At 29.0% G+C, this 115,343-nt stretch carries 107 protein-coding genes, 5 tRNA genes and 1 pseudogene (2 of these 113 cut by a window edge); 55 read left to right on the forward strand and 58 right to left on the reverse strand.

Translation table 11 applies throughout. The features are described 5' to 3' along the window. Positions 1-321, forward strand: partial view of a YggS family pyridoxal phosphate-dependent enzyme gene (locus H0H60_RS01080; protein ID WP_185862874.1) — the end only. The gene continues 348 nt to the left of window position 1, outside the view; only the last 321 of its 669 coding nucleotides appear in the window; its start codon lies off the left edge, out of view; the stop codon is at positions 319-321. Here the strand turns inward: H0H60_RS01080 and trpA are convergent. The 7 genes from trpA to H0H60_RS01115 are packed head-to-tail and all read right to left on the reverse strand — an operon-like array spanning position 308 to position 6,684. Next, positions 308-1,078 (reverse strand): tryptophan synthase subunit alpha, encoded by a 771-nt coding sequence (trpA, locus tag H0H60_RS01085; RefSeq protein ID WP_185862875.1) that lies wholly within the window; start codon positions 1,076-1,078, stop codon positions 308-310. The genes H0H60_RS01080 and trpA overlap by 14 nt on opposite strands. After that, positions 1,062-2,264, reverse strand: a complete 1,203-nt coding sequence (trpB, locus tag H0H60_RS01090) for a tryptophan synthase subunit beta (protein WP_185862876.1) — start codon at positions 2,262-2,264, stop codon at positions 1,062-1,064. The genes trpA and trpB overlap by 17 nt, the downstream gene beginning before the upstream one ends. Then, positions 2,264-2,857 carry a phosphoribosylanthranilate isomerase gene (gene trpF, locus H0H60_RS01095; RefSeq protein ID WP_238784911.1) on the reverse strand — a complete coding sequence of 198 codons (594 nt, stop codon included), beginning with the start codon at positions 2,855-2,857 and terminating at the stop codon, positions 2,264-2,266. The genes trpB and trpF overlap by 1 nt, the downstream gene beginning before the upstream one ends. A 25-nt stretch (positions 2,858-2,882) precedes the next feature. After that, positions 2,883-3,698, reverse strand: a complete 816-nt coding sequence (gene trpC, locus H0H60_RS01100) for an indole-3-glycerol phosphate synthase TrpC (protein WP_185862878.1) — start codon at positions 3,696-3,698, stop codon at positions 2,883-2,885. Then, positions 3,695-4,681: an anthranilate phosphoribosyltransferase gene (trpD, locus tag H0H60_RS01105; protein WP_185862879.1), complete on the reverse strand. Its 987-nt coding sequence runs from the start codon at positions 4,679-4,681 to the stop codon at positions 3,695-3,697. Before trpD ends, trpC begins: the two co-directional genes overlap by 4 nt. 2 nt (positions 4,682-4,683) lie before the next feature. Further along, the gene (locus tag H0H60_RS01110) at positions 4,684-5,262 is read right to left on the reverse strand and encodes an anthranilate synthase component II (RefSeq protein WP_185862880.1); all 579 of its coding nucleotides are present in this window, start codon (positions 5,260-5,262) and stop codon (positions 4,684-4,686) included. A gap of 15 nt (positions 5,263-5,277) precedes the next feature. Then, a complete protein-coding gene (locus H0H60_RS01115) occupies positions 5,278-6,684 on the reverse strand; it encodes an anthranilate synthase component I family protein (protein WP_185862881.1) in 1,407 nt (468 codons plus the stop codon). A gap of 217 nt (positions 6,685-6,901) precedes the next feature. Between H0H60_RS01115 and H0H60_RS01120 the strand changes: the two genes are divergently transcribed. From H0H60_RS01120 to H0H60_RS01165, 10 genes are all read left to right on the forward strand, one after another. Beyond that, positions 6,902-8,710, forward strand: a complete 1,809-nt coding sequence (locus tag H0H60_RS01120; RefSeq protein WP_185862882.1) for a putative porin — start codon at positions 6,902-6,904, stop codon at positions 8,708-8,710. Positions 8,711-8,748: 38 nt separating this feature from the next. Beyond that, positions 8,749-9,402 (forward strand): glycoside hydrolase family 73 protein, encoded by a 654-nt coding sequence (locus H0H60_RS01125; RefSeq protein ID WP_185862883.1) that lies wholly within the window; start codon positions 8,749-8,751, stop codon positions 9,400-9,402. Then, positions 9,399-9,788 carry a glycine cleavage system protein GcvH gene (gene gcvH / locus H0H60_RS01130; protein WP_185862884.1) on the forward strand — a complete coding sequence of 130 codons (390 nt, stop codon included), beginning with the start codon at positions 9,399-9,401 and terminating at the stop codon, positions 9,786-9,788. Before H0H60_RS01125 ends, gcvH begins: the two co-directional genes overlap by 4 nt. Positions 9,789-9,804: 16 nt before the next feature. Continuing rightward, positions 9,805-12,024, forward strand: coding sequence for a heavy metal translocating P-type ATPase (locus H0H60_RS01135; protein ID WP_185862885.1), 2,220 nt, complete (start codon positions 9,805-9,807; stop codon positions 12,022-12,024). A gap of 59 nt (positions 12,025-12,083) precedes the next feature. Beyond that, a complete protein-coding gene (gene ccoS, locus H0H60_RS01140; RefSeq protein WP_317168476.1) occupies positions 12,084-12,221 on the forward strand; it encodes a cbb3-type cytochrome oxidase assembly protein CcoS in 138 nt (45 codons plus the stop codon). Positions 12,222-12,245: 24 nt separating this feature from the next. Next, the gene (ccoN, locus tag H0H60_RS01145) at positions 12,246-14,435 is read left to right on the forward strand and encodes a cytochrome-c oxidase, cbb3-type subunit I (RefSeq protein ID WP_185862887.1); all 2,190 of its coding nucleotides are present in this window, start codon (positions 12,246-12,248) and stop codon (positions 14,433-14,435) included. Positions 14,436-14,454: 19 nt separating this feature from the next. Beyond that, positions 14,455-14,628: a cytochrome oxidase gene (locus H0H60_RS01150; protein WP_238784912.1), complete on the forward strand. Its 174-nt coding sequence runs from the start codon at positions 14,455-14,457 to the stop codon at positions 14,626-14,628. After that, positions 14,625-15,506: a cbb3-type cytochrome c oxidase N-terminal domain-containing protein gene (locus tag H0H60_RS01155; protein WP_185862889.1), complete on the forward strand. Its 882-nt coding sequence runs from the start codon at positions 14,625-14,627 to the stop codon at positions 15,504-15,506. The genes H0H60_RS01150 and H0H60_RS01155 overlap by 4 nt, the downstream gene beginning before the upstream one ends. 35 nt (positions 15,507-15,541) lie before the next feature. Continuing rightward, complete coding sequence (locus tag H0H60_RS01160) at positions 15,542-15,994, forward strand: FixH family protein (protein WP_185862890.1); 453 nt, start codon at positions 15,542-15,544, stop codon at positions 15,992-15,994. 64 nt (positions 15,995-16,058) lie between these two features. After that, positions 16,059-18,338 (forward strand): NADP-dependent malic enzyme, encoded by a 2,280-nt coding sequence (locus H0H60_RS01165; protein ID WP_185862891.1) that lies wholly within the window; start codon positions 16,059-16,061, stop codon positions 18,336-18,338. Here the strand turns inward: H0H60_RS01165 and murI are convergent. The 4 genes from murI to H0H60_RS01185 form a co-directional block, all read right to left on the reverse strand. Continuing rightward, positions 18,325-19,131, reverse strand: a complete 807-nt coding sequence (gene murI / locus H0H60_RS01170; RefSeq protein WP_185862892.1) for a glutamate racemase — start codon at positions 19,129-19,131, stop codon at positions 18,325-18,327. The genes H0H60_RS01165 and murI overlap by 14 nt on opposite strands. 28 nt (positions 19,132-19,159) lie before the next feature. Next, complete coding sequence (locus H0H60_RS01175) at positions 19,160-19,594, reverse strand: hypothetical protein (protein ID WP_185862893.1); 435 nt, start codon at positions 19,592-19,594, stop codon at positions 19,160-19,162. Positions 19,595-19,610: 16 nt separating this feature from the next. Next, a complete protein-coding gene (gene rpsT, locus H0H60_RS01180) occupies positions 19,611-19,844 on the reverse strand; it encodes a 30S ribosomal protein S20 (protein WP_185860098.1) in 234 nt (77 codons plus the stop codon). Between the two features lie 30 nt (positions 19,845-19,874). After that, positions 19,875-19,946, reverse strand: a tRNA-Glu gene (locus H0H60_RS01185). A gap of 98 nt (positions 19,947-20,044) precedes the next feature. Here H0H60_RS01185 and H0H60_RS01190 point away from each other — a divergent pair. Further along, positions 20,045-20,626, forward strand: a complete 582-nt coding sequence (locus tag H0H60_RS01190; protein WP_238784913.1) for a C40 family peptidase — start codon at positions 20,045-20,047, stop codon at positions 20,624-20,626. Here the strand turns inward: H0H60_RS01190 and H0H60_RS01195 are convergent. The 4 genes from H0H60_RS01195 to H0H60_RS01210 are packed head-to-tail and all read right to left on the reverse strand — an operon-like array spanning position 20,614 to position 24,046. Continuing rightward, the gene (locus H0H60_RS01195; RefSeq protein ID WP_185862894.1) at positions 20,614-21,858 is read right to left on the reverse strand and encodes a 3-phosphoshikimate 1-carboxyvinyltransferase; all 1,245 of its coding nucleotides are present in this window, start codon (positions 21,856-21,858) and stop codon (positions 20,614-20,616) included. The two genes, H0H60_RS01190 and H0H60_RS01195, sit on opposite strands and share 13 nt — an antisense overlap. A 1-nt stretch (position 21,859) precedes the next feature. Further along, positions 21,860-22,186, reverse strand: a complete 327-nt coding sequence (locus H0H60_RS01200; RefSeq protein ID WP_185862895.1) for a MazG nucleotide pyrophosphohydrolase domain-containing protein — start codon at positions 22,184-22,186, stop codon at positions 21,860-21,862. 1 nt (position 22,187) lies between these two features. Further along, positions 22,188-23,165, reverse strand: coding sequence for a transketolase family protein (locus H0H60_RS01205; protein ID WP_185862896.1), 978 nt, complete (start codon positions 23,163-23,165; stop codon positions 22,188-22,190). A 17-nt stretch (positions 23,166-23,182) separates the two neighbouring features. Then, on the reverse strand, positions 23,183-24,046 hold the full coding sequence (locus tag H0H60_RS01210) for a transketolase (protein WP_185862897.1): 864 nt from the start codon (positions 24,044-24,046) through the stop codon (positions 23,183-23,185). A gap of 62 nt (positions 24,047-24,108) precedes the next feature. Here H0H60_RS01210 and smpB point away from each other — a divergent pair, with 62 nt between their 5' ends. Both smpB and H0H60_RS01220 read left to right on the forward strand, forming a co-directional pair. Then, positions 24,109-24,543 (forward strand): SsrA-binding protein, encoded by a 435-nt coding sequence (smpB, locus tag H0H60_RS01215; protein WP_185862898.1) that lies wholly within the window; start codon positions 24,109-24,111, stop codon positions 24,541-24,543. 79 nt (positions 24,544-24,622) lie between these two features. Beyond that, positions 24,623-25,852 carry an OmpA family protein gene (locus tag H0H60_RS01220; protein WP_185862899.1) on the forward strand — a complete coding sequence of 410 codons (1,230 nt, stop codon included), beginning with the start codon at positions 24,623-24,625 and terminating at the stop codon, positions 25,850-25,852. Positions 25,853-25,888: 36 nt separating this feature from the next. On the opposite strand, the gene tatC is transcribed toward H0H60_RS01220, so the two are convergent. Next, a complete protein-coding gene (tatC, locus tag H0H60_RS01225; RefSeq protein WP_185862900.1) occupies positions 25,889-26,689 on the reverse strand; it encodes a twin-arginine translocase subunit TatC in 801 nt (266 codons plus the stop codon). 102 nt (positions 26,690-26,791) lie between these two features. On the opposite strand from tatC, the gene ychF reads away from it, so the two are divergent. Beyond that, on the forward strand, positions 26,792-27,835 hold the full coding sequence (ychF, locus tag H0H60_RS01230) for a redox-regulated ATPase YchF (protein WP_185862901.1): 1,044 nt from the start codon (positions 26,792-26,794) through the stop codon (positions 27,833-27,835). On the opposite strand, the gene H0H60_RS01235 is transcribed toward ychF, so the two are convergent. Beyond that, positions 27,825-28,922 (reverse strand): M42 family metallopeptidase, encoded by a 1,098-nt coding sequence (locus H0H60_RS01235; protein WP_185862902.1) that lies wholly within the window; start codon positions 28,920-28,922, stop codon positions 27,825-27,827. The genes ychF and H0H60_RS01235 overlap by 11 nt on opposite strands. Before the next feature lie 12 nt (positions 28,923-28,934). After that, on the reverse strand, positions 28,935-29,738 hold the full coding sequence (dapF, locus tag H0H60_RS01240) for a diaminopimelate epimerase (protein WP_185862903.1): 804 nt from the start codon (positions 29,736-29,738) through the stop codon (positions 28,935-28,937). Positions 29,739-29,825: 87 nt separating this feature from the next. On the opposite strand from dapF, the gene H0H60_RS01245 reads away from it, so the two are divergent. Further along, positions 29,826-31,337, forward strand: a complete 1,512-nt coding sequence (locus tag H0H60_RS01245; RefSeq protein WP_185862904.1) for a Do family serine endopeptidase — start codon at positions 29,826-29,828, stop codon at positions 31,335-31,337. 1 nt (position 31,338) lies between these two features. On the opposite strand, the gene H0H60_RS01250 is transcribed toward H0H60_RS01245, so the two are convergent. Then, positions 31,339-32,424 carry an LptF/LptG family permease gene (locus tag H0H60_RS01250; protein WP_185862905.1) on the reverse strand — a complete coding sequence of 362 codons (1,086 nt, stop codon included), beginning with the start codon at positions 32,422-32,424 and terminating at the stop codon, positions 31,339-31,341. Position 32,425: 1 nt separating this feature from the next. Further along, entirely contained in the window at positions 32,426-33,553 is a 1,128-nt protein-coding gene (gene tgt / locus H0H60_RS01255; protein ID WP_185862906.1) for a tRNA guanosine(34) transglycosylase Tgt, read from the reverse strand. Between the two features lie 126 nt (positions 33,554-33,679). Between tgt and rsmH the strand changes: the two genes are divergently transcribed. The 13 genes from rsmH to hisS all read left to right on the forward strand — a co-directional run bounded on the left by rsmH (position 33,680) and on the right by hisS (position 49,484). Continuing rightward, positions 33,680-34,573 (forward strand): 16S rRNA (cytosine(1402)-N(4))-methyltransferase RsmH, encoded by an 894-nt coding sequence (rsmH, locus tag H0H60_RS01260; RefSeq protein ID WP_185862907.1) that lies wholly within the window; start codon positions 33,680-33,682, stop codon positions 34,571-34,573. An 18-nt stretch (positions 34,574-34,591) separates the two neighbouring features. Next, entirely contained in the window at positions 34,592-34,936 is a 345-nt protein-coding gene (locus tag H0H60_RS01265; protein WP_185862908.1) for an FtsL-like putative cell division protein, read from the forward strand. After that, on the forward strand, positions 34,933-36,918 hold the full coding sequence (locus H0H60_RS01270) for a penicillin-binding protein (RefSeq protein WP_185862909.1): 1,986 nt from the start codon (positions 34,933-34,935) through the stop codon (positions 36,916-36,918). Before H0H60_RS01265 ends, H0H60_RS01270 begins: the two co-directional genes overlap by 4 nt. Beyond that, entirely contained in the window at positions 36,915-38,384 is a 1,470-nt protein-coding gene (locus H0H60_RS01275; protein WP_185862910.1) for a UDP-N-acetylmuramoyl-L-alanyl-D-glutamate--2,6-diaminopimelate ligase, read from the forward strand. The genes H0H60_RS01270 and H0H60_RS01275 overlap by 4 nt, the downstream gene beginning before the upstream one ends. Before the next feature lie 16 nt (positions 38,385-38,400). Next, a complete protein-coding gene (mraY, locus tag H0H60_RS01280; RefSeq protein ID WP_238784914.1) occupies positions 38,401-39,570 on the forward strand; it encodes a phospho-N-acetylmuramoyl-pentapeptide-transferase in 1,170 nt (389 codons plus the stop codon). 3 nt (positions 39,571-39,573) lie between these two features. Continuing rightward, positions 39,574-40,980, forward strand: a complete 1,407-nt coding sequence (gene murD / locus H0H60_RS01285; RefSeq protein WP_185862912.1) for a UDP-N-acetylmuramoyl-L-alanine--D-glutamate ligase — start codon at positions 39,574-39,576, stop codon at positions 40,978-40,980. Beyond that, a complete protein-coding gene (locus tag H0H60_RS01290; protein WP_185862913.1) occupies positions 40,934-42,127 on the forward strand; it encodes an FtsW/RodA/SpoVE family cell cycle protein in 1,194 nt (397 codons plus the stop codon). The genes murD and H0H60_RS01290 overlap by 47 nt, the downstream gene beginning before the upstream one ends. Next, positions 42,124-43,233 carry an undecaprenyldiphospho-muramoylpentapeptide beta-N-acetylglucosaminyltransferase gene (gene murG / locus H0H60_RS01295; protein WP_185862914.1) on the forward strand — a complete coding sequence of 370 codons (1,110 nt, stop codon included), beginning with the start codon at positions 42,124-42,126 and terminating at the stop codon, positions 43,231-43,233. The genes H0H60_RS01290 and murG overlap by 4 nt, the downstream gene beginning before the upstream one ends. Then, positions 43,230-44,609, forward strand: a complete 1,380-nt coding sequence (gene murC / locus H0H60_RS01300) for a UDP-N-acetylmuramate--L-alanine ligase (RefSeq protein WP_185862915.1) — start codon at positions 43,230-43,232, stop codon at positions 44,607-44,609. The genes murG and murC overlap by 4 nt, the downstream gene beginning before the upstream one ends. 102 nt (positions 44,610-44,711) lie before the next feature. Then, positions 44,712-45,332, forward strand: coding sequence for a cell division protein FtsQ/DivIB (locus H0H60_RS01305; protein WP_238784916.1), 621 nt, complete (start codon positions 44,712-44,714; stop codon positions 45,330-45,332). A 4-nt stretch (positions 45,333-45,336) separates the two neighbouring features. After that, positions 45,337-46,731 carry a cell division protein FtsA gene (gene ftsA / locus H0H60_RS01310; protein ID WP_185850082.1) on the forward strand — a complete coding sequence of 465 codons (1,395 nt, stop codon included), beginning with the start codon at positions 45,337-45,339 and terminating at the stop codon, positions 46,729-46,731. Positions 46,732-46,737: 6 nt separating this feature from the next. Next, positions 46,738-48,114 carry a cell division protein FtsZ gene (gene ftsZ / locus H0H60_RS01315; RefSeq protein ID WP_185862917.1) on the forward strand — a complete coding sequence of 459 codons (1,377 nt, stop codon included), beginning with the start codon at positions 46,738-46,740 and terminating at the stop codon, positions 48,112-48,114. A 17-nt stretch (positions 48,115-48,131) separates the two neighbouring features. Beyond that, the gene (gene hisS, locus H0H60_RS01320; protein WP_185862918.1) at positions 48,132-49,484 is read left to right on the forward strand and encodes a histidine--tRNA ligase; all 1,353 of its coding nucleotides are present in this window, start codon (positions 48,132-48,134) and stop codon (positions 49,482-49,484) included. A 1-nt stretch (position 49,485) separates the two neighbouring features. On the opposite strand, the gene pnuC is transcribed toward hisS, so the two are convergent. Further along, positions 49,486-50,115 carry a nicotinamide riboside transporter PnuC gene (gene pnuC, locus H0H60_RS01325; RefSeq protein ID WP_185862970.1) on the reverse strand — a complete coding sequence of 210 codons (630 nt, stop codon included), beginning with the start codon at positions 50,113-50,115 and terminating at the stop codon, positions 49,486-49,488. Next, positions 50,099-50,731, reverse strand: coding sequence for a 4'-phosphopantetheinyl transferase family protein (locus tag H0H60_RS01330; RefSeq protein ID WP_185862919.1), 633 nt, complete (start codon positions 50,729-50,731; stop codon positions 50,099-50,101). Before H0H60_RS01330 ends, pnuC begins: the two co-directional genes overlap by 17 nt. 108 nt (positions 50,732-50,839) lie before the next feature. On the opposite strand from H0H60_RS01330, the gene H0H60_RS01335 reads away from it, so the two are divergent. After that, positions 50,840-51,871 carry an Mrp/NBP35 family ATP-binding protein gene (locus H0H60_RS01335; protein WP_185862920.1) on the forward strand — a complete coding sequence of 344 codons (1,032 nt, stop codon included), beginning with the start codon at positions 50,840-50,842 and terminating at the stop codon, positions 51,869-51,871. A gap of 11 nt (positions 51,872-51,882) precedes the next feature. Here H0H60_RS01335 and H0H60_RS01340 read toward each other — a convergent pair whose 3' ends face one another. Together H0H60_RS01340 and murB are read right to left on the reverse strand one after the other, a co-directional pair. Further along, complete coding sequence (locus H0H60_RS01340; RefSeq protein WP_238784917.1) at positions 51,883-52,683, reverse strand: purine-nucleoside phosphorylase; 801 nt, start codon at positions 52,681-52,683, stop codon at positions 51,883-51,885. A gap of 143 nt (positions 52,684-52,826) precedes the next feature. Continuing rightward, positions 52,827-53,852 (reverse strand): UDP-N-acetylmuramate dehydrogenase, encoded by a 1,026-nt coding sequence (murB, locus tag H0H60_RS01345; RefSeq protein ID WP_185862921.1) that lies wholly within the window; start codon positions 53,850-53,852, stop codon positions 52,827-52,829. A 92-nt stretch (positions 53,853-53,944) separates the two neighbouring features. Between murB and H0H60_RS01350 the strand changes: the two genes are divergently transcribed. Beyond that, positions 53,945-54,208 carry a YtxH domain-containing protein gene (locus H0H60_RS01350; RefSeq protein WP_185850085.1) on the forward strand — a complete coding sequence of 88 codons (264 nt, stop codon included), beginning with the start codon at positions 53,945-53,947 and terminating at the stop codon, positions 54,206-54,208. Positions 54,209-54,549: 341 nt separating this feature from the next. Beyond that, positions 54,550-55,308, forward strand: coding sequence for a 23S rRNA (guanosine(2251)-2'-O)-methyltransferase RlmB (rlmB, locus tag H0H60_RS01355; protein ID WP_185862922.1), 759 nt, complete (start codon positions 54,550-54,552; stop codon positions 55,306-55,308). Here the strand turns inward: rlmB and pheS are convergent. After that, positions 55,305-56,288, reverse strand: a complete 984-nt coding sequence (gene pheS, locus H0H60_RS01360; RefSeq protein ID WP_185862923.1) for a phenylalanine--tRNA ligase subunit alpha — start codon at positions 56,286-56,288, stop codon at positions 55,305-55,307. The two genes, rlmB and pheS, sit on opposite strands and share 4 nt — an antisense overlap. Positions 56,289-56,294: 6 nt before the next feature. After that, positions 56,295-56,675 carry a hypothetical protein gene (locus H0H60_RS01365; RefSeq protein WP_185862924.1) on the reverse strand — a complete coding sequence of 127 codons (381 nt, stop codon included), beginning with the start codon at positions 56,673-56,675 and terminating at the stop codon, positions 56,295-56,297. 18 nt (positions 56,676-56,693) lie between these two features. Between H0H60_RS01365 and H0H60_RS01370 the strand changes: the two genes are divergently transcribed. Next, positions 56,694-57,221, forward strand: coding sequence for a CvpA family protein (locus H0H60_RS01370; RefSeq protein ID WP_185862925.1), 528 nt, complete (start codon positions 56,694-56,696; stop codon positions 57,219-57,221). After that, on the forward strand, positions 57,218-58,189 hold the full coding sequence (locus tag H0H60_RS01375; protein WP_185862926.1) for a LuxE/PaaK family acyltransferase: 972 nt from the start codon (positions 57,218-57,220) through the stop codon (positions 58,187-58,189). The genes H0H60_RS01370 and H0H60_RS01375 overlap by 4 nt, the downstream gene beginning before the upstream one ends. Positions 58,190-58,192: 3 nt before the next feature. Here the strand turns inward: H0H60_RS01375 and H0H60_RS01380 are convergent, their stop codons facing one another. From H0H60_RS01380 to der, 3 genes are all read right to left on the reverse strand, one after another. Further along, positions 58,193-60,490 (reverse strand): inorganic phosphate transporter, encoded by a 2,298-nt coding sequence (locus H0H60_RS01380; RefSeq protein ID WP_185862927.1) that lies wholly within the window; start codon positions 60,488-60,490, stop codon positions 58,193-58,195. Positions 60,491-60,586: 96 nt separating this feature from the next. Beyond that, a complete protein-coding gene (gene ruvA / locus H0H60_RS01385) occupies positions 60,587-61,186 on the reverse strand; it encodes a Holliday junction branch migration protein RuvA (protein ID WP_185862928.1) in 600 nt (199 codons plus the stop codon). A 30-nt stretch (positions 61,187-61,216) separates the two neighbouring features. Then, the gene (gene der, locus H0H60_RS01390; RefSeq protein WP_185862929.1) at positions 61,217-62,536 is read right to left on the reverse strand and encodes a ribosome biogenesis GTPase Der; all 1,320 of its coding nucleotides are present in this window, start codon (positions 62,534-62,536) and stop codon (positions 61,217-61,219) included. A gap of 86 nt (positions 62,537-62,622) precedes the next feature. On the opposite strand from der, the gene trmD reads away from it, so the two are divergent. Next, positions 62,623-63,282 (forward strand): tRNA (guanosine(37)-N1)-methyltransferase TrmD, encoded by a 660-nt coding sequence (gene trmD / locus H0H60_RS01395; RefSeq protein ID WP_185862930.1) that lies wholly within the window; start codon positions 62,623-62,625, stop codon positions 63,280-63,282. A 14-nt stretch (positions 63,283-63,296) separates the two neighbouring features. Here the strand turns inward: trmD and argH are convergent, their stop codons facing one another. After that, positions 63,297-64,670, reverse strand: a complete 1,374-nt coding sequence (gene argH, locus H0H60_RS01400) for an argininosuccinate lyase (RefSeq protein WP_185862931.1) — start codon at positions 64,668-64,670, stop codon at positions 63,297-63,299. Positions 64,671-64,792: 122 nt separating this feature from the next. On the opposite strand from argH, the gene gyrB reads away from it, so the two are divergent. The 3 genes from gyrB to truB are packed head-to-tail and all read left to right on the forward strand — an operon-like array spanning position 64,793 to position 68,331. Next, positions 64,793-66,736, forward strand: a complete 1,944-nt coding sequence (gyrB, locus tag H0H60_RS01405; protein ID WP_185862932.1) for a DNA topoisomerase (ATP-hydrolyzing) subunit B — start codon at positions 64,793-64,795, stop codon at positions 66,734-66,736. A gap of 33 nt (positions 66,737-66,769) precedes the next feature. Next, positions 66,770-67,618 carry an undecaprenyl-diphosphate phosphatase gene (locus H0H60_RS01410; RefSeq protein ID WP_185862933.1) on the forward strand — a complete coding sequence of 283 codons (849 nt, stop codon included), beginning with the start codon at positions 66,770-66,772 and terminating at the stop codon, positions 67,616-67,618. Further along, positions 67,615-68,331 (forward strand): tRNA pseudouridine(55) synthase TruB, encoded by a 717-nt coding sequence (truB, locus tag H0H60_RS01415; RefSeq protein WP_185862934.1) that lies wholly within the window; start codon positions 67,615-67,617, stop codon positions 68,329-68,331. Before H0H60_RS01410 ends, truB begins: the two co-directional genes overlap by 4 nt. On the opposite strand, the gene rpsP is transcribed toward truB, so the two are convergent. Then, the gene (gene rpsP / locus H0H60_RS01420; RefSeq protein WP_185862935.1) at positions 68,321-68,665 is read right to left on the reverse strand and encodes a 30S ribosomal protein S16; all 345 of its coding nucleotides are present in this window, start codon (positions 68,663-68,665) and stop codon (positions 68,321-68,323) included. The genes truB and rpsP overlap by 11 nt on opposite strands. A gap of 260 nt (positions 68,666-68,925) precedes the next feature. Here rpsP and H0H60_RS01425 point away from each other — a divergent pair. The 4 genes from H0H60_RS01425 (at position 68,926) to H0H60_RS01440 (ending at position 71,640) form a co-directional block, all read left to right on the forward strand. After that, positions 68,926-68,996 (forward strand) — tRNA-Gln (locus H0H60_RS01425). A gap of 41 nt (positions 68,997-69,037) precedes the next feature. Beyond that, positions 69,038-70,435, forward strand: a complete 1,398-nt coding sequence (locus H0H60_RS01430) for a dicarboxylate/amino acid:cation symporter (RefSeq protein WP_185862936.1) — start codon at positions 69,038-69,040, stop codon at positions 70,433-70,435. A 25-nt stretch (positions 70,436-70,460) separates the two neighbouring features. Beyond that, positions 70,461-71,519, forward strand: coding sequence for a diphosphomevalonate/mevalonate 3,5-bisphosphate decarboxylase family protein (locus tag H0H60_RS01435; protein WP_185862937.1), 1,059 nt, complete (start codon positions 70,461-70,463; stop codon positions 71,517-71,519). 46 nt (positions 71,520-71,565) lie between these two features. Continuing rightward, positions 71,566-71,640, forward strand: a tRNA-His gene (locus H0H60_RS01440). Positions 71,641-71,646: 6 nt separating this feature from the next. On the opposite strand, the gene H0H60_RS01445 is transcribed toward H0H60_RS01440, so the two are convergent. After that, complete coding sequence (locus tag H0H60_RS01445) at positions 71,647-72,834, reverse strand: pyridoxal phosphate-dependent aminotransferase (RefSeq protein WP_185862938.1); 1,188 nt, start codon at positions 72,832-72,834, stop codon at positions 71,647-71,649. A 68-nt stretch (positions 72,835-72,902) separates the two neighbouring features. Between H0H60_RS01445 and rsmG the strand changes: the two genes are divergently transcribed. Beyond that, a complete protein-coding gene (gene rsmG, locus H0H60_RS01450) occupies positions 72,903-73,514 on the forward strand; it encodes a 16S rRNA (guanine(527)-N(7))-methyltransferase RsmG (protein WP_185862972.1) in 612 nt (203 codons plus the stop codon). 27 nt (positions 73,515-73,541) lie between these two features. Then, the gene (locus tag H0H60_RS01455; RefSeq protein WP_185862939.1) at positions 73,542-74,501 is read left to right on the forward strand and encodes an amidohydrolase family protein; all 960 of its coding nucleotides are present in this window, start codon (positions 73,542-73,544) and stop codon (positions 74,499-74,501) included. Between the two features lie 14 nt (positions 74,502-74,515). On the opposite strand, the gene lysS is transcribed toward H0H60_RS01455, so the two are convergent. Next, positions 74,516-76,012, reverse strand: coding sequence for a lysine--tRNA ligase (gene lysS, locus H0H60_RS01460; protein ID WP_185862940.1), 1,497 nt, complete (start codon positions 76,010-76,012; stop codon positions 74,516-74,518). 100 nt (positions 76,013-76,112) lie between these two features. Here lysS and lipB point away from each other — a divergent pair, with 100 nt between their 5' ends. Next, positions 76,113-76,811, forward strand: a complete 699-nt coding sequence (gene lipB / locus H0H60_RS01465; protein WP_185862941.1) for a lipoyl(octanoyl) transferase LipB — start codon at positions 76,113-76,115, stop codon at positions 76,809-76,811. Here the strand turns inward: lipB and mtaB are convergent. The 10 genes from mtaB to H0H60_RS01515 all read right to left on the reverse strand — a co-directional run bounded on the left by mtaB (position 76,804) and on the right by H0H60_RS01515 (position 87,565). After that, entirely contained in the window at positions 76,804-78,126 is a 1,323-nt protein-coding gene (mtaB, locus tag H0H60_RS01470) for a tRNA (N(6)-L-threonylcarbamoyladenosine(37)-C(2))-methylthiotransferase MtaB (protein ID WP_185862942.1), read from the reverse strand. The two genes, lipB and mtaB, sit on opposite strands and share 8 nt — an antisense overlap. A gap of 8 nt (positions 78,127-78,134) precedes the next feature. Beyond that, complete coding sequence (locus H0H60_RS01475; RefSeq protein ID WP_185862943.1) at positions 78,135-78,761, reverse strand: peroxiredoxin; 627 nt, start codon at positions 78,759-78,761, stop codon at positions 78,135-78,137. A gap of 113 nt (positions 78,762-78,874) precedes the next feature. Beyond that, the gene (dnaG, locus tag H0H60_RS01480; RefSeq protein WP_185862944.1) at positions 78,875-80,725 is read right to left on the reverse strand and encodes a DNA primase; all 1,851 of its coding nucleotides are present in this window, start codon (positions 80,723-80,725) and stop codon (positions 78,875-78,877) included. 29 nt (positions 80,726-80,754) lie between these two features. Next, the gene (gene rpe / locus H0H60_RS01485) at positions 80,755-81,414 is read right to left on the reverse strand and encodes a ribulose-phosphate 3-epimerase (RefSeq protein WP_185862945.1); all 660 of its coding nucleotides are present in this window, start codon (positions 81,412-81,414) and stop codon (positions 80,755-80,757) included. A 56-nt stretch (positions 81,415-81,470) separates the two neighbouring features. Next, a complete protein-coding gene (locus tag H0H60_RS01490; RefSeq protein ID WP_185862973.1) occupies positions 81,471-82,271 on the reverse strand; it encodes an enoyl-ACP reductase FabI in 801 nt (266 codons plus the stop codon). Between the two features lie 47 nt (positions 82,272-82,318). Beyond that, entirely contained in the window at positions 82,319-83,575 is a 1,257-nt protein-coding gene (gene metK, locus H0H60_RS01495; protein ID WP_185862946.1) for a methionine adenosyltransferase, read from the reverse strand. A gap of 59 nt (positions 83,576-83,634) precedes the next feature. Beyond that, a complete protein-coding gene (locus H0H60_RS01500) occupies positions 83,635-84,711 on the reverse strand; it encodes a bifunctional 3-deoxy-7-phosphoheptulonate synthase/chorismate mutase type II (RefSeq protein WP_185862947.1) in 1,077 nt (358 codons plus the stop codon). Positions 84,712-84,726: 15 nt separating this feature from the next. Further along, positions 84,727-85,578, reverse strand: coding sequence for a prephenate dehydrogenase (locus H0H60_RS01505; RefSeq protein WP_185862948.1), 852 nt, complete (start codon positions 85,576-85,578; stop codon positions 84,727-84,729). Continuing rightward, a complete protein-coding gene (locus H0H60_RS01510) occupies positions 85,575-86,729 on the reverse strand; it encodes a pyridoxal phosphate-dependent aminotransferase (RefSeq protein WP_185862949.1) in 1,155 nt (384 codons plus the stop codon). The genes H0H60_RS01505 and H0H60_RS01510 overlap by 4 nt, the downstream gene beginning before the upstream one ends. Further along, on the reverse strand, positions 86,729-87,565 hold the full coding sequence (locus H0H60_RS01515) for a prephenate dehydratase (protein WP_185862974.1): 837 nt from the start codon (positions 87,563-87,565) through the stop codon (positions 86,729-86,731). Before H0H60_RS01515 ends, H0H60_RS01510 begins: the two co-directional genes overlap by 1 nt. Before the next feature lie 130 nt (positions 87,566-87,695). On the opposite strand from H0H60_RS01515, the gene H0H60_RS01520 reads away from it, so the two are divergent. After that, a complete protein-coding gene (locus H0H60_RS01520) occupies positions 87,696-89,036 on the forward strand; it encodes an Nramp family divalent metal transporter (protein ID WP_185862950.1) in 1,341 nt (446 codons plus the stop codon). On the opposite strand, the gene rplI is transcribed toward H0H60_RS01520, so the two are convergent. From rplI to mnmE, 5 genes are read right to left on the reverse strand one after another with little or no spacing between them, the layout of a single operon-like run. Continuing rightward, positions 89,033-89,482, reverse strand: coding sequence for a 50S ribosomal protein L9 (gene rplI / locus H0H60_RS01525; protein WP_185862951.1), 450 nt, complete (start codon positions 89,480-89,482; stop codon positions 89,033-89,035). The two genes, H0H60_RS01520 and rplI, sit on opposite strands and share 4 nt — an antisense overlap. Positions 89,483-89,486: 4 nt before the next feature. Beyond that, positions 89,487-89,807: a 30S ribosomal protein S18 gene (gene rpsR, locus H0H60_RS01530; RefSeq protein WP_185862952.1), complete on the reverse strand. Its 321-nt coding sequence runs from the start codon at positions 89,805-89,807 to the stop codon at positions 89,487-89,489. Positions 89,808-89,809: 2 nt separating this feature from the next. Further along, positions 89,810-90,154, reverse strand: coding sequence for a 30S ribosomal protein S6 (gene rpsF, locus H0H60_RS01535; RefSeq protein WP_185862953.1), 345 nt, complete (start codon positions 90,152-90,154; stop codon positions 89,810-89,812). Positions 90,155-90,213: 59 nt separating this feature from the next. Continuing rightward, positions 90,214-91,743: a glutamate--tRNA ligase gene (gene gltX, locus H0H60_RS01540; protein WP_185862954.1), complete on the reverse strand. Its 1,530-nt coding sequence runs from the start codon at positions 91,741-91,743 to the stop codon at positions 90,214-90,216. 5 nt (positions 91,744-91,748) lie between these two features. Then, positions 91,749-93,140: a tRNA uridine-5-carboxymethylaminomethyl(34) synthesis GTPase MnmE gene (gene mnmE / locus H0H60_RS01545; protein ID WP_185862444.1), complete on the reverse strand. Its 1,392-nt coding sequence runs from the start codon at positions 93,138-93,140 to the stop codon at positions 91,749-91,751. Between the two features lie 68 nt (positions 93,141-93,208). On the opposite strand from mnmE, the gene prmC reads away from it, so the two are divergent. The 5 genes from prmC to H0H60_RS01570 all read left to right on the forward strand — a co-directional run bounded on the left by prmC (position 93,209) and on the right by H0H60_RS01570 (position 100,025). After that, positions 93,209-94,099: a peptide chain release factor N(5)-glutamine methyltransferase gene (gene prmC, locus H0H60_RS01550; RefSeq protein WP_185862975.1), complete on the forward strand. Its 891-nt coding sequence runs from the start codon at positions 93,209-93,211 to the stop codon at positions 94,097-94,099. 7 nt (positions 94,100-94,106) lie between these two features. Beyond that, on the forward strand, positions 94,107-96,140 hold the full coding sequence (ligA, locus tag H0H60_RS01555; RefSeq protein WP_185862445.1) for an NAD-dependent DNA ligase LigA: 2,034 nt from the start codon (positions 94,107-94,109) through the stop codon (positions 96,138-96,140). A gap of 157 nt (positions 96,141-96,297) precedes the next feature. Next, positions 96,298-98,700, forward strand: coding sequence for an endopeptidase La (lon, locus tag H0H60_RS01560; RefSeq protein WP_185862446.1), 2,403 nt, complete (start codon positions 96,298-96,300; stop codon positions 98,698-98,700). A gap of 8 nt (positions 98,701-98,708) precedes the next feature. Continuing rightward, positions 98,709-99,941, forward strand: coding sequence for a diaminopimelate decarboxylase (lysA, locus tag H0H60_RS01565; RefSeq protein ID WP_185862447.1), 1,233 nt, complete (start codon positions 98,709-98,711; stop codon positions 99,939-99,941). Beyond that, positions 99,941-100,025 (forward strand) — tRNA-Ser (locus tag H0H60_RS01570). The genes lysA and H0H60_RS01570 overlap by 1 nt, the downstream gene beginning before the upstream one ends. 4 nt (positions 100,026-100,029) lie before the next feature. On the opposite strand, the gene H0H60_RS01575 is transcribed toward H0H60_RS01570, so the two are convergent. Then, positions 100,030-100,566: a hypothetical protein gene (locus tag H0H60_RS01575; protein ID WP_185862448.1), complete on the reverse strand. Its 537-nt coding sequence runs from the start codon at positions 100,564-100,566 to the stop codon at positions 100,030-100,032. Beyond that, on the reverse strand, positions 100,556-102,244 hold the full coding sequence (gene metG, locus H0H60_RS01580) for a methionine--tRNA ligase (RefSeq protein WP_185862449.1): 1,689 nt from the start codon (positions 102,242-102,244) through the stop codon (positions 100,556-100,558). Before metG ends, H0H60_RS01575 begins: the two co-directional genes overlap by 11 nt. Before the next feature lie 79 nt (positions 102,245-102,323). Here metG and H0H60_RS01585 point away from each other — a divergent pair, with 79 nt between their 5' ends. Continuing rightward, on the forward strand, positions 102,324-103,250 hold the full coding sequence (locus H0H60_RS01585) for a 5'-3' exonuclease (protein ID WP_185862450.1): 927 nt from the start codon (positions 102,324-102,326) through the stop codon (positions 103,248-103,250). Here the strand turns inward: H0H60_RS01585 and nadD are convergent. Both nadD and H0H60_RS01595 read right to left on the reverse strand, forming a co-directional pair. Beyond that, positions 103,247-103,824, reverse strand: a pseudogene (gene nadD / locus H0H60_RS01590) (nicotinate (nicotinamide) nucleotide adenylyltransferase). The gene H0H60_RS01585 and the pseudogene nadD overlap by 4 nt on opposite strands. Before the next feature lie 56 nt (positions 103,825-103,880). Then, positions 103,881-105,074, reverse strand: a complete 1,194-nt coding sequence (locus tag H0H60_RS01595; protein ID WP_185862451.1) for a porin — start codon at positions 105,072-105,074, stop codon at positions 103,881-103,883. Between the two features lie 134 nt (positions 105,075-105,208). Here H0H60_RS01595 and H0H60_RS01600 point away from each other — a divergent pair, with 134 nt between their 5' ends. Genes H0H60_RS01600 through ribB form a run of 3 tightly spaced genes read left to right on the forward strand, consistent with a single transcriptional unit; the run spans position 105,209 to position 109,142 of the window. Beyond that, positions 105,209-107,113, forward strand: a complete 1,905-nt coding sequence (locus H0H60_RS01600) for a DNA translocase FtsK 4TM domain-containing protein (RefSeq protein ID WP_185862452.1) — start codon at positions 105,209-105,211, stop codon at positions 107,111-107,113. A gap of 35 nt (positions 107,114-107,148) precedes the next feature. Beyond that, on the forward strand, positions 107,149-108,474 hold the full coding sequence (locus tag H0H60_RS01605) for an LptF/LptG family permease (protein ID WP_185862453.1): 1,326 nt from the start codon (positions 107,149-107,151) through the stop codon (positions 108,472-108,474). Between the two features lie 23 nt (positions 108,475-108,497). Beyond that, positions 108,498-109,142, forward strand: a complete 645-nt coding sequence (ribB, locus tag H0H60_RS01610; RefSeq protein WP_185862454.1) for a 3,4-dihydroxy-2-butanone-4-phosphate synthase — start codon at positions 108,498-108,500, stop codon at positions 109,140-109,142. Positions 109,143-109,158: 16 nt separating this feature from the next. Here ribB and H0H60_RS01615 read toward each other — a convergent pair. The 6 genes from H0H60_RS01615 to carB form a co-directional block, all read right to left on the reverse strand. Further along, positions 109,159-109,232 (reverse strand) — tRNA-Asp (locus H0H60_RS01615). An 11-nt stretch (positions 109,233-109,243) separates the two neighbouring features. Next, positions 109,244-109,561: a thioredoxin gene (trxA, locus tag H0H60_RS01620; protein WP_185859643.1), complete on the reverse strand. Its 318-nt coding sequence runs from the start codon at positions 109,559-109,561 to the stop codon at positions 109,244-109,246. A gap of 41 nt (positions 109,562-109,602) precedes the next feature. Further along, the gene (locus tag H0H60_RS01625) at positions 109,603-110,685 is read right to left on the reverse strand and encodes a M20 family metallo-hydrolase (RefSeq protein ID WP_185862455.1); all 1,083 of its coding nucleotides are present in this window, start codon (positions 110,683-110,685) and stop codon (positions 109,603-109,605) included. Further along, a complete protein-coding gene (gene argB, locus H0H60_RS01630; RefSeq protein WP_185862456.1) occupies positions 110,676-111,464 on the reverse strand; it encodes an acetylglutamate kinase in 789 nt (262 codons plus the stop codon). The genes H0H60_RS01625 and argB overlap by 10 nt, the downstream gene beginning before the upstream one ends. After that, on the reverse strand, positions 111,461-112,420 hold the full coding sequence (locus H0H60_RS01635; RefSeq protein ID WP_185862457.1) for an N-acetylornithine carbamoyltransferase: 960 nt from the start codon (positions 112,418-112,420) through the stop codon (positions 111,461-111,463). The genes argB and H0H60_RS01635 overlap by 4 nt, the downstream gene beginning before the upstream one ends. An 8-nt stretch (positions 112,421-112,428) precedes the next feature. Further along, on the reverse strand, positions 112,429-115,343 hold the 3' portion of the coding sequence (gene carB / locus H0H60_RS01640; protein WP_185862458.1) for a carbamoyl-phosphate synthase (glutamine-hydrolyzing) large subunit. Its footprint extends 316 nt past the window's final position; the window shows 2,915 of its 3,231 coding nt (coding positions 317-3,231); the start codon falls outside the window, past its right edge; it ends in the stop codon at positions 112,429-112,431.

Raw genomic sequence — 115,343 nt, forward strand, 5'->3', positions numbered from 1 at the left:
ATTTGTAATGAAAAAAATAAAGCAGGCATAACCAATCAAGAAGCTGATAATATCATGGGTAATATTATATTTCATAATATGAAGAATGTCAAAATTATTGGATTAATGGGAATGGCTACTCTTCATGGTAGTGTTCAAACAATAAGACAGGAATTTTATTCTTTAAAAAAATTATATGATGAATATCAAAAAAAATACCAACATTATATCCTTTCTATGGGAATGAGTAATGATTATCCCATAGCTATAGAATATGGGAGCACATATATTCGGTTAGGATCATCTATTTTTGGAAAAAGAGAATTAACTACCCAAAAATAGATTTTATATACTCTCGAATGCTAGATTCCAATCTATTTTTATTTAGTGATTGAATGAAAGAACTTCCTATTATTCCTCCATTTGCATATTGACATGAAAGATCAAAGCTTTTTTTATCTTGTATTCCAAATCCAATTAGTTTAGGTACATGTGGAGAAAGTTCTTGTATTCTATTAAAATAGGAAATTTGCTTTTCTCCAAAAAAAATAGGTTTTCCAGTTACAGAATTAGAAGAAACTAAATATAGAAAACCATCGGTAATTTTACTTAACAAGTAAATTCTATCTGGATCTGTTTTTGGTGTAATCAAAAATATCATAGATAACAAATGTTTTTTAAACATCTTTTGATATTTTTCTACGAAAACATTGACAGGTAAATCTGGAAAAATTAGTCCAGATATTCCGGATTCTTGACTTTCTTTTAAAAACTTTTCTTCTCCAAATTGATAAAACTGATTGTAATAACCCATAAGAATAATAGGAGTTCTTATAGAATCTTTAATCTTTTTTATTTGTGAAAATAACAAAGAAACATTCATTCCATTTTTTAACGAAATTTCATTACTATTTTGAATGACAATTCCATCTGCTAAAGGATCCGAATAGGGAATACCTATTTCAATTAAATCGACAGGAAGATCCTGTAAAGTAGTTACTATTTTTTCTGTACTACTTATGGTTGGATAACCTGCTGTGAAATAAATGCACAATATATTTTTCTTTTTTAATTCAAAAAACTTATGTAGTTTGTTCATATTTAGAAAACTTATCAAAAAACTTATTATAGACATTAATATCCTTATCTCCCCTTCCCGATAAATTAACAATAATAATATCGCTCATTTTAAACGGTATTTTTTTTAATGCAGCTAATGCATGAGCACTTTCCAATGCCGGAATAATCCCTTCTAATCGGATCAATTCATATCCTGCTTGCAAGGCTTCCTCATCTGTAGCATATAAAAAATTTACACGTTTTTTCAAAAAAAGATTTGCATGCATAGGACCGATTCCTGGATAATCTAAACCAGCTGATATAGAATAAGTAGGAAGAACTTGACCATCTTTATCCTGTAAAATAATGGTCATACTTCCATGTAATATCCCTTTAGTTCCGCAATGTATAGAAGCAGCTGTTTTTTTTGTATGTACACCTAAACCAGCTGCTTCCACTGCAATGAGATTTACAAAATTATGATCTAAAAAATGATAGAAAGATCCGGCTGCGTTACTTCCTCCACCGATACAGGCGATAACATAATTTGGAAATTTACATCCTTCTTTCTCTTCTAATTGTTTTTTTATTTCTTCACTTATAATTGATTGAAAATCCGCTACCATTTGAGGATACGGATGAGGACCTATTGTAGATCCTATTAAATAATAACATTCTGAATCATTGATCCAAAAACGAATTGCTTCATTAACTGCATCTTTAAGTGTTTTGTCTCCACTAAGAACCGGAATGACTTGAGCTCCAAGAGATTTCATTCGAAGGACATTGGAATATTGACGTTCCATATCTTTTTCTCCCATAAAAATAATACATTCTAAATTCATTAAAGCACAAGTAGTAGCTGTTGCTACTCCATGTTGTCCTGCACCTGTTTCAGCGATAATTTTTTTTTTGCCTAATGTCTTAGCTAATAATGTTTGACCTACCGTATTGTTAATTTTATGGGATCCAGTATGATTTAAATCTTCTCTTTTAAGATAAATTTTAGCTCCATATTTATCGGAATATCTTTTGCTAAAAAATAAAGGAGTAGGTCTTCCTACGTAATTCTTTAATATATCTTTAAATGATTTTTGAAATTCTGTACTTTTAATAATTTTACGATAATGAGTTTGTAATTCAATTATGTGCTCCTGTAACATTTCAGGAATAAAAGCTCCTCCAAATGAGTCATAATATCCATTTTTATCGGCTAAGTATTTCATTATTCTCTTATTTTTTTCATAAAACTATTTACTGCTATATTATTTTTTTTTCCTGGCTCTATTTCAAATTGGCTATTAATATCAATTCCAAACATTTTAGAATGCGAATGAAAAAAATTTTTAATTTTATCAAAATCCTTCATTCCTAGGCCACCACTTAAAAAAAACGGAATATCAAAATTATATTCATATAATTTTTCCCATCTAAATTTTTTTCCACTTCCTCCATAGAATCTAGTTTTAGTATCAAATAAAAAATAATCACATAGGGATATATAATCCTTGACTTTTTTGAAGGAAAAAGAATCTTCTATACTAAAGGTTTTTATCAATTTTAAGTTTTCTTTTAGTAGATATTCACAATAAAAAGGACTCTCATTTCCATGTAATTGAACAAAATCCAATTTTTTTTCTTTACTAATTTTTAATACATTATATTTTGATTCATTCACGAAAACTCCCGTTTTCAATATTCCTTTTTTTAATTTTGGAGGCATGAAATCATATCCAACAAATCTAGGAGAACTAGGATAATAAATAAAACCTAAAAAATCTGGAAATAAATCAGATATCTCTTGTACATGAAATTTCATTCCGCATACTTTTATTTTTAAATGCCTAAATTTCATTATTTATGTGATTTTTATTTTCGTAATTTTTTAATGCTTTAATCATATTTCTACAACTATTTCCAGGATCTTTATCTCTCATGAAATTTTCTCCAATTAAAAAACCTTGAAATCCATTTTTTCGTAAATCCAGAATACTTTTGATATCCGTAATTCCACTCTCTGCTATTTTCATATAATTTTTAGGAATTTTTGAAACTAGTTTTAAACAATTCTTGGAATCTACAATAAAGGTTCGCAAATTTCGATTGTTAATTCCTATGATATCTGAATTATCTGTCAATTTTTCTATTTCTTTTTCAGAATGTATTTCTATAATTACTTCTAAATCAATACTTTTTGCTAATGAAGTCAAATTTTTAATTTTTTTCTTAGAAAGAATTTCTGCTATCAATAAAATAACATCAGATCCTATAGATTTGGATTCTATAATTTGATATTCATCAATAATAAAATCTTTTCTTAATAAAGGAATAGAAACAATTGAACGTGTTTTTGTTAAATTTTCATTTTTTCCAGAAAAAAATGAAAAATCCGTAAGAATGGATATTCCACTAGCGCCAGCTTCTTCATAATCTTTGACCACTTTTTCCATGGATACTGTATCATTAATTATTCCTTTAGAAGGAGACTTACGCTTAAATTCTGCAATAATCCCAGTCCTACTTTCTTCTATTCTCCTAACTAACGAAATAGATTTTCTATTAAAGAAAATACTATTTTCCAGTTTTTGGATGGGATATAAGATTCTATTTTTAGATACTTCTTTTTGCTTTACAAAAATAATTTTATCAAGAATATTCATAAATCTAACAACTTTTTGAGAATATTTTTTGCTTTTCCACTTTCCAGAGAATATTTTGCTTTATCATAATTATGTTCAAAACTATCTTTATTTAAAAGACTCAAGGCAAATGTTGCGTTGATCAAAACAACTTCATTTTGAGCCACACTCCCTTCTCCGGACAATACTCGAATAAATATTCGTGTATTTTCTTCCGTATCTTTTCCACCTTTTAATTCCTCAGGATTTACCTTTTTTTTTCCTAATTCTTCTACAGAATAAAATTTTTCTCCATTTGTGGAATAACATTTTATATCTCCAGTAAGTGAAATTTCATCATAACCATCTAAACTGTGAACGATCGCGTAATTATTATCCGTATTTTGATATATATAATAGTACATTCTGGCTAATTCTAGATTGTGAACTCCTAATAATTGATTTTTTGGTTTTCCAGGATTCAATAATGGTCCAAGTATATTGAAAAAAGTTCTTATGCCTAGTTCTTTCCTTACAGAAGACACGAGGTCTAATGTCGGATGAAATATAGGTGCATGTAAATAACAAAATCCCACTTCTTCTAATTGTTTTCTTAATTCTTCTTCTTTATTCGTGAAATGATAACCTAACTTTTTTAAAAGATTTGAAGATCCAGTTCTAGAGGAAAAACCAAAATTTCCATGTTTGATCACTTTTTCTCCTGCTCCTGCAACGATAAAACATGCTAAAGTAGAAATATTGAAAGTATTTTTTCCATCTCCACCTGTTCCAACAATGTCAATAGCGTGAAAATCTGTTAGATTCACTGGAATACATAATTCCATCAAAGCTTGCTGAAATCCTAATATTTCTTCCAAAGAAGGTTTTCTCATGTTATAGACTGTTGCCATGGCTATGGCTTGAATAGGATTTATTTTTCCTTTTGATAGATCTATGAGAATGTTTTTAGCTTCTTCTTTTGTAAGAATTTTTTCTAAAAATAGATGATTCAGTGTTCTTGTCATAATCATTTCATATTCAACCAATTACTTATTATTTTTTCTCCATATGGAGTTAAAATAGATTCTGGATGAAATTGAACTCCACGTACATCATAAAATCTATGACGTAAAGCCATAATTTCTCCTTTATCTCCAATGGCAGTAATCTTAAGATCTTTAGGAAAATTATGTGGAGAGATAATCCATGAATGATAACGTCCAACTTGGATCTCTCTAGGAATTTTTTGAAAAAGAATTTCTTGTGGATCGACAATTTTAATTAAACTAGTCATTCCATGATAAACTTCTTTAGTGTTTAGTAAAGTGGCACCAAATACTTCTCCTATAGCTTGCTGACCTAAACAAACTCCAAAAATACTTTTAGTGGAAGCATATGTTTTTACTAAAGGTTTTAAAATATGTGCCTCATCAGGTATCCCAGGTCCTGGAGAAAGAATTATTTTGCTATATTTTTCTATATCCGAAAGTTTAATTTCATTGTTTCTAGATACTTGTACAGGATTTTTTGTAAGTTTTTTTACTGCGTGAACAAGATTGTATGTAAAAGAATCATAATTATCCAATATTAGTATTTTACTTATCATATATCATAACTTAATTCATATATTTTTAGCTAATTCTATAGCCATAAATAAGGCCATAAGTTTATTATTCACTTCTTCCAACTCTTTTTCTTCTTTAGAATCGGAAACTATACCTGCTCCAGCTTGAAAAAAAAGAATATTGTTTTTACTGACAAAAGAACGAATAACAATAGCTGTATTAATATAATTATTATTCAATCCAAAAAATCCAATAGCTCCACCATATACTCCTCTATGTTGATTCTCTATCTGATCAATCAATTCCATAGCTTTGTATTTAGGTGCTCCAGAAAGAGTTCCTGCAGGAAAAGAATCCCCAAATACTTTTATAATGGATATATTTTCTTCTAATTGTCCAGATACCTTGGATACCATATGTAATACATGTGAAAATTCTTGTATTTCCTTAAAATATTCTACTCTTACATTGGAGGAATTTCTACTTAAATCATTTCTTGCTAAATCAACTAACATAACATGTTCTGCATTCTCTTTAGGATTCTTAAAAAGATCTTCAGATAATCTTTTATCTGTATTTTCATCTCCTGATCTTCGTATCGTTCCTGCTATAGGATTTATATAAGCGATTTGATTATGAATTACTAATTGAGATTCTGGAGAAGAACCAAACAACTTGTAGTTTCCATAATCGAAATAAAACAAATACGGAGAAGGATTAATAAATCGTAAAGCACGATATACATTAAACTCATCTCCTTTAAATTTTTGTTGAAATTGACGAGATAGGACAATTTGGAACACATCTCCACGTAAACAAGCTTTTATTCCTCTATATACCATTTTTTGATATTCATGATCTGTGACGTTAGACGAACGACTTCCTATAGATTTAAAGGAAAAAACAGAAAAATTTTTTCTTCTAACTAATTCAATTAATTGATCTATAGATATATTTTCAATATTAGGAAATTGATGTTCTATTAGATACATTTCATTGTAAAATGGATGAAATATTATTAAATTTCCATAAAATCCAAATCGGATTTGTGGTAATTTATAAGATTCCTTAATAGGAGCATGAAATTGAATATTTTCAAAATATTGAATACTATCGTAAGATATATATCCATAAAACCCAGAATAATAAATGGAAGTGTTTTCGCTTTGAAATTTTTGGAAAAAATCATCAATTAAAACTGGAATATCCAATCTATTATTTATAAAAATATGTTTATGAACACAATTTGGATACGATATACGTACTACATTTTTATCTAAAATCAATTCCGAAACTGGATTAATACAAAGAATGGAAGAATATCTTTTTTTAATAGAACAATTGGAAGTTTCTAATAATAAAGTTTTCGGAAAACGATCTCTTAGTTTTAAATATAATTCTATTGGTGTAGTACTATCAGCCAAAATTTTTTTCTGAATAGTTCTAAAACTAAATTTGAACATGGTTTATAGTATTTTGACATGATGAAAAAAAGGCTGCCATAAAGACAAGCCTCAGAAATATTGTTGATATATCCCCCTTTATTCAAGGACTGACAATGAAATGAAGATTATCTATTTTTTTACTTTCGAATTTACCTAATCACAAAGATAAATAAATTTTTCATATCTATGGATATTTATAAGTAGTAGAATTGCTAATTCAATTACAATTAATTATATGAAAATATTCATTTTTACTTTCTTATTTATAGGATTTAATGTCTCTTCATCGAAGGAAATAAAAACTATGGATACAAAAAATTTTTCTATGAATATTTATCATCCCATTCCTCAAGATTATCAATACTGGACCGAAGAAAATCCTCAAAAAAATAATTTAGATATAACATCTCTTTCTATAGAAAAATATTATTCTCATAATTTTTTTAGACAAGATAACTTTGGTTCATTTCAATATCAGGAAAAAGATATCTTCATTCCTTCTTTTAATAATAAGAATCCCAACGTTTTTTTATCTCGTGAAAAAATTCGATTTTTTGACGTAAAGACTCCGCTTTCAGAGATTTTTTATATGAAGTTTCCTTATAAAATACTGGGTGGGTTCTTTACTCAAAGCCTTAATAAAAGAACAAACTATTCTATAGAATATAGAAATCTTTTTTTTCAAAAAAAACCACAAATAGAAAAACATAATAGTTTTTTCTTAATCACATTTACTACCGATCAAAATCATTCACCCGATCATTATAAATTATGGGGACATTATCTATCTCAAAATTTTTATAGGAAAAGAGAAACAAAAAAAATGTTTTGGAACACGACGAATCATGTAAATTACTTTCAAGAAAAAAAAAATTTCTTTTATCAAAGAATGGATATAAGTTTTATTCGAAAAATTTTTCCTTTTTCATCTTGGATTAAATTAGAAAATGGAAAATCTTTTTTTTTGAAAAACCATATAGAATACACAAAATATTTAAAAACTCATTTTTCTTCGAAAAAAGAATTTCCAAACAATATGATCAATATATCATATTTAAAAAATGAGTGTTTTTTAATTTTGAATCAGGAAAAATTAAATACAGAAATAGGAGTTTCTTATGATAAGATCCGTTATCAATTATTTTCAAATCATTTATTCTATGAAGTTTTTCTTAATAAGAAAGAGGATCGAGATGTAAATATATTTACAATGGAAACAAAAGTCCATTATCTTATTAACAACATGTTTAAATTTCATTCCAATGGAAAATGGATGATAGAAAATAGGGATAAATCTAGAAACCATTTGCAAGCAAATATTCAATTGGATACAATTTTTTTTCCAAAATTTTATTTTTTAACGAATTTAAACATCAACAAGAATATCTTTCCTTCTTTTATCAATTTATTTTTTTTCCAAAAAGATAATAACTGTTATAATAGAAAACAGAATAATAATATTGTATTAAACACAAAATCAATAGATTTATCTATATTTTATAAAAATATGGATTGTTCTTTTCAAATATCTCAAATAAACCGTCATTATCAAAAGGATAATGATAATAATAACCATTCTTTATCTTATTGGAAGTATATATCTTCCTGTATATTGAAAATAGGAGTGATTCATCACCTATGGAAGCTTCAATTTAACCATATGATTTTATGTCAAAAACAAAATTCGGATCAATTAATTTTTTCCATTCCAAATTTTATTTCAAGAAATACCATCTTTTACAAAGATCATTATTTTCATCAAGCATTATTAATCCAAACTGGATTTTCTATTCATTATTTTAGTAAATTTTTTTATCAAGATTTTTCCTATCCATTTGATCTGTTTCATTTTTATTTAGAAAACGAATGTTTACCAAAAAAAATAGGAGGAAGTCCTTTTGTAGATTATTTCTTGAATTTCAAGTTATTTAGAACTAACTTTTATGCGAGTATACAAAATATAGGCTTTCCTGAAGAGAATCAAAAAACTAAACAATCAAATTTATTTATTAAAATAGGTTTGTTATGGAACCTTTTTACTTAATGCTATTAATACACAAAAAATCCGTAATTTTATCCATAATGAAAGAAGTTTTTTATTTTTTATTTTTCTTTTCCATAACTTTTCTATTGTTATATTCAAAAGGAGAAAAAAAAGAGGAAATAGAAATACAAAATGTTATTAAGTATATTAAAAAATATGCTTTATTTGCTGTTGAGGAAATGGAGAAATTTGGAATACCAGCTAGCATTAAATTAGGACAGGGAATTTTAGAGTCATCTGTTGGAAATAGCTCATTAGCTAAAGCTACCAATAATCATTTTGGAATAAAATGTGGAAAAAATTGGATAGGAGATGTTTATTATCACGATGATGACTTACCAAAGGAATGTTTTCGTAAATATAATTCTGTACGAGAATCTTTTGAAGATCATTCCAAATTTTTGCAAAAACCACGTTATTCTGAATTATTTTTGCTTAAAAAAAAAGATTATCAAGGTTGGGCTATAGGCCTTAAAAAAGCGGGTTACGCTACTTCATCAAATTATGATGATCGATTAATTTATCAAATAGAAAAGTATTTTTTATGGAAATTAGATCAAGAAACATCTCAAGGAATAGAAAAACGATTAGATAAATATTTAATGACAATAATGAATCCACGATCTTCTATTTTTGATTCTTTTTTTTATAAAATTTTTCTGTTCTTTATTAAAATAAAATTATTAAAATGAATCCCAATAATTTAAAGTATAGTAACAATCATGAATGGATAGGCTTAGAGGTTAATAAAGAAAAAGCCTATATTGGAATTACTCATTTTGCCCAAAAGGAATTAGGAGATATTATCTACTTAGATATAGATGATACTATTATCGGAACGGAAGTTCAAGAAGGAAATGTTTTTGGAACCATAGAAGCCGTTAAAACAGTGTCAGATTTATTCATGCCTGTTTCCGGAAACATACTAGAACTTAATAAAGTTTTATTATCAAGACCAGAGTATATAAATAAAAATCCTTATGAAAAAGGTTGGATCCTTCAAATAAAAATTTTGGATATAAAAGAATATGATCGATTAATGTCTTTCGAAGAATACAAAAAATATATAGGAGAATAAACAATTCCTTTCCTTAATGAAAAAAACGGAAAATTTTGATTTTCTTGATAATGAAAAAATAGCAGAAAAAATAATTGACTTTAAAGATCAAAATATTACTTTTGTTCGTTTTTTTATCCCTTCGATTTATTGTAGTTCGTGCATTTCTGTTTTGGAAAACCTATCTAATCATCATAAATATATTCTTGAGTCTACTGTAGATTTTTCCAATAAAAAAGTTGGAATAATATTCAATAATAGAAATATGAAATTAAGTGAATTGGCTATTTTTCTTGAAAAAATAGGTTATAAACCATCTATCAATTCGGAATCTATCGAAGATAATCAGGAGAAAATATTTGACAGAAAATTGATAGGAAAATTAGCTATTTCTTTTTTTTGTTTTGGAAATATTATGCTTTTAGCTATTCCAGAATATGTAGGGGCATATTATGAAGATAGATGGTTTTTAGAGCACCGTAATTTTTTCCGTTACTTAATGGTCATTCTTTCTTTACCGGTAGTTTTATTTTCTCTTGTGGATCATGTCAAATATGCTCTTTTAGGATTAAAAAAACACATCTTTAATATGGATATCCCTATTACTATAGGAATAGTTGTTCTTTTTTTATGGAGTTGTTATGAAGTTTTCTTAGATATCGGATCTGGATATTTTGATAGTCTTGCTGGTTTTTCTTTTTTTTTACTTCTTAGTAGAATGTTTCAAATTCATACTCATAGAAGAATTCTATCTTTTGACCAAAATTACAAATCTTTTTATCCTATTTACGTATCAAGAATTTGCAATAATAATAAAGAAGAAAAGATTTTACTATCCTCTTTAAAAAAAGGGGATATCATTGCAATCAGAAACGAAGAAATTATTCCTGTAGATTCTATTCTAATGAAAGGAATCGCATCATTAGATAATAGTTTTATCACGGGTGAATCTCATTTAATTAATAAAAAAATTGGAGAACGGATCTATGCTGGATCTAAACAAAAAGGAGAGATTATTTATTTAAAAGTAATTAAAAATATAGATCAGAGTTATTTGAGTTTATTATGGAACAAAAAAAAATTCCATCATAAAAAATTACTCCATTTAAATTCCATATCTAATAGATTTAGTAAATATTTCACTCCTATTATTTTAATGATTTCTATCATAACAGGAATGTATTGGTCTTTTATTAATGTATCAAAAGTCTTTCAAACTACTTTTTCCGTATTAATCATCACTTGTCCTTGTGCATTAGTCCTTTCAAGTCCATTGATTTTTGGAAGCATTATCCGATTTTTTTCTAAAAATGGATTTTATGTAAAAGATATTTTTACCATGGAACGAATTTCTCATATAAGAACTTTAATTTTCGATAAAACAGGAACGATTACGGATCCGAATAAAGAAAAAGTTTTTTTTGTCGGAAATCAGCTTAGACACAAAGAAAAAAAAATGATCGCCTCTTTATTAAGAAATTCTAATCATCCTTTAAGTAAAAGAATCTTTACAGAGTTATCTATAAAAGAATATTACTATATAAATAATTTTCAAGAAATTATAGGTCAAGGAATGCAAGGGGTTATTCAAAATGTTTCAGTAAAAATTGGATCTCCAAAATATTTAGGGATTACAATAAACAATTGTAAAGAAACAACTGTAGCTGTTTCTATAAACGAAAAATTTTTCGGTTATTTCTTATTTAGAAACTTTTACCGTCAGGGAATAGAAAAAATATTCCAAAATTTGAAAAAATATAAAATTGTTATTTTATCCGGAGATAATAATGAATTAGAAAAAAAATATTTAGAATCTATTTTGCCAAAATCCAGTGAAATTATTTTTGATCAAAGTCCAGAAGATAAATTTAATTATGTAAAAAAAATCCAAATAGATGGAGAACAGGTAATGATGATTGGAGATGGAATCAATGATTATGCTGCATTAAATCAAAGTGAAGTTGGCGTTTCCATATCAGAAAATCCCAGTAGTTTTTTTCCTAGTTGTGATGCATTTATTCAATCAAATTATTTGGATAAAATTTTTTTGTTTTTAAAAATATCCAAAATAGCTACTAGATTGGTAATTGTTAATTTTATAATTAGTTTGTTTTATAATTGCATAGGAATCATGTTTGCTGTTACCGGTCATTTAAAACCTTTCATCGCTGCTATTTTAATGCCTTTAAGTTCTTTATCCGTTATTACATTTTCTATCGTATCTACTTGGATAGTTTCACGTAGATTTCTATCTTAGCTGAGATAAAATAAAACTTGTTTATTTGTATTATTGATTATATGGATATATTAATTATTATGATATTGTCTAGTCTTTCTTTAGGAGTAATTTTTCTTATAATTTTTTTAATAAGTCTTTATTATGGTCAGTTTGATGATTATGAATCTCCTCGAATTAGAATTTTAATAGATGATACTTATAAAGAAAAAAATTAATAATAATTCTATATTATTATGATTATGAAAATAGAAACGAACTATTACAACAATCGTATTGTAAAAGCTTTCCTGTATGCTACAATATTTTGGGCTGTTGTTGGATTTTTTGCAGGTTTGGTCATTGCACTTCTCTTATTTTATCCAGAATTACCCGAATTTTTATTGGGGAGTAGATTAAAAAATTCTCAAGGAGTCATGGGATTTGGCCGTTGGAGAATGTTACATACTAGTACGGCTGTATTTGCTTTTGTAGGGAATGTAATTTTTACAGGTTCTTATTATTCTTTACAACGTCTATTGAAAACAAGAATTTTCAGTGATATTCTTAGTTGGATTCATTTTTGGGGATGGCAAATTTTCATTTTTTTTACTTGGATTACTTTTTTGTTTGGAATCAATACTAGTAAAGAATATGCTGAACATGAATGGCCTATAGATATATGGATTTTTTGTATTTGGATTATTTATGGGATAAATATGATAGGAAGTATTTTAAAAAGAAAAATACAACATCTATATGTAAGCATTTGGTTCTTTTTGGGAACATGGGTTGCTGTAGCCATGTTACACCTATTTAATAATCTTGAATTACCTATTGATCTTCTCTCTTTCAAAAGTTATTCTATATATGCAGGAGTTCAGGATGCTTTAATGCAATGGTGGTATGGACATAATGCTGTTGCATTTATTTTAACGACTCCTATACTTGGATTAATGTATTATTTTGTTCCAAAAGCTTCTAATCAACCTATTTTTTCATATAAACTTTCTATTATCCATTTTTGGTCCTTAATATTTATTTATATCTGGGCTGGTCCACATCATCTCATGTATACATCTCTTCCTAATTGGGCTCAAATGTTGGGAACTATTTTTTCTATTATGCTCATTGCTCCTTCTTGGGGTGGAATGTTAAATGGATTACTCACTTTAAGAGGAGATTGGGAAAAAGTGAAAAAAGATCCTGTTTTAAAATTTTTTGTGGTAGGAATTATTTGTTATGGAATGGCTACTTTTGAAGGGCCTATGTTAGCTACTAAAACCTTAAATTCCATTGGACATTTTACAGACTGGATTATTGCTCATGTTCATTTAGGAACTTTAGGTTGGAATGGATTCATGGCTTTTGGAGTAATTTATTGGTTGACACAAAAATTATGGAATACAAAACTGTATTCTATATCATTAGCAAATATTCATTTTTGGTTAGGAATGTTGGGTATCATCTTATATATTTTTCCACTGTATTGTGGTTCCGTATTACAAGCTGAAATGTGGAAAAAATTTAATCCTGATGGAACTTTAGCATATAAAAACTTTTTGGATACAGTTATATCAATTATTCCTTTTTATCAAATAAGATTTATCGGTGGGATGATCTATTTTATAGGTTTTATTATAATGATTTATAATCTATATAAGACGATGAATGCAGGATCCTTTGTTAATGATGAGGCTTTTCAATGGATTCATTTGTACGATAAGAAAATCGAAAAAAAAGAAAAATTTCATAGTTGGTTAGAACAAAAACCCATATTATTCACTATTTTTTCTTTCATAGCAGTCGCTATTGGAGGATTTATAGAGATAATTCCTACTTTAGTGATAAAATCGAATGTTCCTACTATTTCTAGTATAAAGCCTTATAAAGCTCTTGAATTAGAAGGTCGAGATTTATTTGTAAGGGAAGGTTGTAATGCTTGTCATAGTGCACAGGTTCGTCCTTTTCGAGATGAAGTCGTTCGTTATGGAGAATATTCAAAAGCTGGAGAATTTGTATACGATCATCCATTTCTATGGGGGTCTAAACGTACTGGACCTGATCTAGCCAGAGAGGGAGGAAAAAACCCTAATTCTTGGCATTTCAACCATATGTACAACCCACGCTCTACATCTCCAGGATCTATTATGCCTAGATATCCTTGGCTTATTTGTAACAAATTAGACAGATCTAATACAGAAAAAAAAATAAAAGCTATGGTTAAATTAGGAGTTCCGTATACTTTGGAATACATAAAAAATATGCATCAAGATATGGATATTCAAGCTAATAAAATTGTATCTGATATTTATAAGGAATACCCAAGTTTAAAAAAAGAAATAGAAAGACAGAAAGAAAAAGAAAAAGATAAATTTATTCCTTTGGAAAAAAGAGAGATTATAGCACTTATTGCTTATTTACAACGTTTAGGTATAGATATTAAATCTTGAAATATTAATGATAAGTTTTTTGAAAAAATATTTAGCAACAGAAAAATCTATTGGAATATTTCAATCTATTATGTTAATTTTATTCTTATTTGCTTTTTTTTTCATTTTGTTTTTGGTTTTTTCAAAACCTAAGAAATATTATCAAAAAATAAGTATACTTCCTTTGGAAGATAAAAAACAGGAGTCTATATGAGATCAAAAATTCCTTTTTTTATTATTATTCCTTCGGTTTTATCCGTTATAATGTTTATGTTCTATGTGTTTTTAGGTTTTAATCATCAAATTTACATAGTTCATCCAGTTACTATATCCTTTTTTGTTGTTATAACGATATTGTTATTTATTTTAGATTCTATTGAGAATTTAATCTTTCGTAGAAAACTAAAATTTCTTACAGAAGAAGAAAGACGAAAAATTTTTGAAGAAAATGAAGGAAATTATTTTTATAGGCTCTATAAATTTATATTTCATGATCCTAAAAAAAAGAGTCAAGAGGTAAAAAAAATAGATCATGGATTTGATGGGATTCTGGAATTAGATAATAAATTGCCGATGTGGTGGGTTCATCTTTTTTATCTTACAATTATTTTTTCTACAATTTATTTTTTTTCTTGTTTATTCACAGATTTTTCTAATCCTTATAAAGAATATGAAGTCGCTTATCAAAATCAACTTAAAGAAATAGAAATTTTTGAAAAAAATACGCCACAAGTAACTGTAGAAAATGCTTTTTTTGATCAAAAATTTGTTGATAGCGGAAAAACTCTTTTTGAAGAAAATTGTGCGACTTGTCACCAATCGGATGGAAGTGGAAACATAGGTCCTAATTTAACAGATGATTACTGGATAAACATAATGGATAAAAATTTATTTAAGAATATATTTTCTATTATATGGTATGGAAGCAAGAATAATCCTACTATGCGTGCTTTTGGTCAATCAGGTGAGATTAAAGGAAATGATATTCAGAAAATATCTAGTTATGTTTATTTCATCAATACACAATTAAAGAAGCCTATAAAAAATAAAGCTCCTCAAGGTAAGAAAATTATAGATTGGGATAAATTGTGAATGAATTTATGAAATAAACGTTATAAGTTTGGATAATGAAAATAAAATTCAGTTGGGAAACAGGAATTGTATTATCTTTGGTTATTTTTATAATTTTCATCACTTATATTGCGTTTTTTTTTCCTCATGTAGGAAGTGAACTTGTATCAGATAAGTATTATGAAGAAGAAATGAGATATCAAGAAATTATAAATGAAAAGAAAAATGTATTAAAACTTCCTAATAAAATTAAAATATTCATCTTATCTTCTGGAATTAAAATTATATTTCCACCAATATTAGATAATATTCATGGTTTTTTTACTTTATTCCGATCTTCGTCTAAAGATTTAGATATCACCAAGTCTTTTAAGATGTTTAGATCTTCAAGTAAGATATTATTTATTCCAAAAACACTTTTGAAAAAAGGATATTATAAACTTATAATCAGATGGAAATCTGGTGAAAAAAGATTCTTTTTTGAGAAAGATTTGTTTTGGTTATCATAAATAATATTTACTTACTTGTACTACCTTTTTTTATCTGTTTTCAGAATTATTAATATTTAGCATAATGAGAAAAAATATAAATAGTCTTCGTGAAGAATCTTTAAACTATCATAGTCAATTTCCTTCTGGAAAAATTCAAATTTCTCCCACAAAAAAATATAGTAGTCAAAGAGATTTATCCCTAGCGTATTCTCCAGGAGTGGCGGAACCTTGCAAAGAAATAGCTCGTTCATCTATAGAAGTATATAAATACACCTCTAAAGGAAATCTTGTAGCTGTTATTACTAATGGAAGTGCCGTTCTTGGTCTTGGAAATATAGGAGCTTTAGCTTCTAAACCTGTTATGGAAGGAAAAGCTCTTTTATTTAAAATATTTTCTGGAATTGATGTATTTGACATAGAAATTGATGAATCTGATCCAGAAAAATTCATAGATGTGGTAAAAGCTATAGCTCCAACTTTTGGAGGAATCAATTTAGAAGATATAAAAGCTCCAGAAGCATTTGAAATTGAACGAAGGTTGAAATCTGAACTAAATATTCCAGTTATGCATGACGATCAACATGGAACGGCTATTATTTCAGGAGCTGCATTACTGAATGCTATCACTTATGTTGGAAAAAATATTCAAGACATAAAAATGGTAGTTAGTGGAGCCGGAGCTGCCGCTATTTCTTGCACAAGGACATATAAACAACTTGGAATGAAATCTGAAAATATTCTTATGTTCGATAGCAAAGGTTTATTACATGTTTCACGAACAGACTTGAATCAAGAAAAGAAAGAATTCTCTGTAAACACTTCTTTAATTCAAAATTTAGAAGAGGCTATTAAAAACGCCGATGTTTTTATAGGTTTATCCGTAGGTGGGATATTAACTCCAGATATGTTAAAAAGTATGGCTAAAGATCCGATTGTATTTGCTATGGCAAATCCTGATCCTGAAATTGATTATAATCTAGCCGTAAAAATACGTCCAGACGTTATTGTAGCTACTGGAAGAAGTGATTATCCAAATCAGGTAAATAATGTACTAGGATTTCCTTATATTTTTAGAGGAGCTTTGGATGTACAAGCTAGTATGATCAATGATGAAATGAAATTAGCAGCTGTTCATGCTATTGCTTCTTTGGCAAAGGAACCTGTTCCAGAACAAGTAAATATTGTTTATAATAAAAAAAATATTTCTTTTGGAAGAGAATATATTATTCCTAAACCTTTTGACAATCGATTGATTACTCGTGTTGCACCTGCTGTAGCTAAAGCAGCTATGGATTCTGGAGTAGCGAGAAATCCTATTTTAGATTGGAAAGTCTATCAAGAAAAATTACTCGATAGAATGGGATACGAAAGTAAAATGCTTCGAATGATTCAAAATAGAGCACGTACAAATCCGAAAAAAGTAGTCTTTTGCAATGGAGAAGAATATGACGTTTTGAAATCCGTTCAGATTTTAAGTGAAGAAGGGATAGTATCTATTCCTATTGTTTTAGGAAATGAAGATCGTATAAAACGTTTAATACGTGAAAATAATTTAGATGTAGAATTAATCATTATAGATCCTGAAAAAGAAGAACATAGAGAAAAATTAGAATATTACGCTAACATTCTTTGGAAAAGAAGAAATAGAAAAGGATTAACTCTATACGATGCAAAAATTCGCATGCGAACCAATGATCACTTTGGAGCCATGATGGTGGATCAAGGAGAGGCAGATGCCGTAATTACAGGATATTCCAGGAGTTTTTCATTAAGTTTACGACCTATGTTAGAAGTTATTGGAAGAGCTGATTCTGTTCATAAAACAGCAGGAATGATGATTTTGTTAACGAAACGTGGTCCTTTATTTTTAGCCGATACGGCTGTCATTCCAAATCCAACTAGTGAAGAATTAGCTAGAATTGCTCTAATGGCGGCTCATGTTGTTAAAGGTTTTGATATAGAGCCCCATATAGCTATGTTATCCTTTCAAAATTTTTCATCAAGTTCTAAAACTTCTTCTAAAGTATCCCAAACTGTTGCTTTTTTACATAAAAAATATCCAGATCTAATAGTAGATGGAGAGTTACAACCTGATTTCGCTTTGAATGAATTTTTATTAGCCAGCAAATTTCCTTTTTCCAAACTTGTTAAAAAAAGAGCAAATATTTTTATTTTTCCAAATTTAGAATCAGGAAATCTAACTTATAAATTTATTAGGGGGTTAGGGAATATTCAAACTATTGGTCCTGTGATGTTAGGAATGAGAAAACCCGCACACGTAATGCAAATGCAATCAAATATAGAAGAAATAGTGAATTTAGCCACTTTATCCGTAATAGATGCACAAATTAGAAAAAATTAGAAATATGTCTTTTTACAAGTTTTCCAAAAAGAATTTTAATTTGTTCGTTAAAAAACGGAGAAATAGAACTAGATGTATAAAAAATGGGATTATTATTCCATGTCGAATGAAGGCATAATAAATTATTTTCATATAATTTATTTTTGATTTCCTGAACTACAATTTTTGGAATGTCAATTAAACGGACTTTTCCATGGTAAAAATTATCTATTTCCTTTTTCAGAAATAAATAATGAGTGCAAGCCAATAATAACGTATCTATTGATTTAAAATGATTTAAATATTTTTTTATAAGATAATTTATCTGATTTTTTTCAAATCCATTCTCAATGATTGTAGCTAATAAAGGCGTAGATATTTGAACAATGTCTAAATGAGGACAATATTTTTTAATGTTTTTTTGATAAAAGTTAGAACGAATTGTAGCAGGGGTCGCCATTATCCCTATTTTTTTAGAATAAATTAACACTTTATTTTTTACTATAGGTTCTATAACATTGAATATTAATATTTTTTTCAAAAATTCTTTTTGTATGATATCTAAAGCATTAGATACTATAGAATTACAAGCTATTACTATAGCTTTACATTTTTTTTCATAAAGAAAAGAAGCTATTTTCATAGAATGATTTCTAATAAATTCTTTAGACTTATTTCCATAAGGCATGTTTTTAGTATCTCCAAAATAAATTATACATTCATTAGGCATATAATTTTTAATTTCTTTGGCTATAAGGAGTCCTCCAATTCCAGAATCAAATATTCCTATCGGAGAACATGGACTTATTCTCATTTTTTATGATTTTAAAATGAAAAAAAAATCAAATCAATAAATGAAATGGAAAACGAATAAAAATAGCAAATAAAGATAAAATAAATAAAAATGCGGCTTTATTAGTAATTTTTCCTTTTTTATTGAATTCTATATAAGATAAAATAAATAAAAAAAAACCAATTATCATCATGATCGGATGTTCGATAAGTTGATATCGTTTATTTTTTTGTTTCAGTATTTCTATAACTGAAATATTATTCTTTAATAAAAATGAACTCATCAATAAAAAACCTATAAGAACTTGAACAGATATGATGATGCCCATAAAAAAAAACAAAATTTTATCTAAAAAAAAAGAAGTTCCTTTTATTTTTACATAAAAAACATATATAGATCCTATAATGAAAAAAAGAATCAAGAAAAAAGCTATATAAAAATGAAATTTTAACAAAAATTCTATATGATTATTAGAAAAATACATAATATTACATATTAATCTAATCCATAAATGTTTTTAATTTATTTTTTAATCTGGCTGCTTTATTCATATGTATAATGTTTTTTTTAGCTAATTTATCTATCATAGAAATCACCTTGGAATATTGTTCCTTTTTTTTTTCTTTCATTAATTTCTTTATAGCTGTTCTTGTACTCTTATATACATATTTATTACGAAAACGTCTAGTATGATTTTGTCTAATTCTTTTTAAAGCCGATAAATGATTTGCCATAAAATAATCTCGTATTACTTTACTAATATATAGCCCATAGGGGAATCGAACCCCTCTTTCCAGGATGAAAACCTGACGTCCTAACCAATAGACGAATGGGCCTAAAAAAATACTTATACGAATACAAATTAAATTTTTTTTGTATTTAATACAAGTATTTTACTTACATTTGATCATCTCTTAATTTATTAGGATTTATTTTGAAAAAGGAAAAAAAAGCAAAAATTATCCTGATCATAAATTCTAAAATTCTTTTGTTTATTATATTCTATTCTCATTTTTTTTCTATTCCATTGCTACATGGAAATATGGAGTACAAAAAAAAATATGAAAGAATTTTCTTCAGAAAGAAGAGGAATCACTCATATAATAAGAAAAATTCTTTTCATATGATTAATAATTCTATTATTGAAAAAGCTAAAGATTATATGTATACCCCGTACAAATATGGGGGTAATACTAAAAATGGAATAGATTGTTCTGCTTTCATCAAAAAAGTTTTCGCTTCTCATAAGATTTTATTACCACGTATAACTTCTAATCAAGCTAAAGAAGGTTACTTCATTCCAAAAAAATCCATAGAAAAAGGAGATCTATTATTTTTTGCTACAGGCACCTCTAAAAGAAAAATTAATCATGTGGGAATGGTGATACATGTAGATTCTCATAACATATTGTTTATTCATGCTACTACATCAAATGGAGTGACCATTTCCCCATTTTATCAAAAATATTGGAACAATCGATTTATCACAGCAAGAAGAATTCTTTATTCCTCATAATAATCAATTGAAAAACCCAAATATTTTAAATCTTTCCAAAAATCAGGATATGATTTTTCTACCACTTTTGGGTCTTCTATTTGTATAGGATATAATAATCCAAACGGAGAAAAAGACATAGCCATTCTGTGATCTTGATAAGTTTTTATCTTATAATTAATTTCTTTATGAAAAAAATCTGTTATTTCTAAACACGAATTGGTAATTTCGATTTTGATCCCAAATTTGAATAATTCATTTTTTAATGCTTGCAACCGATCCGTTTCTTTAATTTTTAATGTTTCTAAACCTTCTAAGTGACATCTTATACCAAGAGCGGCACAAGTGACCACAATGGTTTGCGCTAGATCTGGAGTTTTATTTAAATCCAAATTTATGATTCTTTGTGGAATAAAATTAAACTTTTTATTCAGTGTAATTCTACTTTTATCAAAAGTTGTAGATATTCCAAAATATTTTTCATATATGGATGATACTTCTTTATCTCCTTGTAAACTTTCATTTTTATAGGAGCTTAAAGTAATATGACTTTTTTTTGCGATGGTCACCATAGAGTAATAGTAAGAAGCTGAACTCCAATCTGATTCTATAGAAAAATATTTTTTTCCTTTTTCTTTTCCTGGATGAATATGAAGAATTTTATCTTTCCAAGAAGCTTTTATTCCTGCTAAAATTAACAAATCAAAGGTCATTTTTATATATGGAATAGATGTGATATCTTCTTTTAAATATATTTTAAGACCCATTTGAAACGTACTAGCTATTAACATCAAAGAACTAATATATTGACTGCTGATTTTAGCATTAATATCTATTTCTCCTCCAAAAATTTTCTTACCAAAAATTTTGATTGGTGGATACCCTGCTTTTTCCAAGTATACAATTTTCGATCCTAATTTTTTCAAAGCTTCTACAAGCACAGAAATAGGCCTTTCTTTCATCCTATTGGATCCGGTCAATATAACTTCTTTTCCTTCCTGTATAGATAAATAAGAAGTTAAAAAACGCATAGCCGTCCCAGCATGATGGATATCCAGAATGTTAGAAGTGCTATTTAAACTTCTTTTTAAAACTTGAGTATCTTCACAATTAGAAAGATTTTCAATATGAATATCATCTGTGTAAATGGCCTTTAAAATTAAAAGACGATTAGATACACTTTTCGATCCCGTTATTGATACAGAACCACATATAGAGTTCTGTTTTCTATAAATATTAATGTAAGAAGACATATTATTTCAGTTTTTCATTATTATGGTGTCTTTCATGATCTCTTATTTTCTTTTTTTTTAATTTATTGTTAAAAGATTTTTCCAAATCAATTCCAGTTTGATTCGCTAGACAAAGTAAAACAAATAATACATCTGCTAATTCTTCTCCAAGATCCTCTTTTTTTGAATATTTATTGTAGGATTGTTCTCCATAATTTCTAGCAATAATTCTAGAAACTTCCCCCACCTCTTCAGATAAAAGAATAGTGTTAGTTAATACGTCAAAATAACGTATTCCATGATTAATTATCCAAGTATGAACTAATTTTTGCAGATTTTTTATTTCCAAATTATTTTTTTTCTTGATTACTTTTTCTTTTCAGTAAAATTTTGATATGATCTATGATAGAATCACGATCGATTTTATATTTCTTTAATAACTCCATTGGTTTTCCACTCTCTCCAAAAGTGTCATTCACGGCAACTATACTTTGAGGTATAGAAAGCCTTTTAGTCGTCAGAATTCTAGCAATACTCTCTCCTAATCCTCCCCAATAGTTATGTTCTTCTGCAGTCACAATACATTTTGTTTTATCTACAGAATTTAAAATGGTTTTTTCATCTAATGGTTTTATAGTGTGAATATTAATCACTTCACAAGAAATTCGTTCTTTTTCGTGTAAAATTCTAGCCGCTTCTAAGGATTCCCATACGAGATGACCTGTGCTAACAATAGTAACATCTTTTCCTTCCGTTAAAAGAAGGGCTTTTCCTATTTGAAATATTTGACTTACATCTGTAAAATTTGGTACAGAAGGCCTCCCAAAACGAAGATATACCGGTCCAAAATAATTGGCTATAGCTAAAGTAGCTGCATAAGTTTGATTATAATCACAAGTATTAATTACAGTCATTCCAGGCAGCATTTTCATCATTCCAATATCTTCCAAACTTTGATGTGTCGCTCCATCTTCTCCTAAAGTTAAGCCAGAATGGGAAGCGCATATTTTTACATTTTTATAGGAATAAGCAATAGATTGACGTATTTGATCATATACACGGGATGTGGCAAAATTAGCGAAAGTTCCAGCAAAAGGGATATAATTTCCAATGCTAAGTCCAGCAGCTATATTAATCATATTAGCTTCAGCAATTCCTATTTGGAAAAATCTTTCGGGAAATTCTTTAGAAAATTGATCCATAAATAGAGAACTAGTAAGATCAGCACATAAGGCTACTACTTTATTATTTTTTATTCCTAATAACGTTAAAGCATCTCCAAATCCAGCTCTAGTTTCTTTCAATCCTTTATTTTCATATATTTTCATAATTTCTTTACATTCGTTTATATTATTGGAAAATCTCCTAAAGTTTCAGGAAGTTGAGATAGCGCTTTTTCTAATTCTTTTTCATTAGGCGATTTTCCATGCCATGCATTACTTCCTACCATAAAATCTACTCCATATCCCATTTGAGTGTACAGGATAATTAAAATTGGTTTTCCTTTTCTAGTCTCATTTTTAGCTTTTTTTAAAATATTAATCACTTTTTCAAGATTATTTCCTTCTAATTCTTCTAAAACTTTCCAATCAAAAGATTGAAATTTTTTTTTCAAATTTCCAAGGGATAAAACTTCATCGGTAGTTCCATCTATTTGTTGTCCATTATAATCTACAGTAGCTATATAATTGTCGATATGTTTAGAACCCGCATATAGAGCTGCTTCCCATATCTGTCCTTCATTCAATTCTCCATCTCCATGTAAGCTGTAAATACAATAATCATTGTCTTTACTCAGTTTTTTGGATAGAGCAGCCCCAATAGCGACTGACATGCCTTGACCTAAAGATCCTGAAGAAATTCGTATCCCTGGAAGTTCTCCATGTGTAGAAGGATGGCCTTGTAAACGAGAATTTAATTTTCTAAAAGAAGATAATTCGTTTATGGAAAAAAAACCAGAACGAGCTAATATACTGTAATAAACGGGGGATATATGTCCATTGGATAGAAAAAAAAGATCTTCATTTATGCCTTCCATCGTAAACTTTTTAGGATCATAATGCATGATTTCTTGATACAAAGCTACAAAGTATTCTGTACATCCTAAAGATCCACCAGGATGTCCAGAATTTGCGTTATTTACCATGCGTAAGATGTCTCTTCTCACTTGAAAACATAAGTCCTTTAAATAACGTCTGCGTACATTCATACTGTTTGTTTTTTTCTTAGAATTTATAGAATTTTATTTTTGCACAAAAATAACAATTAATTATGAGTATTATAAACAGAAAAGTTAGATTTCAATATAAATGCATAGAAGAATATATAGCTGGAATTCAATTATTTGGAACGGAAGTGAAATCTATAAGACAAAATAAAGCCAATATTACGGATAGTTTTTGTCAAATAAAAAATGGAGAATTATATTCCATTAACATGTATATAGCTGAATATAAATTTGGAACCAATTGGAATCACCAAAGTAGAAGAGATAGAAAATTATTATTAACCAAAAAAGAATTAATCAGAATAGAAAAAAAACTGAAAGTGCCTGGATTAACCATTATTCCTACTAAGTTATTTTTTAGTGATAAAGGATATGTAAAAGTACAAATTTTTTTGGCAAAAGGAAAAAAAATATATGATAAACGTGAATCCATTCGAAATAGAGATATTCTTCGTGAGCTACAACAACAATCCTTATAAAAAAAGATTCTGTTTAAAATCATATCATCATATTACATAATAATATATATTTGTTTAGTTTCAAAGAAATTATAGTTTTATGAAAAACGTCAATTTTTTTATTATTGCTTTATTTGCTTTATTTTCATCTGTATTTTCTCAACATTCTCAAAAAAAATGGTTTATTCGTATAGGAGCGAATGATATTAACTATTATCCCATGAATTCTCCTTTCAAAGATTTTTTTCAAAAAAAAAATAATAATATAAATCCTCCGTTTTCTAATATAGAATTTGGGCATAATATAACTAAAAACGTGGGGGTTTATTTCAACGCTTCGTTAGGAATGGTAGACAATAATAAATGGAAAATAATAGATAGTTTTTTTGTTAAATTGAGTCCTGGAATAAAATTCTATTTGTTTCCTCATCACTGGTTTGATCCATATTTAAAATTAGGAGGAGGTTATCATCAATTGGACTATCAAGATAGAAAATTAAGAATATCAGAATCCAAAACTTATAAACTGAATAAGAATAATTTTTTTCTATTAGATGGTGGATTGGGAATAAATTTTTGGATTGTGTCTAATTTTGGGGTAAACGTTCAAAGCAATTACAATCAAGTATTAGTTTCTAAATTAAATTCAAAAGATTATTTGAATTTTTGGGAACATGCCATAGGGGTTATCTATCGCTTTGGAGAAAATAATTCTTATTATCCAGATAAAGATAAAAATGAATCTAAAAAAATAGTTGAAATCAAAGAAAAAGCTAATTTACCTTCTATCATAGAAAAAAAAGAGGAAAAAAATATTGCAGAAAATTCGGATAATACAATTTGCTGCAAAAAAGACGACTTAGACAACGATGGAATTTTAGATACAGAGGATTTATGTCCTAACCAATTTGGGTTAAAAAAATTTAAAGGATGTCCTGATACAGATTCCGATAATATTCCAGACCATGAAGATGTATGTCCGAAAAAATATGGAAAAAAAGAAAACAAAGGATGTCCTAATAGTGTTTTTTTTCCTCCTATTTTATTTGATTTAGGAAAATTTACCTTATCTCCTAGTTCATTAGCGATCATTGATGAAATATATGAAATTATGATAAAGAAACTTCCTAATTCCAAATTTTATATAAATGGATATACAGATTCTCATGGAAAACATTCTTACAATAAAATTTTATCCATAAAAAGAGCAAATTCTGTATTTGAAGTTTTAGTTTCTAAAGGAATAGATCCATCTAGGATGGAAATAAGAAAACTAGGAAAATCTAGAAATAAAGGAAGACTTGTCGAAATCACTATACGAAAATCATAGTATAGTAAAAAGTAAAAAACCTCTTCAAGAGGTTTTTTATTTCTTTTTAGAAACATAAAAAGAAATATAGATACTAAATTGATAAAGAATCATTAAAGGAATCAAAACCACTATGGTGCTGAAAATATCCCCAGGAGTAATTGCTGAAGCTATAATTAATAAGATCAAAAAAGCATGTTTTCTATATTTTTTTAAAAAAGCATAGGAGATCAATTCTATTTTAGTGAGAAAGTATATAAAGATTGGAAACAAAAAAGTGATTCCCATAGATAGTATAGAATGCATGATCAAAGATATGTAATCCGATAAATCAAATATATTTCTTGGAAAAGAACTAATCCTAAAAGTATAACCAAAATGAATTAAAAATGGACATAAAATGAAATAACCGAAAAGAACTCCTAGTATAAATAGAAATGTAACCATCATAATAATCCCTCTAGAATATTTTCTTTCTTCATCAGAAAGGGCTGGTTTTATGAATTTCCAAAATTCATAAAATATATAAGGAAAAGATAAAATGAATCCTCCAATCAAACAGGTCCACACATACATGTTAAATTGTCCAAATATTTGTCTGTTTTGTATTTCCAAATTGTGAGAAAACAAATAAAAGGAATGATGATTCCGGTGAAATATTTTTCCTAATTTATGGAATAAGCGATAAGTAATAAAATCCGTTTTTGCTGGACCAAAAAGAATATAATCAAATATAACATTCTTATTATTCATTAAAATAATCGTCGCAATCATCATTGCACACACACTATGAATTAAATGTTTTCTTAGCTCTTCAATATGTTCCCAAAACGGCATCTCCTTTTTTTCATTTTTCATATCTATCTGAAAAAACCTAGAATAAAAATTTTTAATTTTTGGAAAAAATTAGTAATATTTCTGGCTATCTACAAAAACCAAAATTATAAAATTCAATATACAATGAAATGTGGAATTATTGGTCTTCCAAATATAGGAAAATCCACTCTATTTAACCTTATTTCCAATTCTCAAGTTTTATCAGAAAACTTTCCTTTTTGTACTATAGAACCTAATTATGGAATCACAAACGTTCCAGATAAAAGATTGTATGAATTAAACACATTCATTAACACTATGAAAATAGTTCCATCAAAGATACAAATAGTGGATATTGCTGGATTAATTAAAGGTTCACATAAAGGAGACGGATTAGGAAACAAATTCCTATCTCATATTCGTGAAACAAATGTTGTTATTCACATGATACGTTGTTTCAAAGACATGAAAGTCCTTCACGTCGAAGGATCCATCAATCCTATTAGGGATAAAGAAATTATTGATATAGAATTACAGTTGAAAGATCTAGAAACCCTAGAAAATCATTTAAATAAAATTAATAAAAAACCAAAAAATAATCATAAATGTTTTATAGAAACTATAAAAAAAATAATTTCTTATCTAAAAAAAGGAAAAAATATAAGAATGTACCCACTAAAAGAAGATGAAAAAAAGTACATAAAAGATTTACATTTATTAACCAACAAACCTGTTCTTTATGTATGTAATATAGATGAAAAAGATTCCAATAATCCTCTATATCTAATAAAAATAAAAGAAATAGTAGAAAAATCTCCTATGGTCGTTTTATCGTTAAAAAACGAATTGAAGAGTCAAAAAGAACAAAAAAGTATTTTTTATCAATCAGGAATTAATAAGCTAATCTTAGAAGCTTATAAATTATTAAACTTACAAAGTTTTTTTACAGTAGGAAAAGAAGAAATACGTGCTTGGTCTATTCCCAATCATTGGACCGCTTATCAAGCTTCTTCTGTAATACATTCAGATTTAAAAAAAGGATTTATATGTGCAGAAGTCATTCATTATAATGATTTTATCAAATATAGATCAGAAGAAGAAGCCAAAAAAGCTGGAAAAAAACTTTTGGTAGGAAAAAATTACCTTGTTCAAGATGGAGATATTATACATTTTAGATTCAATCGATAAAAAATTTTCCTTCGAAAGAATTAATCCCTTTTAAAGTTTCAAAAATTAATTGAACAGCTTGTTCTACATCTTTTTTATGAACCATTTCTACTGTAGTATGCATATATTTAAGAGGAATAGATATCAAGGCAGACGATACACCTTTATTAGAATAGGCAAAAGCATCCGTATCTGTTCCGGTATATCTAGATGAAACTAAACGTTGAAAAGTTATTTTTTTATTTGTAGCAGTATTCAAAATAAATTCTCTAATATTTTTATGTATAGAAGGGGCATATACAATAACAGGGCCTAAACCACATTTAATATCTCCTTGTGTTTTTTTATCCATCATAGGGGTAGAAGTATCATGGGTGACATCAGTGACAATAGCCATATGAGGTTTGATCGCCTGAGAAATCATTTTAGCCCCTCTTAATCCAACTTCTTCCTGAACAGAATTCACCACATATAATCCAAATTTTAAATTTTGGCCGCTTTCTCTTATTTTTTTTACTACTTCTGCAATTATAAATCCTCCTATTTTATTATCTAATGATCTGCATACAAAATAGTTATGGTTTATTATCAAAAAATCATCAGGATAAGTAATGACACAACCTACATGAACCCCCATTCTCTCTACTTCTTTTCTATCAAAAGCTCCAATATCTACAAATATATTATCTACATTAGGAGTTTTATCTTCTGAAGATTTTCTTGTATGAATAGCAGGCCAACCAAATACTCCATGTACTAACCCTTTTTCTGTATGGATCACCACTCTTTTTGATGGAGCTATTTGAGGATCTGATCCACCATTACGGGAAACATAGATGATTCCATCTTCTGTTATATGATTTACATACCAAGAGATTTCATCGACATGAGCTTCAATAATTAATTTGTATGGAGAATTACTAGGATTGAGTATACCTACAACTGTTCCATATAAATCCGTTTCTATTTTTTCTACATAAGGATTAATATAGTTTTTCCATATCTCTTGTCCTTCACTTTCGTATCCTGTTGGGGTAAAACTATTTAAATATTTTCCAAGAAATTTTATAGAATCCTCGTTTATTGAATAATGATTTTTATTTATCATGATTTTTTTACATTAAATATGGATCCATCCTTCAAATACAAACTGAACAGAACCAGTTAAATATATTTTTTGATATCGATTATGTTTTTTTTCAAATGATACCCATAATTTTCCTCCTAAAGTGGATATTAACACATTTGTTTCCTTATCGGGAGATATCTTTCCCGTTTCATATGCAGCAATAACAGAAGCCGTAATTCCTGTTCCACAGGATAAAGTTTCATTTTCCACACCTCGTTCATAAGTGCGTACTTGAAGTGTATTATTTCCAGATTTTTCTACAAAATTTACATTTACTCCTCCTTGAGAAGAATAGGATTTATGAAATCTAATTTTTCTTCCCTGTTTGTAAACGTCTATTTCTTTTATGTGATCCACGAAAAGAACATGATGTGGAGATCCAGTATTCAAAAAAACGTATTTTGGATATATTTTTATCATATTTATTTCTATATCAATGATATTTAAAGAAATCAATCCATTATCCTGAATAATTCCACAATGATCTCCATCTATAGCTCTAAAATAGATTTTATTTTCTTTTGTAATTCCTAGTTGTTTTGAAAACGCGATAGCACAACGTCCTCCATTTCCACACATAGTACTTTCTGTTCCATCAGAATTATAATACTTCATGTAAAAATCGCGGGAAGAATCATTTTTAATCAAGATAATTCCATCTGCTCCAATTCCAAAATGTCTATTACATAATCTTGCAAATAGAGAACGGTTCTCTTCCGGGATTCTTTTTTTACGATTATCTAGTATAATGAAATCATTTCCTGTCCCCTGGTACTTAAAAAAATCGATTTTCATAAAAATAAGACGAATTTAGCATTATTTTTTGAATAAAGTTTACTTTTTACTATATATATTTGTTGTATAGGAATAGTTTAACTAAACATGAAGAAAATAGTTATTTATATTATCGCCAGTAGTATTCTTAGTTCAGTAATGACTATTGCAGCATACAAGAAATATGCTAAAGAAGAAGCCACTCCATTTCCGTCGTATGGAAACTCGTTCGAAAAGACAAAACTATCCTCTTCTAATCCATCCTCATTAGTTAGTTCTTCTGGATTACCAGATTTTACCAGAGTTGTAGAAAAAACTATCCATGCGGTAGTCAATGTCAAAAATTATTCTAAAAAATATAGCAACAAATTACATTTTGATCCATTTGACTTTTTTTTCGGATTTCCTGATGATTTTGGAGGAAGAGGAAAAATTCCTCCAAAAAATGATATTCCAGGACTTCATGGATCTGGAGTATTAGTATCTCATGATGGATACATTGTCACTAATAATCATGTCATAAAAGATGCAGATAAAATAGAAGTGACTCTTAGTGATCAAAGAACTTATAGGGCAAAACTAATTGGAACAGATCCAAACACGGATATAGCCTTATTAAAAATCAATGAAAAAAATTTACCTTTTATTTATTTTTCGGATTCTAATAAAGTACAAGTAGGAGAGTGGGTTTTAGCAATCGGAAATCCTTTTGATTTGAACTCCACTGTTACCGCAGGTATCATCAGTGCTAAAAATAGAAGTCTCGGCATATTGAGAGGAGAGACGCAAGCAGCTATAGAATCTTTTTTTCAAACAGATGCAGCTGTTAATCCGGGAAATAGTGGAGGAGCTTTAGTAAACACAAATGGAGAGTTAATTGGAATTAATACGGCCATCTCTTCAAATTCAGGAAATTTTATAGGATATAGTTTTGCTGCTCCTTCTAATTTAGTGGGAAAAGTCATCCAGGACATCAAAAAATACGGAACCGTACAACGAGCCTATTTAGGAGTTATAGGAATGGATCTTTCTAAAGCTGAATATTTGAAAGCTTATAATAATGAAATGCATCAAAATATAAAAGCACAACAAGGTTTTTTAATCGGTGAAGTTTTTGAAAGAAGTGGAGCTGATGATGCAGGTCTTAAAAAAGGAGACATTATTAAAAGTATAGATGGAAAACCCATTCAAAATGTGGCAGATTTATCTGTTATTGTGGGAACAAAATATCCGGGAGAAAAAGTAAAAGTGAAGGTTATCCGAAACGGAAAAATGAAAACTTTTAACGTTACTTTAAAAGATTCACAAGGAAGAACAAAAATTAGAAAAAGAGAGGAAATCACTCCATCAGAATTACTGGGTGCCACTTTTTCGCCTCTTGGAAAAGAATATAAAAAAGATTTTGGAATTGATTATGGAATTAGAATACAAGAAATACGAACAGGTAGATTGAGTGCTATAGGAATGGAAGAAGGAGACATTATTTTATCTATTAATGGAGAAAAAATGAGAACCCCTAGTGATGTAGACCGTGTTTTAAAAAGATACTCCGGAGATGTGACCATAAAAGCCATTAAACAAAATGGTCAAGTATATATAGCAGGATTTGAAATGAATTAATTTAATTTCGATTTCTATTCCAATAAATAAAAAGTGTGATCATTCCGAAAATTACATTTGGAAGCCAAACAGATAAATAAGAAGGAAGATAATCTTTTGTAGAGTATACTTTGGATATTTCTGTACAAAAGATATATGTAAATGCTAATAATATCCCAACAATGAAATTATTGGCCGTTTCTCCTTTTTTTGATGAGATAGATAATCCTAAAAGGGTCAATATAAAATTAGAAAAAGGATAGCTTGTTCTTTGATAATATTCATTTAAGTGCGTATTTATGTTACTATTTCCTCTCTTTTTTTCTCTATCAATAAACTTTTTTAGTTCAGAAATGGTCATTGTTTCTGCTATATATTCTTCTGGTAAAAGTTCTTCCGGCGTCATAGGAAAATTTTGAATTTTATGAACCCCATTGAAAAAAATATCCTTATTCTTATTTAGATAAGTTTCACTATAATTAGATAGGATATATACACGATGTTTTTTATACCAAAAAATATTTTTTGCCTTCATAAGATATATCAATTTGTTTCCATTGAATTTTTGATAGATACAATCTTGTCCTATATTTTTCTTTCTGGAAAAATTTCGAATAAATAGATATTCATTATTTGAAATTTGGGCACTTATGGTCTGATTGTTTTCGTATTGATTTTTGTATCTGGAACTTAATAGATATCGGTAATGAAATTTGTTTTTCATTTTATTAGCTATGGGTAAAAAAGAATAATTAATTATTAAAGTTCCCATTCCTATAATGAAAGCTGAAATTAAATAAGGAATCGTTATTCTTTTAAAACTAATCCCACTTGCTAGAATCGCATTTATTTCTGAATATTTATTTAATCTAGATGTAAAAAAAATAATCGATAAAAAAACGGAAATCGGGGAAAATGTATAGGCTAACCATATGGACCAAAATGGATAATAATATATTAAAGCCTCTTTGATGGATCCTTGATTGTTTTCCAATCGATGCATTCTTTGAGAAATATCTATAATAACAGAAATGATCTGTAATAGAATAGTAATAAATATAAAGGTAACAAGAATATTACGAATGATATAACGGTCGAGTATTTTCATTTTATAAACGTTCTTGTAATAAAGGAATTAATGATTCTTTCCAAGAAGAAAAGGTTTCTTGTATAAGATTGGTTCTAGCTTTTTTAATGAGATTGAAGTAAAAAGAAAGGTTGTGTAAAGAAGCAATTTGTTTTGCTAAATTTTCTCTAGAAGAAAAAAGATGTCTTACATAAGATTTGCTGTATAAACTATCCACATAAGAATTTCCATATTCATCCAAACAGGAAAAATCTTTTTCCCACTTTTTATTTTTTATATTCATAATCCCTTTCCAGGTAAATAACATTCCATGACGTCCATTTCGTGTAGGAAGTACGCAATCGAACATGTCAATCCCAAGTGCGATTGCTTCTAAAATATCTACAGGATTTCCTACTCCCATTAAATATCTAGGTTTTTCTTTAGGCAAAATATCCGTTACTATATCAGTAATAGATTGTGTTTTTTCTTTAGTTTCTCCTAAACTTAATCCACCTATAGCATTTCCTTCAGCTTCCAATAATGCTATCTTTTCTGCAGAACATTTTCTTAAATCTGGATAAATACTTCCTTGAACAATAGGAAAAAAACTTTGCTTATAATCATATTTTTCTGGATGTTCTTTTAAATAAGAATAACATCTTTTTAACCAAATATGTGTTTTTTCTAGAGAATATTTTGCCTCTTGATAACTACATGGATAAGGAGGGCAATCATCAAAAGCCATAATTATATCACCGCCTATCAAACGTTGAATTTCCATAGATTTTTCCGGAGAAAAAAAATGATAAGAACCATTTATCATAGACTTAAATAACACTCCATTATCGGTGATTTTATTATATTTTCTCATAGAATAAACTTGAAAACCTCCACTATCTGTTAATATAGACTCTTTCCAATTCATAAACGAGTGAAGTCCTCCTGCATGATGTAATACTTCTATTCCAGGACGAAAATACAAATGATAAGTATTTCCAAGGATAATTTTTGATCCTACATTATATAGTTCATGTGTTGGAATAGATTTTACACTTCCTTTTGAAGCTACTGGCATAAAAATAGGAGTTTCTATTTTTCCATGATCTGTTTGCAATATGCCTGCTCTTGCTTTAGAAAAACGATCAGTTTTTATTACATTAAATTTCATTGTGAATCCAAAAATTTTTTTGTAAAAATTAAATATTTCTCAGAATCATATGTGCAACATATGGGGATAAAGCATAATTTCGTTTTATATGGGAAAAAAAGATCTATTCAAATCAAAGAAAAAAAAATGAATTATTACCATGAACCAGTTCTTTTAAAAGAAAGTATAGATAATTTGGTTACGGACAAAAATGGCATTTATGTAGATGTCACATTTGGTGGAGGAGGACATTCTTCTGCTATTCTAAAAAAATTAAATGACAATGCATCCTTAATAGCTTTCGATCAGGACAAAGAAGCCATAAAAAATAATTCCATACGAGATAGACGTTTTCATTTATTTCATAATAATTTTATACACATAAAACAAATATTGAAAAAAATTCGTCTCGAAAAAGTATCAGGGATATTAGCTGATTTAGGCCTATCTTCATCTCAAATAGACAATCCCATTAGGGGGTTTTCTCATCAGTTGAATTGTATTTTGGATATGAGAATGAATCAAGAATCCACTCATTCGGCTATAGATATTCTTAATCGATATTCGAAAGAGGAATTATTTCATATATTTTCTAAATATGGAGAATTCAAAAATGCAATAATAATTGCTGAAAAGATCTTAGAAAAACGTTTAAAAAAACCCATTACCACTACATGGGATTTAGTGAATATTTTTTTTAGAAAAAAAACATCTTTTAAAAAAAGAAAAAGATTTTTTTCTAGACTTTTCCAGTCTATACGAATAGAAGTCAATAATGAAATCAATGTTTTAAAAAATCTTTTGCTAGAATCTGCTACGATTATTATACCAGGAGGTAGAATTGCTATTATTTCATATCATTCAATAGAAGATAGGATCACCAAATATTTTTTTAAAACAGGAGTTTTTCATAATAAAAAAATGAATAATATACTTCCATTTAAAATGATCCATAAAAAAGTTATTCAACCAAGATATCAAGAAATTATCAATAATCCAAGATCCAGAAGTGCTAGATTAAGAATTGCAGAAAAACTATAAAAAAAAATAATCCATCAAATGAAAACAAATTTTTCTATCAAAGACATATTGAAAGGAAAATTTTTAGTGAAAGAAGATGCATATCGTAGTTGGAATTTTATTGTTTTTATTACTATTCTATCTTTAATCAGCATTACTAGTTCACACATGATGGATAGAAAAATTAGAAAAATAACGAAAATTAGTGAAGAAATCAAGGAATTGAAATCTGAATATGCAGATATACACAGTAAATATATGCAAATGCAATTAGCATCTGTCTTAAATAGACTAGTAAATATTAATGGGTTAAAACATTTAGATGAGCCCCCATACGAATTAATTTTCGAAGAAAAAAAAGAGATGGATCCAAGAATAAAATGATGAAACGAAAAAGATATATTTTATTATATAAATCTTACTTGATTGGTTTTTTTTTCATCTCTATTGCAGCACTAATTATTTTTAATTTATTTCATATTCAAAATTCTTCAGAAGGATACCAAAAATCTGTTATAGAAAAAACAATTAGAACTAATTTAATTAAGGCTAGACGTGGAAATATTTATGCTGCAGATAACAGTCTTCTAGCTATGTCTATCATTAGGTATGATATTCATATTGATTTTAGATCTATCTCAGATAAATTATTTCAAGAAAATATTTCTTTTTTATGCAATTCTTTGGAGTCTTTGTTTAAAAAACCAAGATCTTTTTTTTATAAAAAGTTCCAATACGAAAAAAAAAAGGGGAATAGATATTTTTTATTAGCCAAGAATTTAGATTATCCTCATTTAAAAGCATTACGAAATTTTCCCATTTTTAATAAAGGACAAATAAGAGGAGGTTTTATCGTAGAAAAGAAAACATGCAGAATTCATACACTAGAAAATATTGGAAAAAGAACATTAGGATACGATGATCATAGAGGAAAAGCTGGATTAGAAGGAGCCTATAGTAAATTTCTTAAAGGAAAAGATGGAAAACGATTAGAACAACGTATCAGCTCTAAAATATGGAAACCCTTAAATTCAGGAAATGAAATTGATCCAGAAGATGGAAAAGATGTCTATTCTACTATCGATATATATTTACAAGATATAGCTTATCATGCATTACTTCAAGAGTTATCCATTTCTCATGCAGATCACGGATGTGTCATCCTTATGGAGGTACGAAGTGGAGAAATTTTGGCCATGATCAATCTGGAAAAAACGAAAAAAAATACTTATGAAGATTTAAGAAACTTCTCTGTATGGGAAGGTAGTGAACCTGGATCTACTTTCAAGACCATGGCTATTCTTGCTGCTTTAGAAGACAAAAAAATAGACATAGACATGATTGTGAATACTAAAGGTGGAGTTCTTAAATTGAGAGGGAAAAAAATACGGGATAGTCATTACAAAGGAGATGGAGAAATGAATCCAAAACAGATTCTGGAACTTTCTTCAAACGTAGGAATAGCAAAAATTATTTATGATAATTACAAAGACAATCCAAATAAATTCATAGAACACTTGTGCAAATGGAAATTAGATAAAAAAATAGGCGTAGACATTCCAGGTGAAAGTCATCCATTCATCCCAAAACCTGGAAAAGGAAATTGGAGTAGTATTACATTGCCATGGATGACTTTCGGATATAATATAAAACTAACTCCTTTACAAATTCTCACTTTTTATAACGCTATTGCTAACCAAGGAAAAATGATTAAACCTATTTTCATTAGAGAAATGAAATTCCACGGAAGAAGTATCAAAAAATATACAAATCCTATTGTTATGAATCCTTCTATAGCTGCAAAAGGATCTCTAAAAAAAATTCAGAATATGTTAGAAGGAGTCGTAAAAAATGGAACCGCAAAAAAATATTATCATCCAGAATATCCTTATGCCGGGAAAACAGGAACTACACAGTTAGATTATTGGATCAAGGGAAAACCTTTATCTTACAATAGTTCTTTTGTAGGATATTTTCCTGCTAATAATCCAAAATATTCTTGTATTGTAGTCATTTCAAGACCAGAAAAAGGATATTACGGAATAGAAGTAGCAGTTCCTGTGTTTGATAAAATAGCTAGATCTATCTATCCAAGAATAGGAAAGAAAATACTTTCTAAAAAAAAAGTGGATATTGATTTGATTAAAAAAATTAAAGAATACAGCAACTATTCTTTCAACTATTTTTTTGATAAAGATATTATGCCCAATATTATTTCTGTTCCTGGAAAAGACATTATTCCTATTTTAGAAAATAGAGGTTTAAATATCCGATATCAAGGGATAGGAAAAGTTATTACTCAATCTGTAAAACCAGGAAATAAGTTGAAAAAAAATCAAATTATATTTCTGAAGCTAGAAGAATGAAAAAAATATTAAAATATCTTCTAAAAAAAGTACATGTATTAGAAATTATAGGAAATACTCAAAAATGGATAATAGGGATTTCTATATGTTCTCAGTTTGCAGAAAAAGATACGATATTTGTGGCTAAAAAAGGAAAAAAAACAGATGGACATAAATTTATTACGGAGGCGATACAAAAAGGAGCTAACACTGTCGTTTGTGAAAAAAAACCTGTTATTATTCATAAAGATATCACCTATGTGATTGTGAAAAATTCGATGGATGCTTTAGGAACTATTTCTTCTAATTTTTATGATCATCCTACAAAAAAAATAAAATTAGTAGGCGTTACAGGAACGAATGGAAAAACATCTGTGGCAACTATACTTCACGATTTATTTTATAAAATGGGAGAAAAAAGTATTCTTATTTCTACCATTGGGATTAAAATTATATCTCAGGAATTTCCTCCCATACATACTACCCCAAATATTGTTGATATTAATAAATATTTAAATTTATCAATCCAAAAAGGATGTAAATATGCATTTATGGAAGTGAGTTCACATGGAATTCATCAAAAAAGAATTGCAGGATTATTATTTACTGGGGGAGTATTGACTAATATTACCCATGATCATTTAGATTATCATAAATCTTTTGAAGATTATCTATCAACTAAAAAATCTTTTTTTGAAAGTTTTTTGCCTAAAAATGCTTTTGCCTTAATTAATTCTGATGATCAAAATTCACATAAAATCATAAAAAATGTTTTGGCTAAAACTTATTTTTATGGGTTGAAAAAAAAAGCAGATTACAGGATAAAAATTCTGAAAAAAAATATCCATGGAAACCAATTACTAATTGATGGACATAAATTTTTCACATTTTTAATTGGAGAATTTAATGTTTACAATCTTTTGGCAGGCTACGCTACAGCTATATTATTGGGTAAAAAAAAAGAGGAAGTTTTGCAAAAAATAAATACGATACAACCTATAAAAGGACGTTTTGAACAATTTATATCCTATTCCGGAATTCGGATAATTGTTGATTACGCACACAATCCAGATGGGATTAAGAACCTTTTAAAAGCCATTCAGGAAATAAAAAAAAAAGAGGATGGAAGATTAATTTGTATAATAGGTTGTGGAGGGAATAGAGATAAAGAGAAACGTTCTTTAATGGGACAAATAGTTTATGAAACATGTGATTTGTCTATTTTTACCTCAGATAATCCTAGAGAAGAGGATCCAGAAAAAATATTAATAGATATGAAGAATTTTAGATCCTATCTAAATAAAGAGGATATTTTAACTATCGTGAACAGAAAAGAAGCTATTCAAACAGCCATTCAAATGGCTAGAGAAAAAGATATTATTGTCATAGCAGGAAAAGGACACGAAAATTATCAAGAAATTCAAGGAAAACGTTATCCTTTTGACGATATGAAAATTGCTAAAACATTATTTTCTGAATTGTCATAGATGTATGTATGATAATATGGTGTTTTTAAATAATACAAATTCTTCTTTCCCGCTATTTTTCAGAGCGGGAGTATCTTTTATTTTATCTATTTGTATAGCATTGTTTTTTTATAAAGTAATTATTTTATGGAATAAAAAAAAAAACAGGATAGGAGAACATGTCCGAGATCTTGGACTTACTGGACAAAAAGAAAAAGAAGGAACTCCAACAATGGGAGGAATTATTATTATAGCTTCTACATTAATTCCTACGATTTTTTTTTCTACATTGAGTAATATATATGTAATTATTCTTATAATCACTACATTATGGATGGGTGGACTTGGATTTATAGATGATTACATCAAAATCAAATATAATAAACACGGACTTAGTGCAATTGGAAAAATATTAGGTCAAATAATCTTAGGCATTTTTATCGGAAGTACAATGTATTTTCATAAGAATATCACGACCATTTCGTGCAAAAATTTATATGTAAAAACACCTCACTCCATAGCAGTGGAAAAACATGGTTTTAAAACGACCTTTCCTATTATTATAAATGAATTTGATTACGCTAATATCTTAAGTTGGCATAATGAAAAATGGAAAAAATACGCCTGGATCATTTTTATTCCTATCGTCATTCTTTTTATTACTTCATTGTCCAATGGCGCTAATCTTACAGATGGAATTGATGGTTTAACAGCTGGAGTTTCTTCTATCATTTTGGGAACATTGTCTTTATTATCCTTAATTTCTAGTAATAAAATTTACTCTTATTCTCTTCATTTTATCTATATTCCTAACATAGGAGAGATTGTGATATTTTCTTTTTCTTTTTTAGGATCATTAATTGGTTTTCTATGGTTTAATAGTTATCCAGCACAAATCTTTATGGGAGACACCGGTAGCTTAACTATAGGTGGGATAATAGCAACCTTAGCTATTATGACTAGAAAAGAATTAATTCTACCCATTCTATGTGGCATTTTTTTTATAGAAAATATTTCTGTAATAGTACAAGTTTTCTATTTTAGATTCTCTAAAAAAAAATATGGAATAGGAAAAAGAATCTTTCTTATGGCTCCTTTACACCATCATTTTCAAAAACTAGGTTATCATGAAAGTAAGATCGTCAATCGTTTTGTTATCATCCAAATGATGCTTTCTATGGTCGTCTTGATTTTGTTAATCCTATAATTTATGACGGAAAAGAATAAAAATTTAATAGTGGTATTAGGTGGAGGGGAAAGTGGAGTCGGGGCAGCTTTATTAGCTAAAAAAATGGGTTTAAAAATTTTTGTATCTGATTCTGGAATTATTCCAAATAAATACAAGAAAATTTTATCAAGAAATAGAATTCCTTTTGAAGAAAATGGACATACAGAAAGTATCATCTTTCAAAAAGCTATTAAAGTGGTAAAAAGTCCTGGTATTTCTAGACAAAATCCATTAATAAAGAAAATTAATTTTTTGGATATTCCCATGATTTCTGAATTAGAATTCGGGAAAAGTTATCTAAAAAACTCCTATATTATTAGCATTACAGGAAGTAACGGAAAAACAACGACCAGTTCCATCGTTTATAAAATACTTCAAAAAGAAGGATTTCATGTAGAGATAGCAGGAAATATCGGTCGTAGTTTTTCACGAGAGGTTATAAAAAAAAAAGATGTATATGTATTAGAAGTGAGTAGTTTTCAACTGGATGATTCCTTCAATTTTCGTTCAAATATAGCCGTTTTATTAAACATCACAAGGGACCATTTAGACCGATATCATAATGATATTGAAAGTTACATATCTTCTAAATTTAGAATTGCTACTCAGCAAAATAAGGAGGATATTTTTATTTATAATCATGATGATCCTATCATTAGAAATGGATTAAAAAAATATCCCATTTTGTCCAATTGTATTCCTTTTTCTATTCAAGAAGAATTATCCGTAGGTGCTTATATAAAAGAGAATAAGATATTTATTCGTAATAAATTTAATCAAGAAAGATGTCTTTTACATGTAGACAAAATTCCTTTAAAAGGAGATCATAATCTCTATAATATATTGGCTTCATTACTCGTTTCTGTCGCATTAAATGTTCAAAATAAATCTATAGTACATCCGATATTAGAATTGAAATATATAGAGCATCGTATGGAAAAAGTACTAAATATTAATGGGGTTCAATTTATTAATGATTCTAAAGCCACTAATGTGAATGCTGTTTTTTATGCATTAAAAAGTATGGAATCTCCTACAATATGGATTGCAGGAGGAAAAGATAAAGGAAATGATTATAGAGAAATCCTCCCATTGGTTAAAGAAAAAGTAAAAGCCATAATTTTTTTAGGAAAAAACAATAAGAATTTTATAAGTTTTTTTCAAAATATCATTGATATTATTTTGGAAACAAACTGTCTTAGAAAGGCAGTTCGTATGGCTTACATTTTATCTATTCATGGAGATAACATTCTGTTATCTCCTGCATGTTCTAGCTTGGATCTTTTCCAAGATTATAAGGAAAGAGGTCTTAGATTTAAACAAGAAGTCAAAAAACTTTTCTATGAATATGAAAAAAATAGATATTTTGAGATATCTAAAAGGAGATAAATATTTATGGGCTTTCATTACTTTATTAGCTCTATTTTCTTTTTTACCTGTATACTCAGCGAGTACTAATTTGGTTACTACATATGGAGAAACGAATACTGTATTCGGTTATTTATTCAAACATGCCCTTTTTTTGTTAGTGGGTTTTTGCATTCTTTTTTTTACTCAGTTTATAGACTATAAATATTTTTATCGTATGTCTATACTTTCAATCCCTATAGTCTCAATTTTACTTGTTTTCACAATTATTCAAGGAAAAGAACTAGATGGAGTCAATGCTTCTCGTTGGTTACATATCCCTATTATTAATATATCTTTTCAAACTTCCAGTATTGCTGGATTAGTTCTGTTTATTTACTGTGCTAGATATTTAGCTCAAAAAAAGAAAGAACGGATGAACTTGATCGACTCTTTTTTTCCCTTGATTTTTCCCATATTTTTGATTATTGGACTTATATTCCCCGCTAATGGTTCTACTGCGGTACTTGTTTTTATTTCAGTTTTAATTATTCTTTTTATAGGAGGATATCCATTTACTGGAGTTATAGGTATTTTATTGATGGGAATCCTAGCAGCAGGAATATACATTTACTCTGTAATAAAATGGGGAGATAAAAATCCCATGAATAGAGTTTATACATGGAAAAGTCGTATAGAAAATTTTTTGGATCATGATTCTGAAGAAAGTTATCAAATGAAACAATCTAAAACAGCTATTGTTTTAGGAAATAAGTTTGGTCGTGGACCTGGAAAAAGCGTTCTGAAAGCTTTTCTTCCACAATCTTCTTCAGACTTTATTTATGCAATTATTATAGAAGAATATGGATCTATTGGAGGGATTTTACTTCTGTTTATTTATATTCTTATTTTGTTGAGAATTATGGTAATTTCTACGAAAATACAAAATTATTTTTGTTCTTTGTTGGTTCTTTCTGTTGGGTTTCCTATTATTAATCAAGCACTCATTAATATGGGAATAGCTGTTGGTTTATTTCCTGTGACAGGACAAACTTTGCCATTAATTAGCGCTGGAGGAACTTCTATGTGGGTAACTTTTTTTAGTTTTGGGATCATATTAAGTGTGAGCAGAATCATATATGATCCTCCTTATGAAGACATGGAAAAAAGGAATTCAAATTCATCATGAAAAATATTTCACCTAGAATAATTATTGGTAGTGGAGGCACTGGAGGGCATATTTATCCAGGGATAGCGATAGCAGATGAATTGAAAAATAAGATTCCAAATGTTAATATTTTATTTATTGGTTCCAGGAAGCACATGGAAATGCAAGAAATTCCGAAATTTGGATATCCAATTGAAGGAATTTGTATTTCAGGAGGAAAAGATAAATTATTTTCTATAGCAGGCTTTTTTTTATCTATGGAACTGATATATAGTTTTTTTTTAGTAAAGAAAATTTTAGAAAAATTTTCTCCGAACATAGTTATTGGAACAGGAGGATACGTTAGTTTTCCAACTCTATATGCTGCAGAAAAAAAGAAAATTCCTATTCTACTTCAAGAACAGAATTCTTTTCCTGGATTTACCAATAGAATATTTTCTCGTTATGCTAAAAAAATATGTATTGGTTATGAAGAAGCCAAAAAATATTTTCCAAAAGAAAAAACTATAATGACGGGAAATCCCGTTAGATCCGACATCTTACAAAAATTACTCAGTAGAGATCAGGCTTGTATTCATTTAGGATTGAAAGCGAATAGACCTATTATTTTGTCTATAGGTGGAAGTCAAGGATCCAATAGTATTAATAAAGCTTGGATGAAAGGGTTAAAAAAACTGATTCATCTAGATATACAACTTATTTGGCAAGTAGGAAAAGTAGATATTCATAATATAAAAAAAAATAGGATTTCTCATCATCATAATTTCCTTTTAATGGAGTTTATTGAAAATATTCCGATATGTTATGCCGCAGCAGATATCATTGTATCTAGAGCTGGTGCTTTAACTATATCAGAAATATGCTTAATAGGAAAACCCTATATATTAATTCCTTTTCCTTGGTCATCAGATGACCATCAAAATAAAAATGCTAAAATATTAGCGGATAAAGAGGCTGCTTTGATCATTAAAAATGAGGAAATAGAGAAAAAATTAGTGGATTCTACTATAGAACTACTTAATGATTCTAGCAGAAAAAAAAAAATGAGTAGGAATATTTTAAAATTAGGAAAACCTAAAGCCACGAACGATATTGTCAACGAGATTTTACAGATTATTAATTTATGAATCTAAATCAAATTGATGCTTTTTATTTTCTAGGAATAGGAGGAATGGGAATGAGTTCCTTAGCTCTATACTTTCATTACATGGGAAAAAAAGTTTCTGGATATGATAGATATAAAACCATTATCACAAAAAAATTAGAAAAAGAGGGCGTATTGATCAATTATCATGATAGTACAGAATTTTTGCCTGAATGGATTCATTCTACACGATGTTTAATTGTTTATACCCCCGCTATTCCAGATAATCATAAACAATGGATGTTTCTGAAACAATATGGAAAAAATATAAAAAAACGTTCTCAGGTATTAGCTTTAATTACAGAAAATAAAATTTGTATAGCTATAGGAGGAACACATGGAAAAACCACTACTTGTATTTTACTAGGACATATATTCCATTGTACTGGAAAAAAGGTTACGGCTTTTTTAGGAGGGATATCTGAAAATTATCAATCTAATCTTATTTTGAATCATGAAACGGAAATATTCTTGGTAGAAGCAGACGAATTTGACCACTCTTTTTTACATTTATCTCCGAATATAGCATGTATTACGTCTTTAGATCAAGATCATGTAGATACTTATCCAAAAAAAGAAGCATTGATACAGGCTTATATAGATTTTTCCAATAAAATAAAAAGTCCATATAAAAAACTATTCCTTAGTAAAAAGAAAGGAGAATCTTTTCCGTTTAAAAATGCTATCTATTATTCGGTAGGAAAAGGAGAAAATTATTATTCAAATCATCTTTTGATAAAAGAAAATCAATGGTTTTTTGATTTTCATACTCCGAAAGAAACCTGGAAATCTCTTCCATTACCTATTCCAGGTTTACATAATTTAAAAAATGTCACGGCAGCTTTAGCTATATCTGACTATTTGAAAATAAAAGAGAAAGATGTTCGAAAATCCTTATTTTTATTTAAAGGGATCAAAAGAAGGTACTCGATCCATTATAAATCTAGAAAAAAAATATATATAGATGATTATGCCCATCATCCTACAGAAATAAACGCATTAATTAGCACTATAAGAACATGTTTTCCGGATAAAAAAATATTAGGAATATTCCAACCCCATTTATTTAGTAGGACTAAATTCTTCTTCAAAGAATTTGCCAAAAGTTTAGAAAAATTGGACCTTTTAATTTTATTAGATATTTATCCAGCCAGGGAATTACCAATTAAGGGAGTTAGTTCTAATAGTTTATTAGATAAAATAAAAATGAATTCTAAAAATAAAGAATTGGTCCATATATCCAATGTTTTAGAAAAAATTGAAAAAAAAAATTTTGACATTCTACTTACAATAGGTGCAGGAAATATTGATACATTGATCCTCCCTATCAAAAAATGGTTATATAAACGATATGGATAAATGAGAAAAAATAAAACAGTCTTTATTTCTATTTTATTATTATATATGATTTTTATGATATTCTTTTTTTATTTTTCTCAAAAAACACATAAAAATAGGAACTTGGAAAAGTTCAATATTATCATCGATCCATTATCTCAGGATCATTTTGTAAATGAAGAAATTATTAATAAACTTCTAAAAATAGAAAAAAATAAAAAAAAAATCGGTCAATTATGTATATTCACCATGGAACAAAAATTAAATAATTACCCTTTTATAAAAAAATCGGAAGTATTTCTTAGTGTAGATGGGACTCTGAATATTAAAATTTTGCAAAAAGAACCTATTTTAAGAATAAAAAATGGAAATCAAGAATATTATCTTACTAAAGAAGCGGAAGATTTAGAACTTTCTTCTATTTATTCTTCCAAAGTTCTTTTAGCAAAAGGATCCTTTTCAAAGGAAGAAAAAAAACATTTAGCTGATTTAGTCAAAACTATAAATTCAGATGAATTATTAAAAAACCAAATTATTAGTATAAAAAAAACGGTTCCTAACTTATTTATTTTGATTCCTAAAATAGGTAATCATCATATTATATTAGGAAATATCAAAGATTTTAAAAGTAAATTGAATAAATTAAAGGCTTTTTATAAGCAGTATATAAATAAAATCGATATGAATCAATATCAAAGTATTGATTTACAATATAAGGACCAAGTAGTCGCAAAAAAAAGATAAGTCTATGGAATATCAAGATATAGCTATTGGTCTTGATGTGGGGACCACGAAGATTGTAGCTATGGTAGGAAGGAGAAATGAATATAATAAAATTGAGATTTTAGGCATAGGTAGATCTAAAAGTACAGGTGTACATAGAGGTGTTGTCAATAATATTACTCAGACCATTGAATCTATTCGCGAAGCCGTATCTGAGGCAGAACGTAGTTCCGGATTAAAAATAAAAGAAGTTATTGTTGGTATTGCTGGACAACATATTAGAAGCCTACAACATAATGATTATATCACTCGATTAGATTTCGAAAATGTGATTAATCAGAAAGATATACAAAAATTAATAGATCAGGTTCATAAACTAGTTATGCTTCCAGGAGAAGAAATCATTCATGTACTTCCACAGGAATATAAAGTCGATAGTCAATCAGAAATAGGAGAACCTATAGGGATGTATGGAAGTCGTTTAGAAGCTAATTTTCATGTAGTTGTAGGACAAATTTCTTCGATTAGGAATATTGGAAGATGTGTAAAAGCTGCAGGATTGAATTTATCTGGAATGACTTTAGAACCTTTAGCCTCTGCAGAGGCTGTATTAAATACAGAAGAAAGGGAAGCCGGTGTCGCACTAGTAGACATAGGAGGAGGGACTACGGATATTGCTATATTTAAAGACAATATTATTCGTCACACTGCAGTCATTCCTTTTGGAGGAAATGTGATTACGGAAAATATAAAAACGGATTGTTTAATTATTGAACGACAAGCCGAATTACTAAAAATAAAATTTGGATCTGCATGGCCTGGAGAAAATAAAGAAACAGAAATTGTTTGCATTCCTGGATTAAGAGGTCGTGAACCTAAGGAGATATCCTTGAAACGTCTTTCTCAAATTATTCATACTCGGGTATGTGAAATTTTAGAACAAGTCAATATAGAAATAAAACACTATGGAAATGAAGAACAAAAAAAACGACTTATAGCAGGAATAGTAATGACAGGAGGCGGATCTCAACTAAAACACATTCGTCCTTTAACAGAATATATTACTGGAATGGATGTCCGTATAGGTTATTCTAATGAACATATTGCTGGAGGAGAAAACGGCATGATAAGTAATCCAGAATACGCAACGTCTATAGGTTTAATTATCAAAGGACTTGAAGATCAGAAGAAATATTTTTGTACAGTCATGGGGTCTAGACATGAGGAAAATAATACTTCCGAATTATTCTCCACCCAATTATATAATAATAAAAATCGTAGATTCAATAATAAGGACACATATTATGATAATAATAATGACGATTCTTTAAAAAAGAAGAAAAAAAATAAGACTAAATCTAAATCTTTTCTTGAAATTTGGGCAGATAAGTTCCGTCAAATACTGAATGATACAGAATAATAAACAATGAAAAAAGAAAATTTTATAATGCAAAAAAAAGAAAACGTCCCATTTGGATTTTCTAAAAATCGTTCAGCTGCTATAAAAGTTATTGGTGTAGGAGGTGGTGGAAGTAATGCTTTAAGTTATATGTTTGAACAAGGGATTACGGGGGTAGACTTTATAGCGTGTAATACCGATGCACAAGCATTAAATAATAATCCAGTTCCAGTAAAAATTCAATTAGGAGCTTCTATTACAGAAGGATTAGGTGCTGGAGCAGATCCAGAAATAGGAGAAAAAGCGGCATTAGAAAGTCTAGAAGAAATTAAAAGTATTTTAGATTCTAATACAAAAATGACCTTTATTACAGCAGGCATGGGAGGAGGAACGGGAACCGGGGCCGCTCCAATTATTGCAGGTATTTCTAAAGAAAAAGGAATTCTTACTGTAGGAATTGTCACTATTCCATTTCATTTTGAAGGAAAAATGAGATTACAACAAGCTCAAAAGGGAATAGAAGCATTAAGGAAAAATGTAGATTCTCTCATTGTTATTAATAATGATAAATTAAGAGAATTGTATGGAAATCTTGGATTTAAAGCTGGATTTGCAAAAGCGGATGAAGTTCTTACTACTGCAGCTAAAGGAATTGCAGAAGTAATCACTCACCATTATAAACAGAATATAGATTTAAGAGACACTAGAACAGTTCTTAAAGAAAGCGGTACGGCAGTTATGGGATCCGCTATTTCTGTTGGAGAAAACAGAGCTAAAGATGCCGTTGGACAAGCCTTAGATTCTCCATTATTGAATGACAACAAGATAACAGGGGCTAAAAATGTTCTTTTACTTATTGTTTCAGGAAGAATTGAAATTACCATAGATGAAATCGGAATCATTAGTGATTATATACAAGCAGAGGCAGGAAATAATGCTAATATTATAATGGGAATAGGAGAAGACGAAAGTTTGGAAGAAAGTATTTCAGTAACTATAGTAGCAACCGGATTTCCAACAGAAGTTCAAAGGGCTATTAATCACGAAGAAAAAAAAATATTTCATAGGTTAGAAGAACCTTATAAACAAAAATTAACGAAAATAGAGGGAATTCATTCTTATTCCAAAAAACGAATGGAACCTTTTCCTTATTATAAAGAAAAGACTTATAAAAATGCTCCTAAGGAAAACTTATCCTTCAATCAAAGTCAAAGGAAAAACATCTTTAATCAAGCTATTAATCATCCCAACAATACTACAGTAGAAAAAAAATATATGTTGGAAGATAATTTTGATCTTCCTATTTCTTCAGAAGAAAAAAATCAAATTTTGAAAGATAAGATGAAACGTGTTCATATGTTAAAAAAAGAAAATAATAAAAATGAGGACATTAATAATTTTTAGATGAATCTTATTTAAGTATGGAACATCCTAGTATTCCAAAAGGAACCAGAGATTTTTCATCCATAGAGATGAATAAAAGAAACTATTTAATTCAAGTTATTCGAAATAAATTTGAACTTTTTGGTTACTCTCCCATAGAAACTCCTTCTTTTGAGAAAATTTCTACTCTTATGGGAAAATATGGAAAAGAAGGAGACTACTTAATGTTTAAGTTGCTTCATTCAGGAGATTTTTTGAAAAAAGGAATTTCCAATAAAGCTCTTAGATATGATTTAACGGTTCCTTTTGTCCGCTATGTAGTTATGCATAGAAATGAAATTTTTTTTCCTTTTAAAAGATATCAAATACAACCAGTATGGCGCGCAGATAAACCACAAAAAGAAAGATTTAGAGAATTTTATCAGTGTGATGCGGATATGATTGGCTCCTACTCATTATCTTCTTTATGGCAAGAAGTTGAGTTTATCCAACTTTGTGATGAAATATTTACAGAATTAAATTTTCCTATAATTATCAATATTAATCATCGAGATATTTTGGGAGGATTAGTAGACATTTCTGGAATAGAAAATCATTTATGGAAAGATTTCACTACATCTCTAGATAAATGGGATAAGAAAGGAAGAAATATAGTAAAAAAAGAAATGCTTCGTAAAGGAATATCCTCGAATTCTTTTGAAAAAATAGCATGTTTTTTTGATATGAAAGAAAATTTTTCAAAAAAAATAGAATCTTTAACCGTCGCTTTGCAATCCTCTGAAAGAGGAAAAAAAGGAATAAAAGATCTCCGTTTTATCTTTCAAAAGATAAAAAATATTTCTTTAAAAAAGACCAAATTGAAATGGAATGTTTCTTTAGCTAGAGGAATGAATTATTATACAGGTCCTATATTTGAAATATCTCCAGATAATAATAATGGACCCCGTATTGCAAATTCTATCGGAGGTGGAGGAAGATATGATCAATTAGCTAGCTTTTTTGGAATGAAAAATTTTTCTGGTGTAGGAGTATCTTTGGGTTTAGATAGAATATGTCTAGCCATGGAAAAAGAAAATTTATTTTCAACTATTTCTAGTAGTCCTTCAAAAGTATTGTTTATTAATTTCGGAGATGAAGAGGTTTTATATGCATATAAAATGATAAATTTTTTGAGAAGAAAAGGAATTTCCACTCAATTGTATCCTAATGCCGTAAAAATCAATAAACAATTCAGGTATGCCAACGATAACCACATTCCATTTATTATTAGTATAGGAAAAAATGAAATAGAAAAAAAGAAAATACGAGTCAAAAATCTAAAAACAAGAACAGAAACTGAATATAATAATATCCAAGAAGTAGCTCATCAATTAATGAAAAAAAACCCATAAATTAATAGGTTTTATTGTTATTAAGTGCTTTTTTATTCCAAATAAAATAACCTTCTATAGCCAATAATGCAAGAAAAATAAATAAAAAACCTGTTAATATGAGACCTTTCAAAAAATAAATAGGGACGGAAATAAGGTTGCCAACTATCCAAAATATCCAATTTTCTACTTTTTTCATAGCCATCTGATACATTCCAGAAAAAAAAAGACCCGTGGTCAATACATCCATCCAATCATAAGGGGTTTGAAGTTTTCCATTGAAAAAATAAACCATTATACTGAAAATACACGTGGATAAAAACCATAAAATGGTATAGAAATAATCTTTTTTATCGGAAAAAGATATAGATAATTTTTTTGTATCATTTATGGATAACCAAATATACCATCCATAACCACTCATTCCTGTATAATATATGTTAATAATAAAATCTCCATAAAGAGAAGTAACGAAAGTCAAATAACTGTATATAATAGTACTCCCTATTCCTATTGGATATAACCATATGTTATTTTTTTGCGCCAATAGCACACTGAATATACTAAATGTCACAGCAGTAAATTCCAAAATAATATGAATCCAACTACTATGATGATAAGGTGATAAAAGGATATTAATCCATTCCTTCATCATCATCCATATCTATAATATAAACAAGATAATGGTCATCTATTTTTCTGTAAAAAGCAGAAAACCTCTTACTATAGGAATCTTTCATCACCCAACAGGATATGCAAGAATCCTTTTTTATGCAAAAAGGAGAAACTTTATAGCGATCTAAAAAACTGGGGAAAATCCCCCCTTCTAATTTGTATAAACTTTCTTTGATTCCCCATATGATATGTAGATAATCTATTTCGTAGTTTGAATGAATAAAAATAGATTCATCCTCTCTAATAAATTTTTTCTTTATTTTGACTATTTTTTTTCGTAATTTCTCTATGTCTATACCTATATGATATGAGCTGATGGCTATAGCTATTCTTTCAAAAGAATGACTGAATGAAATATACTTTTCTTGAGGAAAAAGAAAAGGTTTTCTTTTTTCATTGTAAAAAATATTTCTGTTTATTCCTATATATCTTAGAGCGTAACGCACTCCTAAAAATTCTTTTTTTCGTTTTTCTGATAAAGATAAAAAAAACCTTCTTTCTTTATCCGAAAGAATCAATAATTGTTCCAAAAATCGAGTTTTTAAATGACCCCATCTAAAAACGATAATTTTCGAATGAGTAATTTTTAACATAGATATTTTTTTTGTACTCTAATAGAAATTAGAAAAATATATCTTCTTAACTATAATAAAAATATCAAAATAAAATTAGATATTTCTGAAAAAAGAAGGACTGGAATAATGAAAAAAAAAATAACGAAAGCATTAGAAAATGTATTTCTTAATAAAAGAAATATTATGGAATCTGGAATAGTCAAAAAAATAGATGTATTTCAAGAGGAAATTCGAATATATATAAGCCTATCCAATCCGACTATGCATATGAAAAAAAAATTAGAACGAGATATTAACCAGACTATAAAATATCAAAATGTAGATAAAAAAATACGAATAGAAATGAAATTAGATACTCATGAAAAAAGAAAAACTGGAATAAAAAATATCATAGCCATAGCTTCAGGAAAAGGAGGAGTAGGAAAATCTACAATAGCAACTAATATCGCGGTTTCTTTAGTAAAAATGGGGTTTCATGTAGGTTTATTAGATGCAGATATTTATGGTCCTTCTATTCCATTAATGTTCAATCTAGAAGAAAATAAAATATCTTCCTGTATTGTGCAGAAGAATGGAACTTCTATCATGAATCCTATCACTAGTTATGGAGTTAAGATTCTATCTTTAGGTTTTTTTTCCAAATCTGGACAAGCGATTGTTTGGAGAGGGCCTATGGCTACTAAGGCATTAAGACAATTTATTCATGAAACGGATTGGGGCGTATTAGATTTCTTAATTGTAGATTTACCGCCAGGTACAGGGGATATACATTTATCACTTGTGCAGGAAATTCCATTAAAAGGAATTGTTATTGTTAGTACACCTCAGAAAATTTCTTTATCGGATGTGCATAGATCTGTAGGAATGTTTCGTCTTAAATCGATTTATGTCCCAATACTTGGAATCATAGAAAATATGTCTTTTTTTATCCCAAAAGAATCCAAAGAAAAATACTATTTATTTGGAAAAAATGGAGTGAAAAATTTTTCCAAGAAAATGAATATTTTTTTTCTTGGAGAGATTCCTCTGCTACAAGACATACGAGCATCTTCCGATTTAGGGGTTCCTGTGGTTTTACAAAACGATTCTATAAGAAAAATTTTTGTAAAAATTACGAAAAATATGATAGAGAATTTACCAAAAGTTCCCATTTCCTAGTAGGATATATCTTAAAAACAAAGTTTGATAAATTCTTTGACAATCAATATTAAAAGAGGAATGGATTTTTCTGTTTCTTGAAAAAATGATTTCATCAAATGGATGGAATCAGAAGATCCCTTCTGTTCAGATAATCCCATTATAATGGATATAGCAAAAACCCGTAAATCCATATACCTAGCTGTAATTACGTATGAAACAATATTACTCATTCCAACACTATCTCCACCCATGGATCGTATCATCGCATATTCTGCATGGGTTTTATAATGTGGATAAGGATAAGCCACATAGACACCTTTTTGTATGATAATATTGTGATTCATGGCTATATTCTCTGCCATTTCAAGCATCTTTTGATCATATGGTTCTGTTATTCCCAAAAAATTATTTTTCATAAATTTTTTCATATTATGGCTTTCTGGGAAAAGATTAATATGGTCTTTTACCAACATGACATCTCCTGCTTTGTAGTTTGGATTTACTCCTCCAGAAATATTAATTAATATCAACTTATCTATTCCCATATTTTTACACATTACTAGAGGAAAAGGAGTATACTCATCCTCATAATAAGAGGAAAAAGGTTCTATTAAAAATAGAACCTTTTTCCCTTCTATATTTCCGGATATAAATTTTCCATTTACTTTTGTAAAATTTGGAATGTCCTCGTAAGGAATGCATATAGGATTTTTGATTTCATGGATCAATTGATGAAACTGATTTCCTAATAATACTATTCCAAATTCAGGTTTTTCTTTGATTTGTTTTTGTATATATTTTGTGGATTTTTCTTCTAAAATCATTGACATAAAAATTTTTTTTCTTTTCTATTTACAAAATAGAGAAAAAAGAAAGGTAAATAAAATAAAACAAAGGTAAATGCTTTCCTTTAGATAGTGAAGTATTACTACTTTTCCTGAAATTTTTTCATTATTTAGCGTTTTTTAACGAACTATCGTATGAGATGCACTTCTCTTGATAAAACAAGGCCAAACTTATTTTTTATGTCTTGAGTTATTTTTTCTGAAAAATAATATATATCCATTCCACTAGCTTTTCCATAGTTGACCAAAACTATAGGTTGTTTTTCATATACACCTACATTTCCCTGTTTTTTTCCTTTCCATCCTATCGTTTCAATCAATGAACTAGCAGATAGTTTCACTTGATTAGTAGAAATAGAATATCCAATAATAGTTGGATATTTAGATTTTAATTTTTTAAAATCCAATATCCCTATTATTGGATTCATAAAAAAACTACCAGCATTTCCTATTTTTTTGGGGTTTGGAAGTTTTCTATTTCTAATGTAAAGAATAGCTTTACTTAAATCATACATAGTTGGTTTTTTAATATTCATTCTTTCTAATTCCTTCTGAATTTCAATGTAATAAGTGTTCAATTTATGATACTTTTTTCTTAATAGAAAGGAAACAGATAAAACCAAAAATTTATTTTTTGAATATGGATGCTTAAAAAAAGAATGACGATATTCTAGTTGACATTCTTCTCGTGTGAATATTCGTATTTTTCCATTATTCGTTTCATATACTTGAACTTCCAATAAAGTATCCTTTACTTCTACTCCATATGCTCCAATGTTTTGAATTGGAGCCGCTCCAACCGTACCAGGAATAAATGATAAATTCTCTAAACCACTGAATCCTTTTTTTATAGTCCAACCTACAAATTCATTCCAATTTTCTCCAGCAAAAGCTTGAACTACTGCTTGATACTCGTTTTCCTTAATCACTTTCATCCCTTTGATCCCCATTTTAATTACCATTCCTTGATAATAATTATTTAAAAAAAGAATATTACTTCCATTTCCCAAAAAAAGTTTTGGAATGGATGGATACTTCCAAAAAATTTTTTGTATATCTTCTATACTTTTCACATTTACAAAATAATGTGCATAAACATTTATTCCAAATGTATTAAAATTTTTGAGAGAAAAATTTTTTTTAATATCTAACATAAAGAAAAATATTTTCCTAAATAAACAAAGACAATTTTGTGCGTAAATATTGTATGATTAAATTTATTATTTATAAATATAAAATTGTTATTATGAAAAAAGGAGGAAATTTTTTTTGGGGAGTGATTTTGGGGACAATGGCAGGTTTAATAGTGGGAATTTTATTAGCTCCAAGAAAAGAGGATAAAATTAGAAATATACTAGGAAAAAAGACAGAAGAGCTGAGAGATAATTTACAAGAAATAAGTAAAAAAATAGGAAAAAAAGTACATAAAATTAAATCTAACTTTGAGGCAAAATGGAAAAAAAATAAAATAGATAAAATGGACCAAGTCGAAGAGGAATTGGGGACTTAATTTTTTTATCTAAAAATGTTTGTATTTATTAAAAATTTTTTCAATAGAAAATTGGAATTCATTCAAAATGAAGTGATTAAATTTGTAGTATCCATCATGACAGAAATTTTTCTGAATTTTTTTTTCATTTTACTTGGCGTCATGATCCTTTTTGCAGGAAGCCTTGCCTTATCTTTTTTTCTATCCTATTATTTTGGAAATTATGTGATAGGATTTGGGATTATTACTATTTTATATCTTTTTCTTTTCTTTTTCATCTTTTTTTTCTGTAAAGACATTATACGATTTTTCATTAAAAATTCCTTTTTTAGAGTTTTAAAAAAATAAAATCATGTAATCTCATGAGTAAATTAGAAATTATTTATGGAATACATCCCTTAATAGAAGCTATTCAATCCAAAATGACTATTAGTAAGCTATTTTTTCAAATAGGATGGAAAAAAAAATATAATCCTTATTACAAAAAGTTGATCACTCTCTCCAAAAGAGAAAATATCCCCATTCATATCGTTCCTAAAAATAAATTTCATCAGTTGAACAATAAAAATCATCAAGGAGTTTTTGCACTTCTTTCTCCAATAAAAACTCATTCCATAGAAGATTTACTTCCTATATTTTATGAAAAAGGAAAAAACGCACTTCTGCTCATTTTAGATCGTATTACGGATGTAAGAAATTTTGGATCTATCATTCGTACTGCTGCATGTGCTGGTGTAGATGCTATTATTATTCCAAAAAAATATACAGCCATGATTGGCTCCGATTCTATCAAAACTTCTTCAGGAGCTTTATTTAAAGTTCCAATATGTCAAGAAAAAAATATGAAGAAAACTATAGAGTATTTGATAAAGTACGGTTTAAAGATTGTTTCCGCTACGGAAAAATCAAATATTTATTGGTATAATATAGATTTTTCAGGTCCTACGGCTATCATACTTGGAAATGAATCTAATGGAATCTGTCCGAAATATTTAGAACTAACCTCCGAAAATGCAAAGATACCAACTATATACGGGGGGATTTCCTCTTTAAATGTTTCTGTAGCCTGTGGGATCATTTTATATGAAGTATTCCGACAAAGAAAATTCAAACAATATTAAAAATCACTCTGAAATTGTCTTAAAAAACGAATATCATTATCAAAATAAATTCTAATATCATCAATCTGATAAATCAGTAAAGCAACACGTTCTATCCCTATTCCAAAAGCAAATCCAGAATAAATTTCGGAATCAACATTTACGTTTTTTAATACTTGTGGATCTATCATCCCACATCCCATAATTTCTAACCATCCTGTATGATTATTATATATATCCACTTCTGCACTAGGTTCTGTAAATGGAAAATACGAAGGACGGAATCTAATTTTTACTTCTCCAAAAAGAGAGGTAATCAAATAATGAATAGTTTGTTTTAGGTCTGAAAAGGATACTTTTTTATCGATATAAAAACCTTCTGCTTGGTGAAACATAAAATAAGAACGAGAGGAAATAGTTTCATTTCTATATACTTTTCCTACAGATAAAACACGAGAAGGCGGACTGTTTTTTTTCATATATCGTATTTGTACAGAGGAAGTATGTGTACGCAATACGATATCTGGATTTTTGCATAAAAAAAAGGTATCCTGCATATCCCTAGATGGATGATCGATAGGTATATTTAAAGCCGTAAAGTTATGCCAATCATCTTCAATTTCAGGTCCTTCCACATAAGAGAATCCAATTTTTTTTAATACATCTATAATCCTATTTTTTATAATAGATATTGGATGTAAAGATCCTATTTCTACAGATTTTCCTGGAATTGTAGGATCAAAATTTTCATCTTCATCTTTTATGAAGTTTTTAGAATGATCTATTTGTATTTTTTTTTGAACCTTCTTTTTTAAATCATTGATAACATTACCAAAAATTTTTCTTTCATGAATAGGAAGTTTTTTTAATTTTTTAAATAAAACCGTCAAAATCCCCTTTTTTTTACCCAAAAATTTAATTCGAAAGGCTTCTAAATCTTCATAATTTTTAGCATGAAAACAGTTTATCTCCTTTTTTATTTGATCCACTTTTTGATCCATAAAATATTATGATTTCTGAATATCATCCAGAATATTTTCTTCACTCATATAACGAATGATAGCTTTTTTAATTAAAAACGATTGTTCTTCTTTGTTTAAAAATGGAAGATTCTTTTTCAAAAGATAATGAGGCCATCCTTCTCTGTCTCTTCCAAGAAACCTATAATAACCAAAAGGTTCTAATATTCTACATATAGCAATATGTAAAATATTAATTTTATCTTCTCTATTCAAAAAAATATTTTTCCCTTTCCCAAGTTCCTGAATTCCTATCAGGTAAATAATCCCAATGGGATCAATTTCTCCTTCTATGCAAAAATGATTTCGTATATATAAAATTACTTTATTCCAATTTATATGAAATTTTTGTATAAATTTTTTTTCCATTTTTTTAGTAAAAAAATTATGATTGGCACAGATATCATTATTCTAATTATCGTTTTATACGGTGCATATAAAGGGTATAGAAAAGGATTACTCTCCCAATTATTTGTATTTATGATATGTTTTTTTTTCCTATACAAAGGAATCGATGTTTTTCACTTCCTTTCAGAAGAATTCCTAAAAAAATACAGTAAGAAAGAACCCTTTTTTACAGGTGTAACTATAATAAGTTCATTTTTTTTTATAATATTTATAGCTTTTTTCACTAAAAAAATCATAGAACTGATTTTGACAATCACATGGACAAAACCCTTTGATAAAGTATTTGGTGGTCTATTAGGCCTGATAAAATATTTTTTTTATCTATCAATATGGATTTTTTTCCTTAAAGAAGCAAATAAAAAAATCAATTTAATTCCTTATAATTTTTTTTCAAATTCCTTTGAAAAAGAGTTTCAATATCTTTTTTATATATCTAGGAAAGAATTTCTGTTTTTTTTAAACAAATTAGAAAAATTATACTTTTTATTTTCAAACATTATCAAATGAACTTTCAAAAAAAGATTTTTTCCATAGAATCCAAAAAAGAATTTGAAGCTTTAACTTTAGAGATATTCAATTATCAAGTAAAAAATAACCAGATTTACAGAAATTATCTTCAATTATTAAAAATTGATCCATTTCGGATTACCAATATTTCGGAAATTCCCTTTTTGCCTATTTCCTTTTTTAAAACCCATTGTGTTTGTAGTCGACCAAAAAGTATTCCAGAAATTATTTTTACCAGCACTGGAACGACAGGAATAAAAAGCAAACATTATGTAGCTGATTTGCTGATTTATAGGAATAGTATTTGTAAAGGATTTGAATATTTTTATGGTCCCATAGACAAATTCCAATTTTTAGCTTTGTTTCCTCTCGATAGAGAGGATTCTTCTTTAATTTATATGATGAAATATTTGATACAAAAAACATATAAAAATGGAAGTAATTTTATTTATTTTCAAAAAATACCTCCTCTTCATTATGAAAAAACTATTTTAATTTTTGGGATCAGTTTTTCTTTATTAGACTTTGTGGATGCCTATAAGAATACTATTTTCGATGGATCTAATAAAGATAATGTGATTATTATGGAAACAGGAGGAATGAAGGGGAAAAGAAAAGAAATCATACGAGAAGAATTACACCATCTTTTAAAGAAAGGTTTTTGTGTAAAAGATATTCACTCTGAATATGGAATGACCGAATTGCTTTCTCAAGCATATGCAAAGAAAGACGGACTTTTTAGATGTCCTCCTTGGATGAAAGTATACATCAGAGATCCGGAAGATCCTTTTATCCATATAGAGGACCATAAAATAGGTGGAATTGATATTATTGATTTATCTAATTATTTATCTTGTCCTTTTATTTCTACCAATGATTTAGGAAAAAAAATAAATGACGATGAATTCGAAGTATTAGGAAGGATGGATTTATCAGACATCCGTGGATGCAGTCTGATGACATTTTAAATTTTAGAAAGCTAGAAAAGAAGCGTCTTTTTTTGACGAAATATGGGACAATACATAGGTATGTAACAGAAGGATATCTTCTATATTTTCTGTAATTTTTTTGGATGGTAAAAGAACGTCCAACATCAATAGAGTGTTCTTTGTTCCATATTTTTTACGGATGATCCCTATCACCTGTTGATTCATCTGTTCCTCAATTTCTTTGAAAATTTTAATTTTGATTGTACGATTTACTTGTTGAAAACTTCTTCTATTCCTGGTGATGTTTTTGATTATATGGAAATGTTCCATCATCAAATGTTCAAGTATCAACAAATTTTTCTTTTGCTGATATTTTAAAGGTTTATGACTATTACTCACATGAAATAAAGTGCGATTAGTAATAACATCGGAAGATTCAATGATCTCTTTAATTTTGTTGTATATCCGCATATAAAATATCCCAGCAATGGGTTCACTGTTTTTCGTTTTCATAATCACTATAATTAAAGAGTTCTGTATGCTCGTAAAACTTTCTTTTACTTTTAAAAAGTGCTCCCTACTATATTGAAGATTTTTTAAATCTTCTTTAGTAATTCCTTCTATACTATTTTTATAAATATTTTCGATTGATTCCAGTATAGGTTCTAAAATATCCATAGTTTTGTTGAAAGTTTTTCCTAAAGTCAGCTCATCGGTTCCAAAAATGGTTCTTTGATCTTCAAATTGTTTATATAGCACTTTCTGATAGTTTTTATAACTCTTGTAAAAAACAAAACCAATTAAAAACATAAAAAAGATTAGGGCCCATGCTTTTACAAAAAATAGAAAAGACGCCGTAATTCCTGCCATGGTAAATGCAATCAGACCTGTTAAAAACCAACCTCTTATAACTTTTAATACTCCTGAAACTCGGTAAACGGCACTTTCTCTATCCCAAGCTCTATCTGAAAAAGAAGTTCCCATAGAAACCATAAAAGTGACAAAAGTAGTTGATAGTGGTAGTTTCTGAACGGTAGCTATCGATATCAATATACTAGATATGGTTAAATTGGCAGAAGCTCTAACTAAGTCAAAAGCAACGTTTTCATTTTGTATTTTTTGCTTAAAATTTTTTTCTATTTTTACTAGGAATCGTTTTGGAAATAATTTGAAAAATTTATTCCCGAAATATAAAAAAAATCGAACAATTCCTCTTGCTAAAGAATTAGATAAAAATTTTTCTGTTCCTTCATTTTGTCTACTTAAATTAATTTCTGTACTGGTGATTGTTTTGGTTTTTTTAGAAAACCAAAGTGTCAATATCATAATTAGTCCTGCAAAAATTAAAACTACAGATGGGACCTGTACATTTCCAGATAAACTTTTCATATTAAATCTTTCGGCAGGAGGACATCCTGCTTCTTTCCATATATTATAAGATTGTATACTAGCTATAGGAATTCCTATAAAGTTTACTAAATCATTTCCTGCAAAAGCCATGGCTAAAGAAAATGTTCCATATAATACAACAAATTTTAAGATATTATATCCTAAAGAAACAAAGATCTTTGCTACAAGAGTCCATGTGGAAAATAAGACCAGTAAAAAAACAAAAAAATGATGATTGATCCACTTTATAAAATGTTGGATCAATAAAGATAATCCTGTTAAATTATCCTCCAGTAAACCTTGCAAAGTACTATGTAGACCTCTTACAATCAAAAAATAAGTCATACTGCTCAATGAAATAGCAGCCCATATAACTCCGACATATTTTAATCTACTTTTATATTCAAAACTTAATAAAAATCGTATGAAATAATGAATGAAAGCACCGGAAAAAAAGGAAATTAGAATAGATAAAAAAATTCCTATACCAATGGTCAATGTTTTTTCTGCTTTAATATATTGACTTAAATGATGAAGTGGTTCATTACTTAATGGTGAAGCTATTTTTATCATGGCTATACTAAAAGCTCCACCTAATAAGCAAAAAACCATAGATACTGTAGTAGAAGTAGGTAATCCTAAAGTGTTAAAAACATCCAATAAAATAATATCGGATATCATAACAGCTAAAAAAATAAAGGTGAGATCGGAAAAATAAAAATAAGACGGATCAAAAACCCCTTTTCTTGCTACTTCCATCATTCCACTGGATAAAAAAGCTCCCAATAAAATGCCTAAACTAGCAAAAATCATAATGGTTTTACGAGAAGCCACTTTAGATCCAATAGCAGAATTGAGAAAATTGACTGCATCATTAATTAAACCTACAATAAGATCAAAAATAGATAAAACAAAAAGGATCACTATAATTGATGGATAAAAAAGTTTCATAATAAAGAGGTAAGTATTAATTTTACGACAAAAACAAAAGTATATTATTTTCGGGGTTTGTTTTTTTTTAGAAATTGAAAATAATTTATTCCTATTTTACAATTTTTTTAAAGATTCTTTGATAAGATTTTCTACAGTAGTAGATTCCGGATTTTTATCCAAGATATCCTCTAAAACTTTTTTAGATTCTTTAGGAGAAAAACCTAGTACGATCAAAGCACTTAAAGCTTCTTTTTTTATGAAAGAAGGGGAATGATCGAAAAAGTTAACGTTTTTTCCTTTTTTAGGAATAGTAGAAATTTTATCTTTCAGTTCTATGATAATTCTATGAGCAGTTTTTCTTCCAATTCCCTTCACATGATTGAATACTTCTATATCTTCTTTAGATATAGATTCTTCTATTTTATATGGTGTTAAGGAAGACAATATGGTTATAGCAGAACTTGGACCGATCCCATTTACGGATATCAAATGAGAAAATATTTTTCTTTCTATTTTATCAAAAAAACCATACAATATATGTTGATTATCCTTGATAAAAAGATAAGTATATATAAAAATTTCTTTTCCTTCTTCTTCCAATAAAGAAGAATAGGTATACGAAGATATATGAAGGGAATATCCGACTCCATTACAATCTATTATTAAATAAGATTGATTTTTTTCAATTAACTTTCCTCTTAAATGTGTGATCACCGTTTTATTAATACAAAAGATGAACCATTATTATTTTTTCCTAAAAAAAATTTGTATGGGGACTCCTCTAAAATCGAAGTGATCACGAATTTTATTTTCAATAAATCTTTTATAAGATTCTTTTATATAATGAGGAAAATTAGAGAAAAAAATAAACTTTGGTGTGGATGTCGGTAACTGAGTACAATATTTAATGGTAATCAATTTTTTTTGTACAGATGGAGGAGGATTTTTTTGAAAAATGGGTAACATAACTCTATTTAATAAATTCGTTTTTAATCTTTTTTTACGTATTTGGAAAATCTGATCAGCTATGGGGAGAATGTTATATATTCCATCTTTATTTTTTGCAGAGATAAAAAGGATGGGAACATTGTCAAATGGAGCAATCTTTTTTCGAATGAAAATTTCGAAATTCTTTTGTATAGAACAATTTTTTCCAGGATTCAATAAATCCCATTTGTTAATAAGAATGATTATTCCTTTCTGATTTTTTTCAACTAATCTAAAAATATTTCTATCCTGTGCCTCCCATCCACGAACCGCATCTACCATTAAAAGACAGATATCTGTATATTCAATGCTTCTTACTGTTCTCATAGTAGAATAAAATTCAAGACTTTCACTTATTTTTGATTTTTTTCTTACTCCAGGTGTATCCACTAAAATACATTTATATCCCCATTTTTTGCATAAAACATCGAGACTATCTCTCGTAGTACCAGAAACATTTGTGACAATATGATGGTTTTTTTCCAAAAAAGAGTTAATCAATGTAGATTTTCCAACATTTGGACGTCCTATCACCGAAAGACGGGGAATCACCTCTTTTTCCACTATTTCTTTTCTTCCTAAAGCTTTCAATAGTTCTATTAATCTATCCAGTAATTCGCCCGTACCACTTCCATTTATAGCGGATATGTAGTAATATTCCCTAAATCCTAAACGAAAAAAATCTGTATTATGATACATGTATTTTCCGTTATCTACTTTATTCACTACTAATAAAATCGATTTTTTATGTTTTCTAAGTAGTTGAGATATTTCTATATCTGTATCTAGTATCCCTATTTTTATATCCACTAAAAATAAAATGATATCTGCCTCTTTTATGGCTATTAAAATTTGTTTGGTAATTTCTGCATCCAGTAGATTGTTATGGGTTGGATTATAACCACCTGTATCTACCAAAGAAAAATGAACTCCATTCCATTCCGATTTTCCATAAATACGATCTCGTGTAACTCCACTTTTGACATGAACAATAGCTTTTCTTCGTCCTACAAGACGGTTGAATAAAGTAGATTTTCCAACATTTGGACGTCCCACTATAGATACGATGTAACTCATTGTAACTAATTATTTACAAATGTAGATTTTTTTCACTAGTTTCATTCATAGATTCTTAGTCAAAGTGTATATTACTGAAAAAAAAAATGCGTATAGATATTGTTAGCGTAGTTCCGGAAATTTTCAAGGGTCCTTTTTCAAGTTTTATTATTCAAAGAGCTATAAATAAAGGAATCATGGATATTCATATTCATGATTTACGAAAATATGGTTTAGGAAAGCGCAAAAAAGTAGACGACTATCCTTATGGAGGAGGAGGTGGAATGGTTTTTAGAATAGAACCTGTATATCAGTGTTTTGATAAATTATTATCAGAAAGAAATTATGATGAAAAAATTTTTATGACTCCTGATGGAATACTTTTTTCACAAAAATATGCGAATGCATTAACTTGTAAGAAAAATATTCTTATTCTGTGTGGTCGTTATAAAGGAATTGATCAGAGGATTAGAGATCACTTAATTTCCAAAGAAATATCTATTGGTCCTTATGTATTATCTGGAGGAGAATTACCTGCGGCTGTTGTAGTAGAATCCATAGCCAGATTATTACCTGGAGTCCTACATAATCCAGATTCCATGATCACGGATTCGTTTCAAATGGAAAAAATGGGATCCCCTCCTATTTACACTCGTCCAGAAATTTACAAAGGATGGGCCGTCCCAAAAATACTTTTATCTGGACATCATAAAAAAATAAAAGAATGGATTTTTCAAAAAAATATCCAAAAAAAATTGAATTCTTAAAGAATCGAATCACATTATGGATTTTTTCCATAAATTAACCGTTCAATAACTTGGTGGATGATCTCAAAATCAAATTTATTTATCAGTTTTTGCATCATTTCTCTAATTTCTTGATTACACAAATTACCTATACTTCCTTCATGAGAATAAGAAGAAATTTCTTTCTTAAAGGGTTTAAAACGTCCATGTTGAATATCCAAACCAACCTTTTGATAAGCTTCTCTAAAAGAATATCCTTTCTGTAGGACAAGTTGATTGACGACTTCTACACTGAATAAGTGTTGATACTTATCCTCTCGAAGAATGTCCTTTCTAACCACAATATGATTCAACATGTACCTAAATATAGAAAAACATTTTTTCAATTCATCAAAAACAGGTAAAAATCTTTCTTTAATTATTTGAAAATCTCTATGGTATCCGGAACACAAATTGGACACAATTAAAGAAATTTCATTAGGCAATGAAGATATTCTATTGCATTTAGCTCGTATGATTTCAAAAACATCTGGATTTTTCTTATGAGGCATAATACTAGATCCGGTAGTAAGAAAATCAGGAAAACTAATGAAATTGAAGTTTTGACTTAAATATAAGCAAATATCTTGGGCCATTTTACTCAAAGTACTGGCTAAAGAAGCAAGGGCTTCTGTTACTATTTTTTCCATTTTTCCACGTCCCATTTGAGCATATACAACATTATAATTTAAATTTTCAAATCCTAATAATTCCGTTGTCATTTTACGATTTAAAGGAAAAGAAGAACCGTAGCCAGCAGCGGAACCTAAAGGATTCTTGTTAGTAATCCGATAAGCTGTGTGAATTAATAACATATCATCTATTAAACTTTCCGCATATGCAGAAAACCAAAGTCCAAAAGAAGAAGGCATAGCAATTTGATAATGAGTATAACCAGGCATTAATATATTTTTATATTGTTCACTTAATTGTAATAATAAATCAAAAAAAGAATAGACTATTAATACAATTTCTTTGATTTCTGTACGAATAAAAAGTTTCAAATCTACCAATACTTGATCATTTCTGGATCTCCCACTGTGAATTTTCTTTCCAATTTCTCCTAAACGATCTGTTAACAAAAATTCTATTTGAGAATGAACATCCTCTATTCCCTCATCCATTTGAAAATTATTTGTTAATATTTCGTGTATATAAATGTGACGCAGTTCCTTAATTAAAATTTTTAAATCTTTTTGATTTAATAATCCAATACTTTCTAACATCATCACATGAGCGATGGTTCCAATGACATCATGTGGGGCTAAAAGTATATCTAATTTTGAATCTTTACCTGAAGTAAATTCTTCTATTTCTCTATTCCTATTATTATGAGGATGGATATCTTTATCTTTTTTCCAAATTTTCACGTGATAACATGTTTTAGATTTTTTCTATCTTTACTTTAATTTAAAGATCCTATAAAACTATTAAAACTATAAATTTTTATGAAAATAGGAAAAATTTCTAATAAAATTAGAATTGTTTATGTATGAGTAATAAAAATACAGATTATACAGCAGATAGCATCCAATCCCTAGAAGGGATTGAACATATAAGGCGTAGACCTTCTATGTATATTGGAGACGTGGGAATTAGAGGATTGCATCATTTAGTATATGAAGTGATCGATAATTCCGTAGATGAATCATTAGCAGGTTATTGTAATAAAATATGGGTGACCATTCACAAAAATGGATTTATTACAGTCATGGATAATGGTCGGGGGATCCCTATCGATATTCATAAAAAAGAAGGAAAGTCTGCTCTTGAAGTAGTCATGACTAAAATAGGAGCGGGTGGAAAATTTGACAAAAACTCCTATAAAATTTCTGGAGGATTGCATGGGGTAGGGATATCCTGTGTCAATGCCTTATCCAAAAGACTTATAGTGACAGTTTATCGTAACGGAAAAGTTTACCAACAAGAATATTTGAGAGGAACACCTCTTGATCGGGTACAATGTTTGGGAACAACGAATCTGCAAGGAACAAAAATTCATTATATAGCTGATAATTCTATTTTCAATTCGATCACATATCATTATGAAATATTATCCACACGTTTGAAAGAATTAGCTTTTCTAAATAAAGGATTGCACTTATTTTTAAAAGACGAAAGGAGTCACATAGAAGAAGACCCAAAACAAGAGTATTTTTTCTCTAAAAATGGATTAAAAGAATACCTCACTATTCTAGATAAGAATCAAGAACCCTTAACAAGGAACATGATTTTTATTGAAGGAGAAAAAGAAAATACCATTGTAGAAGTAGCAATGCAGTACAATACCTCTTTCAAAGAGAGAATTTATTCTTATGTGAATAATATCAATACTTCGGAAGGAGGGACTCATATTTCTGGATTTCGAAGAGCATTAACAAGAACATTTAAGAAATACACGGATGGACTTTTATCCAACAAAGATAATAAAAAAGACAAAGTAGATTTGACGGGAGATGATTTCCGAGAAGGTCTTACAGCTATTATATCTGTAAGGGTGATGGAACCTCAATTTGAAGGACAAACTAAAACAAAATTAAGCAATCACGAAGTAGGAGGAATTGTAGATAAAATTGTGGGGGAGATGTTAAACAGTTATCTAGAAGAAAACCCCAGTGATAGAAGAAAAATTATTGATAAAGTCATCTTATCGGCTAAAGCACGTCAAGCTGCTAAAAAAGCTCGTGAATTAATACAAAAAAAGAATCCCATATACAATAGCATTTTACCTGGAAAATTAGCGGATTGTTCTTTCAATAATCCAGAAAATTGTGAAATTTATTTGGTAGAAGGAGATTCTGCAGGAGGAACGGCTAAACAAGGTAGAGATCGTAGCTTTCAAGCTATCTTACCTTTACGAGGGAAGATCCTAAATGTAGAAAAGGCAATGCAACATAAAATATTTGAAAATGAAGAAATTAGGAATATATTTACATCGCTGGGGGTTTCTATTGGAACCGAAGAAGATCCAAAAAATTTAAATGTAAAAAAACTTAGATATAATAAAATTATTATTATGACAGATGCAGATATAGATGGAAGTCATATTTCCACTTTGATTTTAACATTGTTCTTTCGTTATATGAAACCATTAATAGAAAAGGGACACATCTATATTGCGACCCCTCCTCTTTATTTAATCCGAAAAGGAAATCATTCTCAATATGCTTGGAGTGATGAGGAAAGAGAAAACATTCTCCAAAGATTAGGAGGAAGAAAAAAGGTCAATGTACAACGTTATAAAGGATTAGGAGAAATGAATGCGGAACAACTTTGGGAAACTACTATGAATCCCAAAAAAAGGACCTTACGCAAGGTTCATATAGAAAACATTTCGGAAGCCGATAAAATATTTTCTATTCTTATGGGAGAGGAAGTCCCTCCACGTAGAAATTTCATAGAAAAAAATGCAATTTATGCAAAAATTGATGTTTAGTTTTAGTGTATTACATGCAAAAAAAGATAATTAATGAATTATATTCAATCAATCCTATTAGGGATTATTGAAGGTCTTACAGAATTTTTTCCTATTTCTTCTACAGGACATATGATCCTTGCAGCTTCCATTATGGGAATACTCGATAAAACAATCACGAAATTATTCCTGATATCTGTTCAATTTGGAGCGGTTTTTTCGATGGTTTTTTTATATCGAAAAAAATTTTTTTTTCAAAAAGCAGATTTTTATCTAAAAATTTTTCTGGCTAGTTTTCCTATAGGAATTTTTGGTTTTTTATTGAATAGCAGAACAAATTTATTCTTAGGAAATCCACTCATCGTCGCTTTTTTTCTTATTATAGGAGGAATAATTCTTTTGAAAGTGGAAAATGTTTATGGAAAAAATTTGGATAAAAGTAATCATATCAATTATTTTCAAGCTTTTATTATTGGATTATGCCAATGTATGGCTATAATTCCAGGAGTATCTAGAAGTGCGGCTACGATAGCTGCTTGTATGTTACAAAATATTCATAGAATCAAGGCTATTGAATTTTCTTTTTTTTTATCTGTTCCGGTTATTGTTATTGCCACATGTAAAAAATTATTTGACTATTATTTTCAATTAATTTATTTCAGTTTTCCATGTAATTTTCGTCTTATCATTCCCATAGGCAAAGAACTTTTACTACAAGAAATCCAGTTATTGATTATTGGAAATATAGTCGCTTTCATTACAGGAATTTTATCGATAAAATGTTTTATGGCTTATTTAAAAAGAAATAATTTTAAATTGTTTGGATATTATCGAATTATTTTTGGACTGTTATTCATTGTGATCCATTATGTTTTTCAACCGATTGGAAAGTTCAAGTTTTGAAAAATTTATCAGAATCCGCATTCGAAAAGGATCAGCTTTTATTAATAGATAAACCGTGGGGGTGGACTTCTTTTGAAGTTGTGAAAATAATCAGAAAAAAAATTAGGAGTTTTTTTGGAGAAAACTTAAAAATAGGACATGCGGGTACTCTAGATCCTCTTGCTACAGGACTTTTAATTGTTCTTATAGGGAGAAAATATACCAAAAAAGTGGATTATATTCAAAATTATAAAAAAACTTATACAGGAATTATCAAACTGGGTTGTATGACCCAATCTTTTGATTCAGAAACCGAAGAATATAATTTATCTTCCACTTCACATATCACCCATGAACTTGTTCAAGAAATATCTAAAAAATTTAATGGAGAAATAAATCAATATCCACCTGATTTTTCCGCCTTACGAATGAAAGGAAAACGATTATACGAATATGCTAGAAAAGGCAAAAAAATCAATCATATGAAACCTAGAAGAGTCAAAATTTATAAATTTCATATCTTAAAAATTGGAATCCCCTATATTCAATTTTTTGTAGAATGTGGGAAAGGAACTTATATTCGATCCATCGCCAAAGATTTTGGAATAGCGATAAAAAGCGGAGCATATCTTCTTTCTTTAAGAAGAGAAAGCATAGGTCCTTTTTCTATTAAGAATAGTTATTCTATGGATTTTGAACTTTCAAATTCAAAAAGGATGAATCTTACAGGTTAGTTATTTTTTTTTCTGACCAAACATGAAATTTTTGATGGGCTTCTTCATCACTAAATGCCCCCTTTTTAACTCCTTCTAATAAATGTTTTTTTAGTAACACTCCTTTTTTAGAAAAAATGGATCTTACTGTATCTGTTGGTTGTGCACCTTTCATTAACCACAATACAGACTTTTGTATTTTTAATACTGTTGAAGGAGGATCAGTATGAGGATTGTAAGTCCCTAGTTTTTCAATAAATTTACCATCTCTTGGAGCACGAGAATCAGCTACCACTATATGGTAAATAGGCCTATGTTTTTTCCCGATTCTTTTTAAACGTATTTTAACAGACATAATTAATTCATTTTTTTATAGAAAAAATTTTATATTACATAATTTAAGACAAAAATATCGTTTATTTTATCCTTAAAAAAAAAAACGATGATTTTGTTGCGCATAGAGTAAAGTTAGGATTGGAGGATCTCTTTAACATTGTAGGAATTTCAGGGATTCCATGAAGGACGGTGTCCTACACAATAGGTTTTTTTTCATCTAAAAATAGCTTTATGCATAATTGTTTTTGAAAAAAAATGGTATATATTTACATTTTTCATAGACCCGTTGTGTAACGGTAGCACAGCAGATTTTGGTTCTGTTAGTTGGGGTTCGAGTCCCTACGGGTCTGTTACCAGATAATCCTTTAGTAGAGATGTTGAATTTTACAAAATGAGTATTGGAATGAAAGTAAAAAAAGAAAAAATTTTACTAATAGCATTTTTAAGTGTTTTAGCATATGTTTTTATCCACTTATCAAAATCATTTTTTGGATTAGATAAAGGGATTCTTTGCATGTTGAGATGTTTCGTTATATCTCTATTCATATTTTATGCATTTCTGAAAAAGGACTTAACAACTTGGATTTTGTTATCCATCATCATAGGAATAGAAGTCGGATTAGATCAACCGAAGATTGCTATAGAACTAAGATTTTTATCTCAAATATTTTTGAGAATGATCAAAACGATTATAGCTCCAATATTATTTTCCACTTTAATAGTGGGTATAGCTAGTCACTCTAATATTAAACAATTAGGGAGTATGGGATGGAAATCTCTCCTGTATTTCGAAATAGTAACGACTTTAGCCTTGTTCATTGGTCTTATTGCCATTAATGTATCTCAAGCAGGAGTAGGAATTGTAATGCCTTCAGGAATGATGGAACAGCAATTACCGAAAGTAGAAAGTAGATCTTGGCAAGATACGATCCTTCATGTTTTTCCAGAAAATTTCATTAAATCTATTTATCATGGAGATGTATTACCTATTGTGGTATTTTCCGTTATTTTTGGTGTATCTATGGTTTTTTTGGATGAAAAAAAACGTAGTCCTCTATTACTATTTGCAGAGAGTCTTTCAGAGATCATGTTTAAATTTACTAAGATCATCATGTATTTTGCTCCTATAGGAGTAGGATCTGCTATCGCTTATACAGTAGGACATATGGGATTGGATATATTATATAATCTTTTTCAATTATTATTGACCCTTTATATTGCTTTGCTTATATTTTTAATAGTGGTTTTATTCCCTATTCTTTTGTGGATTAAAGTTCCTTTAAGAGGGTTTGTCAAAGCCTTAACGGAACCTGTATCCTTAGCGTTTGCTACTACAAGTTCCGAATCGGCCTTACCTCTTCTTATGGAAAATTTAGAAAAATTAGGTGTTCCTAGAAAAATTGTTGCTTTTGTGATTCCTACAGGTTATAGTTTTAATTTAGATGGAACAACTCTTTATTTATCTTTAGCTACTGTGTTTGTAGCACAAGCTTCTGGAATTCCTTTGAGTTTTAGTCAACAAATATTTATAGGTTTAACTTTAATTTTAACTAGTAAAGGTGTTGCTGGAGTACCCAGAGCGTCTTTAGTAATTCTTTTAGCTACTGTAGCGTCTTTTGGGTTACCTACTTGGCCAATATTAGCAATTATAGGAATAGATGAATTGATGGATATGGCTCGAACTACTGTAAACGTTATAGGAAATGGATTGGCAAGTTGTGTCATTGCTCGTTCAGAAGGAGAATTAGACGATAAAAAAATGTTAGATTATATAAAACGTGAGAACTAACGGTTAAGGAATTAAATCGTATTTTTTGAAGAAAAGTTGTTTTTTTTATAAAAAAAAAAATTCTCTAGTTACAAATGGAGTAGTTACGAAAAAAAGTCCTTCCAATATCGCTCTGATAAAATATTGGGGTAAGCATAAAAATAAAATTCAAATTCCGTCTAATTCGTCTATTAGTTATTCTCTAGGAAATATTTATACAGAGACACGATTAATTTATCATCTGAGAGAAAAAAAAAAGAGGTCTATAAGAATTTTCTTTTCTGGAAAAGAAAATACTAGTTTTCTTCCAAAAATTTTGGAATTTTTTCATAGGATTTCACTTTATTGTTCTTATTTACGAGATTTCAATTTTGTGATAGAAACCAAGAATACTTTTCCACACAGTAGTGGAATAGCTTCTTCTGCCTCCTCTATGAGTGCTTTAGCTTTATGTATCATGGAAATAGAAAAAAAATTAGTTGCTTCTTTAGAAGAAGATTTTTTTTTAAAAAAAGCATCTTTTTTAGCCAGATTGGGTTCTGGTAGCGCTTGTCGATCTATATATCCTGGACTTGTGGTTTGGGGGTTTCACAAATCCATAAAGGGAAGCAATAATCTTTATGCTATCCCTTATCCCTATAAAATACACCCTATTTTTACAAAGATGGGAGATACTATTTTAGTAATAGATGAATATCCTAAAAAAATTTTGAGTTCAAAAGGACATCAACTAATGATTCACCACCCTTATGCTAAAGAAAGATTTAAATGTGCTAATAAAAATATGGATAGACTAATATCCATATTAAAAATGGGGGATTTACAAGAATTTGGAAAATTAATAGAACATGAAGCTTTGACATTACATGCCATGATTATGACCTCTCATCCCTATTTCTTATGGATGAAACCGAATACACTTCACGTACTTTATAAAGTATGGGATTTTAGAAAACAAAGCAAAAAAAATATCTATTTTACACTAGATGCAGGAGCAAATGTTCACCTTTTATATCCTATTCAAGAAAAAGTCTCCATCATAAAATGGATATATAGTGATCTTTTCTCTTTTTGTAAAAAAATTATCGAAAGTTTTTGTCAATAAATGGATTGATTGTCTATCTTTGTTTTGTTCTGAACATAAATAAATGGTGGACGTAGCTCAGTTGGTTTAGAGCATCAGATTGTGGTTCTGAGGGTCGCCGGTTCGAATCCGGTCGTCCACCCATTCATTAATTTAATGTTTTTTTTATTCTTGTTAAAGCCTCTATAATTTTATTCTCTGTAGAAGCATAAGAAATGCGTAAACCATCCTTATCTCCGAAAGCACTTCCACTAACAGTAGCCACTTGAGCTTTTTCAAGTAAAAAGTCAGATAAATCGTCCGAATTTTGAATAATCCTTCCATCAAATTTTTTTCCAAAAAGATCTGAAACATTTGGAAAAACATAAAAAGCGCCATGTGGTTTACTTATCTGAAATCCATTAATCTCTTTTATCATTTCCAAAACTAAATCTCTTCTTTTTTTAAACTCGTTGATCATATATTCTATTTCCATGGGAGAAGCTTGTAATGCAGAAATTGCTGCACGTTGTGCGATAGAATTAGCACAAGAAGTTATTTGTCCCTGTATTTTATCACAAGACTTAGCAATCCATTTTGGAGCTCCAATATATCCAATTCTCCATCCAGTCATAGAGAAAGCTTTAGATAAACCATTTAAGGTGATGACTTGATTATGGATATCAGGAAAAATAGCAATACTGGTATGTTTTTCTTCGTAACAAATATGTTCATAAATCTCATCAGAAAGAATAATGATTTTCGGATATTTTTTGAAAATGTCTGCTAAACTTTTTAATTCTTCATAGGAATAAACACTTCCTGTAGGATTACAAGGGGTACTAAAAATAAATAATTTTGTTTGAGGTGTAATAGCTTCTTCTAACTGTTTTGGATGGATCTTAAAATTTGTTTCCATAGTTGTTGAAATGATAACAGGAGAGGCTTCACACAATTTGACCATCTGGTAATAACTAACCCAATAAGGAGCGGGAATAATGACTTCATCATTTCGATTAAGTAAAGATAAAAGAACATTCATAATAGATTGTTTCCCTCCAGTAGAAACAACAATCTGAGACGGCAAATATTTCAATCCATTATCACGAAAAAATTTTTTGCATATTGTTTCTCGAAGTTCTAAATATCCAGATACTGGAGTATAGTAATGATAACCTTCATCAATAGCCTTTTTAGCCGCGTCTAAAACAAAATCCGGTGGATAAAAGTTAGGTTCTCCTAAACTTAAGTTAATAATGTCATATCCTTTATTTTTTAATTCTCTAGCTTTACTAGACATAGCTAGAGTTTGCGAATAAGATATATTTTGCAAACGGTGGGATAATCTATTTTTCATAGATGGATAATTTGAAATGATTACAAATCTAAATAAATTTGATTATAAATTTTGATTCCTTTATTAATATGGAATTGATTCAAAAATATTTTCCAGACCTATTGGATCAACAAATATATCAATTGTATTCTCTAAAAAAATTATATGCATATTGGAATGCTTATGTCAATCTTATTTCTAGAAAAACATTCCACAATTTTTATCAACAACATGTTCTTTTTTGTTTAGGAATTGCTAAAGTTTTTACTTTTTTTCCTGGATCATGTGTTATGGACTTAGGTACAGGAGGGGGGTTTCCAGGGATCCCTTTATCCATAGTTTTTCCTCATACAGAATTTATATTAGTGGATTCTATTAGTAAAAAAATTAAAATTGTAGAGAGAATCATATATAATCTGAACATAAAAAATGCGTATACTATTTGTATACGTGCAGAAAAATTGGAAAATAAATTTGATTTTGTGGTTTGCAGAGCTGTAGCAAAAATATCCAAAATTCATAATTGGATCAAAAATAAATTTATATGCACATCTATTCATAATGGAGCCTTATATCTAAAAGGAGGAGACATTTCTGAGGAATTAAAAAAATTTCCTCATGCGGTAGAATATCCTCTAATTAATTATTTTAGAGAACCATTTTTTAAAACAAAAAAAGTTGTTTGGATTTCAAATATTTAATTTAGATTGATTTATAACTCAATTAAGATGAATCCTAAGAAAATTTTTATTGAAAAAGTAAAACAACAAGGAGGATGGGTGAATGCTCATGCTCACTTGGATAGAGCTTATACTCTCACAAAAAAAAATTTTAAATACTCTTATTCTTCTCTGAAAAAAAAATGGTATTTAGTCGATGAAATGAAACGTTTAGCTACAGAAGAGGACATTTATATTCGGATGGAAAAAGCTTTGGAATACTTCTTGATACAAGGAACACAAGCTTTGTGTACTTTTATTGATGTGGATGAAGTTATTGAAGACCGAGCATTAAAAGCTGCTAATAAATTGAGGAATAATTATGGTCGTTCGATACATATTCGTTTTGCTAATCAAGTTCTTAAAGGAGTTTTGGATAAAAAATCGAAATATTGGTTCGATAAATCCGTAGAATTTGTGGATATTATTGGTGGATTACCCGCTAAAGATCATGGGAGAGAAAATGAACATCTCGATATTTTATTAAGAACAGCTAAAAAAAAGGGGAAGTTAGTACATGTACATGTAGATCAATTTAATACTGATGATGAAAAAGAAACTGAAAAATTAGCAAAAAAAACTATTGAATATGGCATGCAAGGAAAAGTAGTGGCCATACATAGTATTTCTTTAGCCGCACATACTAGAAAATATCGTTATGAAATTTACAAATTAATGAGAAAAGCTAATTTAATGGTGATATCTTGTCCTATTGCTTGGATTGATCATACTAGAAGTGAGCGTTTAACCCCCAGTCATAATTCCATTACTCCAGTAGATGAAATGCTTCCTGAAGGAATTATAGTGGCTTTTGGAACAGATAATATCTGTGATATATACAAACCTTTTTCTGATGGAAATCTTTGGATAGAATTACGTGTAATGTTAGAAGCATGTCATTATTATGACATAGACCATTTGGTAAAAATAGCTACGGAAAACGGATTAAAAGTATTAGGATTGAAATAGGAAATTTATGTCCATTATTTCACTTCCTTTTCTGGCCGCATTTGCGGAAAAAGCAAAACCTCTTGAATAGAATTTTGTTTTGTAAATAACATCACCAATCGGTCTATTCCAATTCCAATTCCTGCTGTAGGAGGCATTCCAAATTCTAAAGCACGTATAAAATCTTTATCCAAAAACATCGATTCATTTTTTTCGGAAAATTTAATTTGTTCTCGCAAACGATCAAGTTGATCTATAGGATCATTAAGTTCAGAATATGCATTAGCAATTTCTTGTCCATTGATAATAAGTTCAAAACGTTCTGATAGATTTTTTTTATAACGATGCCTTTTAGTTAAAGGACTCATTTCTATAGGATAATCAATAATAAAAGTAGGATTTTTGTAATGTTTTTCACATTTTTCTTCAAAAATGTTTTCAATCAGTTTTCCTTTGTTCATCTGTGGATTTTCCTCTATATGCAATTTTTGACAAACTTTTCTTAATTCCTCTTCTTCCATCTCTCTAAGATCAAATCCAGTATGTGTTTGAATAGCATCCAATATAGGTATACGAGGAAACGGGGTTTGAAAACTAATATCATCATTTTCTATAAAATTTTTTTGCACTTGATGGAAAATCCACTTGAGAAGTTTTTCTGTAAAATTCATCATCCAGTAATAATCTTTATAAGCCACATAGAGTTCTAGTACAGTAAATTCTGGATTATGAATACGATCCATCCCCTCATTTCTAAAATTTTTAGAAAATTCATAAACCCCGTGAAACCCTCCAATTATAAGTCTTTTCAAATAAAGTTCATTAGCTATACGTAAATACAATGGAATTCCAAGAGAATTATGATAGGTAACGAAAGGACGAGCTACAGCTCCACCAGGAATAGACTGTAGAATAGGAGTATCCACTTCTAGATAACCTTTATTATCCAGAAATTTCCTGATTTCTCGTATTATATGAGTACGTTTTAAAAAAATTTCTTTTACATGATCATTCACAATAAGATCTACATAACGCATCCGATAACGTTGTTCTGTATTGGAAAAAGCATCATATATTTTTTGATTTTTATCCACTTTTACTTGTGGTAATGGCCGCAAAGATTTAGAAAGTAAAGTAAACTTATGGACATGGATGGTAATCTCATTCATTTTAGTCTTAAATAAAAAACCTTGAACTCCAATAATATCTCCTATATCTATAAGTTTTTTCAAAAGAATATTGTATGACTCTTCTTTTCCCATTTTTTCTGAGTGAAAATGATTCTTCTTCAAGTATATTTGAATACGTCCTGTATGGTCTTGAATTTCTCCAAAAGAAGCCTTTCCTAAAATCCGCAAACGGATTAAACGCCCTGCTATACTAATGGGTTCTTTTTCGGTAAAATTCTCTTGTATATTAACAATGGGAATCGTTATTCTATATTCATCTGATGGATATGGGTTTAAACCTAATCGTTTTAGTTCTTCTAATTTTTTTCTACGTATAATTTGTTGTTCTGATAAATTTTGCATAAAAATATCCTTATTCATTTCATGCAGAGGACCGGACGTTATAGTAACGAAGGTACATTTGTTTTTTTTATTATATTAAATAAATTTTTAATAAAAAACGATGAAAAAAAAAATCCTCTTTTTCGAGGACTTAGGAATGAAAGGATATAAAGAAACTTTGGAATATCAAAAAATATTATTTAATAACCTTATCCAAAAAAAAGTCAAAAATAGACATGATCAAAAAGAAGAACCTGGATATTTGTTATTTGTAGAGCACTACCATGTATATACTATAGGGAAAAATGGAAAAAATAAACATTTATTAGTATCCTCAGATTTTTTAAAAAAAATAAATGCGGAATTTTATCAAACAGATAGAGGAGGAGATATCACTTACCATGGTCCTGGGCAATTGGTTGCATATCCAATTTTAAATATGGATTATTTTTTTACGGATATTCATAAATACTTACGTCTTTTGGAAGAAGTTATTATCCATTTTTTAAAAAATTATGGAATAAAAGGAGAGAGAGAAAAAGGACAAACAGGAGTTTGGTTAATAAAAAATGGAATATATAGAAAAATATGTGCGATAGGAATCAGAATGAGTCGTTGGGTCACTATGCATGGTTTTGCTCTGAATGTAAATACAGATTTACGATATTTCGATCATATCATTCCTTGTGGAATTTTCAATAAAAAAGTAACTTCATTAAAGAAAGAATTACAAAATCATATCTCATTTTCTGAGGTAAAACATCTAGTCAAAAAATCTTTTCAAGAAATTTTTAATGTTGAATTCATTCATCCTATATAATAGATTTCGCTATCATGATCCCATCTTGATCTACTTTCGTTAGAAGTACATCTTGTACTGTATTTATAAATAATGGATTTGAATCGATTTTTGTTCGAATATAATTTTCTGTATATCCATATAAATATCCGTGATTCACAGAATTATTTTCAAACAAAACGGTTTTTTTCGTATGAATCTGTCTTTCACAAAAAGAACGATATTTTTGTTTGGAAAGAACTCTTAATATGATTTTACGTTTTCTTTGTACTCTGAGAGAGACCTTTTCCTGTATGGTAATAGATTTTGTATTTGGTCTTTGAGAATAGGGAAATATATGTAGAGAAGAAATCTCTAATTTTTTCAAAAAATGATAAGTTTCTAAAAAATGTCCATGTGTTTCTCCAGGAAATCCAACAATGATATCTGAACCTATATAAGCATCCGGGATTACATTCCGGATGTATTGTATTTTTTCTTGATAAAGCTCTCGTTTATAACGTCTCTGCATTTTTCCCAATATATAGTTGCTTCCAGATTGCAAAGGAATATGAAAATGAGGCATAAACAGCCTGCTTTTCGATAATAATTCAATACATTCTTCTTTCAATAAATTAGGTTCTATTGAAGATAAACGTATTCTTCCATTTTCTTTTATTTGATCTATAGCCTGTATTAAATCAAAAAATGTATAGGAACGACCTTTATGATTCCCATATATTTTTTTTCCATAGTCTCCAATATTGACCCCTGTTAACACTATCTCTTTTACCCCTTTTTGAAAAATAGACCTTATATTTTTCAATATATTTTCTATACTCTCAGAACGAGAATAACCTCTGGCAATGGGAATGATACAATAACTACACTTGTAATCACATCCATCCTGAATTTTTAAAAAAGAACGAGTTCGATCTCCAATAGAATAGGAGGAAAAATAAGAATTTGTTTCCTTTGAAATAATTTTTGCAGGATGTTTTTTGAATAAATTTACTTGATCCAAATAGTCTATTATTTGAAATTGTACGACCCGGCCCCCCCCGAGATCTACACTGGGTAAGGAAGAAATTTCTTTAGGATGAACTTGAGCGTAACATCCTATCGCTATAATAAAAGCTTTCGCATTTTTATTCATAAAAAAACGTACTATATACTTGAAATCTTTCTCTGCATTTTCAGTAACAGAACAAGTATTAATCACATAAATATCTGCAATACTCTTGAAAGATACAAGTTCATAATTTGAATTCGAAAGTTTTCTTGCTATAGTCGAGGTCTCTGCGTAATTTAATTTGCACCCTATTGTATAAAATGCTACTTTTTTTTTTATATTCATCATATATTTTAAGATGAATAGAAATCTAAAAGTCCACGATGACTAGCCTGTATAGCTCTTTTTCCCTTTATCCAGTTTGCTGGACAAACTTCTCCACTTTTTTCATAATACTGAAGTGCGTCTATCATACGAATGGCTTCATTGACATTCCTACCTAAAGGAAAGTCATTGATTAAAACATGTCGGATAATTCCTTGTTTGTCTATTAAAAATAAACCTCTATAAGCGATAAGTTCTCCAGTAGCTTTTAATTCATCCTTATCGAAAATAAAATTTCCAGATAAAACCCCATAATTATGGGATATGGTTTTATTTATATCAGAAACAAGAGGATAAGTGACTCCATATATTCCTCCTTTTTCTTTTGGAATTTGCAACCAAGCCCAGTGGGATTGTTCTGTATCCGTAGATATCGCAATAACTTGTACATTTCTAGACTCAAAATCTTTCATTTTTTCTTGAAATGCATATATTTCTGTGGGACATACAAAAGTAAAATCCTTTGGATAGAAAAAAAGCAAGACATATTTACTTCCCTGAAACTGTTCTAAAGTAAAATTCTGGACAATATCTTTTCCATTTAATACCGCACTAGCTGTAAAATTAGGCGCTTTCTTTGCAATTAATGTATTCATTTTTCGATATTTTATTTATATGCAGCACGAATTTACCAAAATTCTTATAAGAATCAAAAATAAAAGAACTCTTGTGATTTATTTTTCCTGTATTGGGATTAGGCTATTTTTTTTCATACATATCTATGTAACTTCTTATTAAGTTCGTTTTTTAAATTTGTTAAATACATGATTTTTTTTAGAATCACTTGATTCTTATCCCTCCGTATTTCTTTCTGAAAATTATGAATTTCTTGTTGAATTAATTTCAAAATATATTGGGTTTTATATCTCAATAAAATGTCCATGAGATATCGATCTATGTTTTCTTCTTGGGAGGATACTTCAATTCCTTTTCGATTCCATTGGGATAATGAATAAGATTTTTTCTTTTTTTCATTCTTTTGTTCTACAACAAAAGAATGGTTTTTTCCTATATTTTCTTTTTGCAAACAGATTTTATCAAATATTTTTTGATGATAATCCAAAGAAAAACGAAAATTATAGTTTTGAAAAGTATGGAATATTTCTTCGAAAACCGTAGTAGTATGGACACCTTCTTTTTTAAGCATTTGATTTCCATAATTTAAAATCAACTGAATCAATTTTTCTTCAAGGATCATAAGAGAATTTATTCTTTCTGGATGAATACTAATTGGATGATTATCAATTTTCTTATATAGTTTTTTTTTCTTATTTATTCGTTCCAATTCAGAAATTAGAACTTCTTGACGAAGTTGGAATAACTTAGAAGTTTCTTGTATGTATAATTCTCTTTGAATAATATTGGGTATTTTTGAAATACTCTTCAAAATATTCAAAACTAAAAAGGATTTTTTCATGGGATCATCTTGGTGGAATTTTTCATATATTTTTTTTTTGAAAGAAACAAAATGATAACTTTTTTTTCCTAAAAACTCTCTCAATTGAGAATAGGAATATTTTTTAGCCAAATAATCTGGATCTTCTCCGTTATAAAAAAATAATATCCGTAGATTCATTTCTTGTTCCAATATCATATTAATCACTCTTAAAGCAGCTTGGATTCCAGAACGATCTCCATCATAAAAAAGAACGATAGATTTCGTGAATCTCTTGATTAACAATATTTGATCTATGGTAAGTGAAGTTCCAGAAGAGGATACTACATTTTTTATTCCAGATTGATGTAGAGAAAGGACATCTGTATATCCTTCTACTAAATAACAAAGATCCTCTTTTAAAATATTTTTTTTAGCTTGAAATATGCCATACAAAATTTTACTTTTTTGAAAAATATCGTTTTCGGATGAATTTAAATATTTGATATAACGTGAATAATTATCAATCGTCCTACCTCCAAATCCTATAACCCTTCCTGATAGATCATGTATGGGAAACATCACTCTTTTTCGGAAACAGTCAAAATGATTAGATCTTTTGAATCCAGTGAGACCCGATTTTTTTAAATCCTGTATTTTAAACCCTTTTTTTAAAGCGGTTTCCGTGAATTTTGTCCAAGAGGAAGGAGCAAAACCTAATTCAAATTGATGAATGATTTTCATATTAATGCCTCTTTGTTTCATCAAATAAATCAATCCTTTTTCTTGACCTTCTTTTGTATAAGACAATTGTTTCATAAAAAAACATTTGGCATAATCTTGTATCAAGTATAAATTTTCATGATCGATTTTCCTAATAAATGTATTTTTATTTTCTTCCTGAATTTTAATATCATATTTTTTAGCTAAATAATGTAATGATTCTACATAAGTATAGTTTTCGTGTTCCATGAGAAAAGTGATAACATTACCCCCTTTTCCAGAACTAAAATCCTTCCAGATTTTTTTTGTGGGAGAAACTATTAGAGACGGGGTTTTTTCATTGGAAAATGGGCTAAGGCCTCTATAATTTATACCGCTTTTTTTTAAGGAAATAAAATCTCCAATGACTTCTTCTATACAAGAAACAGAAAGTATTCTTTTTATAGTTTCTTTAGATATCATCATGTCTTATCTTATACTGATAGACTAAATTAAGTAGTTTTTCCCAATTTCATTCTATGAATTATTTTTTGGGGATTAGCATTAGAAAAAATAGTAGTTCCTGCTACTAATATATCCGCTCCATTTTTAAACAACAAAGAAGCATTTTCTAAATTCACCCCTCCATCCACTTCTATAAGTGCAGAAGAATGTTTTTTTAAGATTAAATCTTTAGTATCTTCTAGTTTTTGATAGGTTTTTTTTATAAACTTTTGTCCACTAAAACCAGGATTTACACTCATTAATAAAACGAAATCTATATCTTGAATAATATCTTGTAATAGATAAACTGGAGTGTGAGGATTGACTGCCACACCCACTTTCATTCCAGATTTTTTAATAGAAAAAAGAGTTCTATTTAAATGAACACAAGCTTCATAATGAATATGTAAGTGATCTGCTCCACATGCTTTAAATTGTTCTATGTAGCGTTCTGGTTGCATAATCATTAAATGAACATCCATGGGTTTATTAGCATATTTTTTGATGCATTTGACAATGGAACTTCCAAAAGAAATATTAGAAACAAAAGAGGAATCCATAATATCAATGTGGTACCAATCCGCTTCACTTTCATTCAGCATTTTTATCTCACGATATAAAAATGCCAAATCGGCTGAAAGTAAAGATGGAGCAATAATTCTTTTCATATGATATTATATTTTGTTTCTAATTTTAGATATTTTTTATCAACGAATCGTATGAATCATGAAATCATCGTTTCACTAATGCCTGTCTTAGAAAAACCTCCATCATGATATAAATTTTGCATCGTCACTTTTTTTGTCAAATCTGAAAAAAGTGTAATTATATAGTTTGCACAATCTTGTGCAGATGCGTTTCCCAAAGGGGATATTTTTTCAGACAATAGAAAAAATTGGTTAAACCCTTTAATAGACTTTGCTGCTTTAGTTACAGTAGGGGATTGTGAAACTGTATTTACCCTAACTTTTTTTTTCACTCCCCAATGATAACCAAAATTTCGTGTAATGCTTTCCAGATATGACTTATAATCAGACATATCTCCATAATCAGGAAAACTTCGTTGAGAAGCAATATATGTGAGAGCCACTATAGATCCCCATTTATTCATCGCGTTTTTCTCCCATGCTGTTTGCATGATTTTGTGATAGGATACGGCAGATATTTCCCATCCCTTTTTCAAAAATTCATAGTTAAGAGATGTATAAGAACATCCTTTTCGAATATTTATGGACATAGCTATGGAATGCAAAAGAAAATCTATTTTTCCTCCAAAATGATCTAAAGTTTTATCAAACAAAAAATTAAGATCCGCGATAGAAGTAGCATCTGCCGGAATCACTTTAGATTTTGTCTTATGAGATAATTCCTGAATTTTACCCATTCTTAAAGAAGCAGGAGTGTTGGTTAAAATAAAAGACGCCTTTTCTTCATAAGCACGTTCTGCTACTTTCCAAGCAATAGAATTTTCATCCAAAGCGCCAAATATAATTCCTTTCTTTCCCTTCAATAAATTGTAAGACATAGTGAAATGAAAAATTTCACTAAAAATACCTATTTTTTTTTGAATAATTATTCCATGTGAAAAACCTCTTTGAGAACAGGTAAATAATCCAATTTTTCCCATGTAAATAGTTCGACTTCTTGTTTTTTTTGATGACCATATATATCCGAAAAACATTTCCATACTTTTCTTGGTTTTTTTCCCATATGTCCATATACAGCTGTTTCTTCATATATTGGCTGACGTAATTTTAATCTTTTTGTGATAGCATAAGGACGTAAATCAAAAATTTTTTGGATCTTTACTACAATATCTTCATCAAGAAGTTCTCTTTTAGAGGTCCCATAAGTATTTACATAAATACCCATAGGTTCCGACACTCCAACTGCATAGGATATTTGTATCAACAATTCATCTGCAATTCCTGCTGCTACAAGATTTTTAGCAATATGTCTAGCCGCATAAGCTCCAGATCTATCTACTTTAGAAGGATCCTTTCCAGAAAATGCTCCTCCTCCATGAGCCCCTTTTCCTCCATAAGTATCCACAATAATTTTTCTTCCGGTAAGGCCAGTATCTCCATGAGGTCCTCCAGTAACAAATTTTCCTGTAGTATTTATGTAATATTTTGTTCTATCCGTAAATAATTTTTTTATATCCTTAGAGAATTGATTCTTGACTCTTGGAATCAAAATATTTCTAATATCTTGAACTATCCGTTCCTGCATTCTTTCTTTCGTGTCGAATTCATCATGTTGAGTTGAAATAACTATAGCGTGAATATGTATAGGGACATTCTTATTCGAATATTCTAAAGTTACTTGAGATTTAGCGTCTGGACGTAAATAAGGCATTTTTTCTCCTTCATTTCGGATAGAAGAAAGTTCCCTTAGGAGATGATGAGACATCTCTAACGCTAGAGGCATATAATTTTCTGTTTCATTAATTGCGTACCCAAACACAATTCCCTGATCTCCAGCTCCTTGATCTTCTTTATTCAAACTTTTTATTCCCTGTAATAGATCCATAGACTGTTCTTGAATAGCAGAAAGAATTCCACAAGAATCAGCATTGAACCTATATTCATTTTTAGTATATCCAATTTTTCTAAGTAGATCACGTGCTATTTTATGAACATTCACATAAGTTTTAGAATTCACTTCTCCAGATAAGATGATTTGTCCTGTCGTCACTAAAGTTTCTATAGCTACTTTTGCTTCTGGATCATCTACCAAAAAATGATCTAATATAGCATCCGATATCTGATCCGAAATTTTATCAGGATGTCCTTCTGAAACAGATTCACTAGTGAATAAATAAGCCATTTTTTTTCTTTGATGACGGATATTTTAACTTTTTTTTTCCTTCATCCATTCTATTTATTTTAGATTCTATTTTGAATATTAATGGATTCTTGATGCAATAGTTTGAAAATACCTTCAAGAAGTCCTTCCGAAATACCTAAACTTTTACCTAATTTTAAATACTTTTTCATAATAGAATCCCACCGATTTGGTTGCACAATCGTTATATCTGCAGCTTTCTTCAAAGCTCCTAATTTTTTGGAAATTTTCATTCTTTCTCCTAATAGAGCAATAATATTTTCATCTATTTCATCAATAAATATTCTTAAATAATCTAAATTATTCTGGTTTGTGTCATGACATGTATTAGAATCGGTCAACTCTTTTAACATTTCTAAAAGTTTTTCCGGAGTAATCTGTTGTTGAGCATCACTCCAAGCATGATCTGGATCACAATGACTTTCTATCATCAATCCATCATATTTAAAATGATAAGCAGTTTTTGCAATATCTAAAATTCCTTCTTTATTTCCGCAAATATGTGAAGGATCACAGATTATAGGAATTCTAGGAATCATATTCCTAAAACTGAACAAAAGATTCCAATTTGGTTGATTACGGTATTTCGATGTTTTATAAGTGTAAAAACCACGGTGAATCACACCTAACTTTCTTATTCCTTTTGCTAATAAACGTTCTAAAGCTCCTATCCACAATTCTAGATCGGGGTGTATAGGATTTTTGACTAAAATAATTTTATCTTCTTTCCCTTCTAAAGAATCTGCTATCTCTTGAACCGTAAATGGACTTGCTGTGCTTCTTGCTCCTATCCAAAGAATATCTATATCAAAGGATAACGCCAATTTGACATGTTCTGCATTGGCTATTTCCGTAGCAACCATTAATCCTGTATGTTTTTTTACATTCTTTAGCCATTCAAGTCCATTTTTTCCTATTCCTTCAAAATTATTTGGTTTAGTTCTAGGTTTCCATATCCCTGCTCTAAATACTTGTACATAGGATGGATCTAACTTTCTAGCTGTTTCCATTATTTGTTGTTCGCTCTCTGCACTACAAGGACCAGATATTGTTAGAGGTTTATCAAATTTTTCAATCCAAGACCTGTCTATACTATTATTCATAATATCTTTTTCCATCACAATACATTTAATTTATACATATTTTTTTTTTATCTTGTTGGCCTTTTTTATATACTGATCAATTTTATGAAATTCTTTATTTTTTAAATAGTTACGAAATATTTCTAAATGATTCATATAAGCATCTATAGCTTGAATCAAATTATTTCTATTAGAAATAAAAATAGGTAACCACGTTTCAGGATTGCTTATCGCTAAACGTGTAGTAGAATGCAACCCACTTCCCATCATATTATGAAATATATCTTCCTCCTTATCATTTTCAAATTTTTTTAAAACCGTATTAGCTAAAGAAAAGGATATGACATGAGGTAAATGAGATCCATAAGAAATATAAAAATCATGTTCTTTGGAAGTTAGATAAATCCTACGCATTTTCATAGTAGAGTAAATTTTTTCTGCCATAGCAATCGCATCTGGAGCACTAAGTTCAGAATCGCAAAAAATACAATTCTTTTTATAAAAAAGATCTGAATGAGCTGAAATAGGTCCAGAATTTTCAATTCCTGCAATAGGATGTGTAGCCACAAAACGACTTCTTTTTGGATGAGAATATACCCCATTACAAATATCATGTTTTGTAGATCCAGTATCTAAAATAACTGTATCCATCGTGATTTTGTTGAGAATATTTGGAAGTATTTTTTCTATCCCATCTACAGGAATAGATAAAACAATAACGGAAGATTGTAGAATAAGATCGTGTAAAGGAATTATCTCATCTACAATTCCAAGTTTTACGGCATGCAAAGCATTTTCTTGATTAGAGTCTGTTCCTAGATATTTATCTCCAAAATTGTGTTTTCGTAACCCTAAACTAATTGATCCTCCGATCAAACCTAATCCTATAATTCCAATATTCATGAAAAAATTCTGTTTTTTGCTTCTTCCAAAGTATTGACAGGACAACACATAGATAATCTGACATATCCTTTTCCATGATCCCCAAAAATGCTTCCAGGTGTAATAAATATGTGATAATTTTTGAGAATGTTTTCTGACCATCTACGATCATTTTGATCTACATCTGTAATTCTTGCCCAAACAAAGATTCCAGAACGATTTCTACTATATTCTAAATATAGACGATCACATATATCCCATAGAATTTTTTGACGTTTTAAATATTCTGTATTCAGTTTTTTAAACCATTCTGAATCATGATTCATGGCTTCTATAGCCCCAATTTGTATGGGATAATACATCCCAGAATCCATTTGGCTTTTTACTTTTATGATATTTTGAATAAATTCAGGTTTTCCTATTACCATTCCAACACGCCATCCTGCCATATTATAACTTTTACTTAAAGAATTTAATTCTAAAGCAATATCTTTAGCTTCTTTAACATGAAAAATACTCAATGGACGTTGATTATTTAAGATGAAACTATAAGGATTATCGTGAACAAGTAAAATATGGTTTCTTTTAGCAAAGAAAACCACTTCTTCTAATTGTTCCAGATTGATAGTGGCACCTGTAGGCATATGAGGATAATTAATCCACATTATCTTTACATTAGACAGATTTTTATTCTCCAAAAATGAGATGTTTGGAACCCAATCATTGTTTTCATAAAGATCATAATAAATAATTTCCGATTCTAAAAGTTTAGAGATCGATGAATATGTTGGATATCCTGGATTTGGGATTAAAACTTGATCTCCTTTGTCTAAATAAGACATGCTTATATGCATAATTCCCTCTTTAGACCCCATTAAAGGTAATATTTCATTGTTAGGATCCACTTTTACTTGATAAGTTTTTCCATACCAATTAGCCATGGCTTTACGCAAATTTTCTATCCCAATATAGCTTTGATAAGTGTTTGCATACTCCAAATTCGATGCTTCTTTCATTTTATAGATCACCCCATTTGGAGGAAGAAGATCCGGATTCCCAATTCCTAAATTAATCACTTCTATCCCATTCTTTTCAAGAAGATGAATCTCTTTCATTTTTTCGGAAAAAAAGTATTCCGATATTTGATGCATTCTTTTTGCTGCTGCAATCATTAAGATTTGATTATACCATTTTTATATTCTCCCATAATAGAAAATTGATGAAGACATGGAATTTTTTGTATACGTTCTTTCATCATCTCATAATCTTTTATATTATTGAATATAATATCTACATAAAATGAATATTCCCAAGGTCTTTGGATGATAGGAATAGATTGTATTTTTGTCATATTAATTCCAATATTGGATATAAGACTCAAAATCTGAGACAGACTTCCAGTAGTATGTAAAATTTTGAAGCTTAGTGAAGCTTTATTAAAATTATTTTCTTTTTTCGAAAAATTTTTAATAACAAAAAATCTGGTAAAGTTCCTTGCAATGGTTTGTATATTTTTATAAAGTATTTCTAACCCATATTCTTTAGCCGCATCTTCCGATGCAATCGCAGCTAAACCTTTTTTTTTATTACATTGAGAAATGTATTTAGCGGCAGCTGCGGTATCCGAGTATTTGGATATTTTTATATGAGGATGTGCCTCTATAAAAGATTCACATTGTAAAAGAGCCATAGGATGAGAATAAATTTCCTTGATATCTTTTACTTTATGTCCAGGCAAAGCCATTAAATGATGTTGTATCGGCATGTATACTTCTCCAACTATTCTCAAATTGTATTCAGATAAAAGACTGTAGTTTGTCAATATAGTTCCCGCTATGGTATTTTCTATAGCCATCACTCCAATATCTACATTGGATTTAGCTACAGAATTGGCCAACTCTCTAAAAGAAGAACATTCCATCAATTGATAATGACAACCCTCAAAATATCTGGAAACTGCGGCATGATGAAAACACCCCTTTACCCCTTGTATAGCTATTCTTTTCAATCTACAGACATCGTCTAGTACGCACGATCCAAAGGTATAAAATAATTTTGTTTTATGCAATTTCATTCTGGTTTTTTTCAGGAGGGGAAAACGGTTAACTTTATGTTTTCATTTCATATTTATTTTAAATATGCCAAAAAATAGGGATCCTATAAAAGGATGGAAAAAAGAGAATAAGTATCCTTCCCTGTCGGAAGTTTTTTCTTCTGTTTCTGTTCCTCAAGAAAAAGGAAAATGGAAAAAATTATTGGCTTTCACTGGACCAGGATTATTGATTGCCGTTGGGTATATGGATCCAGGAAATTGGGCTACAGATATTGCTGGAGGAGCTCAATTCGGATACACGCTTTTGTCCGTTATTTTTATATCCAATCTTTTTGCTATCATCTTACAACATTTGGCTCTGAAATTAGGAATTGTTTGTGAACGGGATTTAGCACAAGCTTGTAGAGACCATTATCCTCCATTTATTAGTTTTATATTATGGATTTTATGTGAAATAGCTATTGCCGCTTGTGACTTAGCAGAAATTATTGGTTCTGTCTTAGCTTTAAAATTGCTTTTTGGGATTCCCATAACATGGGGGGTATTAATTACTGCTATAGATGTTTTGCTTATTTTATTTTTTCAATACAAAGGATTCAGATACATTGAGAGTGTAGTTGCCGCGTTAATCTTTACAATTTTAGTTTGTTTTAGTTTTGAAATTATTAGTTCTAAACCAGAAATTATTCCCATTTTAAAAGGAATTATCCCTAATCCGGAAATAATTAAAAATTCACATTCGTTCTATATATCTATTGGAATTCTCGGGGCAACAGTCATGCCTCATAATCTATACCTACATTCAAGTATTATACAAACTAGGAATTATCCACGTACTATTGAAGGGAAAAAGATGGCCATAAAATATGCGACTATAGATAGTACATTATCTTTATCCTTAGCTTTTTTTATCAATGCGGCTATATTAATTATATCTTCCGCTACATTTCATAGATCTGGACATACAGAGGTAGCAGATATTATGGACGCACATAAACTTTTAAACCCTCTACTCGGTTCTAGTCTATCTGGAATTTTTTTTGCTTTAGCTTTACTAGCATCAGGACAAAATTCCACACTTACTGGAACTATGGCTGGACAAATTGTAATGGAAGGCTTTCTTCACATTCGATTAAAACCATGGATAAGAAGATTAATAACAAGACTTATCGCTATTGTTCCAGCTATGATTGCTTCTATCATTTATGGAGAGAAAGGAACTGCTGAATTATTAATAATTAGTCAAATTATTTTATCAATACAATTAAGTTTCGCTATTATCCCATTGGTAAATTTCACAGGAGATTCTGATAAAATGGGATCATTTGTCAATGGACCTGTTTTAAAAATATTAGCTTGGTTTATCACCATCATTATTGTGATACTCAATTTATTTTTATTATATGACACTTTATCAATAAATTAGGAAGCTATTACTTCAAAATTTAGGATCAGTTCCCGTTGACGATGCAAACGTATATATGCCTGATGTTTTCCAATCGTTTTAATAACTCTATTTCCAGGAATCCTAATAAATTTTTTTTCTATAGAAATCCCTTCTTTGTGCAAAGCTTCCATCAATTCTTGATTATTAATTGAACCGAACAATTTTCCTCCTCTTCCTACTTTAGCTGTTATTTTTATAGTCAATTGTTTTAATTGTTTTTCTATTTCTTTGGATTTTTCAATGAAAAAACTTTCTTTTTTAGAGCGTTGTTTTAATATTTCTTGAATATTTTTTACTTCTCCAGGTAAAGCGAGAATCGCATACCCTTTAGGAATTAAATAGTTTCTAGCATATCCTGGTTTCACATTTAATTCATCATATTGAAAACCCAAATTTTCCACGTCTTTTTTGAGAATAATTTTCATTTTTTCATCTTAAGTCATCTGTAACAAAAGGTAAAAGTCCAATTTGTCGGCATCTTTTTATAGCCGCATTTAATTTATTTTGATTCTTTTGTAAAGTTCCTGTAATACGACGTGGTAATATTTTACCTTGCGCATTCAAGAATTTGATCAAAAATGTAGGATCTTTATAATCTATATACTTAATATTTCTTTGTTGAAAATAACAATATTTTTTTTCTATTTTAGTTTCTATCTTAAGAGGAGACAAGTATCTTAAGTCACTGTCTGCCCCTTGTTGTTGTTTTGTATTTGTATTATGATGGTTTTGCTCCTCTTCTAAAATCATAATTATTGGTCTTTTTTTAATAACTTATTTCTCCTTCTTTCTGCATATTCTATCCCATATTTATTTAATTTTACAGTGATAAAACGTAAAATACGTTCGTCTTGTCTTAATTTCAATTCTAAATCATATACTAAATTAGAACTTAATAAAAACTCAAATAGATGATAACATCCACTTTGTTTTTTTTGAATAGGATAAGCTAATTTTTTTAATCCCCAATGTTCCTGATGAACGATTTTTCCATTTTTTTGAATGAGATAATTTTCATACTCTTTTGCCGTTTTTTTTGCTTGATCATCAGACAAAATAGGAGTGATTATCATGATATTTTCATAATGTCTCAGCATTTGAATTTTTTTTTGCAAAAGTGTAAATCTATGTCTTTATGTTCTTTTTTCAAAAAAATCTAGATTTTTTCTCTTATTTTTTTCATTAATTTATCTATCCGTTGGATGCTTTTCTCCTTTCCTAAAATTTCCAAAATCATGAAAAGATCAGTCCCTTTTAGGGACCCTACTAAAGCTAAACGAAATATTTGCATCATTTTATATCTATTTTTTTTATTATATTTATGAAATAATAATCTCAAATTTACGGATGTAAATTGAGAAATATTTGATAATGATTTTTTACAATCCTCTAATTGATCAATGATATTTTGATGACAAATTTGATTAAATAAACTCGATTCATAAGAACTAGGAGAAATAAAAAAGTAAAAAGAATGTTCCCAAATTTCATGGACAAAATGTAGCCTATCGATTGTGAGATGGATGATTTTATATAAATCATCTATTTCATAGGAAATAGAACGTTTTTGCAGTTCTATAGAAAGATAAGAAAATATTTCCCCTTTTTTTTCTTTCAAGTATTGTTTATTAAACCAATTGGCCTTTTTGATGTTAAAATAAACTCCAGATTTAGTGATCTTTTTTAAAGAGAATAAATTAATTAATTCTTGTAAGGAAAAAATTTCTCCAGGGATTCCTGGATTCCATCCCAATAAAGCTAACATATTAACGAAAGCTTCTGGAAAATAACCTAGCTCTCTGTATCCTGGAATGATCGTATTAGTTTCTGGGACTTTCCATTGTAAAGGAAATATAGGAAAGTCTAAAAAATTATCTACGTTTCTTTTGCTAAGTTTTCCTTTTCCATCCTCTCTTAATATTAAAGGTAAATGTGCAAAAATAGGCGGGTTCCAACCAAAAGCACGATATAATAACAGGTGTAAAGACATAGATGGGAGCCATTCTTCTCCTCTGATTACATGAGTGATTTTCATTAAATAATCGTCTATAGTATTAGCTAAATGATAAGTAGCTATTCCATTAGATTTTAACAATATTTTATCGTCTAAACTATCTGTGTTTACTACAATATTTCCACGTATCATATCCTCCATTTTCAATTTCTCTCCAGGTGGAATTTTAAATCGAATGACATAGGATGAACCAGAATTTAATTTGGTATATAATTTTTTTTTCGTCATGGTCAAGGAATTGTTCATGTCCATTCTTATACTCGCATTATAGGAAAATGTGAATCCACGATTTTGATATTCCTTTCTTTTTATATAAAGTTCCTTATCTGTGTCAAAAGCGTAATAAGCATGCCCTTTCTCTAATAATTTAGAAATATATAAACGATAAATATTTCCACGTTGAGATTGATGATAAGGTAGATGAATTCCTCCATAACCAGCTCCTTCATCAGGCTCTATCTGGCACCATTTTAATGTTTCCATAATATATGATTCAGAATTAGGAACAAATCTTTTTCGATCCGTATCTTCTATTCTAAGAACAAAGGATCCTCCATATTTTTTAGCAAAAAGATAATTGTATAAAGCGGTCCGTATTCCACCTAAATGTAATGGACCTGTGGGACTAGGAGCAAAACGAACTCTGACAAAATTGTGTTTTTTTGACATCATGAATCTTATTTTCCAATACAAAATTTGGAGAATATGTTTTTGAGGATATCCTCATTTGTTACTTCTCCTGTAATCTCTCCTAAATACCGTAAAGCTTCTTTAATATGTATAGAAACTAAATCTTCTGAAATCCTTTTATTTAAAGCTTCATGAGCTAGCAAAACCTCTTCTAAAGATTTTTTCAAAGCTTCATAATGTCTGTTTTGTATCACAATAATATTTTTTTCTTGTAGTTGTTTTATGAATAAATTACTTAAAGTAGAAAGCATTCTTTTTATTCCGTGATGATTTTTTGCGGAAATTTCAAAAAAATGAGTCACCTTTGACTTTATATTGTATAAGTCATTAAAAGAGGATACATCTGATTTACTAGCAATAGCTAAAATTTTTTTCAGTGGATATTTCTTATGAAGAAGTTGAATTTCATGAAGAATTTTTTTCTGTTTTTTTTTCTCGTTGATAGATGCTTCAAAAAGATATAAGAGAACTTCAGATTCTTGTATCTTTTCCATCGTCTTTTGAACTCCCATCATTTCTATTGGATCTTTGGCTTCTCTAATTCCTGCAGTATCCAAAAAATGAAAATGTATCCCATTCAAAAAAAAATCTCCTTCTACACTATCTCTAGTAGTTCCTTCTATATGAGATATGATAGAACGGTTTTCCTTAATCACGTAATTAAATAACGTCGATTTTCCGACATTTGGTTCTCCAATAATGGCGACATAGATTCCTTTTTTTATCGCATTTCCTAGTGAAAAAGATTCAATTAAATCTCTTAATGTTTTTTCTAAATCCTTTAAAAAAGAAAAAAGTTCTGATCTTTTAGCAAAGATCACATCTTCTTCGGAAAAATCCAATTCCAATTCTAGGAGAGATGCAAAATCCAATAATTTTTTTCGTAAATCTTTAATGGTATGAGTCAAGGATCCTTTTATTTGTTGCAAAGATATTTCATGATAAGCTTTATTTTCCGATAAAATCAGATCTGCTATCGCTTCAGCTTGTGATAGATCTATTTTATTATTTAAAAAAGCACGAAATGTAAATTCTCCAGGACGAGCTAAACGTAATCCTTTTCTGATCAGCAATTGCAATATTTTTTGTTGAATATAATAAGATCCATGACAAGATATCTCTATCATATTTTCTCCTGTATAAGAAGAAGGAGATCTAAATATAGATACTAGCACTTGATCCAATAAAACATTTTCATCCATAATAGATCCTAGATGAATAGTATGTGTGGATTGATTTTCTAATTTTTTTCCAAATATAACAGAAACAAAAATTTTTTCAACAGTGGATATGGAATTATTTCCAGAAATACGAATAACAGAGATAGCACTGGTCCCCACAGGAGTAGCCAAAGCAACAATGGTATCTTCATCGAACATAGGGAAAAAATTCTAAATATAAGGTGGAAAAAAATAAATATTTTTTTTTAATTCGTACATTGTATATAATGTATATCGATAAATTCTACCATCTATTTTATGATACTCTTCAAGAAGTATATTCAGACTATAAAGAATTAGAAAGTCTCTTTTTTTTGCTAACCACTCACGTATTGAAATGTGATAAAACAACAATTATCTTAAAATTAAGTAGAAAAGAAAAAATAGAAGACTATATATACAAAAAATTGATAAGAAAATTATGGGAATTGAAAAAAAATAGACCCATTCAGTATGTAATTGGAAAGGCTTATTTTTTTGGAATGGACTTCATCGTTAATGAAAAAGTCTTTATTCCAAGACCAGAAACAGAAGAACTTGTGTCCTGGATTATACAAGATCACAAAAAAAATAGTGAAAATGTTCAAATATTTGATCTTGGAACAGGAAGTGGATGTATTGGAATTACTTTAAAAAAAAAACTTCCTAAAATACGTCATATTCATGCCGTCGATTTTTCTCCTGAAAGTCTTTTTATAGCAAATATTAATTCCAAATTTCACAAAGAAAAAATTTTTTTAAGAAAAGTGGATATATTGCAAAATTTAATTTCTATTCCCATTCAAAAAAAATATCCTGTTAACATTATCGTAAGTAATCCTCCTTATGTCAGAATCTCTGAAAAAAAATTACTGCATCCGAATATTCTTCAATATGAACCTTTTCAAGCTTTATTTGTTCCTGATGATGACCCATTCATTTTTTATCAAGAAATTATTTCTTGGATCAAAAAAAAATTTACTGAAGGATTAGTATGTGTTTATTTTGAAATAAATCAATTTATTCATCTAGATTTCATTGAATTTATGAAAAAAAATGGATTCATAGATCTGGAAATTAGAAGAGACTTTCAAGGTCTTTTCCGAATGATTCGTGCTATATATTATCAAAAAACATGAAAAAAACATGAAAAATGACAGAAAAGACATCAAAGAAAAAATATCTCAGCTAAGAAAAAAACTTTCAGAATATAATTATCAATATTATACCATGGATACTTCTGAGGTATCTGATTACAATTTTGATAAAAAATTAAGAGAATTATTTCTATTGGAAAAAGAACATCCAGAATTTTATGATCCGAGTTCTCCAACTATAAGAATAGGAGTCGAGGAGACAACACCCTATTCTTCCATTTATTATTATCATAAATATAAAATGTACTCTCTTCAAAACACATATTCTAAAAAAGAGTTAATGACTTGGAAAAAAAGGATTCAAAAATCCATTTCTTCTTCTCTTTCTTTCGTATGTGAACTAAAATATGATGGAGTTTCTATTAATTTAATTTATAAAAACGGATTTTTAACCCATGCTGTAACTCGTGGAAATGGAAAAAAAGGAGAGAATGTCATAGAAAATGTACGGACAATCCAATCCATTCCCATAAAATTAATAGGGGAAAACCATCCTGCATATCTTGAAATACGTGGAGAAATTTTTCTTCCTATAAAAAAGTTTTTAGAAATCAATGCGAAACGCACAATAAGTGGAAAGAATCCTTATGCCAATCCTAGAAATACGGCGAGTAGCACTTTGAAAATTCAGAATAGGAAAGAAGTATATAAACGGACTCTATCTTGTATCGTATACTCTGTCATGGGAAAAAATTTGCCTTTTGATACACAATATCAAGCTTTACAAACCCTACGTAATTGGGGTTTTGAAATATCCGAAAAGGTTTTACTTTGTAAAAAATACAAGGAAATATTCCATTTCCTGGACTATTGGAGTCAATGTAAACACAAATTACCCTATCAGATTGATGGGATCGTCATTAAGGTCAATGAACATCACAATCAATCCATTTTAGGATATACGAATAAATATCCTCGTTGGGCGATAGCTTACAAATTTAGACCAAAAAAATTATCGGAAACAAAACTATTAAACCTGAAATTTCAAGTAGGACGTACTGGAATCATTACTCCTGTAGCCGAGGTGATTCCAAAAAAAATTTCTGGAACAATAGTGAAAAGAGTCACGCTTTATAATGATCATTTTATTCAAAAAATTGGAATCCATTATGGGGATGCTCTTTTATTAGAAAAAGGAGGTGATATTATTCCAAAAGTAGCTAAAATAAATGTAAAAAAAAGATTAATCAATGCCTCTCCTATATATTTCTTAACAACATGTCCCTCATGTAGGAGCCATTTAATAAAAAAAAATGAATTGTTCTACTGTCCTAATCATTTATGTCCTTCTCAAAACATGAGAAAAATACAACATTTTGTGAGTGAAAGAGCTATGAATATAAAAGGAATTGGAAATGAAATGGTAAAAAAATTGTACCAAAAAGGTTTTTTATGTAGTATTTCCGATTTATATCAATTAAAAAAGGAAAAACTGCTTCAAATAGATGGAGTGAAAGAAAAACTAGCAGATTCTTTAATAAAGAACATAGAAAAATCCAAAGATAATTCCTATCAAAAAGTCTTATATGCTTTAGGTATTCCTCATGTAGGAGAATATATTTCTAAAAAATTAACAGAAAAATTTTTGAATATAAATTCCTTAATACAGGCATCTGAACCTCAATTCACCTCTATTTCCGGTATAGGAAAAAAAATTTACGAAAGTATAAAAACTTATTTTTCTATTACTGAAAACAAAAAACTGGTGGAAATCCTGATGAAACATGGATTAAATTTCTCATCTTCATACAAGAAAATTGTAAAAAACCAATCTTCTCCTATTGAAGGAAAATCTTTTTTATTCACAGGAAGATTGTCTAGTATGACCCGTAATAATGCGAAAAAACTAGTAGAACTTTTAGGAGGAAGAGTATTTCATACGGTGAATAACAAAATTCATTTTATTGTTGTAGGAAAAAACTTTGGTTCTAAACTTGAAAAATGTATGAAAAAAAACCATATAAAAATTTTAACGGAAGATATTTTTATTAAGCTCATTGAACAAGGAAAAAAAGAAAAATAAATCAATTATTCATATTGAATAATCCTATCTTCATAAAGAAAATAAGTACGTCATTAGGGTTTTTTTTTTCATATAGAAAACAGTATATTTAACGTGGTGGTTCCTTATAGATAGAACAGGATAGGAATCCACATTTAAGTAAGAAATCTATTTTTTTATGTTACTAAAAAATATATTTACCGAATCTGGATTCGAGTCTGAAGCAGAATTTATTCCTTTAATGAGTCAAGATGAAGAAGATCAGCTTCTTAAAGATGATATTCCGGAACAATTATGTATATTAACAGTGAGAAATATGGTTTTGTATTCCGGAATTGTTTTTCCCATTATAGCAGGAAAAAGTGGATCTATTCAATTATTACAAGATGCTTATGGATTGGATAAAACCGTTGGGGTATTAACACAGAAAAATTCCGGAATAGAAAATCTTAGTGAAAAAGATTTATACTCTATAGGAACAGTGGCTAAAATATTGAAGTTATTGAAAATGCCTGATGGAAATACCACTGTGATTTTACAGGGAAAAAGAAGATTTAAGGTCAGTCGTTTTATTCAAAACGATCCATACTTTAAAGCAGAAATTATTGCTTTAGAAGAAAACAAACCTTCTTGTAAAGATAAGGAATACCTTGCTTTGGTCGAATCCATCAAAGAAATTGCCATAAAAATTATTCAGGATAATCCAAATATTCCATCAGAAGCAAGCATTGCTATTCGTAATATAGAAAGCCCTTCTTTTTTAATCAATTTCGTAGCAGCTAATATGAATTTAGCTACTAGAGACAAACAAAAATTGTTAGAGTACGATGATCTAAAAAAGAGAGCTATGGAGACCCTACGTTTTCTCAATGTCGAACATCAACAAATCAAGTTAAAAAACGATATTCAGTCCCGTGTTCGTAGTGATATGGATCAGCAACAAAGAGAATATTTTCTACATCAACAAATTAAAGCGATACAAGAAGAGTTAGGAGATATTTCTTATGAAAAAGAGATTGATGAAATGCGTGCCAAAGCTTCAAGGAAAAAATGGTCGAAAGAGGCTAAAAAACAGTTTGATAGAGAGTTGCTAAAAATGCAAAGAACTAATCCTCAAATGCCAGAATACACGGTTCAAAGAAATTATCTAGAATTGATGATTGATCTTCCTTGGGGGAAATACTCAAAAGATAGTTTTGATTTAGAATTTGCTCAGAAAATATTAGATAGAGATCATTATGGACTGGAAAAAGTTAAAGAACGTATTATAGAATATTTAGCCGTTTTAAAATTAAGAGGGGATATGCGTTCCCCTATTCTATGCTTTTATGGTCCACCTGGAGTGGGAAAAACTTCTTTGGGTAGATCTATAGCTACTGCACTTAAAAGAAAATACGTACGTATTTCTTTAGGTGGGTTACACGATGAATCTGAGATACGTGGTCATAGAAGAACTTATATTGGAGCTATGCCAGGAAGGCTCTTGCAATCTATACGAAAGGTAGGAACTTCCAATCCTGTTTTTGTTCTTGACGAAATTGATAAAATGGGTTTAGGAGCAAATGGAGATCCTTCTTCTGCCATGTTAGAAGTTTTGGATCCAGAACAAAATACCTCGTTTTACGACAATTTTTTGGAAATGGGTTATGATTTATCCAAAGTATTGTTTATCGCTACAGCAAATTCTCTTTCTAATATACAACCAGCTCTTATAGATAGAATGGAGGTTATAGAGATGAATGGATATACGGTAGAGGAAAAAACCCAAATTGTCAAAAAACATATCCTCCCTAAACAATTAAAAGAAAATGGATTGAGAAAATCTGATTTAGTACTTGGAAATCAACAAATTGAAAAAGTGATAGAAAGTTATACCAGAGAATCTGGTTTGAGAACTTTAGAAAAACATATGGCAAAATTAGCACGTTATGCTGCTAAGCATATTGCTATGGATAGGAAATATGTGAAACGTTTAAGTATTGAAAAAATAGAGGAAATTCTTGGAATTCCAAATGATCCGGATCGTTATGAAGAAAATAAAGTTCCAGGCGTTGTGACAGGTTTAGCTTGGACTAATTTTGGTGGAGATATTTTATACATCGAATCCAGTTTATCCAAGGGAAAAGGAAATTTAAGTATTACTGGAAATTTAGGAGAAGTCATGAAAGAATCCGCTACAATCGCCTTGCAATATATTAAAGCTCATTATAAGGATTTTAACATAGATCCAAAAATGTTCGAAGAACAAAATGTACACGTTCATGTTCCTGAAGGGGCTGTCCCTAAAGATGGTCCATCTGCAGGAATTACTATGTTAACTTCGTTAGTATCAAGTTATACTAAAAGAAAATTAAGGCCTCATTTAGCTATGACAGGAGAAATTACTTTAAGAGGAAAGGTTCTTCCAGTAGGAGGAATAAAAGAAAAAATTCTAGCTGCTAAACGGGCTAATATAAAAGAAATTATCCTTTCACAGGATAATAAAAAAGATGTAGAAGAAATTAAACAAGACCACTTAAAGGGATTAACCTTTGATTATGTTAGAGACATGAATGATGTGATTCATTTAGCCCTGATATAGATAGAATTATGAATGACAATAAGAAGAATTATTCAGTTTCTAGAGACCAGTTAATGCAACTAGGGAAAAAATACGGAACTCCTCTTTATATATATGATTCTGAAAAAATAGAAAGACAATATATAAAGATGAAGAAGGCTTTTAGTGAAGTTCCACATTTAAGAATTAACTATGCTTGTAAAGCAAACACTAATTTGAATGTTTTAAAATTTTTACAAAAGTTAGGAAGTGGATTAGATACCGTTTCTATTCAAGAAGTAGAACTAGGGTTAAGAGCTGGATTTTCTCCAAAACATATTATATTCACTCCAAATTGTGTCTCTATACAAGAAGTAAACAAAGCCGTTTATTTCGGAGTGCGAATTAACATAGATAATCTATCTATTTTAGAACAGTTTGGAAGTGATAATCCGAATTATCCTGTAGGAATCAGAATCAATCCTCATATTATGGCAGGAGGAAATTATAAAATTTCAGTTGGACATGTCGATTCGAAATTCGGAATATCTTACTATCAAATTCCTCATCTGAAAAGGATATTAAAAAATACAGGACTAAAAATAGAGGGATTTCATATGCATACAGGGTCTGATATCTCAGATATAGAAGCATTTTTACAAGGAGCTCAAGTAATATTTCAAATAGCTTTAAATTTTACAGATATTGATTATATAGATTTTGGAAGTGGATTTAAAGTTCCATATACAAAAAATGATATAAAAACGGATTTGAATTTTTTAAGTCGTTCCATTATAGAAAAGTTTGAAACTTTTTGCAAAGTGTATGGAAAAAAATTGACTTTGATATGGGAACCAGGAAAATTTTTGGTTAGTGAATCTGGGTACTTTTTAGTTCATGTTAATGTCATTAAACATACCACTTCTACAGTATTTGCTGGAGTAGACTCCGGTTTTAATCACTTTATTCGTCCCATGTTTTATGATGCTTATCACTGCATTGAAAATATTTCTAATCCTAACGGACGTTCTCGTTTCTACACAGTGGTAGGATATATTTGTGAGTCGGATACATTTGGATTCAATCGTCAAATTGCAGAAATCCGTGAAGGGGATATTTTATGTATTAAAAATGCAGGAGCTTACTGTTTTTCTATGTCCTCTAATTATAATTCTCGTTATAGACCTTCTGAAGTTATGATTGTCAAAGGACAAGATTTTCTGATTAGAAGAAGAGAAACTATGCAAGATCTTCTTAGAAATATTGTAGAAATACAAATTTAGGAGAGATGGCAGAGTGGTTAATTGCGTCGGTCTTGAAAACCGTTGAGGTTTTGACCTCCGGGGGTTCGAATCCCTCTCTCTCCGCTAATTAATGATGTGATGACGGATGAAAAAATATTTGTATATGATCTAATTCATTCCTTAAAACTTTTTGTTTTTCATCAAAAAAGGATGAAGATACAGGATCCTTTTTTTTTATAGAATATTGTAAGTATAGTTTATCATTTTTTTTTACTGGAATTTTGAAATGAAAGTTTCCTTTTAAATCTAATTTGGAGATCTTTTTATCCTCATCATTTATAAAATCTTTGAAATAAGTTTTATACTTTAAAAAATTATTAATAAATACATCTACTCCATAACTTATAGTGTGATATTTTTTTTTTTCATTCTGAATATTACTCAATCTTATAGTGCCCCATATTAAAAAATATCCATCTAAAGGAGCTTTTATTATATTATCAGAAATAAAAAATCCTAATTCGGATGAATTACGATTTTTTTCATGATAATGAAATATGGAATTTTCATCCATATTTTGGAAATATTCTGGATTTTTTAATAAATTATCGTCATTACATGAAAAAAATAACAAAAATAAGACAAATAGTAACTTATTTTTCATAAGTCACTTTTCCTAATTTTTCTAGTTGTTTTTCAACACTTTTATTTGTTATTTTGTTAAATAACAATGTAGACTTTCCTAAAACATGTCCTGGACATAAAATTTCTTCCACATTTTCTATTTTTTTCCAAAAAAAAACTTCCAAACGAAGCATTTTTAATAATTTATTGGCCGTATATGGAAGAAAAGGCTCTGCTAATTGCGCTAACATTCCAACGATTTGTAAAGAAACGTAAAGAATAGTCTCTACCCGTCGTTCCTTTTTTACATTCCAAGGTTCCTCTTCCGTTAAATACTTGTTTCCAAGCCTAGCTAAATCCATAAAACAAATTAAAGCTTCACGAAATCGAAAGGATTCGATCAAATCACCTATATTATCCGGATATCTACTGATTTTTTTTAAAATAGATTTATCGGTGATGGAAAAAAGACCAGGATTGGGAACAATCCCATTGTTGTATTTTTGAATTAAAGTCAGACTACGATTAACAAAATTTCCTAATATAGCTACCAACTCCGTATTATTTATTCTTTGAAAATCCTTCCAATTAAAATTGTTATCTTTTTTTTCTGGCATATTAGCTATAAGAATGTAACGAAGTGTATCTTGTTGATTGGGAAAATCCCTTAAGTATTCATGAAGCCATACCCCCCAATTTCTAGAAGTAGAAATTTTTTCATTTTCTAAATTGAGGAATTCATTAGCAAGGATTTTATCCGGTAAAATATATCCATGATTATATGCTTTAAGTATAGATGGAAAGATGATGCAATGAAATACAATATTATCTTTTCCTATAAATTGAATTAATTTTGTCCTTTTATCTTTCCAATAAGGTTTCCAGTCTTTCTTTTTCCGTTTTGCCCATTCTATAGTAGAAGAAATATAACCTATAGTTGCCTCAAACCATACATATAAAACTTTTCCTATCTCTTTTGGAATAGGAATTCCCCAATCCAGATCTCTTGTAATAGCACGAGGCTGTAACCCTTGATCTAACCAAGATTTAGCTTGTCCATAAACATTCACTTTCCAATCTTGTTGATGATCCGTTAAAATCCATTTTTTCAAAAAATTTTGATATTCATTTAATGGAAAATACCAATGTTTAGTTTTTTTCAAAACGGGAGTGCTTCCACTTATAGTAGACATAGGACTGATTAATTCTTCAGGACTTAACGAAGAACCACAACTTTCGCATTGATCTCCATAAGCTTCCTTATGTTCACAATGAGGACAAATTCCAGATATATATCTATCCGCTAAAAATTGTTTAGCTTGATTATCATAGTATTGTTCAGATACTTTTTCAAATATTTTTTTTTCTTTATGTAGCTTTTTGAAAAAAGAAGTAGAAATTTTTTGATGAATAACTGTAGAAGTTCTGGAATAGTTATCAAAATGTATTCCAAAATTGTCAAAACAATCTTTAATCATGAAATGATATTTATTGACTATTTCTTTAGGAGTCGTATTTTCTTTTTTAGCTTGTATCGTAATAGGTACGCCATGTTCATCGGAACCACATATAAAAATAACCTCTTTTTTTTTCCGTCTAAGATAACGAACAAAGATATCTGCAGGTAAATATACCCCAGCTAAATGTCCTATATGAATGGGTCCATTAGCATATGGAAAAGCAGCAGTTACTGTATATTTATTATTTGATTTTTTCATACATCTAGCATAGATAATAGGAAAACGGTTGTGATTAAAAACCCCTTTTTCCTACATATTTACATAATAAAAATAAAATATGAATAATAAAAAATTATTTTTAATAGATACATACACGATTCTTTATCAAGGCTATTATGCATATATAAAAAATCCTCTTTTTACTTCACAAGGAATAAACACTTCTCCTATCATACATTTTACTTATTTGTTAATTAATACTTTAAATGAGGAAAAACCCTCTTATATGGCCGCTTTTTTTGATACCAGTCAAAAAACTTTTCGCAAAAAAGAATATCCTAAATATAAAGCTCATAGAAAAAAAACTCCAAGAGATATTTCTATTGCTATGCCTTATGTTATAAATATTTTAAAGTCTTTTCGAATTTCATCCTTTTACGCAAAAGATGGATACGAGGCAGACGATCTCATCGGAACTATAGCAAAAGAAGCAGAAAAAAAAGGATATATGATTTATATAATTACTTTGGACAAAGATTTTAGCCAACTTGTCACAAAAAACATCCATATTTATAGACCTCCTTTTAAAGGAAATCCGAAAAAAATATTAGGAATTGAGGAAATAAAAGAAAAATTTGGAGTGATAGAGCCTAAACAAGTTATAGATTTATGGAGTATGATGGGAGATTCTTCTGACAATATCCCAGGATTACCAGGAATAGGAGAAAAATATGCTAGAAAATTTATTCAAAAGTATGGAAGTCTTGAAAAATTTTTAAATTCGACCCATGATCTTAGCGGAAAGATTAAAAAAAATATTGAAAATAATAAAGAATTAGGTATTCTATCTAAAAGATTAGTAACCATTGTTACTAATGTTCCCCTTTTTTATTTTCAAGAGGAAAAATTTTATGTCAAAAAACCCAATTGGAATTCCATAAGAAAAATATTTTGTGAACTTGAATTTCAAAGATTATTAAAAAAGGCTTACCAATTTATTCTTTACAAAAGAAAAGAATGGAATGATCACCCATTCCATTCTTAATTTGATTTTATATAAAATTTATGTTTTTTCATATACTTCCATACTTTTGGTTGAAGCAAAGGTTTTATATTCTTTCCTTTTTGAATAGAATTTCGAATAAAAGAAGAAGATATTTCAATCATAGGCGCTTTCAAAAGATAGATATTTTCCTTTTTAAAAAAATGATTAGAGAAATAACCAATACGGGGGTACACAAAAATATCATATTTATTTAAAATAATTTTATAACTCTTCCATTTTTTTAATGAATATAAAGTATCTCTTCCTATAATGAGAGTAAATTTATCTTTAGGATATTTTTTCTCTATTACATCAAGCGTATGAATCGTATAAGAAGGAGAATATCCAGATTCTATATCTAGAACACTCATTTTTTTATAATCTTCAACGGCGATGCGTACCATCTTCATTCTATGGACATAATCTAAAAGATCCGTTTTTTTTTTAGTGGATTTTTTGGAGAAACCACAAACCAAATATGATCGATATCCAAAAATTCTACTATGTGATTAGCAAGGATTACATGACCTAAATGAATGGGATTAAATGATCCAAAAAAAAGTCCTATTTTCATGCTGATACAAAAAAAATATCGAGCGGAATTCTCGATATTTTTATTTTCATATTGTTTTAAAATAATTTGATGCGATAATTTAATCCCAAAGCCATATAATGAGCATTCTTATCTTCTTGTTTTATCAAATCGATATAATTAACTTGTTGTTTTTGATATAAAAAATATAAACTTAAATCATCCTTACAAGGCATGTATTCTATCCCACCATAATAAGTATATGCTTTTTTGAGTAATTGATCTTGAAGCAGTCCATAAATTTCATGAATGTCTTTTTTAGATCTTCCAACTTCATATACTCCTTTCGCAAAGAAATTCCATTTCGGAATGAAATTATACTTAAATTTGAGAAAATAAGTTTTATATTTTATAGAGGCAAAATCCTTATAACTATTATTTATAGAACGGAAAATTTTTGTAAAATAACCGTTTTTTTCTATATCCTCATCACTCAATATGTAATCTGCTTCTATAGAAATCGGTTTCAAATCTAATTTACTACCCAATGCTAATAATTTCCAAAATTTATCCTTTTCACTTTCTTGAAAAATAGAATAAGACGATCTACTTTGAATGGTGTTATTAAATAAATTCCAATTCCAACTCGCCGAATATCCCATAGGATGATTGACTTTATCCGGGTACATTTCTTCATCTAATTTTCGAGAATGGCTATTTACAATCTGGAACTGTAATTCTTGATGTTTTTTCGGAGTATAAATAAAATTTATTCCAACAGGATTTTCCTTGTTTTTGTGTATATCAGGATACTGATAGATATGAAGATCTTTAGAGTTATATTCCATACTTCCAAAAGAAGCTGCTTGTTTTCCTATCAATAACGATAGTTGATCATTGTACTTATATTTCAAATAAGCCAAATCAATGATGATGGGATCATATATCCGATGGTCTTCCGTATTATCTAGATCATCATCCTTATCCACATGGTCTTTCTTATTAAATTTTTGTACAAAACGATAACTGATTTTATCATTCGCCTTTCCTATCAGGTCTAATTTCAAAGATTCTGTAGAAAAAGGAGATCCATCAAAAACATCTTTCTCTACTGTAGAATGAATACTACTCGTAAAATCTATGTACATATTAAAATTACGATGGGGATTTACATCTGTTTTCATTGTTTGTCTTAGCTTTTCTCCTTTTTTTATCATTTCACTATGGACATTATGCCAAGGATAAAAAAATCCTAAAACAATAAAAAAAGAGATCATTCTTGTTTTTTTCATTTTTTTTTAATATTTATCGCAATGTTTTTATAATAGAATAGGTCTAATATAGCATAAAAAACTTTTTTTTCAAAGAAAGGGTCATTAATTATCCATAATTATGGATATAAAGATGGAAATTCAAATTCAAAAACATGTACAAAAATCCTAAAAACAGAGAGAAAAAAAATATCATTAGAACTATTTTTGGATTTTTTTTATTAGGAAATAGTCTTTTCTTATTTTTAAGTTTTTTCTCTTTTCTTTTTCATTGGAAAAATGATCAAAGTCAACTATATAAACTTTTTGATAAAGAAATAAGAGCAGAAAATTTACTTGGAAAAATAGGAGCTATCCTATCTCACTGTTTTATATCCTGTGGAATAGGAATTAGTGCCTTTTTTTTCCCATTATTATTATTTCTCACAGGATTAATAATCCTTTTCGGAGGACGAATTCTACGGAATAAGTATCAATCCATAATATATCATTTTCTATTTTTCAGCATATGGCTCCCTATAACCTTTTATATGATTATTCCTGAAAATGGAATATTAAGTGGGGTTTTTGGTTTTGAAATAGGCAATTTTTTGATCAGTTTATTTGGAAAGGTCGGACTAGTATTTCTTGTCATTACAAGTATCATCCTTTATTCCATCATCATATTTCGGATTACTACTCCAAAGTTAAAAAATGGAATAAAAAAAAAAATACAATATCTCCATGAAGATATAGGGTGGATAATCCAATTATGGGAATCATTAAAAAAAAAATTTTTTAATGATAGAAAAACGGATTTATCTATTGATAATCCTCCATTTTTTGATAAAAAAATAAAAAGTTCTATCATAAATCATCCTCAGACTTCTATACTTGATTCTTATAAAAATGAATATGTGATATCATCATATATGTCTAAAAAAGATTTGGAAAATAATAAAAAAAAAATTATTCATATCCTCAACTATTATAAGATAGGAATAGAGAAAATTAAAGCAACTATAGGGCCGACTATCACATTATACGAAATATTTCCTCAAGTAGGCGTACGTATTTCCAAAATCAAAAACTTAGAAAAAGAGATAGCTTTAAATTTATCCGCTTTATCTATAAGAATCATAGCTCCCATACCTGGAAAAGGTTCTATAGGGATAGAAATCCCCAATAATAAACGTTCTACCGTATATATGAAAAATATCCTTAATTCTGAAGAAAGTTTCAAAAAGAGTTATAAAATGGAACTCCCTATTTCTTTAGGAAAAACCGTATTTAATGAAATTTTTATGATAGATTTAGCCAAGATGCCACATCTACTTATAGCAGGATCTACTGGACAAGGAAAGTCAGTTGGATTAAATACTATGATAATCTTTTTATTATATAAAAAAAAACCAGAAAATATCAAATTTATTTTGATCGATCCAAAAAAAGTAGAATTATCTATCTATAAGAAAATTTCTAAATCTTATTTTGCTTTTTTACCTAATTCTATAAATCCGATCATTACAAACATACATGAAGTAAGAGATATCTTAAATTCTTTATGCAAAGAAATGGACAATAGATATTCTCTTTTGGAAAGAGCTATGGTTAGAAATATTCAAGAATACAATGGACAATATGAAAAAAAATATCATTTACCTTATATTATCCTAATTATTGATGAATTTGCAGATTTAAGTCTTTCTTTTAAAAAGAAACAAATAGAAATATATATAACTCGTTTAGCACAATTAGCTCGTGCTGTGGGTATTCATTTGATTATAGCTACACAAAGACCCTCTGTTGATGTAATTACTGGATTAATTAAATCTAATTTTACCGCAAGAATTGCATTTAGAGTAAGTTCTAAAATAGACTCTATAACCATCCTAGATCGTACGGGAGCGGAACAATTAATTGGAAAAGGAGACCTTTTATTTTCTAATAAGAATGAACTAATTCGGTTACAATGTCCTTTTATAGACCTATCAGATATTCAAAAAATAGTTGATTTTTATGGAAAAAATACTTTTCAAAAAAACGGATATTTTTTCTTACCAGAACCGGATGATAGATGAGTAAAATACTTTTCTTATATTAGAAAAAAAAATACATGAGTATAAGGATTCAAATAAAAAAACTAGATCTATACATGATCCGTTTATTTATGGCTCCTTTTTTAATCATTTTTTTTTCTATTTTTTTTGTATTTATTGTTCAATTTTTTTGGAGTAAAGTGGATGAATTAACAGGAAAAAATATTAACATTTTAATTATCCTAAAGTTTATATATTATTTTGGCATTTCAATTATCCCGTTAGTCATCCCCATTTCTATATTGCTAACTTCTATCATGACTTACGGATATATATCTGAAAATCAAGAGATAATAGCTATTACATCTTCTGGAATATCCCTTTTTAGAGTCATGAAACCTCTTTTATGCATCACATTACTTCTATCCGTGGGACTATATTTTTTTTCTGATTTTTCCATTCCAGAGGCAAAAAGAAAAGCTCAAAAACTAGGATATCAAATTTCAATAACTCATCCATCTATGAGGTTAAAAGAAGGAGTTTTTGTTAATCTTTTTCCAGATTTTTTCATAAAAATAGGTAAAATAGGTAAAAATAGTAATTTACTAGAAAAAATATTCATTTTTTTTTACGGAAAAAATTTAGCTATCAATACGATCCTTGCCGAAAAGGGAGTTTTAATCCAAAATAAAAAGGATGGGGGCTTTCAAATTAAACTCATGAAGGGTTTTTTCTATAGGGATAATTCTTATGATGGAAAAACTTATTCGTATCAAATGGTCCATTTTGATTCTTTCATTCAATCTTTTAAAAGACCATTAATAGAATACAAAAACCTAGATGATTATTATGATGATTCCTATAAAACTCTTGATACAAAAAAACTGATGGAAAAAATACATTTTTTAAAAAAAGAAAATTGTCAATTGGATTCTTATTTTCATAAATATAATTATGACTACCTTTTTCAGAAAAAAAAAAATTTTTTCAAAATGTCCAAGAATAGATCTATTCTCCTACACAGGAAAATGATAGATCATTTATCCCTTTTAATAAATCAACTTCAATATCAAAAAAAATTTTTTCAGGATAGAAAAAAATACTTAGCCAAGCATCAGTTCGAATTACATAAAAAATTTACCTTTCCAGTAACATGCATTATAATGTTTCTTATTGGAGCTCCACTAGGAGCTATCATCAGGAAAGGAGGTATGGGACTTCCTACCATTATAGCCATAATTATATTCATTATTTATTATACTTTACTTACCATTACACAAAATCAAGGAGAAAAAGCGAAAATATGGCCATGGATGGGAGCATGGATTCCAAATTTTGTTTTTTTCCCACTGAGTATATGGATTGCTTATAAAACGGTCATGGATGATTTTTATTATAGCTAAAACTAAAATATAGGATTTATTATATGGTTTTTTATTCTTCTGATAAAGACATTTGGAATCTAAATTGTATAGAATCTGCTTTGCAGGATATACAAGATGGAAAACTTATTATTGTGGTGGATGATAAGAATCGTGAAAATGAAGGAGATTTTGTCGTGGCCGCAGAAAAAGTCACCCCAAAAATTGTCAATTTTCTAGTTACTCATGGTAGAGGATTAGTTTGTGTTTCCTTAACAGAGGAAAAATGTGATCAATTAGAACTTCAAATGATGGTGGAAAATAACACAGATCCTAGAAAAACAGCTTTTACAGTATCCGTAGATCTACGAGGTGATGGCGTCAGTACAGGTATATCTGTTTCAGATAGAGCTAAGACCATATTGGCACTAGTTCACGAAGTCAAACCAGAAGCCTTTAACAAGCCAGGTCATATTTTCCCTCTTCGCGCAAAAAAAGGAGGTATCTTAGAAAGACCCGGACATACAGAAGCGGCAATAGATATAACTAGAATGGCAGGATGTATACCTGGAGGGGTATTGGTAGAAATACTGAATAAAAACGGATCTATGGCACGTCTTCCACAATTAATTCAAATAGCTAAAAAATTTCATATGAAAATTATATCTATAGAAGATCTAATCAAATATAAAATAAAAAACAACATATAAAGAAGCTTAAATCATGCGGTCTGGACGGGACTTGAACCCGCGACCCCATGCGTGACAGGCATGTATTCTAACCAACTGAACTACCAGACCGACAAAAAGTATTAAATTAAAGCTTCTAATTTTTTTCTGATATCTTCCTTAGAAGCCACTCCAATATGCATATCTTTTTTTTCTCCGTTTTTAAAAAAAAACATGGTAGGAATACTACGTATCCCATATTGAGAAGAAGTTTTTGGGTTATTATCTACATTTAACTTAACGACCAATGCTTTCCCTATATATTCAGTAAATATATCTTCTAATATAGCAGATAATGTTCTACATGGAGCACACCATGGAGCCCAAAAATCCACCAAAACAGGTTTATTCGATTCAAAAACAATTTTTTCAAAATTATCATCGTTTATTTCTTGTATCATACTTTTTCCGTTTAAACAAGAACAAATTTACCTTTTTTGTTTTAAAATTGAAAGTCTTTTAACAAACGGATATAAATATCTATTCCATCTGTGATTTCCGAAATACGGATATACTCATTTGTCGTATGAGAACGTTCGCTATCTCCTACACCCATTTTAATAGTTGGAAAAGACATAATACTTTGATCCGAAAGAGTAGGAGATCCATAAATTTTTCTCCCTATTAACTTAGCTTTTAATACAATTGGATGCGATGAATTTATGAAAGAAGAATTTGAATGAGAAGAACGTGGTTTTATTTTAGAATGAATTTTTTTTCGAATCATTTCAATCAATTCATCATTTGCATATAATTCATTGGTTCTAATATCTATGACAAAAGAGCAAGAATCTGGGATTACATTATGTTGTATCCCTCCTTGTATTTGAGTGACTGTTAATGTAGGGGGACCTAGCAATTTCGACTTTCGATCAAACTGAATATTTCTTAAACATTCTATATCTTCTGTAGCTACATAGATAGCATTCACCCCGATATCTCTTGCAGAATGTCCTGTTTTTCCTTCCGCTAGGCAATCTAAAACTATTAATCCTTTTTCTGCAATAGCTACTTGCATTTTGGTTGGTTCTCCTATTATCCCTAAATCTATTTCTCCTAATTCAGATAAAATAGATCTAACACCTAATGGTCCAGAAATTTCCTCTTCTGCTGTAATAGAAAGTAGCAATTTGTAAGGTAATACAGAAAAACTGTTTAAGTATATAAAAGTGGAAATTAATGAAACGACAGAAGCTCCCGCATCATTACTTCCTAAACCTATTAATTTATCTCCTTGTTTGATAGCCGTAAAAGGATTTGTTTTCCAGTTTTTTCCTGGTTTCACTGTATCATGATGAGAATTTAATAAAATAGTACGAATATTTTCTTTTTTAGCATCATAATTAGTATTTTCAGTCCATATATTGTTATATTTTCTTTTTATATGGAATCCATATTTAGAAAGATAGTCCTCTATCAGAAAAGATACTTTTTTCTCTTGCTTAGATACAGATGGCGTATTGATCATTTTTATAAGAAGTTGTATAGCTTCTTTTTTTAATATTTTTAAATCTACTACAGACATAAAACGGTCTTATTATTCACGTCATTTAAATAATAAGGTTGACCGATACTGACCTTAGATACTCCATTTTTTAATGCAAAAAAAGCATTTTCCAATTTCGGAATCATTCCATTTTTAATAGTATGATTTTTTTTTATTGTTTGAAATAAACGAAAATCTATTTTTTTATAATACGATTCAGCATCATGTAAATATCGTAATACTCCCTTTTTTTCAAAACAAAAATGCAGTTCTATCTCATCACCTTCTTTGGTTAATGATATGGCTATCCCTGCTGCTATAGTATCTGCATTAGTATTTAAAAGAACCCCTTTTCCATTATGAGTAATAGAACAAAATACAGGAACAATCTGTTTTTTCAAAAGAAATTTTATAAAAGAAGTGTTAACACTTCTGCTGTTGATATCACCGACGTATCCATAATCAATATCCGTGTCGGTTTTTTTTAAACGAAAGGAAGACTTTATACTATTTCCATCTGCTCCACATAATCCCAAAGCATTACAGTCAGAAGATTGCAATTTAGCTATAATGTTTTTATTTATTAAACCTGCATAGGTCATAACCACTAGATCAAGAGTTTCTTTATCCGTAATCCTTCTTCCTTGCATAAATTTTGGAGTAATTCCCATTTGATCAGCAATAAAGTTCGCCTTACTTCCTCCTCCATGAACGAATATTTTATTCCCTTGTAGTTGCAAAAATGACTCTAAAGAAGCATGAAGCCATTTTTGGTCATTAATTAAATTTCCTCCAATTTTTACTATATGGATTTTCATGATAAAGATTGTAAAATTTTCAAAAAAATTATTTGTGCAGCATAAATTCTATTTTCTGCTTGTTGCAAAACAATGGAATTTTGACTATCCAAGACGGCATCTTCCACTACCATATTTCTTCTTACAGGTAAACAGTGCATAAATTTAGCTTGATTAGTCAACTTCATTTTTTTTTCAGTAATCATCCAACTAGAACTAGAACAAAGTATTTTTCCATAATTTATATAACTGCTCCAGTTTTTTGCATAGATAAAATCTGCATTTAAAAATGCTTCATTTTGGTTATGGGTAGTATAAATTCCGTTAGAAAATTTTTTACACAAATCGTACTTTTCAGGAAAAGTAATGAGAAAATCTATTTCTTCTATTTTTGATACCCATTGAGAAAGAGAATTTGCTACGGAATGCGGTAATGGTTTTATGTGAGGTGCCCAACTTAATACCACTTTACATTTTTTTTTATCCGAAAATGGTCTTATTTCTGCGATAGTCATCACATCCGCTAACGATTGTAAAGGATGTAATGTGGCACTTTCCATGTTTATTACTGGCACTTTAGAATAATCCAAAATATTATTAAAAATTACTTCTTGATAATCCTCATCTCTGTCTAAAAGATTGGGAAAAGTTCTTACGGCTAGAATATCACAATAAGTACTCAGGACAGAAATAGCTTCTTTGATATGTTCTTGAGTATTTCTCATGACATTTCCATCATTCATTTCTATTTTCCAGGAATCTTGATGAATATCTAATACCCAAGTATTACATCCTAAGTTAAAAGCCGCTTTTTGACAACTAATCCTTGTACGTAAACTAGGATTAAAAAATACCAATCCAATTGTTTTATTTTTTCCAATATGTTGAAAACAATAAGGATCTTTCTTCAAATTAATTGCTTCTTTAATGAGATCAGACACATTGAATACATCTTCTACGCTAAAAAATTTTTTCATAAATTCATTTATTCATATTCATCCCAAGCTGTTATAAATAATTGATCCATAGATAAATGACAAAAAGCTTGTATAAAAGCCTTTGCTAAACGTGTATTAGTAAGTAGAGGAATATTAAAATCCACGGAAGAACGTCTTATAGCATAATCATTATCCAACTCGGATTTACTTAAATTTTTGGGAATATTAATAATCAGATCCAATTTTCTATCCTTTATCAAGTCAAGAACATTTGGATCTTTTCTAACATTTGGCCAATGGACTCGTATAGATGGGATCCCATAATCAGACAAAAAATTATTTGTTCCTTCTGTCGCAAATAATATATATCCTCTTTGATGCAAAAGTTTCACCATATCTAAAAGATCTAATTTCGATCCCATTGGTCCTCCTGATATAAGAATATTTTTTTTTGGAATAGTATAACCAACAGAAAGCATAGATTTTAAAAGTGCTTCATCAAAAGTATATCCTAAACATCCTACTTCCCCAGTAGAGGTCATATCTACCCCTAAAATAGGATCCGCATCTTGCAAACGGGAAAAAGAAAATTGTGAGGCTTTTATTCCTAAGAAATTTGTTGTAAAGAAATTAGGTTCCTTTTTATTCTTTTTCTTTCCAAGAAGAACTTGTGTCGCTAGTTCTATCATATTGAAATGAGATACTTTTGATACGAAAGGAAAACTCCTAGAGGCTCTCAAATTGCATTCAATTACTTTTACTTCATTATCTTTAGATAAAAATTGAATATTAAAAGGTCCAGATATATTAAAATATTTGGCGATTCTTTTAGATATACGAACTATTTCTTTTAATGTAGATAAATATAGATTGTGCGGAGGATATACTAACGTAGCATCTCCTGAATGCACTCCAGCAAACTCTACATGTTCTGATATCGCATAATATAAAATATCCCCAGTTTGAGAAACTGCATCTAATTCAATTTCTTTGGCATTTTTTATAAACTCTGTAATAACCAATGGGTGCTCTGGAGAAACCGATACTTTATCTCTAAGATAACGATGAAGTTCTTCCTGATTAGAAATCACATTCATATCCGCACCTGATAGAACATAGGAAGGTCTAACTAATATAGGATAGTCTACTTCTTCTACAAATTGATAAATTGTTTCAAAATCTGATAACTCTTTCCATTTAGGTTGCCCTATCCCTAAATGATCCATAGCATGAGAAAATTTGTATCTATTTTCCACTTCGTCTATAGAAAGTGGAGAGGTTCCTAATATCTTTACTTTGTTTTCATAAAGCTTTAAAACCAAATTATTGGGTATTTGTCCTCCCATAGACACTATGGTTCCTTTTGGTTTTTCTAAATCAATAATATCTAAAACACGTTCTAAAGTTAACTCCTCAAAATATAATCTATCACACACATCAAAATCAGTACTAACTGTTTCTGGATTGTAATTAATCATTATAGATCTATAAGATTCTTTCTTAATAGCATTTAATGCACTGACACAACACCAATCAAATTCTACACTACTTCCAATTCTATAAACTCCAGATCCTAATGTAATTACAGATTTTTCATCATTCTCGTAAAGAACGTCGTGCTGAATGGAATGATAAGTCAAATACAAATAATTTGTATATGCTGGATATTCAGAGGCTAAAGTATCAATTTGTCGAACATATGGGATGATACTTCTTTTTTTTCTATATTTTCTTATTCTTTTTTCTAGATCATAAATACTCTCATCCTTCTCTTTTTGATGAATAAAAATACTAGCTATTTGCATATCAGAAAAACCTTCTTTCTTAGCTTTACGGAATAATTCATCTGGAATATTCATCCAATTTTCATAAGAAGAAATTTCTTTTTTTGTTTGAAAAATGTTATCTAACTGGTATAAAAACCATGGATCTATTTTTGTTAAATCATGGATCTCTTTGATAGAAAGACCTTCTTCTAAAGCTTCTTCTAGAAATAGAATTCTTTGATCGGTAGGTTTTTTCAAAGCATCTTGAAGCATATGAATGGACCCTATTTTTTTTTTATTTGTATTTATAAATCCTAACATTCCAATATCTAACATACGAATACCTTTCTGTAATGCCTCCTCAAAAGATCCTCCAATAGCCATAACTTCTCCTACACTTTTCATACTACTTCCAATTATATTGGAAACCCCATAAAATTTTTTCAGATCCCACCTAGGAATTTTGCACACAACATAATCCAATGCGGGTTCAAAAAAAGCATAAGTAGTTTTAGTCACAGAATTTTTTAATTCATGTAATCCATATCCTATAGCTAATTTTGCAGAGACAAAAGCTAAAGGATAACCAGTTGCTTTAGAAGCAAGAGCGCTAGAACGAGATAAACGAGCGTTCACTTCAATAACCCTATAATCTTCCGATCTTGGATTTAAAGCAAATTGAACATTACACTCTCCTACTATCTCAAATTTTCTGGCTATCTGTAGAGATAATTGTCTTAATTTATAATATTCTGAATTTGTTAAAGTTTGCGATGGTGCTACTACAATACTTTCTCCTGTATGAATCCCTATTGGATCAAAATTTTCCATATTGCATACAGCAATACTGCTATTGTATTTATCTCTAACTATTTCATACTCTATCTCTTTCCATCCTTCTAAATACTCTTCTACAACTACTTGAGAAGAATAAGAAAAAGCCTTATTGACAATTTTTGTTAAATCATGAATATCTTTTGCAAAACCACTTCCTAAACCTCCAAGAGTGTAAGCTGATCTAATTATAACAGGAAAACCAATCTCTAAAGCATAGGATATGGCATGATCCATGGAATACACTACAAAACTTTTTGCCGTTTTTATATTCATACGGTTCAATCTATTTCGAAATAGATTTCTATCTTCACTCTGTATAATCGATTCAATAGACGTTCCTAAAACTTGAATTTCATATT

Source organism: Blattabacterium cuenoti (assembly GCF_014251735.1).
Classification (GTDB): Bacteria; Bacteroidota; Bacteroidia; order Flavobacteriales; family Blattabacteriaceae; genus Blattabacterium; species Blattabacterium cuenoti_C.

What these genes read in the sequence shown, in the direction of transcription:
- lipB (WP_185862941.1), top strand. Translation starts at nt 76,113, where the DNA reads ATGAAAAAAAAAATCCTCTTTTTCGAGGACTTAGGAATGAAAGGATAT.
- smpB (WP_185862898.1), top strand. Translation starts at nt 24,109, where the DNA reads ATGAGTATTATAAACAGAAAAGTTAGATTTCAATATAAATGCATAGAA.
- H0H60_RS01275 (WP_185862910.1), top strand. Translation starts at nt 36,915, where the DNA reads ATGAAAAAAATATTAAAATATCTTCTAAAAAAAGTACATGTATTAGAA.
- H0H60_RS01270 (WP_185862909.1), top strand. Translation starts at nt 34,933, where the DNA reads ATGATGAAACGAAAAAGATATATTTTATTATATAAATCTTACTTGATT.
- H0H60_RS01585 (WP_185862450.1), top strand. Translation starts at nt 102,324, where the DNA reads ATGAATAATAAAAAATTATTTTTAATAGATACATACACGATTCTTTAT.
- rpsT (WP_185860098.1), bottom strand. Translation starts at nt 19,844, where the DNA reads ATGGCAAATCATTTATCGGCTTTAAAAAGAATTAGACAAAATCATACT.
- H0H60_RS01510 (WP_185862949.1), bottom strand. Translation starts at nt 86,729, where the DNA reads ATGATTGCAGCAGCAAAAAGAATGCATCAAATATCGGAATACTTTTTT.
- argB (WP_185862456.1), bottom strand. Translation starts at nt 111,464, where the DNA reads ATGAAAATCCATATAGTAAAAATTGGAGGAAATTTAATTAATGACCAA.
- H0H60_RS01600 (WP_185862452.1), top strand. Translation starts at nt 105,209, where the DNA reads ATGTACAAAAATCCTAAAAACAGAGAGAAAAAAAATATCATTAGAACT.
- H0H60_RS01490 (WP_185862973.1), bottom strand. Translation starts at nt 82,271, where the DNA reads ATGTCTTACAATTTATTGAAGGGAAAGAAAGGAATTATATTTGGCGCT.
- murD (WP_185862912.1), top strand. Translation starts at nt 39,574, where the DNA reads ATGACGGAAAAGAATAAAAATTTAATAGTGGTATTAGGTGGAGGGGAA.
- ftsA (WP_185850082.1), top strand. Translation starts at nt 45,337, where the DNA reads ATGGAATATCAAGATATAGCTATTGGTCTTGATGTGGGGACCACGAAG.
- lysS (WP_185862940.1), bottom strand. Translation starts at nt 76,012, where the DNA reads ATGCAAAATTTATCAGAACAACAAATTATACGTAGAAAAAAATTAGAA.
- ychF (WP_185862901.1), top strand. Translation starts at nt 26,792, where the DNA reads ATGAAATGTGGAATTATTGGTCTTCCAAATATAGGAAAATCCACTCTA.
- dapF (WP_185862903.1), bottom strand. Translation starts at nt 29,738, where the DNA reads ATGAAAATCGATTTTTTTAAGTACCAGGGGACAGGAAATGATTTCATT.
- H0H60_RS01595 (WP_185862451.1), bottom strand. Translation starts at nt 105,074, where the DNA reads ATGAAAAAAACAAGAATGATCTCTTTTTTTATTGTTTTAGGATTTTTT.
- rpsF (WP_185862953.1), bottom strand. Translation starts at nt 90,154, where the DNA reads ATGCTGAGACATTATGAAAATATCATGATAATCACTCCTATTTTGTCT.
- H0H60_RS01205 (WP_185862896.1), bottom strand. Translation starts at nt 23,165, where the DNA reads ATGAAAATATATGAAAATAAAGGATTGAAAGAAACTAGAGCTGGATTT.
- ribB (WP_185862454.1), top strand. Translation starts at nt 108,498, where the DNA reads ATGGTTTTTTATTCTTCTGATAAAGACATTTGGAATCTAAATTGTATA.
- H0H60_RS01290 (WP_185862913.1), top strand. Translation starts at nt 40,934, where the DNA reads ATGAATATGAAAAAAATAGATATTTTGAGATATCTAAAAGGAGATAAA.
- ccoS (WP_317168476.1), top strand. Translation starts at nt 12,084, where the DNA reads ATGATATTGTCTAGTCTTTCTTTAGGAGTAATTTTTCTTATAATTTTT.
- lon (WP_185862446.1), top strand. Translation starts at nt 96,298, where the DNA reads ATGTTACTAAAAAATATATTTACCGAATCTGGATTCGAGTCTGAAGCA.
- H0H60_RS01120 (WP_185862882.1), top strand. Translation starts at nt 6,902, where the DNA reads ATGAAAATATTCATTTTTACTTTCTTATTTATAGGATTTAATGTCTCT.
- rplI (WP_185862951.1), bottom strand. Translation starts at nt 89,482, where the DNA reads ATGAAAATTATTCTCAAAAAAGACGTGGAAAATTTGGGTTTTCAATAT.
- H0H60_RS01605 (WP_185862453.1), top strand. Translation starts at nt 107,149, where the DNA reads ATGAGTATAAGGATTCAAATAAAAAAACTAGATCTATACATGATCCGT.
- H0H60_RS01330 (WP_185862919.1), bottom strand. Translation starts at nt 50,731, where the DNA reads ATGTTAAAAATTACTCATTCGAAAATTATCGTTTTTAGATGGGGTCAT.
- H0H60_RS01370 (WP_185862925.1), top strand. Translation starts at nt 56,694, where the DNA reads ATGATTGGCACAGATATCATTATTCTAATTATCGTTTTATACGGTGCA.
- H0H60_RS01410 (WP_185862933.1), top strand. Translation starts at nt 66,770, where the DNA reads ATGAATTATATTCAATCAATCCTATTAGGGATTATTGAAGGTCTTACA.
- dnaG (WP_185862944.1), bottom strand. Translation starts at nt 80,725, where the DNA reads ATGATATCTAAAGAAACTATAAAAAGAATACTTTCTGTTTCTTGTATA.
- mtaB (WP_185862942.1), bottom strand. Translation starts at nt 78,126, where the DNA reads ATGAATATAAAAAAAAAAGTAGCATTTTATACAATAGGGTGCAAATTA.
- H0H60_RS01115 (WP_185862881.1), bottom strand. Translation starts at nt 6,684, where the DNA reads ATGTTCAAATTTAGTTTTAGAACTATTCAGAAAAAAATTTTGGCTGAT.
- H0H60_RS01380 (WP_185862927.1), bottom strand. Translation starts at nt 60,490, where the DNA reads ATGAAACTTTTTTATCCATCAATTATAGTGATCCTTTTTGTTTTATCT.
- murC (WP_185862915.1), top strand. Translation starts at nt 43,230, where the DNA reads ATGAATCTAAATCAAATTGATGCTTTTTATTTTCTAGGAATAGGAGGA.
- rpsP (WP_185862935.1), bottom strand. Translation starts at nt 68,665, where the DNA reads ATGTCTGTTAAAATACGTTTAAAAAGAATCGGGAAAAAACATAGGCCT.
- rlmB (WP_185862922.1), top strand. Translation starts at nt 54,550, where the DNA reads ATGAGTAAATTAGAAATTATTTATGGAATACATCCCTTAATAGAAGCT.
- murI (WP_185862892.1), bottom strand. Translation starts at nt 19,131, where the DNA reads ATGAGAATAAGTCCATGTTCTCCGATAGGAATATTTGATTCTGGAATT.
- H0H60_RS01475 (WP_185862943.1), bottom strand. Translation starts at nt 78,761, where the DNA reads ATGAATACATTAATTGCAAAGAAAGCGCCTAATTTTACAGCTAGTGCG.
- murG (WP_185862914.1), top strand. Translation starts at nt 42,124, where the DNA reads ATGAAAAATATTTCACCTAGAATAATTATTGGTAGTGGAGGCACTGGA.
- H0H60_RS01445 (WP_185862938.1), bottom strand. Translation starts at nt 72,834, where the DNA reads ATGAAAAATAGATTATCCCACCGTTTGCAAAATATATCTTATTCGCAA.
- rsmH (WP_185862907.1), top strand. Translation starts at nt 33,680, where the DNA reads ATGAATTATTACCATGAACCAGTTCTTTTAAAAGAAAGTATAGATAAT.
- lysA (WP_185862447.1), top strand. Translation starts at nt 98,709, where the DNA reads ATGAATGACAATAAGAAGAATTATTCAGTTTCTAGAGACCAGTTAATG.
- prmC (WP_185862975.1), top strand. Translation starts at nt 93,209, where the DNA reads ATGTATATCGATAAATTCTACCATCTATTTTATGATACTCTTCAAGAA.
- trpC (WP_185862878.1), bottom strand. Translation starts at nt 3,698, where the DNA reads ATGAATATTCTTGATAAAATTATTTTTGTAAAGCAAAAAGAAGTATCT.
- H0H60_RS01175 (WP_185862893.1), bottom strand. Translation starts at nt 19,594, where the DNA reads ATGTATTTTTCTAATAATCATATAGAATTTTTGTTAAAATTTCATTTT.
- H0H60_RS01135 (WP_185862885.1), top strand. Translation starts at nt 9,805, where the DNA reads ATGAAAAAAACGGAAAATTTTGATTTTCTTGATAATGAAAAAATAGCA.
- ccoN (WP_185862887.1), top strand. Translation starts at nt 12,246, where the DNA reads ATGAAAATAGAAACGAACTATTACAACAATCGTATTGTAAAAGCTTTC.
- H0H60_RS01210 (WP_185862897.1), bottom strand. Translation starts at nt 24,046, where the DNA reads ATGAATGTACGCAGACGTTATTTAAAGGACTTATGTTTTCAAGTGAGA.
- H0H60_RS01265 (WP_185862908.1), top strand. Translation starts at nt 34,592, where the DNA reads ATGAAAACAAATTTTTCTATCAAAGACATATTGAAAGGAAAATTTTTA.
- pheS (WP_185862923.1), bottom strand. Translation starts at nt 56,288, where the DNA reads ATGGATCAAAAAGTGGATCAAATAAAAAAGGAGATAAACTGTTTTCAT.
- H0H60_RS01365 (WP_185862924.1), bottom strand. Translation starts at nt 56,675, where the DNA reads ATGGAAAAAAAATTTATACAAAAATTTCATATAAATTGGAATAAAGTA.
- H0H60_RS01455 (WP_185862939.1), top strand. Translation starts at nt 73,542, where the DNA reads ATGAATCCTAAGAAAATTTTTATTGAAAAAGTAAAACAACAAGGAGGA.
- tatC (WP_185862900.1), bottom strand. Translation starts at nt 26,689, where the DNA reads ATGAAAAATGAAAAAAAGGAGATGCCGTTTTGGGAACATATTGAAGAG.
- H0H60_RS01520 (WP_185862950.1), top strand. Translation starts at nt 87,696, where the DNA reads ATGCCAAAAAATAGGGATCCTATAAAAGGATGGAAAAAAGAGAATAAG.
- trpF (WP_238784911.1), bottom strand. Translation starts at nt 2,857, where the DNA reads ATGAAATTTCATGTACAAGAGATATCTGATTTATTTCCAGATTTTTTA.
- trxA (WP_185859643.1), bottom strand. Translation starts at nt 109,561, where the DNA reads ATGATACAAGAAATAAACGATGATAATTTTGAAAAAATTGTTTTTGAA.
- gcvH (WP_185862884.1), top strand. Translation starts at nt 9,399, where the DNA reads ATGAATCCCAATAATTTAAAGTATAGTAACAATCATGAATGGATAGGC.
- H0H60_RS01505 (WP_185862948.1), bottom strand. Translation starts at nt 85,578, where the DNA reads ATGAATATTGGAATTATAGGATTAGGTTTGATCGGAGGATCAATTAGT.
- mnmE (WP_185862444.1), bottom strand. Translation starts at nt 93,140, where the DNA reads ATGTTCGATGAAGATACCATTGTTGCTTTGGCTACTCCTGTGGGGACC.
- H0H60_RS01625 (WP_185862455.1), bottom strand. Translation starts at nt 110,685, where the DNA reads ATGTCTGTAGTAGATTTAAAAATATTAAAAAAAGAAGCTATACAACTT.
- trpD (WP_185862879.1), bottom strand. Translation starts at nt 4,681, where the DNA reads ATGACAAGAACACTGAATCATCTATTTTTAGAAAAAATTCTTACAAAA.
- gltX (WP_185862954.1), bottom strand. Translation starts at nt 91,743, where the DNA reads ATGATGTCAAAAAAACACAATTTTGTCAGAGTTCGTTTTGCTCCTAGT.
- H0H60_RS01500 (WP_185862947.1), bottom strand. Translation starts at nt 84,711, where the DNA reads ATGGAAAAAGATATTATGAATAATAGTATAGACAGGTCTTGGATTGAA.
- pnuC (WP_185862970.1), bottom strand. Translation starts at nt 50,115, where the DNA reads ATGAAGGAATGGATTAATATCCTTTTATCACCTTATCATCATAGTAGT.
- H0H60_RS01155 (WP_185862889.1), top strand. Translation starts at nt 14,625, where the DNA reads ATGAGATCAAAAATTCCTTTTTTTATTATTATTCCTTCGGTTTTATCC.
- metK (WP_185862946.1), bottom strand. Translation starts at nt 83,575, where the DNA reads ATGGCTTATTTATTCACTAGTGAATCTGTTTCAGAAGGACATCCTGAT.
- H0H60_RS01125 (WP_185862883.1), top strand. Translation starts at nt 8,749, where the DNA reads ATGAAAGAAGTTTTTTATTTTTTATTTTTCTTTTCCATAACTTTTCTA.
- H0H60_RS01220 (WP_185862899.1), top strand. Translation starts at nt 24,623, where the DNA reads ATGAAAAACGTCAATTTTTTTATTATTGCTTTATTTGCTTTATTTTCA.
- H0H60_RS01575 (WP_185862448.1), bottom strand. Translation starts at nt 100,566, where the DNA reads ATGAAAAATAAGTTACTATTTGTCTTATTTTTGTTATTTTTTTCATGT.
- H0H60_RS01340 (WP_238784917.1), bottom strand. Translation starts at nt 52,683, where the DNA reads ATGTCAATGATTTTAGAAGAAAAATCCACAAAATATATACAAAAACAA.
- rpsR (WP_185862952.1), bottom strand. Translation starts at nt 89,807, where the DNA reads ATGATTTTAGAAGAGGAGCAAAACCATCATAATACAAATACAAAACAA.
- H0H60_RS01250 (WP_185862905.1), bottom strand. Translation starts at nt 32,424, where the DNA reads ATGAAAATACTCGACCGTTATATCATTCGTAATATTCTTGTTACCTTT.
- H0H60_RS01375 (WP_185862926.1), top strand. Translation starts at nt 57,218, where the DNA reads ATGAACTTTCAAAAAAAGATTTTTTCCATAGAATCCAAAAAAGAATTT.
- H0H60_RS01235 (WP_185862902.1), bottom strand. Translation starts at nt 28,922, where the DNA reads ATGATAAATAAAAATCATTATTCAATAAACGAGGATTCTATAAAATTT.
- H0H60_RS01165 (WP_185862891.1), top strand. Translation starts at nt 16,059, where the DNA reads ATGAGAAAAAATATAAATAGTCTTCGTGAAGAATCTTTAAACTATCAT.
- H0H60_RS01195 (WP_185862894.1), bottom strand. Translation starts at nt 21,858, where the DNA reads ATGTCTTCTTACATTAATATTTATAGAAAACAGAACTCTATATGTGGT.
- H0H60_RS01335 (WP_185862920.1), top strand. Translation starts at nt 50,840, where the DNA reads ATGAAAAAAAAAATAACGAAAGCATTAGAAAATGTATTTCTTAATAAA.
- ligA (WP_185862445.1), top strand. Translation starts at nt 94,107, where the DNA reads ATGAAAAATGACAGAAAAGACATCAAAGAAAAAATATCTCAGCTAAGA.
- rpe (WP_185862945.1), bottom strand. Translation starts at nt 81,414, where the DNA reads ATGAAAAGAATTATTGCTCCATCTTTACTTTCAGCCGATTTGGCATTT.
- trpA (WP_185862875.1), bottom strand. Translation starts at nt 1,078, where the DNA reads ATGAACAAACTACATAAGTTTTTTGAATTAAAAAAGAAAAATATATTG.
- murB (WP_185862921.1), bottom strand. Translation starts at nt 53,852, where the DNA reads ATGTTAGATATTAAAAAAAATTTTTCTCTCAAAAATTTTAATACATTT.
- gyrB (WP_185862932.1), top strand. Translation starts at nt 64,793, where the DNA reads ATGAGTAATAAAAATACAGATTATACAGCAGATAGCATCCAATCCCTA.
- H0H60_RS01350 (WP_185850085.1), top strand. Translation starts at nt 53,945, where the DNA reads ATGAAAAAAGGAGGAAATTTTTTTTGGGGAGTGATTTTGGGGACAATG.
- tgt (WP_185862906.1), bottom strand. Translation starts at nt 33,553, where the DNA reads ATGAAATTTAATGTAATAAAAACTGATCGTTTTTCTAAAGCAAGAGCA.
- trpB (WP_185862876.1), bottom strand. Translation starts at nt 2,264, where the DNA reads ATGAAATACTTAGCCGATAAAAATGGATATTATGACTCATTTGGAGGA.
- hisS (WP_185862918.1), top strand. Translation starts at nt 48,132, where the DNA reads ATGGAACATCCTAGTATTCCAAAAGGAACCAGAGATTTTTCATCCATA.
- metG (WP_185862449.1), bottom strand. Translation starts at nt 102,244, where the DNA reads ATGAAAAAATCAAATAATAAATATACAGTAACTGCTGCTTTTCCATAT.
- H0H60_RS01635 (WP_185862457.1), bottom strand. Translation starts at nt 112,420, where the DNA reads ATGAAAAAATTTTTTAGCGTAGAAGATGTATTCAATGTGTCTGATCTC.
- H0H60_RS01160 (WP_185862890.1), top strand. Translation starts at nt 15,542, where the DNA reads ATGAAAATAAAATTCAGTTGGGAAACAGGAATTGTATTATCTTTGGTT.
- H0H60_RS01430 (WP_185862936.1), top strand. Translation starts at nt 69,038, where the DNA reads ATGAGTATTGGAATGAAAGTAAAAAAAGAAAAAATTTTACTAATAGCA.
- der (WP_185862929.1), bottom strand. Translation starts at nt 62,536, where the DNA reads ATGAGTTACATCGTATCTATAGTGGGACGTCCAAATGTTGGAAAATCT.
- trmD (WP_185862930.1), top strand. Translation starts at nt 62,623, where the DNA reads ATGCGTATAGATATTGTTAGCGTAGTTCCGGAAATTTTCAAGGGTCCT.
- rsmG (WP_185862972.1), top strand. Translation starts at nt 72,903, where the DNA reads ATGGAATTGATTCAAAAATATTTTCCAGACCTATTGGATCAACAAATA.
- mraY (WP_238784914.1), top strand. Translation starts at nt 38,401, where the DNA reads ATGGTGTTTTTAAATAATACAAATTCTTCTTTCCCGCTATTTTTCAGA.
- H0H60_RS01110 (WP_185862880.1), bottom strand. Translation starts at nt 5,262, where the DNA reads ATGATAAGTAAAATACTAATATTGGATAATTATGATTCTTTTACATAC.
- H0H60_RS01245 (WP_185862904.1), top strand. Translation starts at nt 29,826, where the DNA reads ATGAAGAAAATAGTTATTTATATTATCGCCAGTAGTATTCTTAGTTCA.
- ftsZ (WP_185862917.1), top strand. Translation starts at nt 46,738, where the DNA reads ATGAAAAAAGAAAATTTTATAATGCAAAAAAAAGAAAACGTCCCATTT.